93 protein-coding genes, 1 tRNA gene and 1 other RNA gene are annotated in these 112330 nt (G+C 71.1%); 47 read left to right on the top strand and 48 right to left on the bottom strand.

The genetic code is table 11. From position 1 onward, the window contains the following. Nucleotides 1-48: 48 nt before the first annotated feature. From AQI88_RS21365 to AQI88_RS21345, 5 genes are read right to left on the bottom strand one after another with little or no spacing between them, the layout of a single operon-like run. Entirely contained in the window at nt 49-1359 is a 1311-nt protein-coding gene (locus tag AQI88_RS21365; protein ID WP_067001706.1) for a DUF58 domain-containing protein, read from the bottom strand. Next, nucleotides 1359-2348, bottom strand: coding sequence for an AAA family ATPase (locus AQI88_RS21360; RefSeq protein WP_107118613.1), 990 nt, complete (start codon nt 2346-2348; stop codon nt 1359-1361). The genes AQI88_RS21365 and AQI88_RS21360 overlap by 1 nt, the downstream gene beginning before the upstream one ends. After that, nucleotides 2348-3544, bottom strand: coding sequence for a DUF4350 domain-containing protein (locus tag AQI88_RS21355; RefSeq protein WP_067001700.1), 1197 nt, complete (start codon nt 3542-3544; stop codon nt 2348-2350). Before AQI88_RS21355 ends, AQI88_RS21360 begins: the two co-directional genes overlap by 1 nt. Next, nucleotides 3541-4299 carry a DUF4129 domain-containing protein gene (locus AQI88_RS21350; RefSeq protein ID WP_067001698.1) on the bottom strand — a complete coding sequence of 253 codons (759 nt, stop codon included), beginning with the start codon at nt 4297-4299 and terminating at the stop codon, nt 3541-3543. The genes AQI88_RS21355 and AQI88_RS21350 overlap by 4 nt, the downstream gene beginning before the upstream one ends. Before the next feature lie 28 nt (nt 4300-4327). Next, nucleotides 4328-5686: a DUF7847 domain-containing protein gene (locus AQI88_RS21345; protein WP_067001695.1), complete on the bottom strand. Its 1359-nt coding sequence runs from the start codon at nt 5684-5686 to the stop codon at nt 4328-4330. Nucleotides 5687-5826: 140 nt separating this feature from the next. On the opposite strand from AQI88_RS21345, the gene mtnA reads away from it, so the two are divergent. Next, nucleotides 5827-6969 carry an S-methyl-5-thioribose-1-phosphate isomerase gene (mtnA, locus tag AQI88_RS21340; protein WP_067001691.1) on the top strand — a complete coding sequence of 381 codons (1143 nt, stop codon included), beginning with the start codon at nt 5827-5829 and terminating at the stop codon, nt 6967-6969. A gap of 87 nt (nt 6970-7056) precedes the next feature. On the opposite strand, the gene AQI88_RS21335 is transcribed toward mtnA, so the two are convergent. The 11 genes from AQI88_RS21335 to AQI88_RS21290 all read right to left on the bottom strand — a co-directional run bounded on the left by AQI88_RS21335 (nt 7057) and on the right by AQI88_RS21290 (nt 13502). After that, nucleotides 7057-8265, bottom strand: coding sequence for a tyrosine-type recombinase/integrase (locus AQI88_RS21335; RefSeq protein ID WP_067001688.1), 1209 nt, complete (start codon nt 8263-8265; stop codon nt 7057-7059). Beyond that, entirely contained in the window at nt 8265-8453 is a 189-nt protein-coding gene (locus AQI88_RS21330; RefSeq protein WP_067001685.1) for a helix-turn-helix domain-containing protein, read from the bottom strand. The genes AQI88_RS21335 and AQI88_RS21330 overlap by 1 nt, the downstream gene beginning before the upstream one ends. Next, the gene (gene repSA / locus AQI88_RS21325; protein WP_067001683.1) at nt 8450-9844 is read right to left on the bottom strand and encodes a replication initiator protein RepSA; all 1395 of its coding nucleotides are present in this window, start codon (nt 9842-9844) and stop codon (nt 8450-8452) included. Before repSA ends, AQI88_RS21330 begins: the two co-directional genes overlap by 4 nt. Next, nucleotides 9841-10053: a hypothetical protein gene (locus tag AQI88_RS21320; protein WP_067001680.1), complete on the bottom strand. Its 213-nt coding sequence runs from the start codon at nt 10051-10053 to the stop codon at nt 9841-9843. Before AQI88_RS21320 ends, repSA begins: the two co-directional genes overlap by 4 nt. Further along, nucleotides 10053-10232, bottom strand: coding sequence for a hypothetical protein (locus AQI88_RS21315; protein ID WP_067001677.1), 180 nt, complete (start codon nt 10230-10232; stop codon nt 10053-10055). Before AQI88_RS21315 ends, AQI88_RS21320 begins: the two co-directional genes overlap by 1 nt. Nucleotides 10233-10327: 95 nt before the next feature. Continuing rightward, a complete protein-coding gene (locus AQI88_RS21310) occupies nt 10328-10633 on the bottom strand; it encodes a SpdD protein (RefSeq protein ID WP_067001674.1) in 306 nt (101 codons plus the stop codon). 19 nt (nt 10634-10652) lie between these two features. Then, a complete protein-coding gene (locus AQI88_RS21305; protein ID WP_067001671.1) occupies nt 10653-10838 on the bottom strand; it encodes a mobile element transfer protein in 186 nt (61 codons plus the stop codon). A 19-nt stretch (nt 10839-10857) separates the two neighbouring features. Further along, entirely contained in the window at nt 10858-11493 is a 636-nt protein-coding gene (locus AQI88_RS21300; RefSeq protein ID WP_067001786.1) for a DUF2637 domain-containing protein, read from the bottom strand. 80 nt (nt 11494-11573) lie between these two features. Continuing rightward, complete coding sequence (locus tag AQI88_RS46695) at nt 11574-11750, bottom strand: hypothetical protein (RefSeq protein ID WP_167357469.1); 177 nt, start codon at nt 11748-11750, stop codon at nt 11574-11576. Between the two features lie 82 nt (nt 11751-11832). Then, entirely contained in the window at nt 11833-13170 is a 1338-nt protein-coding gene (locus AQI88_RS21295; RefSeq protein WP_067001668.1) for an FtsK/SpoIIIE domain-containing protein, read from the bottom strand. Nucleotides 13171-13172: 2 nt separating this feature from the next. After that, nucleotides 13173-13502, bottom strand: a complete 330-nt coding sequence (locus AQI88_RS21290; protein ID WP_067001665.1) for an SCO3933 family regulatory protein — start codon at nt 13500-13502, stop codon at nt 13173-13175. 223 nt (nt 13503-13725) lie between these two features. On the opposite strand from AQI88_RS21290, the gene AQI88_RS21285 reads away from it, so the two are divergent. The 8 genes from AQI88_RS21285 (at nt 13726) to AQI88_RS21250 (ending at nt 23425) form a co-directional block, all read left to right on the top strand. Then, nucleotides 13726-14463, top strand: a complete 738-nt coding sequence (locus AQI88_RS21285; RefSeq protein ID WP_067001662.1) for a GntR family transcriptional regulator — start codon at nt 13726-13728, stop codon at nt 14461-14463. Nucleotides 14464-14479: 16 nt separating this feature from the next. Further along, nucleotides 14480-15175 carry a GntR family transcriptional regulator gene (locus AQI88_RS43325; RefSeq protein WP_079057703.1) on the top strand — a complete coding sequence of 232 codons (696 nt, stop codon included), beginning with the start codon at nt 14480-14482 and terminating at the stop codon, nt 15173-15175. A gap of 585 nt (nt 15176-15760) precedes the next feature. After that, nucleotides 15761-16450 (top strand): two-component system response regulator MtrA, encoded by a 690-nt coding sequence (mtrA, locus tag AQI88_RS21275; RefSeq protein ID WP_191870552.1) that lies wholly within the window; start codon nt 15761-15763, stop codon nt 16448-16450. A 1-nt stretch (nt 16451) separates the two neighbouring features. Then, entirely contained in the window at nt 16452-18545 is a 2094-nt protein-coding gene (gene mtrB / locus AQI88_RS21270; RefSeq protein ID WP_167357468.1) for an MtrAB system histidine kinase MtrB, read from the top strand. Next, nucleotides 18535-20370, top strand: a complete 1836-nt coding sequence (locus AQI88_RS21265; RefSeq protein ID WP_244184243.1) for an LpqB family beta-propeller domain-containing protein — start codon at nt 18535-18537, stop codon at nt 20368-20370. The genes mtrB and AQI88_RS21265 overlap by 11 nt, the downstream gene beginning before the upstream one ends. A gap of 227 nt (nt 20371-20597) precedes the next feature. After that, nucleotides 20598-21467 (top strand): ComF family protein, encoded by an 870-nt coding sequence (locus AQI88_RS21260; protein WP_067001659.1) that lies wholly within the window; start codon nt 20598-20600, stop codon nt 21465-21467. A gap of 314 nt (nt 21468-21781) precedes the next feature. Beyond that, entirely contained in the window at nt 21782-22474 is a 693-nt protein-coding gene (gene hpf / locus AQI88_RS21255) for a ribosome hibernation-promoting factor, HPF/YfiA family (RefSeq protein WP_398698703.1), read from the top strand. Between the two features lie 204 nt (nt 22475-22678). Beyond that, a complete protein-coding gene (locus tag AQI88_RS21250) occupies nt 22679-23425 on the top strand; it encodes a response regulator (protein WP_067001652.1) in 747 nt (248 codons plus the stop codon). An 11-nt stretch (nt 23426-23436) separates the two neighbouring features. On the opposite strand, the gene AQI88_RS21245 is transcribed toward AQI88_RS21250, so the two are convergent. Together AQI88_RS21245 and AQI88_RS21240 are read right to left on the bottom strand one after the other, a co-directional pair. Further along, a complete protein-coding gene (locus tag AQI88_RS21245) occupies nt 23437-24639 on the bottom strand; it encodes a winged helix-turn-helix domain-containing protein (protein WP_067001649.1) in 1203 nt (400 codons plus the stop codon). 64 nt (nt 24640-24703) lie between these two features. Next, nucleotides 24704-25276 carry a GNAT family N-acetyltransferase gene (locus AQI88_RS21240; protein WP_067001647.1) on the bottom strand — a complete coding sequence of 191 codons (573 nt, stop codon included), beginning with the start codon at nt 25274-25276 and terminating at the stop codon, nt 24704-24706. 252 nt (nt 25277-25528) lie between these two features. Between AQI88_RS21240 and secA the strand changes: the two genes are divergently transcribed. Beyond that, on the top strand, nt 25529-28342 hold the full coding sequence (secA, locus tag AQI88_RS21235) for a preprotein translocase subunit SecA (RefSeq protein WP_067001644.1): 2814 nt from the start codon (nt 25529-25531) through the stop codon (nt 28340-28342). A 208-nt stretch (nt 28343-28550) separates the two neighbouring features. Here secA and AQI88_RS21230 read toward each other — a convergent pair whose 3' ends face one another. After that, nucleotides 28551-29036 (bottom strand): Rv3235 family protein, encoded by a 486-nt coding sequence (locus tag AQI88_RS21230; RefSeq protein WP_067001641.1) that lies wholly within the window; start codon nt 29034-29036, stop codon nt 28551-28553. 331 nt (nt 29037-29367) lie between these two features. Here AQI88_RS21230 and AQI88_RS21225 point away from each other — a divergent pair, with 331 nt between their 5' ends. Continuing rightward, the gene (locus AQI88_RS21225; RefSeq protein ID WP_067001638.1) at nt 29368-29880 is read left to right on the top strand and encodes a DUF6912 family protein; all 513 of its coding nucleotides are present in this window, start codon (nt 29368-29370) and stop codon (nt 29878-29880) included. Nucleotides 29881-29939: 59 nt separating this feature from the next. Beyond that, nucleotides 29940-30608 carry an HAD family hydrolase gene (locus AQI88_RS21220; RefSeq protein ID WP_067001636.1) on the top strand — a complete coding sequence of 223 codons (669 nt, stop codon included), beginning with the start codon at nt 29940-29942 and terminating at the stop codon, nt 30606-30608. A gap of 128 nt (nt 30609-30736) precedes the next feature. On the opposite strand, the gene AQI88_RS21215 is transcribed toward AQI88_RS21220, so the two are convergent. Beyond that, complete coding sequence (locus AQI88_RS21215) at nt 30737-31303, bottom strand: DJ-1/PfpI family protein (protein ID WP_067001633.1); 567 nt, start codon at nt 31301-31303, stop codon at nt 30737-30739. 587 nt (nt 31304-31890) lie between these two features. On the opposite strand from AQI88_RS21215, the gene AQI88_RS21210 reads away from it, so the two are divergent. The 3 genes from AQI88_RS21210 to AQI88_RS21200 all read left to right on the top strand — a co-directional run bounded on the left by AQI88_RS21210 (nt 31891) and on the right by AQI88_RS21200 (nt 38919). Beyond that, nucleotides 31891-36834: an NAD-glutamate dehydrogenase gene (locus tag AQI88_RS21210; RefSeq protein ID WP_067001630.1), complete on the top strand. Its 4944-nt coding sequence runs from the start codon at nt 31891-31893 to the stop codon at nt 36832-36834. A 155-nt stretch (nt 36835-36989) separates the two neighbouring features. Then, nucleotides 36990-37463 carry a GtrA family protein gene (locus tag AQI88_RS21205; protein ID WP_244184242.1) on the top strand — a complete coding sequence of 158 codons (474 nt, stop codon included), beginning with the start codon at nt 36990-36992 and terminating at the stop codon, nt 37461-37463. Next, a complete protein-coding gene (locus tag AQI88_RS21200; RefSeq protein WP_067001626.1) occupies nt 37444-38919 on the top strand; it encodes a hypothetical protein in 1476 nt (491 codons plus the stop codon). The genes AQI88_RS21205 and AQI88_RS21200 overlap by 20 nt, the downstream gene beginning before the upstream one ends. Nucleotides 38920-39131: 212 nt before the next feature. On the opposite strand, the gene AQI88_RS21195 is transcribed toward AQI88_RS21200, so the two are convergent. The 4 genes from AQI88_RS21195 to AQI88_RS21180 form a co-directional block, all read right to left on the bottom strand. Further along, nucleotides 39132-40811, bottom strand: a complete 1680-nt coding sequence (locus tag AQI88_RS21195; protein WP_067001624.1) for a glycosyltransferase family 2 protein — start codon at nt 40809-40811, stop codon at nt 39132-39134. Beyond that, a complete protein-coding gene (locus tag AQI88_RS21190) occupies nt 40808-43003 on the bottom strand; it encodes a CDP-glycerol glycerophosphotransferase family protein (RefSeq protein ID WP_067001621.1) in 2196 nt (731 codons plus the stop codon). The genes AQI88_RS21195 and AQI88_RS21190 overlap by 4 nt, the downstream gene beginning before the upstream one ends. A gap of 100 nt (nt 43004-43103) precedes the next feature. Further along, nucleotides 43104-43970, bottom strand: coding sequence for an ABC transporter ATP-binding protein (locus tag AQI88_RS21185; RefSeq protein ID WP_067001618.1), 867 nt, complete (start codon nt 43968-43970; stop codon nt 43104-43106). Further along, on the bottom strand, nt 43963-44877 hold the full coding sequence (locus AQI88_RS21180; protein ID WP_067001615.1) for an ABC transporter permease: 915 nt from the start codon (nt 44875-44877) through the stop codon (nt 43963-43965). The genes AQI88_RS21185 and AQI88_RS21180 overlap by 8 nt, the downstream gene beginning before the upstream one ends. Nucleotides 44878-45078: 201 nt before the next feature. Between AQI88_RS21180 and AQI88_RS21175 the strand changes: the two genes are divergently transcribed. Further along, a complete protein-coding gene (locus AQI88_RS21175) occupies nt 45079-45705 on the top strand; it encodes a TetR/AcrR family transcriptional regulator (RefSeq protein ID WP_067001775.1) in 627 nt (208 codons plus the stop codon). A 154-nt stretch (nt 45706-45859) separates the two neighbouring features. Here the strand turns inward: AQI88_RS21175 and galE are convergent, their stop codons facing one another. The 3 genes from galE to AQI88_RS21160 form a co-directional block, all read right to left on the bottom strand. Beyond that, nucleotides 45860-46840: a UDP-glucose 4-epimerase GalE gene (gene galE, locus AQI88_RS21170; RefSeq protein WP_067001612.1), complete on the bottom strand. Its 981-nt coding sequence runs from the start codon at nt 46838-46840 to the stop codon at nt 45860-45862. Between the two features lie 78 nt (nt 46841-46918). Next, nucleotides 46919-48529 (bottom strand): glycosyltransferase family 2 protein, encoded by a 1611-nt coding sequence (locus AQI88_RS21165; RefSeq protein WP_067001608.1) that lies wholly within the window; start codon nt 48527-48529, stop codon nt 46919-46921. Between the two features lie 44 nt (nt 48530-48573). Beyond that, nucleotides 48574-49845, bottom strand: coding sequence for a glycosyltransferase 87 family protein (locus AQI88_RS21160; RefSeq protein WP_208615849.1), 1272 nt, complete (start codon nt 49843-49845; stop codon nt 48574-48576). A 271-nt stretch (nt 49846-50116) separates the two neighbouring features. Between AQI88_RS21160 and AQI88_RS21155 the strand changes: the two genes are divergently transcribed. Next, the gene (locus AQI88_RS21155; RefSeq protein WP_208615850.1) at nt 50117-51763 is read left to right on the top strand and encodes a glycosyltransferase family 39 protein; all 1647 of its coding nucleotides are present in this window, start codon (nt 50117-50119) and stop codon (nt 51761-51763) included. On the opposite strand, the gene AQI88_RS21150 is transcribed toward AQI88_RS21155, so the two are convergent. Then, complete coding sequence (locus AQI88_RS21150; protein WP_067001602.1) at nt 51648-52160, bottom strand: MarR family winged helix-turn-helix transcriptional regulator; 513 nt, start codon at nt 52158-52160, stop codon at nt 51648-51650. The genes AQI88_RS21155 and AQI88_RS21150 overlap by 116 nt on opposite strands. 74 nt (nt 52161-52234) lie before the next feature. Here AQI88_RS21150 and AQI88_RS21145 point away from each other — a divergent pair, with 74 nt between their 5' ends. Continuing rightward, on the top strand, nt 52235-52648 hold the full coding sequence (locus AQI88_RS21145) for an organic hydroperoxide resistance protein (protein WP_067001772.1): 414 nt from the start codon (nt 52235-52237) through the stop codon (nt 52646-52648). A gap of 39 nt (nt 52649-52687) precedes the next feature. On the opposite strand, the gene AQI88_RS21140 is transcribed toward AQI88_RS21145, so the two are convergent. From AQI88_RS21140 to AQI88_RS21110, 7 genes are all read right to left on the bottom strand, one after another. Beyond that, nucleotides 52688-54919 (bottom strand): bifunctional glycosyltransferase/CDP-glycerol:glycerophosphate glycerophosphotransferase, encoded by a 2232-nt coding sequence (locus AQI88_RS21140; protein ID WP_067001599.1) that lies wholly within the window; start codon nt 54917-54919, stop codon nt 52688-52690. A gap of 6 nt (nt 54920-54925) precedes the next feature. Further along, entirely contained in the window at nt 54926-57136 is a 2211-nt protein-coding gene (locus AQI88_RS21135; RefSeq protein WP_067001596.1) for a bifunctional glycosyltransferase/CDP-glycerol:glycerophosphate glycerophosphotransferase, read from the bottom strand. 125 nt (nt 57137-57261) lie between these two features. After that, complete coding sequence (locus AQI88_RS21130; RefSeq protein WP_067001593.1) at nt 57262-59529, bottom strand: bifunctional glycosyltransferase/CDP-glycerol:glycerophosphate glycerophosphotransferase; 2268 nt, start codon at nt 59527-59529, stop codon at nt 57262-57264. A 155-nt stretch (nt 59530-59684) separates the two neighbouring features. Beyond that, nucleotides 59685-60596: a carbohydrate ABC transporter permease gene (locus tag AQI88_RS21125; RefSeq protein ID WP_067001590.1), complete on the bottom strand. Its 912-nt coding sequence runs from the start codon at nt 60594-60596 to the stop codon at nt 59685-59687. Nucleotides 60597-60782: 186 nt separating this feature from the next. After that, a complete protein-coding gene (locus AQI88_RS21120; protein ID WP_079057699.1) occupies nt 60783-62129 on the bottom strand; it encodes a carbohydrate ABC transporter permease in 1347 nt (448 codons plus the stop codon). 7 nt (nt 62130-62136) lie between these two features. Next, nucleotides 62137-63519: an ABC transporter substrate-binding protein gene (locus tag AQI88_RS21115; RefSeq protein WP_067001587.1), complete on the bottom strand. Its 1383-nt coding sequence runs from the start codon at nt 63517-63519 to the stop codon at nt 62137-62139. Between the two features lie 174 nt (nt 63520-63693). Continuing rightward, nucleotides 63694-67239, bottom strand: a complete 3546-nt coding sequence (locus AQI88_RS21110) for an FHA domain-containing protein (protein WP_067001583.1) — start codon at nt 67237-67239, stop codon at nt 63694-63696. A gap of 420 nt (nt 67240-67659) precedes the next feature. Here AQI88_RS21110 and AQI88_RS21105 point away from each other — a divergent pair, with 420 nt between their 5' ends. The 4 genes from AQI88_RS21105 to AQI88_RS21090 all read left to right on the top strand — a co-directional run bounded on the left by AQI88_RS21105 (nt 67660) and on the right by AQI88_RS21090 (nt 73141). Then, nucleotides 67660-69351, top strand: coding sequence for a serine/threonine-protein kinase (locus AQI88_RS21105; RefSeq protein WP_067001580.1), 1692 nt, complete (start codon nt 67660-67662; stop codon nt 69349-69351). 111 nt (nt 69352-69462) lie between these two features. Beyond that, complete coding sequence (locus tag AQI88_RS21100; RefSeq protein ID WP_067001578.1) at nt 69463-70689, top strand: serine/threonine-protein kinase; 1227 nt, start codon at nt 69463-69465, stop codon at nt 70687-70689. A gap of 96 nt (nt 70690-70785) precedes the next feature. After that, complete coding sequence (prfB, locus tag AQI88_RS21095; protein WP_067001576.1) at nt 70786-71892, top strand: peptide chain release factor 2; 1107 nt, start codon at nt 70786-70788, stop codon at nt 71890-71892. A gap of 304 nt (nt 71893-72196) precedes the next feature. Beyond that, nucleotides 72197-73141, top strand: a complete 945-nt coding sequence (locus AQI88_RS21090) for a hypothetical protein (RefSeq protein ID WP_067001573.1) — start codon at nt 72197-72199, stop codon at nt 73139-73141. A 105-nt stretch (nt 73142-73246) separates the two neighbouring features. On the opposite strand, the gene AQI88_RS21085 is transcribed toward AQI88_RS21090, so the two are convergent. Continuing rightward, nucleotides 73247-73438: a hypothetical protein gene (locus tag AQI88_RS21085; RefSeq protein WP_067001570.1), complete on the bottom strand. Its 192-nt coding sequence runs from the start codon at nt 73436-73438 to the stop codon at nt 73247-73249. Between the two features lie 238 nt (nt 73439-73676). On the opposite strand from AQI88_RS21085, the gene ftsE reads away from it, so the two are divergent. The 5 genes from ftsE to ssrA all read left to right on the top strand — a co-directional run bounded on the left by ftsE (nt 73677) and on the right by ssrA (nt 77684). Then, on the top strand, nt 73677-74366 hold the full coding sequence (ftsE, locus tag AQI88_RS21080) for a cell division ATP-binding protein FtsE (protein ID WP_055707746.1): 690 nt from the start codon (nt 73677-73679) through the stop codon (nt 74364-74366). A gap of 47 nt (nt 74367-74413) precedes the next feature. Next, on the top strand, nt 74414-75331 hold the full coding sequence (gene ftsX / locus AQI88_RS21075; protein WP_067001566.1) for a permease-like cell division protein FtsX: 918 nt from the start codon (nt 74414-74416) through the stop codon (nt 75329-75331). Nucleotides 75332-75398: 67 nt separating this feature from the next. Next, nucleotides 75399-76577 (top strand): S41 family peptidase, encoded by a 1179-nt coding sequence (locus AQI88_RS21070; protein WP_208615848.1) that lies wholly within the window; start codon nt 75399-75401, stop codon nt 76575-76577. Nucleotides 76578-76663: 86 nt separating this feature from the next. Beyond that, nucleotides 76664-77206, top strand: a complete 543-nt coding sequence (gene smpB, locus AQI88_RS21065) for an SsrA-binding protein SmpB (protein WP_067001764.1) — start codon at nt 76664-76666, stop codon at nt 77204-77206. Between the two features lie 109 nt (nt 77207-77315). After that, nucleotides 77316-77684, top strand: a transfer-messenger RNA (tmRNA) gene (gene ssrA / locus AQI88_RS21060). A 128-nt stretch (nt 77685-77812) separates the two neighbouring features. Here ssrA and AQI88_RS21055 read toward each other — a convergent pair. The 6 genes from AQI88_RS21055 to AQI88_RS21030 all read right to left on the bottom strand — a co-directional run bounded on the left by AQI88_RS21055 (nt 77813) and on the right by AQI88_RS21030 (nt 83432). Further along, nucleotides 77813-78820: a LacI family DNA-binding transcriptional regulator gene (locus tag AQI88_RS21055; protein ID WP_208615847.1), complete on the bottom strand. Its 1008-nt coding sequence runs from the start codon at nt 78818-78820 to the stop codon at nt 77813-77815. A 4-nt stretch (nt 78821-78824) separates the two neighbouring features. Further along, nucleotides 78825-79019: a hypothetical protein gene (locus AQI88_RS21050; RefSeq protein ID WP_067001556.1), complete on the bottom strand. Its 195-nt coding sequence runs from the start codon at nt 79017-79019 to the stop codon at nt 78825-78827. 12 nt (nt 79020-79031) lie between these two features. Next, nucleotides 79032-79856: a carbohydrate ABC transporter permease gene (locus AQI88_RS21045; protein WP_067001553.1), complete on the bottom strand. Its 825-nt coding sequence runs from the start codon at nt 79854-79856 to the stop codon at nt 79032-79034. Further along, a complete protein-coding gene (locus tag AQI88_RS21040; RefSeq protein WP_067001550.1) occupies nt 79853-80767 on the bottom strand; it encodes a carbohydrate ABC transporter permease in 915 nt (304 codons plus the stop codon). The genes AQI88_RS21045 and AQI88_RS21040 overlap by 4 nt, the downstream gene beginning before the upstream one ends. Beyond that, nucleotides 80764-82062 carry an ABC transporter substrate-binding protein gene (locus AQI88_RS21035; protein ID WP_067001546.1) on the bottom strand — a complete coding sequence of 433 codons (1299 nt, stop codon included), beginning with the start codon at nt 82060-82062 and terminating at the stop codon, nt 80764-80766. Before AQI88_RS21035 ends, AQI88_RS21040 begins: the two co-directional genes overlap by 4 nt. 143 nt (nt 82063-82205) lie before the next feature. Next, nucleotides 82206-83432, bottom strand: coding sequence for an MFS transporter (locus AQI88_RS21030; RefSeq protein WP_208615846.1), 1227 nt, complete (start codon nt 83430-83432; stop codon nt 82206-82208). 83 nt (nt 83433-83515) lie between these two features. On the opposite strand from AQI88_RS21030, the gene AQI88_RS21025 reads away from it, so the two are divergent. Beyond that, entirely contained in the window at nt 83516-84499 is a 984-nt protein-coding gene (locus AQI88_RS21025; protein WP_067001543.1) for a LysR family transcriptional regulator, read from the top strand. A 17-nt stretch (nt 84500-84516) separates the two neighbouring features. Here AQI88_RS21025 and AQI88_RS21020 read toward each other — a convergent pair whose 3' ends face one another. Both AQI88_RS21020 and AQI88_RS21015 read right to left on the bottom strand, forming a co-directional pair. Then, the gene (locus AQI88_RS21020) at nt 84517-85137 is read right to left on the bottom strand and encodes a TetR/AcrR family transcriptional regulator (RefSeq protein WP_067001540.1); all 621 of its coding nucleotides are present in this window, start codon (nt 85135-85137) and stop codon (nt 84517-84519) included. 40 nt (nt 85138-85177) lie between these two features. Next, the gene (locus tag AQI88_RS21015; RefSeq protein WP_067001537.1) at nt 85178-86287 is read right to left on the bottom strand and encodes a TlpA disulfide reductase family protein; all 1110 of its coding nucleotides are present in this window, start codon (nt 86285-86287) and stop codon (nt 85178-85180) included. Nucleotides 86288-86545: 258 nt separating this feature from the next. Between AQI88_RS21015 and AQI88_RS21010 the strand changes: the two genes are divergently transcribed. Continuing rightward, a complete protein-coding gene (locus tag AQI88_RS21010; RefSeq protein ID WP_067001533.1) occupies nt 86546-87919 on the top strand; it encodes a nitrate/nitrite transporter in 1374 nt (457 codons plus the stop codon). 85 nt (nt 87920-88004) lie between these two features. After that, nucleotides 88005-89156: a uroporphyrinogen-III synthase gene (locus AQI88_RS21005; RefSeq protein WP_067001530.1), complete on the top strand. Its 1152-nt coding sequence runs from the start codon at nt 88005-88007 to the stop codon at nt 89154-89156. A gap of 41 nt (nt 89157-89197) precedes the next feature. Here AQI88_RS21005 and AQI88_RS21000 read toward each other — a convergent pair whose 3' ends face one another. Beyond that, nucleotides 89198-89731 carry an anthrone oxygenase family protein gene (locus tag AQI88_RS21000; protein WP_067001527.1) on the bottom strand — a complete coding sequence of 178 codons (534 nt, stop codon included), beginning with the start codon at nt 89729-89731 and terminating at the stop codon, nt 89198-89200. Nucleotides 89732-90054: 323 nt separating this feature from the next. On the opposite strand from AQI88_RS21000, the gene AQI88_RS43315 reads away from it, so the two are divergent. After that, entirely contained in the window at nt 90055-90558 is a 504-nt protein-coding gene (locus tag AQI88_RS43315) for a helix-turn-helix domain-containing protein (protein ID WP_079057698.1), read from the top strand. Here AQI88_RS43315 and AQI88_RS20995 read toward each other — a convergent pair. Continuing rightward, nucleotides 90509-91048, bottom strand: a complete 540-nt coding sequence (locus AQI88_RS20995) for a peptidoglycan-binding domain-containing protein (RefSeq protein WP_067001524.1) — start codon at nt 91046-91048, stop codon at nt 90509-90511. The genes AQI88_RS43315 and AQI88_RS20995 overlap by 50 nt on opposite strands. A 322-nt stretch (nt 91049-91370) precedes the next feature. Here AQI88_RS20995 and AQI88_RS20990 point away from each other — a divergent pair, with 322 nt between their 5' ends. The 6 genes from AQI88_RS20990 to AQI88_RS20965 all read left to right on the top strand — a co-directional run bounded on the left by AQI88_RS20990 (nt 91371) and on the right by AQI88_RS20965 (nt 98395). After that, nucleotides 91371-91964, top strand: a complete 594-nt coding sequence (locus AQI88_RS20990) for a CGNR zinc finger domain-containing protein (RefSeq protein ID WP_067001521.1) — start codon at nt 91371-91373, stop codon at nt 91962-91964. Nucleotides 91965-92234: 270 nt separating this feature from the next. Further along, nucleotides 92235-92819 carry a sigma-70 family RNA polymerase sigma factor gene (locus tag AQI88_RS20985; protein ID WP_030167252.1) on the top strand — a complete coding sequence of 195 codons (585 nt, stop codon included), beginning with the start codon at nt 92235-92237 and terminating at the stop codon, nt 92817-92819. Nucleotides 92820-92878: 59 nt separating this feature from the next. Next, nucleotides 92879-93643 carry an anti-sigma factor family protein gene (locus AQI88_RS20980; RefSeq protein ID WP_067001518.1) on the top strand — a complete coding sequence of 255 codons (765 nt, stop codon included), beginning with the start codon at nt 92879-92881 and terminating at the stop codon, nt 93641-93643. Nucleotides 93644-93703: 60 nt separating this feature from the next. Beyond that, a complete protein-coding gene (locus tag AQI88_RS20975) occupies nt 93704-96049 on the top strand; it encodes a HelD family protein (RefSeq protein WP_067001515.1) in 2346 nt (781 codons plus the stop codon). Between the two features lie 376 nt (nt 96050-96425). Beyond that, nucleotides 96426-97841: an NAD-dependent malic enzyme gene (locus AQI88_RS20970; RefSeq protein ID WP_067001512.1), complete on the top strand. Its 1416-nt coding sequence runs from the start codon at nt 96426-96428 to the stop codon at nt 97839-97841. A gap of 272 nt (nt 97842-98113) precedes the next feature. Next, a complete protein-coding gene (locus tag AQI88_RS20965) occupies nt 98114-98395 on the top strand; it encodes an HU family DNA-binding protein (protein ID WP_067001509.1) in 282 nt (93 codons plus the stop codon). Between the two features lie 126 nt (nt 98396-98521). On the opposite strand, the gene murA is transcribed toward AQI88_RS20965, so the two are convergent. Then, nucleotides 98522-99862: a UDP-N-acetylglucosamine 1-carboxyvinyltransferase gene (murA, locus tag AQI88_RS20960; RefSeq protein WP_067001505.1), complete on the bottom strand. Its 1341-nt coding sequence runs from the start codon at nt 99860-99862 to the stop codon at nt 98522-98524. Nucleotides 99863-100137: 275 nt separating this feature from the next. On the opposite strand from murA, the gene AQI88_RS20955 reads away from it, so the two are divergent. The 9 genes from AQI88_RS20955 to AQI88_RS20925 all read left to right on the top strand — a co-directional run bounded on the left by AQI88_RS20955 (nt 100138) and on the right by AQI88_RS20925 (nt 109998). Continuing rightward, nucleotides 100138-100710, top strand: a complete 573-nt coding sequence (locus tag AQI88_RS20955) for a YqgE/AlgH family protein (RefSeq protein WP_067001502.1) — start codon at nt 100138-100140, stop codon at nt 100708-100710. Between the two features lie 29 nt (nt 100711-100739). Then, the gene (locus tag AQI88_RS20950; RefSeq protein WP_067001499.1) at nt 100740-101024 is read left to right on the top strand and encodes a DUF3039 domain-containing protein; all 285 of its coding nucleotides are present in this window, start codon (nt 100740-100742) and stop codon (nt 101022-101024) included. 201 nt (nt 101025-101225) lie between these two features. Continuing rightward, nucleotides 101226-101537: a hypothetical protein gene (locus tag AQI88_RS48520; protein WP_079057696.1), complete on the top strand. Its 312-nt coding sequence runs from the start codon at nt 101226-101228 to the stop codon at nt 101535-101537. After that, entirely contained in the window at nt 101518-103146 is a 1629-nt protein-coding gene (locus AQI88_RS20945) for a beta-N-acetylhexosaminidase (protein WP_067001497.1), read from the top strand. Before AQI88_RS48520 ends, AQI88_RS20945 begins: the two co-directional genes overlap by 20 nt. 275 nt (nt 103147-103421) lie before the next feature. Continuing rightward, nucleotides 103422-104315: an FAD binding domain-containing protein gene (locus tag AQI88_RS20940; protein ID WP_067001493.1), complete on the top strand. Its 894-nt coding sequence runs from the start codon at nt 103422-103424 to the stop codon at nt 104313-104315. Further along, nucleotides 104312-106093 (top strand): 2Fe-2S iron-sulfur cluster-binding protein, encoded by a 1782-nt coding sequence (locus tag AQI88_RS20935; RefSeq protein WP_067001489.1) that lies wholly within the window; start codon nt 104312-104314, stop codon nt 106091-106093. The genes AQI88_RS20940 and AQI88_RS20935 overlap by 4 nt, the downstream gene beginning before the upstream one ends. Next, entirely contained in the window at nt 106090-108399 is a 2310-nt protein-coding gene (locus tag AQI88_RS20930) for a xanthine dehydrogenase family protein molybdopterin-binding subunit (protein ID WP_067001486.1), read from the top strand. Before AQI88_RS20935 ends, AQI88_RS20930 begins: the two co-directional genes overlap by 4 nt. Further along, nucleotides 108396-108521: a hypothetical protein gene (locus tag AQI88_RS48515; protein WP_279616559.1), complete on the top strand. Its 126-nt coding sequence runs from the start codon at nt 108396-108398 to the stop codon at nt 108519-108521. The genes AQI88_RS20930 and AQI88_RS48515 overlap by 4 nt, the downstream gene beginning before the upstream one ends. 316 nt (nt 108522-108837) lie before the next feature. Beyond that, entirely contained in the window at nt 108838-109998 is a 1161-nt protein-coding gene (locus AQI88_RS20925; RefSeq protein WP_067001481.1) for an SUKH-4 family immunity protein, read from the top strand. A 55-nt stretch (nt 109999-110053) separates the two neighbouring features. On the opposite strand, the gene AQI88_RS20920 is transcribed toward AQI88_RS20925, so the two are convergent. After that, nucleotides 110054-110125 (bottom strand) — tRNA-Cys (locus AQI88_RS20920). Nucleotides 110126-110389: 264 nt separating this feature from the next. On the opposite strand from AQI88_RS20920, the gene AQI88_RS20915 reads away from it, so the two are divergent. Further along, nucleotides 110390-112189, top strand: coding sequence for a DEAD/DEAH box helicase (locus AQI88_RS20915; protein WP_067001478.1), 1800 nt, complete (start codon nt 110390-110392; stop codon nt 112187-112189). Nucleotides 112190-112330 lie beyond the last annotated feature (141 nt).

Raw genomic sequence — 112330 nt, 5'->3', positions numbered from 1 at the left:
GGAGTTGTTTCCCCGAAGGGGGCGGCCGAATGGGTCGGCAGCGGTGGATCAGAGCCGGCCGGCTGCCTTCAGAGCCAGGTACGCATCTGCCAGTGCTGGGGCCAGATCGTCCGGCGTCGCGTCCACGACCGTCACTCCATGACGACGGAGCTGCTCCGCGGTGCGCTGCCGTTCGCTCTGTGCCTGCGCCGCCGCAGCGGCCTCGTACACCGCCTCAGCGTTCCCCCGGGCCTGAGCCATGCGTGCGATCTGCGGATCTGCCACCGAGGCGACGAGAACCGTGTGGCGCTGGGTGAGCTGCGGGAGTACGGGCAGCAGGCCCTGCTCCACCGGCGCCGCGTCGAGCGTCGTGAGCAGCACGATCAGGGAGCGCCGAGGGGCCGTACGGAGAACTGTCGCCGTAAGCCCACGTGCGTCGGTTTCGACGAGTTCCGGTTCCAGCGTTGCCATCGCGCTGACCAGGGACGGCAGGACATCGCCGGCGGCGCGGCCCTGGACCCGGGCGCGGACCCGGCGGTCGTAGGCCAGCAGGTCCACGCGGTCTCCGGCACGCGAGGCAAGCGCCGCGAGGAGCAGGGCTGCGTCCAACGAGGCGTCCAGGCGTGGGGCGTCGCCGACGCGGCCGGCCGACGTGCGACCGGTGTCGAGGACGAGGAGGATATGGCGGTCGCGCTCGGGGCGCCATGTGCGGACGGCGACCGTGGACTGGCGGGCGGAGGCGCGCCAGTCGATCGAGCGGGTGTCGTCGCCTGGGACGTACTCGCGCAGGCTGTCGAATTCGGTGCCTTCGCCGCGGGTCAGCACGCTGGTACGGCCGTCCAATTCACGCAATCGGGCGAGTTTCGACGGCAGGTGCTTGCGGCTCGTGAACGGGGGCAGAACCCGTACTGACCAGGGCACCCGGTGGGCGCCCTGGCGGGAGAAGAGGCCGAGGGGGCCGTAGGAGCGGATCGTCACGCGGTCGGCCTGGCGGTCGCCGCGGCGAGTGGGGCGCAGCCGGGTCGTCACGCGTCGGCGTTCGCCGGCCGGGACGGTGACGTGGTGCCGGGAGCCCCCGACCTCGGTGCCGGGCTGCCAGCTGCTGGGGGGCCATCCGTCCCGCAGGCGTGCCCGCAGCGGGCGGCCGGATGGATTCGTGATCGTGAGCGTGACGTCGGCGGTCTCGCCGAGACGTGTGGAGGTGTCGCCGGAGCGGGAAAGGACGAGGCGTCGTACGGGCGCCGCGAGCGCGAAGTCGCAGGCACAGGCCAGGGCCAGCGGGCCGTTGACCGCGAGGATGCCGGTCCAGCCGGGTTCGAGGATGCCGACGGGGATCGAGCCGAGAGCCGCGAGAAGGGCGGCGCGTCCGGTGAGCGCCATCAGCGGGGGACCGGGACGTGGGCGAGGATCGCGTTGATGACGGAGTCGGCAGTCACGCCCTCCATCTCGGCCTCGGGGCGCAACTGGACCCGGTGGCGCAGCGTGGGCTGGGCGAGGGCCTTCACATCGTCGGGGATGACGTAGTCGCGGCCTGTCAGCCACGCCCAGGCACGCGAGGTGGCGAGCAGGGCGGTGGCGCCGCGCGGAGAGACGCCGAGGGTGAGGGAAGGCGACTCGCGGGTGGCGCGGCAGATATCTACCACGTAGGCCGTGATCTCGGGGGAGACGGTCGTTTTGGCGACCGCGGTGCGGGCCGCCTCGAGGTCGGCCGGGCCAGCGACCGGGCGTAGGCCGGCGGCATGGAGGTCGCGCGGATTGAAGCCCGAGGCGTGGCGGGTGAGGATGTCGATCTCGTCCTGGCGCGAGGGCAGAGGGATCGTCAGCTTGAGGAGGAAACGGTCGAGTTGGGCTTCGGGGAGGGGGTAGGTGCCCTCGTACTCGACGGGGTTCTGGGTGGCGGCGACCAGGAACGGTTCCGGGAGCGGGCGCGGGGTGCCGTCGACCGTGACCTGGCGTTCCTCCATGGCTTCGAGGAGGGAGGACTGCGTCTTCGGCGGGGTGCGGTTGATCTCGTCCGCGAGGAGCAGGTTGGTGAAGACCGGGCCGGGCTGGAAGGAGAACTCGGCGGTGCGGGTGTCGTAGACGAGGGAGCCGGTGACGTCGCTGGGCATCAGGTCGGGGGTGAACTGGACGCGCTTGGTGTCGAGTTCGAGCGTGGATGCGAGTGCGCGGACGAGCAACGTCTTGGCGACCCCGGGGACCCCTTCGAGGAGAACGTGTCCGCGGCACAGGAGAGCGACGACGAGGCCGGTCACGGCAGGGTCCTGGCCGACCACGGCTTTGGCGATCTCGGCGCGCAGGGCTTCCAGAGAGGCTCGGGCGGTGCCTGAGTCCCCGGTGTTCCCGGCGTTGTCAGTGGTCGGGTCCATCATGGACGGCGTACCTCTCTTTCGAGGGCGTCGAGTTGATCGGTGAGTGCGATGAGGGCCGCTTCGTCGCCGGGCGGCGGGCCGAACAGAAGGGAGTTCAGGGCCTGTCCGTCTCCGTGGAGGTGGGCAGACAGGGCGGGGAGCAGGGCCTCGGGTGCGTGTGCCTGGGCCACGGGGACGCCGACGAGGGGGGCCAGCCGCGTGCGGGTGGTGGAGCGAAGAGCGGCGGCCGCGCGGTCGCGGGCGTTGGCCTTGCGGTAGAGGCGGGCGCGGCCTTCGACGGTTTCGGAGGCGCGGATCGCGACGGGAAGTTTTTCGGGCACGAGCGGGCCGAACCGGCGTGCCCGCCAGAAGGCGGCGAGGGTCGCGGCGATGAACAGCTGCAGGGTGCCCCAGAGCCAGCCCGACGGGAGCAGGTCGAGGAAGCTCTTCCGCTTGCCGTCGTCGTTGGCGAGCGTGTCGGACAGTGAGGGGAGGTACCAGACCAGATGGGGGCGGGAGCCGAGGAGTTGGAGGGCGAGCGAGGCGTTGCCCTGCTTGTCGAGGCGCTTGTTGTAGAGGATGTCGGGCGCGCCGAGGACGACGGTGTCGCCGGCCCCGGAGGCTGCAGGGAGGCGGAGCAGGGTGGCGAGGCGTTCGCTGGGGTAGCAGGAGTCGGCGTCGAGGTGGGTGGTGGTGTAGCGGACGCCGCCGGTGTCGGCGCTGCCCGCGCGCCGGGCTTCGGGCAGGGCGCAGTCGGGGGCGAGCGTCGAGCCGATGCTGGTGGCGGGGTCCGCGGTGACCCCGGGGGCGAGCCGCTCTACAGACGAGCTGCCGGCGGCGACGAGGACGGTGCGCCCTCCGGAGGTCGCCGTCGCGGAGTGCAGCCGCCCCTGTTGACGGGGGGTCAGCAGGTCGGGGACGGCGACGAGGAGCGTGGTGTCCGGGCCGGCGGCGGCTCGTGCCGCGCCGAGCGAGGTCACCACGCGTGTGGAGACGCCCCGGTCGGCGAGGAGTTCGGCGACGGCGCGGCTGCCGTACGGGTCGGCGGAGCGCGGGTCGAGTTCACCGTGCCGGGTCTGGGAGCGGACGGCCGCCATCGCGACGGCAGCGACGAGGATCAGTACGACGGCGAGGGCGATGCCTCGCGCCCGGGTCCACACCTGGCGGGCGGTGGGCGACGTCGAGGTGGTCGACAGCGTGGCCCCGGTGGTCATTCGGCGGCTCCCTGGCCGGCGTTGTGGGCCGTGCTGGTGGTGCTGGTCGCGAGGATCGGACGGCTTCGTTCCAGGTCGCGGTCGAGTTCGGCGATGCCTTGGTACGACCGCTCGCTCGCTCTGCGCCCTCCGTATGTGACGTCGTCGAACTCCCGGGCGGCGGAGCGCAGTCGGTCCGTGTGCGCGGGGAGTGTGCGGGCGGCTTCGGCGGCTGCTTCGTCGGCGGTGCGGCCGGGGCGGACGTCGAGGAGGGCCCGTTCCTCCAGGGAGCGGACGATGGCCCGCATGCGTTCCTGGAGGGCCTGGTTCCAGTGGCCCTGGGCGGCGTGCGCCTCGCTGGCCGCGCGGTGTTCGGCGGCGCTGCGGGGACGGTCGTCGAACAGGGCCGGGGTGGAGGTGGGTTGGCGGCGCGGGGTGCCCAGGCGCCACCACAGGGCGGCCAGGACGGCGACGACGAAGAGGACCACGACGAGCAGGCCGAGCGTGCCGCCGGGTGTCGCGGAGGCGGCTGTGCTGAGCAGTCTGTCGACCCAGTCCCAGAAGGCGTTCAGGGCGCGCTGGAGCAGGCTGGGGTCGTTCTCGTGGTACATCCGTTTGGACAGCTCACGGCGCGCCGCCTCCCGTGCGGGATCGCGCGGAGTGGTCACGGGCGGCTCGTCGCCCGAGCCGCCGAGCGCCAGGACGGCCGTGTCGGCCGCGCCCAGCAGGCGTCGTACGGCCGAACCGGCGGCGCCCGGCAGGGCCGGTGCCGCCATGAGAAATCCCCCCGTCAGGCTCACCGCATCAGCTTCCCGGGACGGGGCCGGGGGTGCCGGCGCCGTGGCTCTGGACACCGGCGGCGCGGGCCAGTTCGAGGTCGAGGGCCTCGCGGCGGATGCGCTGGTCGATGTACAGGAGCACGGTGACGCCCGCGTTGATCGGGAGCGTGACCATGGCGCCGATCACGGCGCCGATTCCGCTGATGATCAGGAAGGTCCAGCTGACGTGCCGACTTTCGGTGCCGAAGAGGCCTGCCATGCCGTCGCCGCTGACGGCGGCCGCGATCAGGGTGAAGGGGATCACGACAAGCGACGAGACGATGTTGGCGATGAGCCCGGCGAGCAGCTGGATGCCGAGGACGCGCCACCAGGAGCCCCGCACCAGCTTCGCGGAGCGGCTCATCGACTTCACGATGCTCTGCCGCTCCAGCATCAGCGCGGGCGAAGCGAGCGAGAAGCGGATCATCAGCCACAGCATGACGACGCTGGCGCCGCTGATGCCGAGGACGAGCAGCCCAACGGTGGCAGCGCCGTTGCCGCCGGCGACCGCCACGAGGATCCCGGGCAGTGCGCCGCAGAGCAGCACGCCGAAGGAGATGAGGCCCAGCAGGAAGAGCAGGCCGAACAGCTTCGGGACCTGCGGGCGGGCGTCCCGCCAGGCTTCGCCGGCGCTGACCGGCTTGCCGAGGACCGCGCGGCTGGTGACCGTCGTCAGCAGGGCGGTCGCGATGATGGTGCCAACCGCGGAGATCAGCACGACGATGCCGGTGCCGATCAGGGCCTCGCCCATGGCGCGGAACACGTCATCCGGGGTGGTGCTCGGATCGTTGAGCGGGGCCTGGGGGGTGAGGGCGTCCTTCAGGACGAAGCCCTGCAGGAGGATCACGCCGAGCTGGGTGAGGACCGCGACGGTCAGCGAGATGCCGAGGACCGTGCGCCAGTAGGTGCGCATGGTGGAGACGGCGCCGTCGAGGATCTCGCCGACACCGAGCGGGCGCAGCGGGATGACGCCGGGCTTGGCCGCGGGCGGGGGGCCGCCCCAGCCGCCGCCCCAGGCTCCGTAGCCGCCGGGAGGGCCGCCGTACGGGCCGCCTCCGTACCCGCCGGGGCCGCCGGGACTCTGGCCGCCCCAGCCCGGGCCGGGCGGTGGGGGCGGCGGGGCCTGGCCCGGGCTCGGGGGGCCCGTGGGCGCGGACCACTGGCTGGGTGGCGGCTGCTCCTTGGACCACTTCGCGCCTGGGCCCTGCGGGTCCGCGCCAGGCTGCGCAGCGGGCTCGGCGGGGCCAGGACGGTCGGCGGGCTCGGCGGGGCCGGACGCGCCGGGTTCCCGCCCGTCGGACGACGGGGCGGATCCGGGCGAGGCCCAGCCCGGAGTGTCTGTCATCGAAGCTCCTTCACGGTGCCCGTCCGCGGTCGCGGCGGCAGGTTGGCAGACATCGTGCCATGGGGTGGTCATGGCGTGACCGGCCGCGGTAGTGGCTGCACTCCTTCAATTGTTCGCCGGATCCGGGGCAGACTGACCGCATGGCTGATCAGTACGCGCAACCCCGCGAGGACAAGCGGCCGACCGAGATACCTGCGATCCGATGGGAGGAACCCCCCGAAGGTCCCGTACTGGTCCTTCTCGATCAGACGAGGCTCCCGGCCGAAGAGGTCGAGCTGGTCTGTACGGATGCGTCGGCGCTGGTGGAGGCGATCCATTCGCTCGCCGTGCGTGGGGCGCCGCTGCTCGGGATCGCGGGGGCGTACGGCGTCGCGCTCGCCGCCGCGCGGGGCTTCGACGTCGAGGAGGCCGCGCAGGCCCTCGAAGGTGCCCGGCCTACCGCGGTGAACCTCTCCGTGGGAGTGCGCAGGGCCCGGTCGGCCCACCGTGCGGAGCTCACCAGGACCGGCGACCCGACCGCGGCGGCGACGGCCGCGCTGGCCGCGGCGCGCACGCTGCACCAGCAGGACGCCGAGGCCAGCGCCCGGATGGCCGCCCACGGCCTGGCGCTGCTGGACGAGCTGCTGCCGGGCGGCGGGCACCGGATCCTGACCCACTGCAACACCGGATCGCTGGTGTCGGGCGGGGAGGGGACGGCGCTCGCGGTGGCCCTCGCGGCGCACCGGGCGGGGCAGCTGCGCCGGCTGTGGGTGGACGAAACGCGTCCGTTGCTGCAAGGTGCTCGCCTGACGGCGTACGAGGCGGCCCGCCACGGTATGGCGTACACCTTGCTCACCGACAACGCGGCCGGTTCGCTGTTCGCGGCGGGTGAGGTGGACGCGGTGCTGATCGGTGCGGACCGGATCGCGGCCGACGGTTCGGTGGCGAACAAGGTGGGGAGCTATCCGCTCGCGGTGCTCGCGCGGTACCACCATGTGCCGTTTATCGTGGTGGCGCCGCTGACGACGGTGGATCCTCAGACGCCGGACGGGGCGTCCATCGAGGTCGAGCAGCGCCCCGGCTTTGAAGTGACGGAGGTCACAGCACCCCAGGTGCCGGTGGCGGGAGCAGGAGGCGGGATTCCGGTGGCACCCCTCGGGGCCCAGGCGTACAACCCGGCGTTCGATGTGACGCCGCCCGAGCTGGTGACGGCGATCGTCACCGAAGAGGGAGCTGTTTCCCCCGTGACGGCCGAGGTTCTTGCGGAGCTGTGTGCCAGGTCACGCCAGGTAACGATTAGCTAATGGGATGATGTCGGCTCGACCGACGAAAACGGCCCCTCCACCTGCGACGATCCGCAGACAAAGGGGCCGTGACATCCAACGGCGACATCAACGAGGGCCGGAGTCCGATCGACCCGCCTCCAACTCCCGGATCCGAGCTGGCTGCCGGAGCAGGCGATCGAGCTGTCCCACCGCCTCGATCACGTCGGGGGTGAGGGCTTCAGCGTAGATGTCCATCGTGGTGGCGATCCGACTGTGGCGCAGGATGGCCTTCACGATCCTCGGGTGCACCTTGAGGTGAACCAGCAGTGTGCCGCAGGACTTCCGGAGCCCCTTCGGGTTCATCTTGCCGAGCCCCTCGGCTGTGATGACTCGCTGCATGGTCAGGTACAGGTTCGAGTCCAAGAGCGGGCGACCGGTCCGCGAGATGAAGACGTGCCCCTCGGGATCTTCGAACCAAGGGCGGCCCCGGCTGATCGCACGCTCACGCAACATGGCCGTGCGCATCCGCGTCCAGCGCAAGGGCGCGATGCACTGCGCTGGCAGCGGCAGAGGCGCCTTCGAGGTCTTCGTCTTGGGATCCAGGTCGATCGTGCCAGCACTGGAGCGCTGCCGCTGCTGCTCAACCCACAAGATCCGGTTGTCCAGGTCGATGTTCTCCCATCGCAGGCCGCAGACCTCAGCACGGCGCAGACCAAGCAGACAGAGCAGCAGGAAGGCCGGGTAGTACACGGTCAGTCGCCGAGCAGCCGCCAGGAAGCGGAGCACCGTTACCGCGTCCCAGCTCTTGCCACTGTTGGTGGTGGCCCGGACGTGCACGAGCTTGGCCACGTTCCGGGTGAGCCCGATGTCTTCGACCATTGCGGCCGTGAGCGCCGCTGAGAGGACCCGAAGAGCCTGCTTGGCCGTACTAGCCCCCTTCTCCTCTGCAAGCCGCTGCATGACCCCGCGCAGCTCCGTTACGCCCAGCTTCACCATGACCTTGGAGCCCAGACGAGGCCGGAGGTGGTTTCGCACCCCCTGCTCGTATGTCTCGTAACTCTTGGGCGTCAGGTTGGGCTTGACGATCACCTCAAGCCAGTAGTGAAACCACTGCCCCAAGGTCATGTCCCGAGTCGGCGTAGGGATACCGTCGTTCGCGCGGTTGAGTAGATCGCGGCGCTTCTGGTCGCACTCGTCGTAGGTCTTGCCGTAGGCGTACTTCCGCTTGACCGTTCCGTCCGGCTGCGGGACGTACACCGCTGCCTGATACCGGCCGTCAGCCCTCTTCGTGACCGTACCCGAGCCATTCGGGTTCCGCTTCCGCTGACGAGCCATCAGGACGACTCCTCAAGCCGCGTACGGATGTAAGCCTCAAGCGCGCTCGCAGGGATCCGCCGACAACGGCCCTCGGTGATCGAAGCAAGGCGCTTTTCCCGGATCAGGTCGTAGACCTTGGAGCGGCTGTACTTGAGCCGCGCCATGACTTCGGGGACTTTCAGCAGCTCAGGGGTAGCGGTGGTCATCCGGTGGCTCCTTCCAGGGCGAGCTGGGCAGGTAGTTCTTCGCGGGCGATCTCTCGGTTGTGCTGGATGTCGCGGCGGATGTTGGCGGCGAGCCAGGATTCGCCGGGGGTGTGGCCGTGTCCGGCGTAGGCCCAGTGGGCGAGGGTGAGCGTGGTTGCCTCCGTCTCGTCGTCGGGGTCGGGCAGGCCGAGGGCGGCGCGTTGTTGGGCGGCGCGGTAGTCGGCGCGGGTCTGGCGCAGGGCGCCGAGGGTGGTGGAGTAGCGGCGGGACTTGGTGGAGAAGTGGCCCCGGAAGCCGAGCATGTGGGCCCAGTCGCGCAGCTTGCGGTTGGGGTAGAGCGGGTGCAGGTCGAGGCACGCTTCGATCAACCGGCGGGGGTGGTCGGGCACGCCAAGCAGCACGAGGGCTTCTTTGCTGCCGATGCGGCGGTCGACGGTGCCGGTGGTTTCGGCGGCTTTGGTGGCGTACTTGGCGACGTAGGATGCGACGGCTTGTTCGGTGATCTCTTCGCCGTGGCCGAAGGCGCCGATCGGCTGTATGTCGAGCTGAGTGCCCCAGCGCAGGGCGCGGGCGGGCTGGTCACCGGCCGGGGGGACGTCGACCTGGACGCGGGCTGCGGCGGCGTGAATTGCGTCGATGAGTAGGTCGAGGCTGGCCCAAGCGGGGGGCGCGGTGTCGGGTCCTTCGGGGCCGTCGAAGCGGATCACGGCGTGGAAGTGGACGGCACCGCGTTTCTGGTACTCAGCGACCTTGCCGAAGGACAGCCGGGACTGTTCCCGGGCAGCTTTCTGGGTGAGTCCGGCCCGCTTCGCGATCTCGCGGCGCAGGTAGATCGTGAAGTAGCGCCACAGGTCGGAGGCGTGGTTGTTCCACAGCACGGCGCCTGCGTAGTCGTAGGTCTGCGGGTCCAGCGGGGTGCCCAGTTCCGGGGTGTCCTCGGGGTGGCGGGTGCCGCAGCGGCACGGCCGGTTGCCGGGCCGGTTGTGGACCGGGCCGAACGACGGGGCGGTGAGGGTGGCGAAGACGCGGGGGTGATCCCGGATCGTTTCGGGGGTGCCCTTGGCAGGGTCGCCGACCAGCCCGGCGCGGATGAGGTGGTAGGTGTCCCCGGCGTAGGTCCAGGCGCAGGCGGGGCAGCGGGAGGCGCGACGGTTGCCGCAGGCGACACGAAGACGCCCACCCGGTTCGGTGCCGGTCGAGTACGAGTGCAGCACCTGCCCGGTCGCAGCGTCGCGGGTGACGGTGGAGCCTTGCAGGTGGATGGGGTCGGAGCAGCCGCCGGTACGGCGGATCTGTTCCTGGATGCGGTCGAAGCCCGGAGACCCGGCCAGCCTCAGCACATCGTTGAGGGTGGCCGGGTCCAGGCCCGCCATGGTGGCGGTGTCGGTCACTGGCGGCCCCCTCGGTGAGCGGGGCCGTGGTTGTCGGCGTAGTCCTGGACCAGCGCCTTGACGTTGTTGTCGCCGTTGGCGTGGTCCTCGGCACCGCAGCCGCCGCACACGTAGTCGCCCTGGGAGCTGCTGTACTTCGTGCCGCCACGGACGCGCAGGCCCGGCTTGTCCTCGGTCGGGTAGAGATCAGCGGGCATCTTGCGGCGCATCAGGCGTGCACCTCCTGCGTGCGGGCATGACGGGCGGTGCCGGTGCCCTTGCAGGCCGGGCAGGTGACACGGAGGGTGGCGCGGGTGCCGTCGCGGTGACGGGTGCCGGTGGTGATGGCGACGGTGGAGAAGCCGTCGCAGTCACGGCAGACGGGCGCGTTCTGGGCGTGCTGGGGCATGATGGGGCTTCCCTTTCGGGTCCGTTGGATCTGGAAGTGGGTGCAGGCGCCCGGAGCGGCGGAAGTTTGGCGACCGAGGCCGCTCCGGGGGCCGTTCAGCGGTGGTTGTGCAGGTCCTTGATCAGCAGGCGCAGGACGACCGCGACCACGGCGACCGAGATGCCGGTGATGGCGACCGCCAGCAGCAGCGAGACCAGGACCGCGCCGACGACCAAGACCACGGCACCGCCACCGGCGGCGAGGGCGAGCGCGCTGCCGGGGGTGAGCTGGATCGTCGGCCGGTTCAAGGCCGGGGCAACCGGAGCCGGGGCGGACTTGGCCAGGGCCGGTGCGGTGACACCGGGCGTTGTCGTGGCCGATGCCGGGACGGTGTCCGGGGGCGGGTACTTCGGGATGAGCATGGGAGGACCTCCTTCTGGGTCAGGCGGGGCAGCGGTGGGTGCGGGCGGCGAGTTCGGCGGCCGAGCGCTTGGCGTACTCGGCCGAGAAGTCGCAGTTCGGGGCGGTGCAGGCGGCGGTGTGCTTGGTCTGACCACGGCCGTTGTTGAAGGTGCCGATCTGGACCGGGCCGATGCGGATCACGTCGAAGAAGCGGTTCGGGCGCATGGTGGAACCTCCTTGCCTGTCAGGCGAGTTGGGCGACGATCGCTCCGGCCAGGTCTTCCGGGACGCCGAGGCGGGCGCGCAGGGTGGCGGTGTCGATGTCGGTGCCGGTACGGGCGCGATGCTCGGTAGCGACCTTGCGGGCATGGTCGACCAGCGCCGGAGGCACCGCCGCAACCGCCACCTGAGGCAATGCAGGCGCGGGCTGCGGAGGAGCGATCTGCTCGCGCTCAGGTTCTGACTCGGGTGTGGGGTCCGGGGCTGCGGGCGCCGGCCGGGCGGGCGCTGGCTCGCCGGCCGGAGCCGAGGTGTGGGCGAGCAGGGTGCCGCCGAGGAAGGCCAGTGCAGGCCATCCGGCGACGAGGATGCGCAGCCAGGCCGGAACGTGGTCCAGGTCGAGGAGCCCGGCGGTGGCGATGTTGGCGCCGAGCGAGGCCACGAGGGCGACCAGGAACCAGCTCCAGGCCAGCCCGGACCGTTCGGTGCGCAGCCGCCGCCACACGGCGACCAGCAGCAGGTCGACCGAGACCGGGTAGGCCCAGGCCTTCCACCCGGTCTGCCCGGCGGCTGCGGCGAGGTCATGCAGGTGGGCGAAGGACAGAGCACCGGCAATCACGGCCTGGACGAGTACTGCGTCCAAGCGGATCGAGCGGGACATGGTCTTCACCTCCCTTCGCGGGGGATCAGGCCAGGGGCGGGGCGGGGATCAGTGCTCCGGCCGCCCGGCCCCGGGCGGGTTCAGTCGTCGGCGGGGATCTCGCCGGAGCCCCAGCACGTGATGCACATGGCGTTCTGCCGGTAGTCGGTGAGGCGGCCCTTGCGGGCGCCGACGCGGACGGATTCGGTGGTCTCGCCCGTGCCATCGCAGTCCGGGCACTTCGTGACCTTGGGCTTGGCGGTCTTGCGCGGGGCCATGAGCGTTCTCCTTCCGGTTTTCGGCATGGCTCGGGTAGGGACCTGGCGCGAGACTGTCGCGCCGACCGGGAAAGCCGGGTGGTTACGGGCTGACGGGCTGTGGGTTCGTGAGTGGCCGGGCGGGCTGCGGCTTGGTCCGCAGGACCGGGCGGAACGGGGCCAGGAACGGCAGGTCCGGGGTGAGATGAGCGAACTCCCGGCACACGGCCGCCGCCTGAGCAGGGCTGGTCTCGGGAGTACGGATGCGGGACCAGTAGCCGGAGGCGTCACCGGCCACCGCCACCCCGGGGCGGTCCGCCCGGATCCCGGTCACGGAGACCACCGCGTCCGGGGCGACGTCGCCCAGACCCATCTCGGCCGTCTGCTTGTCGTTGACGCGGTGCACGACCCGGCCGGTGAGCTGAGCCCGCAGGGCGGTTGCCCCCTTGCCCAGGTCGGAGCCGAAGCGCTGCCCGCACGCCTCCAGGTAGATGCCGACCGCGCGGGCCATCTGCCCGAGCCGGACCAGTTCCATGACCGTGTGATCACGGGCCGGTTCATCCTTCTTGGACATCACCAGGAACAGCTCGGCCACCTCATCGATCAGCACGACCAGAGGCACCGGCCGTACCTTGGCTGGCAGCTCCCACAGGTCGGAGACGCCATGCAGGGCGAGCAGGTCGAAGCGGTCTTCCATCTCTGTGACCAGCGCATCGATCAGATCTCCGGCGGACGCCCGGTCGGTGGCCAGCGCCGACAGGCGGGGCGCGTACCGGCTCTGCTCGACCCCACGCTTGCAGTCGATCCCGACCAGCCCGACCGGCAACCGCGCCAGACCCTTGATCAGGTTGCGCTGATACATGGACTTGCCGGACTGGTTGGCCCCCAGGGTCAGGGCATGCGGCACCTTGCGGTAGTCCCGCTCGAAGACCGTGCCGTCGTCGCGCATGGCCACGGGGACGATCAGGTCACGGGGTATGGCCTTGCGCGGCATCCGGACCCGGTTGAGCACGTCGTAGCCGGTCATGCGCAGTTCGATGTATCCGGGCTTGGTCTCCCGCACGGTCACCGAGTGCATCCCGAAGGCGTGCCGGAGACGCTCGGAAGACGCGGCCACGTCGGCGGGCTCAAGCCCGGCGGGGAGGCGAAGGGAGACACGCAGCCCGGTCGAGGTCGGGCGGACCCGACGCACCTTCGGCGGCACCGGCCGCACCTCCCGGCGGGCCACATTGCGGGTCATGAACGCGCGGAAGCCGGACGGCTGCACCGTCAGCCCGCACACGTCCATGGTCGAGCCGTAGGACCAGGTGAACCGACCCCAAGCGATCGGCAGACCAACCAGCGACCAGTACACGCGCGGGGCACGGTTCTTCGCGTAGCCGAGCCCACCGGCACCGGCCGCGACACCGCCCAGCTCGAACCAGGTGGCCAGGTCGGTCATGATCAGGCCCCGGCTGTGATCGCGACCGCGCGGAACGAGATGCCGTGCCGCTTCTGGCCGTTGAACTCGTTCTCCCAGTCACGGGCCTTCAGCCCGACCACGGCCACCGGCGTTCCCGGCACAAGCCCCTTGGGGATCCCGGTCTCCGGGACGGTCACCTGATACAGGTTGCCCTCCCCCTCGTCCGAGATCAGCAGGCCCACCGTCGACAGGTCGGCACCGGTGTCCCGGTCCACGGCCCGCTCACCGGTCTTCTTGCTCACCAGCTTGGGTTCCGGCGCGGTCGCCACGAACACCACAGCGGTCGAGAGATCGATCTTGAAGGACGGCATCTCAGCCTCTTCCCATACAGACGAGGCGTGCTAGATCGCACGCCATGAACGCGTACTAGCTTGCGTCGATAGTGCGCGTGCTAGCACACGCCTGTCAAGCCCTTGCCTTGAGTGAAGCGACCAGCAAGCGCCTGCGCGGCAGGCCGAGTCCGGACTTACCATGGGCTGTGCGAGCTAGAACGCGATGGATTCGGGAACTAGCACGCTGAGGAGGAGACAACTGATGACACCGAAGGTGCAGCGGAGTGCGCCGCCGTTCATTCAAATCGCGGATCATTTCCGCACAAAGATCAATGAAGGTGCGCTGCCGCAAGACGCAAAGCTCCCTTCGATCGCCGACATTGCGCGGGACTGGGGCGTTGCAACCGCCACTGCGGCTAAGGCGATCAAGCAACTCCAGGACGAGGGGTACGTACGCTCGTCGTCACAAGGCACCTTCGTTGACCTAGGAAAGAAGCTGACGAGCGGCCCGGACCGCTTGCAGATGCTCCGGGCGACGGGAAGCGGGTTCCGTCCCGGCGAGCGCGTGGACATTCTGAGTGCTGGATTGATCTCCGCCTCCACAGAGGTAGCGAAGGCCTTGGAGATCAACGAAGGCGACCAAGTGGTGCAGCGTCGTCGCGTGTACCTTGACGATCAAGGTGTGGTCGCCCTGTCCACGTCGTGGCTGGCCGGGCAACTCGCCGACGCCGCACCCGAGCTGCTAGAAGCAGGCCCCCTGCCCAAGATGACGTTCGGTCTGATCGAGGAGCGGACCGGGCGACGCGCCGTTCGGCGGCGTGACGTGGTGGGGATGCGCCCGGTGCCGGAGGACATTGCCGATGTACTCGGAGTCGAAGCCGGAACGATGGCTCTGACCATGACCAACCACTACTGGGACCAGAACGGCAACCCGACGGAGTACGCACGCGACTACCTGGGGACTGATCGCGAACTCTCCGCCGAGTACGTACTTGACTGAGAGGGAGGGCTCCCGAATGGCCAGCCCCGACGAGGACCGTCGGCCGAAGTACCAGCGGATCGCGGACTCACTACGGGAAGCGATCCAGGCTGGCAGGTACGGCCCGGGTGATCGGCTTCCGGGAGAGAACGATCTGATGACCGAGTATGGCGTAGCTAGCATGACCGCTCGCCATGCACTGAGCGTGCTTAAGGACGAGGGGCTCGCCGAGTCCCGCAAGGGCGCTGGCGTCTTCGTGCGTGCTGTCCAACCCCTGAACCGCCCGCAAAGCACGTCAGCGCCGCTCCACTCGGTGTCAGTGGCGGGAGTCGTCGTGCGTGACGACGGACGCGTTTTGGTGATCCGGCGCGCCGACAACGGCACGTGGGAACCGCCGGGCGGAGTGCTGGAGCGGGCGGAGGCCATTGAGGATGGGGTTCGCCGGGAGGTCTTGGCAGAGACCGGCATTGAGGTCCGCGTCGAACGCCTGACGGGTGTCTACAAGAACACCGCCCTGGGTGTCGTTACCCTGGTGTTCAGGTGTCGGCTCGAAGGCGGTCACGCCCAGCTCACGGACGAGTCGACCGCAGTTGCGTGGTTTACGCCGGACGAGGCGGTTGCGGCGATGAGTGAGGTCTACGCCGTCCGCATCACGGATGCCTTGCACGACGACGAGGCGCCCCACATCCGAACACACGACGGCCGCAAGCTCACACCGCTCCAAGGCGACTGACCTGCGACTGACAGCCCAGAGCTGTTACAAGTTCCTCTACCTCATCAAGGGCCCGCGCACGGCGCGGGCTGGCCCCTTGGGCCCGGCCCCCTGCGCCTTCGGCGCCAGGGCCGTGCCCCTGGGGCCGCAGCGAGCTACGGCCCTGAGTCGAGACCTGGAAGGGCAAGCCCTCGGTCAGAACAATGCCTCCGGCGGGGGATCGGCCGACACCGGGATGGAGGGGGCGCCGTTCCCGGCTGCGGGTTCGTCGTGGCGTGCGTGGGGTGCTCCCATCCCGTACACCGTCGACCCAGGCAGAGCCGAGCAGACGCGGCCCATGGCGTCCAGGTCGTTCGTACAGTGGCGCGCTCCACCTGGACGCCATGAACCACGTCCGCTCCACGGTGTGTGGGTCGACGGCGTACGGGATGGGAGCTGGGGAGGGTGGTGGGTAGGGGTGAGAGGGCTGGTGTCGGCAGAGGAGCTGACATCCGTCACTGACATCAACGTCGGCAGACAGGGGCAGACAGTGACGGCCCGGTACGACTAAGGTCACCGGCCAGTGACCTCCCTCACCAGGGGACCTGTCGCTGTTATGAGAATGGGATGATGTCGTTTATGAAGGGACGAGTCCTTGTCGTCGACGACGACACCGCACTGGCCGAGATGCTCGGCATTGTGCTGCGTGGTGAAGGTTTTGAGCCGTCTTTCGTAGCCGACGGCGACAAGGCGCTGGCCGCTTTCCGTGAGACCAAGCCCGACCTGGTGCTGCTCGATCTGATGCTGCCCGGCCGGGACGGCATCGAGGTGTGCCGCCTGATCAGGGCGGAGTCCGGGGTGCCGATCGTGATGCTCACGGCCAAGAGCGACACCGTCGATGTCGTCGTGGGCCTGGAGTCGGGCGCCGACGACTACATCGTGAAGCCGTTCAAGCCCAAGGAGCTGGTGGCCCGGATCCGGGCGCGGCTCAGGAGGTCGGAGGAGCCGGCGCCGGAGCAGCTCACCATCGGCGACCTGGTGATCGACGTGGCCGGGCACTCGGTGAAGCGCGACGGGCAGTCGATCGCGCTGACCCCGCTCGAGTTCGACCTGCTGGTCGCGCTCGCACGCAAGCCGTGGCAGGTGTTCACGCGTGAGGTGCTGCTCGAGCAGGTGTGGGGCTATCGCCACGCTGCGGACACGCGGCTCGTCAACGTGCACGTCCAGCGGCTGCGCTCCAAGGTCGAGAAGGACCCGGAGCGGCCGGAGATCGTGGTGACCGTCCGTGGTGTCGGTTACAAGGCAGGACCGAGCTGACATGTCCGGGGACAGTGCCGCTTCGGCTCCCGGACGGTCCGGGGACCGTCCGGGGCGGCCTGTCGGCCGGACGGCGGCGGGTTCGCGCTGGGGACGCTTCTTCGAGGGCGGGCTGCTGCAGGGCGGAGTCCAGGGCAGCCCGGTCCTTCGGCTGTTCATGCGCTGGGTGCGCCGGCCGCTGCTGCCGGTCATGCGGCTGTGGCGGCGCAACATCCAGCTCCGGGTCGTCGCCACGACCCTGCTGATGTCGCTGGGTGTCGTCGTGCTGCTGGGCTTCGTCGTGATCGGCCAGGTGCGCAACGGCCTGCTGGACGCGAAGGTGAAGGCGTCCCAGAGCCAGGCCACGGGTGGGTTCGCCGTGGCCAAGCAGAAGGCCGACGAGGCTGCCAGCGGCACGGCAGCCGGCACCGGTGACGGCACCGCCGGCACCGACGGACGGCAGTCGCAGAACGTCATCCCGTGGATGAGCGACCTCGTGGAGTCGCTCTCCAGTGGTGGCGCGGGCGCCTTCGACGTGGTGACGCTGCCCGTGGGCGACGACAGCGGCGGCGGGCGCAGCCCGCGCGGCTCCGGGTACGTCAACCCGTCCTCCAGCGTGCCCGGCGACCTGCGCGAACGGATCAACAGCAGTACGACGGCCGCCCAGAGCTACACCCGGATCGTCTACTCCAACGGCAAGGAGTCCCAGCCGGCGCTGGTCATCGGCAAGCAGGTCAACGACCCCAACGGCCGTCCCTACGAGCTGTACTACCTCTTCCCGCTCACGCAGGAGGAGAAGTCCCTGAGCCTGGTCAAGGGCACGCTCGCGACCGCCGGGCTCTTCGTCGTCGTCCTGCTCGGCGCGATCGCCTGGCTGGTGGTGCGGCAGGTCGTCACGCCGGTGCGGATGGCGGCCGGGATCGCCGAGCGGCTGTCCGCCGGACGGCTCCAGGAGCGGATGAAGGTCACCGGCGAGGACGACATCGCGCGCCTCGGCGAAGCCTTCAACAAGATGGCGCAGAACCTTCAGCTGAAGATCCAGCAGCTTGAGGACCTGTCGCGGATGCAGCGAAGGTTCGTCTCCGACGTCTCGCACGAGCTGCGCACGCCGCTGACGACCGTACGGATGGCCGCCGACGTCATCCACGAGGCCCGTGAGGATTTCGACCCGGTCACCGCCCGGTCGGCGGAGCTGCTCGCCGACCAGCTGGACCGCTTCGAGTCACTGCTCGCGGACCTGCTGGAGATCAGCCGCTTCGACGCGGGTGCGGCGGCCCTGGAGGCCGAGCCGATAGACCTCAGGGAGGTCGTGCGGCGGGTGGTCAGCGGGGCCGAGCCGCTCGCCGAGCGCAAGGGCACGCACATACGCGTGCTCGGCGACCAGCAGCCCGTCGTCGCGGAGGCCGACGCCCGGCGCCTGGAGCGCGTACTGCGCAACCTCGTCGTCAACGCCGTCGAGCACGGCGAGGGCAGGGACGTCATCGTCAAGCTCGCCGCTGCGGGCGGCGCGGTCGCCGTCGCGGTGCGCGACTACGGCGTCGGGCTCAAGCCCGGTGAGGCGACCCGCGTCTTCAGCCGCTTCTGGCGGGCCGACCCGGCTCGCGCGCGTACCACCGGAGGTACGGGCCTCGGGCTGTCGATCGCCCTGGAGGACGCCCGACTGCACGGTGGCTGGCTGCAGGCCTGGGGCGAGCCGGGCGGCGGCTCGCAGTTCCGGCTGACGCTGCCGCGGACCGCGGACGAACCGCTGCGGGGCTCGCCGATACCGCTGGAGCCCAAGGACTCGCGGCGCAACGGCGGACTCGACGAGGCGGGCCTGCCCGGCGGGGCGGAGAAGCGGGCGACCGTTCCGGTGCAGCCCGGCGGCCAGGTGCCGCCGCTGCCGCCGCGCAGCCCGATGGCGTCTCGTCTGGCCGCCGTCACGCCCGCCGCCGATCCCACCGCCCTGCCCGGCCATGGCAACGGCGCGCGCGTGGTGCCCCGGCCCACCGGCGGCGCACGGCGCCCCGACGACAGACCCGCGGCCGGTCCGGCACCAGACACACACGCGGGCCGCCCTGATCCGGCCGGCCCGGACGACTCGACCGAGCCAGGGGAGGCATTTCGTGGGCGCTGACCGCGAGGGGGGCGTCCGGCACCGGCTCGGGCGCGCGGTGGCCTACGCCGTCTGCGGGGTCGTTGTGCTGGCCGGGTGCGCCTCGATGCCCGACAGCGGGGATCTGCGGGACGTCGAGTCCACGCCGCGGCAGGACACCGGGGTGCGCGTGTTCGCCATGCCGCCCGCTGATGATGCCCAGCCCAGCGAGATCATGCAGGGCTTCCTGGAGGCACTGACCAGCGACGATCCGCAGTACGACACGGCGCGCAAGTACCTGACCGCCGACGCGGCCCGTACCTGGCGGCCGGAGGAGTCGGCCACCGTCCTCGCGAACGGGCCGAGCGTCGTGCCCGGCCCGCAGCCGGGCGGCCGGGAGCCGATCGACAGCCTCACCTACGTCCTGTCGGGCAGCCGGGTCGCCACCGTCGACACCCAGCAGGCGTACGCGCCCGAAGACGGGTCCTACCGCAAGAAGGTGCACCTCACCAAGGACGCCAAGAGCGGGCAGTGGCGCATCGACTCGCTGCCCCAGGGTGTCGTCATGGGCAAGTCGGACTTCCAGCGCAACTACACGTCCGTCAACAAGTACTACTTCGCTTCCAGCACGAAAGTCGGCGCGACCGGGCAGCCGGTGGCGGTCGCCGACCCGGTGTTCGTGCGCAGCAAGGTGGACCCGATGACGCAGGTGGTGCGGTCGCTGCTGGCCGGGCCCACCAGCTGGCTCGGGCCGGTGGTCAGGTCCAGCTTCCCGACCGGTACGGCTCTGCAGGAGGGCGTGTCCGGGCTGGCGCCGGACGACCAGAACGGACTGGCGGTGCCGCTGAGCGGGAAGGTCTCCCGGATCGGCTTGGCCAAGTGCACGGAGATGGCGACCCAGTTGCTGTTCACACTGCGGAACCTGACGCCGACCCTGGAGTCGGTCGAGCTGCAGGGGCCCGGCGGGCACCGGCTGTGCGACCTGACCGCGGAGCGCGCCGAGTCCACCGCCTGGCACGCCTCGGCCCAGAGCCCCGAGTTCCTGTACTTCCTCGACGGAAAGCACCGGCTGGTGCGGTTGCCGACCGGGAGTTCGGGGACCAGCGCCGTTCCGGTGCCGGGTCCCCTGGGTGAGGAGGGCGGCAAGGAGCTGCAGTCGGTAGCCGTCTCGCGGGACGAGCACACCGTGGCCGGCGTCGGTGCCGACGGCAAGTCGCTGTACGTGGCCTCGCTGGCGTCGGGCGGTTCGCTCGGGGACGCGGTGCTCAGCAGCCGGGGGGCGACCGCGACCGACCGGCTGACCACGCCGAGTTGGGACGCCCGCGGCGATCTGTGGGTGGCCGACAGCGACCCTCGTGATCCGAAGCTGTACGTCCTGGAGCAGGGTGTCGGCAAGCCGGTGGAGGTCGGCATCCCCGACCTGCCCGGGCGCATCCGGGACGTGCGGATGGCTGCCGACGGGGTGCGGGTCGCGCTGGTCGTGGAGAAGGACGGCAAGCAGTCCCTGCTGATCGGCCGGATCGAGCGCGAGGGCAGGTCGGGGGAGCGCCCCGCCGTCGTCGAACTGCGGTCGGCCGCCCCCGATCTGGAGCAGGTCACCACCATGTCCTGGGCCGGGGACAGCCGGCTGGTCGTGGTCGGCCTCGAACAGGGGGGCGTGCATCAGATGCGGTACGTCCAGGTCGACGGCTCCACTCTGGACGGCCCGGCGCCCGCTGCCCTCTCGGGTGTGAAGGCGATCGCCGCGTCCGAGGACGAGCGGGTGCCGCTCGTGGCCTACTCGGAGGACGGGATCGTACGGCTGCCGTCCGGGGCGCAGTGGCAGAAGGTGGACAAGGACGGGACGGCGCCGGTCTATCCGGGCTGAGGATACGGCTGCCTCGGCCTGGCCGGACTGGACACGGTTGCGTCGGCCTGTCCGGACTGAGGAAGAGCCGGGAACGGCGGCCCGGGCCCGAGCTGCCCGTCCCGGGTGGGGTTTTCCTACGGCTGTCACTCCTGGGAGTGGTGAGCGGTGAGCGTCGCTCCCGGCTGTCCACAGGGCGTTTTCCACAGAGGTGGCCGGGTGTCCCGGGCCTTGGCACAGTGGTGTGCATGCGGGGGTGGTGGCAGGACCTCACCGAGCTGGTGCTTCCGGCCGAGTGCGCAGGCTGTGGGGCACCTCGTACGGTGCTCTGCCCGCGGTGCCGCGGCGCCCTGGGCGGAGCCGTGCCGCGCCGGGTGCAGCCGGTCCCGGAGCCGCCGGGGCTGCCGGTGGTGCACGCGGCGGCTGCCTACGCGCTGCAGGTACGGGAGCTCCTCCTCGCCCACAAGGAGCGGGGCGCCCTGGCGCTCACGGGAGCCCTGGGCGCGGCCCTGGCGGGGGCGGTCCGCGCGGGTCTGAGGCCGGCTGGGCCCGGTGGCAGGCAGGCGGGGCCAGGAGCGTCCGGGACCGTGCTGCTGGTCCCCGTGCCCTCGGCCCGGTGGGCGGTGCGGGCGCGCGGGCATGATCCGGTGCGGCGGATGGCGCTCGCGGCGGCCGGGGAGCTGCGGCGCACCGGGACACCGGCCCGGGTGGTGGCCGTGCTGCGCCAGGGGCGGGCCGTGGCGGACCAGTCGGGGCTCGACGCGCGGCGGCGCCTGGAGAACCTCGCGGGCGCACTGGAGGTGACGGCGGGCGGGGCGCGGCTGCTCACCGAGGGCCGTGTCGTCCTCGTCGACGACCTGATCACGACGGGGGCGAGCCTCGCGGAGGCGGCGCGGGCCGTGCGGGAAGCGGCCATATCGCACTCCGATGGGGGAGTGGCTGTGTACGGCGCCGCAACTCGGGAAGGAAGGGGGGAACGACGGATCGGACCACGGGAGGAGAGCGGGAAGTGGGTGCATGGTGCACCGGAAAACGTGGCACCGAATGCCGCCGGAGAGGCGCTTCATGCCGCCGTGGTCGCCGGTCCTCGGGATTCTTTCGAAATAAACAGGAACTGAGGGCGAACCTGCATCGTTGCAGGTAGTGAGAGGGTCAATTCGCCTGAACGGAGGTACGCGACGGTAGAGGGTGACGACATCCGTCCGGGCGAGATATGTTCGGTTGTGAGGAAAGGCGCAGGCCACACCTCTCATATCCGAATGCCGTGTCGCGGGTTATCCGCAATCACCCGCACCACTGGGGTGGAGATCTCGCCCATGGGGGAGGAGGAGGTGGAAGTCACCGAGTCCGAGGTTCCGGCGCTCACCGGAGCCTGGTGCAAAAGGGAGATGCTCCGCCGATGGAGTGGAGCGATCCGGGAACGGAGTTCTGCGTGGACATCGTCGTCAAGGGCCGCAAGACCGAGGTGCCCGAGCGGTTCCGCAAGCACGTGGCCGAGAAGCTGAAGCTGGAGAAGATCCAGAAGCTCGACGGCAAGGTGATCAGCCTCGACGTCGAGGTGTCCAAGGAGCCCAACCCCCGTCAGGCCGACCGCTGTGACCGAGTGGAGATCACGCTCCGCTCCCGCGGTCCGGTGATCCGGGCGGAGGCAGCGGCCAGCGATCCGTACGCGGCACTCGACCTGGCGGCGGAGAAGCTGGACGCCCGGCTGCGCAAGCAGCACGACAAGCGTTTCTCGCGCCGCGGCGCACGCCGGATTTCGGCCGCCGAGGTTCCCGACCACGTCCCGGGCGCGGCGACGCTCAACGGCAACGGCCTTCCCGTCCACGATGAAGAGACGGACGGAGTGCCGACCAAGAAGATCGGCTCGCTGGAGATCAAGGGCGAAGGTCCCCTGATCGTCCGCGAGAAGACGCACGTCGCCTCCCCGATGAGCCTCGACCAGGCGCTCTACGAGATGGAGCTGGTCGGCCACGACTTCTACTTGTTCGTCGACTCCGAGACCAAGGAACCGAGTGTCGTCTACCGGCGGCACGCCTACGACTACGGCGTCATCCACCTCAGCACGGACCCGATGGTCGCTGAGGCGCAGCCCCCGGCGGCAGGGGGCACGCTGGGTGGCTGACCCACCCGGCCGGAGCTGAGCCGGTGCCCCTGGAAGCGCGTGTGCGCCCCCAGGGGCACCTGTGTGCGACCACTTCGCGCCCCGGACGACACCTCGGTGACGTCCGGGCATGAAATCATGGCCGCACCGGCCCAACCGGTGGGTCGTTGCCTTGGGTTGGCGATGGCACAGGACAGCAGGCCACAGCCTTCAGGGGGAGGAACGATGGCGGACACCTTCGGACCGATGCGAGACGCAGACGCCGACGACGGTGTCATCGGCATGGGCCCGGACGCGGGCTCTCCACGCAAGGAGCCGATCAGAGTCCTGGTGGTGGACGACCACGCCCTCTTCCGCCGTGGTCTGGAGATCGTGCTCGCGGCCGAGGAGGACATCCAGGTCGTCGGCGAGGCGGGCGACGGCGCCGAAGCTGTCGACAAGGCTGCGGACCTGCTGCCCGACATCGTGCTGATGGACGTGCGGATGCCCAAGCGCGGCGGGATCGAGGCCTGCACCTCCATCAAGGAGGTCGCCCCCAGCGCCAAGATCATCATGCTGACGATCAGCGACGAAGAGGCCGACCTCTATGACGCGATCAAGGCGGGCGCCACCGGATATCTCCTCAAGGAGATCTCGACGGACGAGGTGGCCACCGCCATTCGCGCGGTGGCCGACGGGCAGTCGCAGATCAGCCCGTCCATGGCGTCCAAACTCCTCACCGAGTTCAAGTCGATGATCCAGCGCACCGACGAACGCCGGCTGGTGCCCGCGCCGCGGCTGACCGACCGCGAGCTGGAGGTCCTCAAGCTCGTCGCCACGGGCATGAACAACCGGGACATCGCCAAGGAGTTGTTCATCTCCGAGAACACCGTGAAGAACCACGTCCGCAACATCCTGGAGAAGCTGCAGCTGCACTCCAGGATGGAGGCGGTGGTCTACGCGATGCGGGAGAAGATCCTCGAGATCCGCTAGCCGGACAGGCCCTAGGCGAGGACGCGGGCGAGTTCCCCGGCGAGGGGCTTGCGGAGTTCTGGGGCGTCCACGCGCTCCACGCGGACGTCTGTGCAGTCCACCCAGGCCGCCGCCTCGATCAGGGCCTGTGCCACCGCCGGGACCGCCTTCGGGCCGTCCAGGGTGACCTGCTTGGCCACCAGCGTGCGGCCCTCGCGGGCCGGGTCGACACGGCCGACCAGCCGGCCGCCCGCCAGCACGGGCATCGCGAAGTAGCCGTAGACCCGCTTGGGCTTGGGGACGTAGGCCTCCAGGCGGTGGGTGAAGCCGAAGATCCGCTCGGTGCGGGCCCGTTCCCAGATCAATGAGTCGAACGGGGACAGCAGCGTGGTGCGGTGCCGGCCGCGCGGCGGGGCCGCGAGAGCCGCCGGGTCCGCCCAGGCCGGCCTGGACCAGCCCTCGACCTCGACCGGCACCAGGCCCGAATCGGCGATCACCGTGTCGACCTGCTCGCCCTTGAGACGGTGGTAGTCGGCGATGTCCGCGCGCGTGCCCACGCCCAGGGACTCGCCGGCCAGCCGGACCAGACGGCGCAGGCACTCGGTGTCGTCCAGCTCGTCGTGCAGCAGCGCGTCCGGGATCGCGCGCTCGGCCAGGTCGTACACCCGCTTCCAGCCGCGCCGCTCGACACACACCACCTCGCCGTACATCAGGGCGCGCTCCACGGCGACCTTGGTGCCGGACCAGTCCCACCAGTCGTTGGTCTTCTTCGCGCCGCCCAGCTCCGTGGCCGTCAGCGGGCCTTCCGCGCGCAGCTGCTTGACGACCTGGTCGTAGGCGCCGTCGGGCAGCTGGTGGTTCCAGTGCGGGCGGTTGCGGTAGGCACGGCGGCGGAAGGCGAAGTGGGGCCACTCCTCGACCGGCAGGATGCAGGCCGCATGCGACCAGTACTCGAAGGCGTGGGGGCGTGCCGGAGACACGCCGACGGACGCAGGGTTCCAGTAGGCGGCCTCGACGGTCTTGCGGCCGACCGCGCCAAGGCGCGCGTACGGGACCAGTTCGTGGGAGCGGGCGAGGACCGAGATGGTGTCCAGCTGGACCGCGCCGAGGTGGCGGAGCACCCCGCGAACACCGGCCCTCCGGTCGGGCGTGCCGAGGAATCCCTGGGCCCGCAGGGTGATGCGGCGGGCGTCGTCCGCGGTGAGGGTGACGGCGGGGCGCGGAAGGGTCGTCATGCGTCGGACGATAGAGGGCCGCACTGACAACGGGGGCTGACCTGCGCTTTCGCCCCGGCAGGGTTCATGTACGCGCGGGCAGGTACGGTGCCGTCGACGGTAGGCCCAGGTCCGAGGGGAGCAGGGAGCCCACCCAGCAGTCCCTGCGGACCCCCTTGTTGTTGACGCCCGAGCGCAGCGTGCCCTCGACGGTGAAACCGGCCCGCTCCGCCACCGCGCGCGAGGGATGGTTGCCGACCTCGGCCCGCCACTCCAGACGGTCGACGGACAGTGCGGTGAAGGCCCAGTGGGAGGCGGCGAGGGTGGCCTCGGTGATGTAGCCGCGGCCGCGGTGCTCCTTGACGGCCCAGAAGCCGACCTCGCCGACACCCAGCGCGCGCATCGTGATGCCGAGCATCCCCGCCAGCTCCCCTGCGGGGAGGAATACGCCGAAGGTGTACATCGAGTCGTTCGCCCAGCCGTCGGGCGCGATCTGCCCGATGAAGCCCTCGGCGTGCTCCCGCAGATAAGGAGAGGGAAACGCAGAGAGCCATCGCTGTATCTCGGGGTCCTGGGCGGCCGCGAAGACCGCCTCGGTGTCGTCCGGGTCGACGGTGCGCAACAGGAGTCGGTCGGTGGGGAGCGTGACGGGTTCCATCGGCCGATTCTGTGCGGGCGACCAGCGCCACGCCAGTACTTTTCGCGGTGTGTGAGCGAGTGATCACATTTCGCGCAATTCCTTGTCGCGGGGCGGCACTATCCGCAAGGCCCGTCCGTTGTCTTGGGTGAAGCAGCCGTCGGGCCGCCAGGCCTCCCGGCGCAGCCGGGTCCTCGCATACGATGGCCGTTGCTCAGTACGTCAAAGGAAAACCGACCGTCCCAGGCCCGACCGGCAAGGAGACCAGCCCCCGTGTCCGTCCTCTCGAAGATCATGCGTGCAGGCGAAGGCAAGATCCTGCGCAAGCTGCACCGCATCGCGGACCAGGTCAACTCCATCGAAGAGGACTTCGTCGACCTCTCCGACGCCGAGCTGCGTGCCCTCACCGATGAGTACAAGCAGCGGTACGTCGACGGTGAGAGCCTGGACGACCTGCTCCCCGAGGCGTTCGCCACCGTCCGCGAGGCCGCCAAGCGCGCCCTCGGCCAGCGGCACTACGACGTGCAGCTGATGGGTGGCGCCGCCCTCCACCTCGGCTATGTCGCCGAGATGAAGACCGGTGAGGGCAAGACCCTCGTCGGCACCCTGCCCGCGTATCTGAACGCCCTCTCCGGAGACGGCGTTCACCTGATCACGGTCAACGACTATCTGGCCGAGCGCGACTCCGAGATGATGGGCCGCGTCCACAAGTTCCTGGGCCTGAGCGTCGGCTGCATCCTGGCCAACATGACGCCGGCCCAGCGCCGCGAGCAGTACGAGTGCGACATCACGTACGGCACGAACAACGAGTTCGGCTTCGACTACCTGCGTGACAACATGGCGTGGTCGAAGGACGAGCTGGTCCAGCGCGGCCACAACTTCGCCATCGTCGACGAGGTCGACTCCATCCTGGTCGACGAGGCCCGTACGCCGCTGATCATCTCCGGCCCGGCCGACCAGGCCACCAAGTGGTACGGCGACTTCTCCAAGCTGGTCACGCGCCTCAAGCGCGGCGAGGCCGGCAACCCGCTCAAGGGCGTCGAGGAGACCGGCGACTACGACGTCGACGAGAAGAAGCGCACGGTCGCCATCCACGAGTCCGGTGTCAGCAAGGTCGAGGACTGGCTGGGCATCGACAACCTCTACGAGTCGGTGAACACCCCGCTCGTGGGCTACCTGAACAACGCCATCAAGGCCAAGGAGCTCTTCAAGAAGGACAAGGACTACGTCGTCATCGACGGCGAAGTCATGATCGTCGACGAGCACACCGGCCGTATCCTCGCCGGCCGCCGCTACAACGAGGGCATGCACCAGGCGATCGAGGCGAAGGAAGGGGTGGACATCAAGGACGAGAACCAGACGCTCGCCACGATCACCCTGCAGAACTTCTTCCGCCTCTACAAGAAGCTCTCCGGCATGACCGGTACGGCGATGACCGAGGCCGCCGAGTTCCACCAGATCTACAAGCTCGGCGTGGTCCCGATCCCGACCAACAAGCCGATGGTCCGCAAGGACCAGTCGGACCTCATCTACCGCACCGAGGTGGCCAAGTTCGAGGCGGTCGTCGACGACATCGCCGAGAAGCACGAGAAGGGCCAGCCCATCCTCGTCGGCACGACGTCCGTCGAGAAGTCGGAGTACCTGTCCCAGCAGCTCAGCAAGCGCGGCATCCAGCACGAGGTGCTGAACGCCAAGCACCACGAGCGCGAGGCGACGATCGTCGCCCAGGCCGGCCGCAAGGGCGCCGTGACGGTGGCCACCAACATGGCCGGCCGTGGTACGGACATCAAGCTCGGCGGCAACCCCGAGGACCTCGCCGAGGCGGAGCTGCGCCAGCGCGGCCTCGACCCCGAGGAGCACATCGAGGAGTGGGCGCACGCCCTGCCCGCCGCCCTGGAGCGGGCCGAGCAGGCGGTCAAGGCCGAGAAGGACGAGGTCGAGGAGCTCGGCGGGCTGTACGTGCTGGGCACCGAGCGGCACGAGTCGCGGCGTATCGACAACCAGCTGCGTGGTCGTTCCGGCCGTCAGGGCGACCCGGGCGAGTCCCGCTTCTACCTCTCCCTCGGTGACGACCTGATGCGGCTCTTCAAGGCCCAGATGGTCGAGCGCGTGATGTCGATGGCGAACGTTCCGGACGACGTGCCGATCGAGAACAAGATGGTCACGCGCGCGATCGCGTCCGCGCAGTCGCAGGTCGAGCAGCAGAACTTCGAGACCCGTAAGAACGTTCTGAAGTACGACGAGGTGCTCAACCGGCAACGCGAGGTCATCTACGGCGAGCGCCGCCGCGTCCTGGAGGGCGAGGACCTGCACGAGCAGGTACAGCACTTCATGGACGACACGATCGACGCGTACGTCGGCGCGGAGACCGCCGAGGGCTTCCCCGAGGACTGGGACCTGGACCGGCTGTGGGGTGCCTTCAAGCAGCTCTACCCGGTGAAGGTCATCATCGAGGAGCTGGAGGAGGCGGCCGGTGACCGGGCCGGTCTGACCGCCGAGTTCATCTCCGAGTCCATCAAGGACGACATCCTCGAGCAGTACGAGGCCCGTGAGGGGCAGCTCGGCTCCGAGATCATGCGGGAGCTGGAGCGCCGGGTCGTGCTGTCGGTCCTCGACCGCAAGTGGCGTGAGCACCTCTACGAGATGGACTATCTCCAGGAGGGCATCGGCCTGCGCGCGATGGCACAGAAGGACCCGCTGGTCGAGTACCAGCGCGAGGGCTTCGACATGTTCACCGCGATGATGGAGGGCATCAAGGAGGAGTCCGTCGGCTACCTGTTCAACCTGGAGGTCCAGGTCGAGCAGCAGGTCGAGGAGGTCCCGGTCGAGGAAGAGCAGCCGGTGGCGGAGGGCGCCGTCCAGGACACGGTGCCGGCGCAGGCGGGCGCGCGTCCGGAGATCCGGGCCAAGGGGCTGGACGTTCCGCAGCGGCGGGATCTGCACTTCTCCGCGCCTACCGTCGACGGTGAGGGCGGCATCCTGGAGCGCGACCTCGAGGACGAGGACGCTGTGCGGTCCGAGTCGGACGGGCTGACGCGGGCCGAGCGTCGTCGGCAGGCGAAGGGCGGGCGGCGCCGCAAGAAGTGACCTGCGGTGCTTGAGCCGTTGTGAAGGGCCGGGTCTCCTTTGGAGCCCGGCCCTTCGGCTTGGGTGGGGTGGTGCTGCCCGGTGCCCGGTGCTGGGGCTGGGCGGGGGTGGGTTTCGCTTGCCCGCGCTTGCCGGGTGCCCCTGCGCCCCCCCGTGCCGCCCCAGCGGCACTACTGCCCGCAGCTACGTGCGTGGCTGCCCGCAGCTGTTAGTCCTCGGGTGTGTGAGGGTGACTCGAGCCGCCCAGTTCTACCGCGGTGCAGCGCCAGCGGTGGTCTTCGCCGCGTTCCAGGCGGAAGGCCATGGCGCGCAGCCGGTCGCCGGAGGCGATGCGGGCGAAGACCTCGAGGGCGCCGGTGCGGGGGACGTAGTAGCCGATGTCGCTGACGACGGGGCGCGAGCCGTGGGCGCGCAGGGGGCCGCGTTCGGCGAGGCGGGCGAGGTCGTCGTAGGCGCGGCCCGCGGTGTACCGGAGCATCCAGTGGACGGGGCGCTGACCGCTGAGGACGGCCAGCAGGCGGTCGGCGAAGAGGTCGGTGGGGCGCGGCTGTCCCAGGGCCGTCTGCGGCGTCGTACCGGCCCTGCCCCGGACGGGGTTGCGGGGCGGGGCGCTGCCCGGGCGGCGGGAGTCGTGGCGGGTCGGAGGGCGGTGGCGCGGGCGGGGCTGAGGAGTGCGGCTCATGACCTTGTTCATGGGGGTCCCCGTTCGGCGGGCCCGGAACGTACCGGGCGGTAACTCGCTGGTGGGGATCTTGTACGGGGGTGGAGGCGGGCCGCGCAAGGAAGGCGGGGCGGGTGGTGAAGGGGCGAGAATGTTCACCTATCCGAGTTAGGGAGGACCCGGAAAACCCCGTGGTCAAGCGGCGGGACCGGGTGAGGTGCGGGGCGTCGGGTGGACGCGTCCGGGGGTGCGGGCGGGGACCCGAAAGGGGACGGCCGCACGTATCCTGAAGGCCCGTCGGGAGACGCGTCAGCCGCCCTCCCCGGGCCTCAGCGGAGCCTTTGACAGGAAAGAGCGGCCAGCCATGCGCGTCTACGTCCCCCTGACCCTCCCCGGGCTCGCCGAGGCGCACAAGACGGGAGAGCTGGGGAGCGGCCCCTTCGTCGCGTATGCCGTCACGCCCGCGTTGCGTGAGTGGTACCTCTCCGACGACATCGAGGAGCTGGAGTACGCGGCACTCAGCCGGGCCGCGCAGGCCTCGCTGCGGCTGCTGGCGGCCGACCCGGGTGCAGCACGGCGCCGGGTCGTGGTCGCCGTCGACGTGCCCGACGGCGCCGCTACGGCCGACCCGGACCGAGGGCTCGATCCGGCCGCGCTCGGCGAGGTGACCGTGGCCGGTACGGTGGCGCTCGCGAAGGCGGCCGCGGTGCATGTCGACGCCGATGACGCGGAGGCCGATGTCGCCGCGGCGGCCCAGGCGCTGGAGGCGGCCGACGGCGGGGACGACGATGCGCAGTTCGTCGTGGACGGGGCCGACGATCACGAGCTGCTGTGGTACGCCACGCAGGAGATTCCCAACCTGGTGGACCTGGCCTGACCGGTCCCCGGCCGGATCGTCCGCCGTGATTGTCAGTGGGGGCGGGTACGGTTTTTGGCATGGGGATGCACGGAAGCGCACACATTGTCTGGGACTGGAACGGGACGCTGTTCCACGACAATGACGCGATCATCGGGGCGACGAACGCAGCCTTCGCCGAGCTGGGGCTGGCGCCGATCACGCTGGAGGAGTACCGGGCGCTGTACTGCGTGCCGGTGCCGAAGTTCTACGAGCGGCTGCTCGGCCGGCTTCCGACGGATGCCGAGTGGGAGCAGATGGACGGCGTCTTCCACCGGTACTACGCGGAGCACCGGGTCCGCTGCGGGCTGACCGCGGGGGCGGCCGAGCTGCTTGCGGGGTGGCGGTCGTCGGGGCACAGCCAGTCGCTGCTGAGCATGTACGGGCACGAGGAGCTGGTGCCGCTGGTGCGCGGCTTCGGGATCGAGGGGCACTTCGTGCGGGTCGACGGGCGTACGGGGCCGTCCGGCGGCAGCAAGGCCGAGCACATGGTGCGGCATCTGGAGGCGCTGAGCGGGGCGGTGGAGGCTGCGCGGACCGTGGTGATCGGGGATGCCGCGGATGATGCGGTGGCGGCGCGGCATGTGGGGGCGCGGGCTGTGCTGTACACCGGGGGGTCGCACAGCCGGGCCAGTCTGGAGGAGGTCGGGGTACCGGTGGTGGATACGTTGACCGAGGCGGTGGCGGAGGCGGAGCGAATAGCCGCGTAGCTGGGCTGTGAGGCGCAGCTGAGCGCCCCAAAGGGGCGTGGGGAACTGCGCGACCAGCCCCCACGCACCCGCAGCCGCGCAGCGGTCCGCAGTTCAACGGCGGCACAGGGTGGCCGCAGCCGCGCAGCTCAGCTCGCCGGTGCCTTTGCCCGCAGTACCGTCAGGAACTCTCGCATCCACGCTGGGTGGTCCGGCCAGGCGCGGGCCGAGATCAGGGTGCCGTCGACCACTGTCTCGGTGTCCTCGAAGTGTGCTCCGGCCGCCTGCATGTCGAGTTCCAGGGCGGGGTAGGCGGTGACCCGACGGCCACGCAGGCTGTCGACCGCGGCGGTGAGCAGAGGCCCGTGGCAGATCTGGGCGACCGGCTTGTCCGCGTCGAAGAACGCCTTGAGGATCTTGCGCAGTTCGGGGTCGTTGCGCAGGTACTCGGGGGCCCGGCCGCCGGGGATGACGAGGGCCGCGTACTGACCGGGGTCGACCTCGGAGAAGGCGAGGTCGGCGGGCCAGGTGTAGCCGGGCTTCTCGGTGTAGGTGTCGTAACCGGGTTCGAAGTCGTGGACGACGAACCGGAGCGTCTTGCGGGTGGGGGCCGCGACATCGACGTCGTAGCCCTCCTCGCGCAGGCGCTGGTAGGGGTACAGGACTTCCAGGGACTCCGCTGCGTCGCCGGTGATGATGAGGATCTTCGCGGGCATGTCGGCTCCTCCTGCACGGGCACGGCCCCTCGGCGGGGGACGGGCGCTGTCCTGGAAACGTGCCTCCGCAGGGCGTGCTTGCCAAGAGGGCCCGTCGCTTTCAGAGTGTGGCCCGGGGCCCTCGGGCGCGACCGGATACGCCACCGGGCCCCTCCATGGCGCTGTGCAGAACGTCAAAGTTCTCCCCACTGTTTTGTACACATACGGCTCATGACGGGCCCCGGGTAAGGAGCGATAGCCTTGTGGCGTGATCAGCGCGATATCTCGCGGGGGCTCTCCTGCCCCTGCCCTGCGCCCGGGTTGCACGGAGTACCTCCGTGACCGGGCGGCGGTCGCTGGTCTTCGCGGGCGGGACGGGGGCGCGGAAGCCCCCAGGACGCCGAGCACGGCCCGGGACACGTCGGTGCCGAGAGCAGCGTCACATCCCTTGGGCGAGCCGAGAATGGCCGAATGCCCCCCGCTCATCTCACCTCGCGGCATAGCGTCGGAACGGACCGGACACCCCGGGCCGTGGCGTCATGTCGCAGGGGGAGGGACCGTACTTCCTTCTACGTCACGCAACGGCGCGCGACAGGAGCCAGAGGACAATGCAGACCAAGCTGGACGAAGCCAAGGCCGAGCTGCTCGAACGGGCCGCCCGGGTAGCTGAGCACAGCCCGGTCGGGGGGCACCTACCGACCGGGACGACGAGCGAGGGCACGGCCGGCACCCCCGACAGCGAGTCCGTGCTCGCGTTCCTCCAGCGCTACTACCTGCACACCGCCCCGGAAGACCTCACCGACCGCGACCCGGTCGACGTCTTCGGTGCCGCGGTCTCGCACTACCGTCTCGCCGAGAACCGTCCCCAGGGCACCGCGAACGTCCGGGTGCACACCCCGACCGTGGAAGAGAACGGCTGGACGTGCAGCCACACCGTCGTGGAAGTCGTCACCGACGACATGCCCTTCCTCGTCGACTCGGTCACCAACGAACTGACCCGGCAGGGACGTGGCATCCACGTCGTCATCCACCCGCAGATCGTCGTCCGGCGCGACCTCACCGGCAAGCTCATCGAGGTGCTGCCCACCGCGCCCATCGGCGACCTCCCGCACGATGCGCACATCGAGTCCTGGATCCACGTCGAGATCGACCGGGAGACCGACCGCGCCGACCTGAAGCAGATCTCCGTCGACCTGCTGCGCGTCCTCTCGGACGTCCGTGAGGCCGTCGAGGACTGGGAGAAGATGCGGGAAGCGGCGACCCGGATCTCCGACGACCTGGCGAGCGAGCCCAGGCCGGCCGACCTGCCCGGGCCCGAGGTCGAGGAGGCCCGCGAACTGCTGCGCTGGCTGTCCGCCGACCACTTCACCTTCCTCGGCTACCGCGAGTACCAGCTGCGCGACGACGACACGCTCGCCGCCGTGCCCGGCACCGGCCTCGGCATCCTGCGCGCCGACCCGCACCACTCCGAGGACGACCAGCACCCGGTCAGCCCCTCCTTCGAGCGGCTCCCGGCCGACGCCCGCGCCAAGGCCCGCGAGCACAAGCTGCTCGTGCTGACCAAGGCCAACAGCCGGGCCACCGTGCACCGGCCGTCGTATCTGGACTACATCGGCGTCAAGAAGTTCGACGCGGACGGCAGCGTCGTCGGCGAGCGCCGCTTCCTCGGCCTGTTCTCCTCCGCCGCGTACACCGAGTCCGTCCGCCGCGTCCCGGTCATCCGCCGCAAGGTGGACGAGGTCCTGGAGCGCGCCGGGTTCTCGCCCAACAGCCACGACGGCCGCGACCTGCTCCAGATCCTGGAGACCTACCCGCGCGACGAGCTGTTCCAGACCCCGCCCGCCGAGCTGCAGTCCATCTCCACGAGCGTCCTCTACCTGCAGGAGCGCCGCCGGCTGAGGCTGTACCTGCGCCAGGACGAATACGGCCGCTACTACTCGGCCCTCGTCTACCTCCCGCGGGACCGCTACACCACCGGTGTCCGGCTGCGGATCATCGACATCCTGAAGGAGGAGCTCGGCGGCGTCAGCGTCGACTTCACCGCCTGGAACACCGAGTCGATCCTGTCCCGGCTGCACTTCGTCGTCCGTGTCCCGCCGGGCACCGAGCTGCCCGAGCTGTCGGACGCCGACAAGGACCGCATCGAGGCCCGCCTGGTGGAGGCCGCCCGCTCCTGGGCCGACGCCTTCGCCGAGGCGCTGACCGCCGAGTGCGGCGAGGAGCACGCGGCCGAGGTGCTGCGCCGCTACGGCAACGCCTTCCCCGAGGGCTACAAGGCCGACCACAGCCCGCGTTCCGCGGTCGCCGACCTCGTCCACCTGGAGCAGCTGAGCGAGGACAAGGCCTTCTCGCTGAGCCTGTACGAGCCGGTGGGCGCCGCGCCCGGGGAGCGCCGCTTCAAGATCTACCAGAAGGGCGGCTCGGTCTCCCTCTCCCACGTGCTGCCCGTGCTGAGCAAGCTCGGCGTCGAGGTCACCGACGAGCGGCCGTACGAGCTGCGCTGCGCGGACCGCACCACCGCGTGGATCTACGACTTCGGCCTGCGCATGCCGAAGGCGCCGGGCGGCGGCAACGGCGAGTACCTCGGCGACGACGCCCGTGAGCGCTTCCAGGACGCGTTCGCCGCGACCTGGACCGGCGAGGCCGAGAACGACGGCTTCAACTCCCTCGTGCTGAGCTCCGGGCTCACCTGGCGGCAGGCGATGGTGCTGCGGGCGTACGCCAAGTACCTGCGGCAGGCCGGCTCCACCTTCAGCCAGGACTACATGGAGGACACCCTCCGCAACAACGTCCACACCACCCGGCTCCTCGTCTCCCTGTTCGAGGCGCGGATGTCCCCGGACCGGCAGAAGGCCGGCCTGGAGATCGTGGACGCCCTGCTGGAGGAGCTGGAGGCGGCCCTGGACCAGGTGGCGAGCCTGGACGAGGACCGCATCCTGCGCTCCTTCCTGACCGTCATCAAGGCGACCCTGCGCACGAACTTCTTCCAGGAGGCGCTCGGCGGCCGGCCGCACGAGTACGTGTCCATGAAGTTCGACCCGCAGGCCATCCCGGACCTGCCCGCGCCGCGCCCGGCGTACGAGATCTGGGTGTACTCGCCGCGCGTCGAGGGCGTGCACCTGCGCTTCGGCAAGGTCGCGCGCGGCGGCCTGCGCTGGTCGGACCGCCGTGAGGACTTCCGCACCGAGATCCTCGGCCTGGTCAAGGCGCAGATGGTGAAGAACACCGTCATCGTGCCGGTCGGCGCCAAGGGCGGCTTCGTCGCCAAGCAGCTGCCGGACCCGAGCGTGGACCGGGACGCGTGGCTGGCCGAGGGCATCGCCAGCTACAAGACGTTCATCTCGGCACTGCTCGACATCACCGACAACATGGTGGCCGGCGAGGTCGTGCCGCCGCAGGACGTGGTGCGCCACGACGGCGACGACACCTACCTGGTGGTCGCGGCCGACAAGGGCACGGCGACGTTCTCCGACATCGCCAACGGGGTCGCCGAGAAGTACAACTTCTGGCTCGGCGACGCCTTCGCCTCCGGCGGCAGCGCGGGCTACGACCACAAGGGCATGGGCATCACCGCGCGCGGCGCCTGGGAGTCCGTCAAGCGGCACTTCCGCGAGCTGGGCGTGGACACGCAGACCGAGGACTTCACGGTCGTCGGCATCGGTGACATGTCCGGTGACGTGTTCGGTAACGGCATGCTGCTGAGCGAGCACATCCGCCTGGTCGCCGCCTTCGACCACCGGCACATCTTCCTCGACCCGAACCCGGACGCGGCCACCTCCTACGCCGAGCGCCGCCGCCTGTTCGAGCTGCCCCGCTCCAGCTGGGCGGAGTACAACACCGAGCTGCTGTCGGCGGGCGGCGGGATCTTCCCGCGCACCGCCAAGGCGATCCCGCTCAACGCGCACATCCGCGAGGCGCTGGGCATCGAGGAGAAGATCTCCAAGATGACCCCGGCCGACCTGATGAAGGCGATCTTCCACGCGCCGGTGGACCTGCTGTGGAACGGCGGCATCGGTACGTACGTGAAGTCGTCGGCGGAGTCCAACGCCGACGTCGGCGACAAGGCCAACGACGCCATCCGCGTCGACGGCCGCGACCTGCGCGTCAAGGTCGTCGGCGAGGGCGGCAACCTGGGCCTGACCCAGCTCGGCCGCATCGAGTTTGCGCTGCACGGCGGCCGGATCAACACCGACGCGATCGACAACAGCGCCGGCGTGGACACCTCCGACCACGAGGTGAACATCAAGATCCTGCTGAACGGCCTGGTCGCGGACGGCGACATGACCGTCAAGCAGCGCAACAAGCTGCTCGCCGAGATGACCGACGAGGTCGGCGCGCTGGTGCTGCGCAACAACTACGCGCAGAACACGGCGCTGGCCAACGCCCTCTTCCAGTCCAAGGACATGCTGCACGCGCAGCAGCGGTTCATCCGGCACATGGTCCGCGAGGGCCACCTGGACCGGGCGCTGGAGTTCCTGCCCACCGACCGGCAGATCCGCGAGCGCCTCGGCCAGGGCCAGGGCCTGACCGGTCCGGAGACGGCCGTGCTGCTGGCGTACACGAAGATCACGGTCGCCGAGGAGCTGCTGCACACCTCGCTGCCGGACGACCCGTATCTGCGCAGCCTGCTGCACGCCTACTTCCCGACGCCGCTGCGCGAGCGGTTCGCGGACGCCGTGGACAGCCACCCGCTGCGCCGTGAGATCACCACGACCGTGCTGGTCAACGACACGGTCAACACGGGCGGTACGACGTACCTGCACCGTCTGCGCGAGGAGACCGGCGCCTCGCTGGAGGAGATCGTCCGCGCCCAGACCGCGGCCCGTGCGATCTTCCGCTCGGCGCCGGTGTGGGACGCGGTCGAGGAGCTGGACAACAAGGTCGACGCGGCCGTCCAGACCCGGATCCGGCTGCACTCGCGCCGTCTGGTCGAGCGCGGCACGCGCTGGCTGCTGAACAACCGGCCGCAGCCGCTCGAACTCGCCAAGACCGTCGAGTTCTTCGCCGAGCGGGTCGAGCAGGTGTGGCAGGAGATGCCCAAGCTGCTGCGCGGCGCGGACCTGGAGTGGTACCAGCACGTGTACGACGAGCTGTCCGAGGCGGGCGTCCCGGACGAGCTGGCCACCCGCGTGGCCGGGTTCTCCTCCGCCTTCCCGGCGCTGGACATCGTCTCGGTGGCCGACCGCATGGGCAAGGAGCCGCTGGACGTCGCCGAGGTCTACTACGACCTCGCCGACCGGCTCAACATCACGCAGCTGATGGACCGCATCATCGAGCTGCCCCGCGCCGACCGCTGGCAGTCGATGGCCCGCGCCTCCATCCGTGAGGACCTGTACGCGGCCCACTCGGCGCTCACAGCCGACATCCTCGCGGCCGGTAACGGCACCGCGACTCCCGAGCAGCGCTACCAGGCCTGGGAGCAGAAGAACACGGCGATCCTGAGCCGGGCGCGCACCACCCTGGAGGAGATCCGCGGTTCGGACTCCTTCGACCTCGCCAACCTGTCGGTGGCGATGCGGACGATGCGGACGCTGCTGCGCTCGCATTCCTAGCCGTACGGCTATGAGGGCGCCCCGGGCTGGTCACAGCCCGGGGCGCCCTCTGTCTTGCCCTCTGTCTTGCCGACGGCTTGCCGATGTTTAGGGAAATCCGTGCGGTGAATTTACCGTTTCCTGCTAATCGGGATGTTTCAGTTAGGGTCTGGCATGTGACAGTGAACCTCACCGAGACCCGCCCGGCGCCTCCTGCGCCGGCTCCGGACCGGCCGGTCACGCGCGTCGTGCTGGAAGTCGTGAAGTTCGGGGTCGTCGGCGGCAGCGGGGTCCTCGTCAATTTCCTCGTCTTCAACCTGCTGCTGCACGGCCTGCGGTGGCAGGCGATGACCGCGACGGTCCTGGCCAGCTGCATCGCGATGGCGACCAATTACCTGGGCTTCCGCTATTTCGCCTATCGTGACCGGGCCTCGCGCACACGCCGCCAGATCGTTCTGTTCTTCGTCTTCAGCGGTATCGGTGTGGTGATGGAAATCGGCCTGTTCTGGGTCGGCTATCACGGTCTCGGTCTGCACAGCGTGTTCGAATCGAATGTGGCGAAGGCGCTGTCCATCGTGCTCGCCTCCGCGTTCCGTTTCCTCGTCTACCGAACGTGGGTGTTCCAGCAGGATGCGCGCCGCCCCGCCTAGCACCGCGAGCGCCGGCCGGGCGCTGCCCCAGGCAGCCGCCGCGCTCGTACTCGTCCTTCTGCTCCTGGTGATCGTCCGCCTGCCCTGGGCGGGCGATCTCGGCATGCACGCGGCGACCGTGCAACGGCTGCGGCACAGCCTGCTGCACCCCGGCAACCCGCTGGTCGACGCCGACACGCCGAGCCCGTACTACTCGCCGTGGATGCTGGTGCTCGGCTGCCTCGCCAAGCTCACCGGCCTCTCCGTCTTCGTCGTGCTGCGGATCGGCGCGCTCGTGGCGCTCGGGCTGCTGGTCACCGGTGTGTGGCGGTACGTCCGCACGCTGAGCGCCCACCGTGCCGCGCCCGCCCTGGCCCTGCTGAGCCTGGTCTTCCTGTGGGGCCCGCTCCTGTTCAGCTGGAGCGGCTTCCTCGGCCTCAACTCGCTCGCGCTGACGGTGTCGTACCCCAGCGTGTTCGCGCTCGGCCTCTCCTTCCACTTCTGGGCGTGGCTCACCCGGGCACTGCGGGACGAGACCGGCTGGGAGAAGTGGCTCGGGCTCGGCCTGCTGTGGGCGCTGATCCTGCTGTGCCACCAGTTCACCGGGGTCGTCGCGTCACTCGGCGCGCTGGCCATGGTGATCGCCGCGCGGCCGGGCCGAGAGGTGCTGCTGCGGCTCGGCGCCGCACTGGCCGTGGGCGTGGTCCTGCTCTGGCTCTGGCCCTACTACGACTTCTTCGCGCTCTTCTCCGCGGGCACGGACCTCGAGGCGATCCACCGGCCGCTGTACGACGACCTGGCCGGGCGGTTCGGGCTGGTCCTGCTCGGGGTCGCGGCCCTGGGCATGCGCTGGCGGCGGGACCGCTGGGACCCCCTGGTCCTCTTCTTCCTCCTCGGCGCGCTGATGTTCGCCGCGGGCGGGCTGACCGGGCACTACTCGTGGGGCCGCGCCCTGCCCGCCGCACTGATCCCGGCCCAGCTCGCGGCCGCGCTGGAGGTCGTGTCGGCGGGGAAGCGGGCGGTGCGGACCGGCTGGGCGTGTGTGCTCGGCGCTGCGCTGGCTGTGGGGGCGTGGACGCAGGTGGGGACGCTCGGGTATGTGGTCGGGCGGGATGCGCTGCCCGGTGCGGTCTCGGCGAAGTACCGGGAGCCGTGGGTGGGGTACCAGTGGATCACCCCGTGGGTGAAGTACGGGGATGTCGTGATGGCCCGTACGATGCCGGCGCGGCAGATTCCCGCGTACGGACCGTACACCGTGGCGCCCGGGTATCCCGATCTGTTCTTGCCGGACGAGGCCAGGCGGGATGCGGCGGTGACGCGGTACTTCGCGGCGGGTACGTCGGCTGAGGTGCGGCGGGCCATAGTGCGTGAATACCGCGTGCAGTGGGTCGTGGGTGCGAAGGGGTTGGCGGAGCCAGGGCTGCGGCAGGTGGCTACTGGGCCGGGTGAGCAGGTGCTGTACCGGGTGGCGCGTTGACCGTTGCCCGGTGCTGCGGCTGGGCGGGGGTGGGGTCGCTTGCCGGCGCCGGCCGGGTGCCGCTGCGCCCACCCGTGCCGCCCTGGGGGTCCCCCAGGCCCTTAAGGCACTGGGGGAGGCACGACTGCCCGCAGTTTCCACGCGCGCCAAAGGGGCGCGGGGAGCTGTGTGATCAGCTCCCCGCGCCCCCAGTTGAGCAGCGGCCCGGGTTATTACCTCAGCACACTCGCCACAAGCCGCGCAGCGTTGCGGACTTTCGGGCGGGCCACCTTCTGTACCACCGGGCGGATGACGCGGGCCGTGACTCCCACCGGGCGCCAGCGGATCTGCAGGCGGCCGGGGTTGCGGCCCTCCGGCTCGATGGTGACGTCGTGCGGGGTGGCGCCGGAGCGGTAGTCGATGCGGGCCGTGACGGCCTGGAAGTCGAGGGGCGCCAGCAGCAGACCGGAGTGGACGAGGCCCTGCTGTTCCAGGCGGAGCAACGGGTGGCGTACTCCGTCGAAGCCCTGCACGGGAAGCGCCGCCGTCGCCAGGTCGAGCCGGACGCGGCCCTCGAAGACGCCGGGGCGGACCGGATCCAGGCGGAACGGGACCGTCATCCGGCGCCGGGAAGGGGCCAGCACCACACTGGCGCGCTGCGGCCCCACCGGAAGCCGCAGGCCGGGGTCGTAGGTGCGGATCGCGAGGGTGAGGGAGGCCCCGGGGCCCGGGGTCAGCTCGGTGATCTCGTGGCGGAAGTGGGCGCTGGGGAACGGGCGGGTGTCCAGCTCGAGGTCACGGACGTCGAGTTCGCGGCGGGCCTGTTCGCCGGAGGGCACGGTGTCGCCCCAGTACGTGGCGCCGGAGTCGTCGGCGGTGACGTGCCTCGGTGCCACCCCGTGGCCCAGGCCCCGCGCCGCCAGCCGGGCGTCGGACAGGCGGCCGTCGCGCAGGAGCTGGACGATCACCCGTTCCGGGCGGGGCAGACGGGCGTATGCGTCGGGAGACAGGGTGTCCAGGTAGGGGTTCATGATGTCCGCGAAGGAGCGCAGCCACTCCTCGTCCCGGTAGGGCAGGTCACCCGCGTACAGCCTGAAGTCGTGCTTGAGGAACTTGTAGTCCTTGTGCTCCCGCAGCCCGGCGGGCCCGTGCTCCGCCAGGAACTCGTCGATCATGCGGTGCACGCGGATGCGGTCCTGGACGTTGGAGATCTTGTGCCGCTGGTTGGAGATCGTGGCCGAGTCCGCTGCCGCGAACGGCTCGATGTACCAGACGTACACCGGGTCCGGGATGATCGTGAACGCCTTCGCCAGACAGTACGCCTGCGCCGAGAACAGTTGGTCCTCGTAGTGGACGCCCTCCGGGAAGCGGAGCTCGTGGCTGTTCAGGAAGGAGCGGGTGTACATCTTGTTCGTCGACAGGGGCTCGAACAGCAGACGGGGGTCCGTCTCGATGCCCTCCACCGTGCGGCGCTCGGCGAACAGGTGCGGCATCCACGTCGTGCGGCGGCCGTTGTCCACCCGGACGCGGTGGACCGCGCCCATGGTGAAGTCCACCTCGCGCTCGCGGTGCGCGGCGAGCAGTGACTCGACTGCTCGGGGCGGGAGTTCGTCGTCGCTGTCGAGGAACATCAGGTACGGCGCCCGGGCGATCTCGATGGCCCGGTTGCGCGGGGCGCTGCAGCCGCCGCTGTTCTCCGGGAGGCGGAGATAGCGGATGCGGTCGTCCTGCGCCTCCAGCTGACGCGCCACCGTCGGTGTGTCGTCCGTCGAGTGGTCGTCGCTGATGATGATCTCGATGTTCGCGTGTGTCTGCGCGAGCGCCGAGGCGACCGCCCGCGGGAGCCGGGCCGCGTCGTTGAAGACGATCACGGTGACCGTGACGTCGGGGGTCGTGGTCGACGTGGTCGTCATGCCGTGGCCTCCTCGGGGGTCGGGGCGGGGGTGCGTTCGTCGAGCGGCAGGACCGGGGGCAGTGCCTCCTCGGGTTCGCCGAGGAAGACCCGTCGTACGACCCGCTCGGCGGCGCGTCCGTCGTCGTACTCGCAGAACCGGCGACGGAACGCGGTCCGCGCCTTCGCCGCGCTCTCGTCGCGCCAGGCGCCCGAGAGGAAGATCTCCGCCAGTTCCTCCTGGGTGCGGGCCACCTGGCCCGGCGCCTCGGTCATCAGGTCGAAGTAGACGCCCCGGGTGGTCCGGTACGTCTCCCAGTCGTCGGCGTAGACGACGATCGGGCGGTCGAGGTTGGCGTAGTCGAACATGATCGACGAGTAGTCCGTGACCAGCGCGTCGGCGGCCAGGCACAGCTCCTCGACGGGGTCGTAGGAGGAGACGTCGATGATCCGGCCGGAGCGGCGCAGGCCGGTCAGCGGGGAGGTGGCACCGCCGTAGAAGTAGTGGGCGCGCACCAGCAGGACGGTGTCCTCGCCGAGGCGGTCGGTCAGGGCGGCGAGGTCGAGGCGGGGGGTGAAGCCGGCCTCGTAGTCGCGGTGGGTGGGGGCGTAGAGGACGGCCTTCTTGCCGGGGGCGATGCCGAGGCGCTCGCGGGCCGCGCGGACGTCGGCCGCCGTGGCGGAGTAGAAGACGTCGTTGCGCGGATAGCCGTAGTCCAGGGAGGTGTAGCGGGCCGGGTAGGCGCGCTCCCACATACGGGTGGAGTGGCTGTTGGCGCTGACGCTGTAGTCCCACTTGTCGATGCGGCCCAGCAGCGCGGCGAAGTCCAGGCCCTTGGCGGCGGCCGGGTGCTCCATCTGGTCCAGGCCCATGCGCTTGAGGGGGGTGCCGTGGTGGGTCTGGAGGTGGATCGCGTCGGGGCGTTTGACCACCGCGTTGGGGAAGTTGACGTTGTTCGTCAGGTACTTGGCGGTGGCCAGCGTCTCCCAGTAGCGGCGGGTGCCGGGGATCACATGGTCGGTGCCGGGCGGCAGGAGGGCCGCGTTCTCCTTGTTCACCACCCACACCCTGTGGATGTGCGGGGCGAGTTCGGCGAGCTTGGCGGCGATCGCGGCCGGGTTGCAGGAGACCCCGCGCTCCCAATAGGCCTCGAACACGGCCAGGTTCGGGTCGACCGGGCGGCTGAGCGCCCTGCGGTACTGCTGGTCGCGGAGCTTCGCGCCGACCTGGCGCTTGCGGGTGCGTACGGCCTTCCTGGCGGCGCGGCGGCTGCGGTTGGCGGCCTGGAAGGCGCGGTACTTGGTGTAGGCGCCCTCTTCGAGCAGGGCGTGCCGGACGCCCTCGAGCCCGGCCGGGCGCTGGTGGCCCTCGGGGCGCCAGCGGACCGCGGCCAGGGAGGCGCGGCGGAAGAACTCGCGGGCCACCAGGTCGGGCAGGTCCTCGCCGGCGAAGGTGCGCACCAGGTCGCGGACCATCAGGTCGTACAGCACCGCACGGGCGGCGCGGCGGTCCCCGGCGAGCGGGAGCAGCGACTCGTACCGGTCGATGAGTGCGAACCGGTCCTCGGGGGAGAGCTGCGGCAGGCTCTCGGGGCGCAGCCTGCGGTCCTCGTAAGCCGCCTGGTTCAGGCAGGCGACGCGGTCGGCCTGCAGCAGGGCCGTGTGGGCGGCGTACGGCTCGTCGTCGGTGGTGAGCTGCTCCTCGTGCGCCCGCCAGAACGCGGTGCGCAGGGCGCGGTTGCCGAGCAGCGGGGTGAGGCGCAGCAGGTCGGCCGCGTCGTTCAGGGCCAGGTCGGCGCGGCCGGCGCCGGCCAGGAGGCGGCCGTCACGGGAGGGGGTCGCGGAGGTCTGCCAGGTGGTGGCGACGTGGTCGAGGAGGAGGATGTCGACCGTGTCGTCCAGTTCGGCGGTCCGCTCGGCGATCAGCCGGGACGCTCCGGCGGGCAGGCCGTCCTTGGCGTGCACGAAGTGCAGCCAGCGGCCGGACGCCCGCGCGGCTCCCGCCGCCCGGGCCGCCGCGTCACCGGTGCTGTCCGGCAGGGGCACCACGACCGTCTCGGGGGAGTGGCCCTCGGCCGTCTCCCGCGCCCAGTCGCCGACCGCGGCGACGATCACCTCGGCGTCCGGGAGCGGCCGGGCTTCCAGCGAGTCGAGTAGTTCGGTCAGATGCCCCTGGGCGTTCGGCCCGTAGACGATGATGCTGAGTTGGGGCATCGCAGGGGGACTCCTTAGGCTCGTCGTCGCGGGGAACCCTTCATAACATACTGTCACTAGAGGTATGAAAGGGATAACACGCTTGGGGTAAGAGCAGGGCTCATGAAGGAAGAGGCACTTTGGACGCCTCCGGTTTCGCTGGCGTCTGCTTCGGCGTCGTCTTCTTCGCCGTTTTGTCGCTCTTGTCGCCGGTGAAGGCCTCGTACTCCTTCAGGACGTCCTCGGTCGGCCCGTCCATGCGCAGCTCGCCGCGCTCCAGCCACAGGACCCGCTCGCAGGTGTCGCGGATCGACTTGTTGTTGTGGCTGACCAGGAAGACGGTGCCCGCGTGCTGCCGCAGCTCACGGATCCGCTCCTCGGAGCGCACCTGGAACTTGCGGTCACCGGTGGCGAGGGCCTCGTCGATCAGCAGGACGTCGTGGTCCTTGGCGGCGGCGATGGAGAAGCGCAGCCGGGCGGCCATGCCGGAGGAGTACGTCCGCATCGGCAGGGTGATGAAGTCGCCCTTCTCGTTGATCCCGGAGAAGTCGACGATGTCCTGGTAGCGCTCCTTGACCTGCTCGCGGGACATGCCCATGGCGAGGCCGCCGAGGTAGACGTTGCGCTCGCCCGTCAGGTCGTTCATCAGGGCCGCGTTGACGCCGAGCAGCGAGGGCTGGCCGTGGGTGTAGATGTGGCCGTTCTCCACCGGGAGCAGCCCGGCGACCGCCTTGAGCAGCGTCGACTTGCCGGAACCGTTCGTGCCGATGAGCCCGATCGCCTCGCCCTTGTAGGCGATGAACGAGACCTTCTTCACCGCGTGCACCTTGCGCACGCCGGCCGCCTGCTCGGCCTGCTTGCGGCGCAGGATGCGGTTGAGGGCGGCGGTGGCGGAGCCGCGGCCCGCGCCGGTGCCGTTGACCCGGTAGACGATGTCGACGTTGTCGGCGACGACGGTGGGGATCTGCTCGTTCGCGTTGTCAGCCACGGCCGTACGTCTCCTCAGCCTTCCAGAAGTAGATGAAGCCGCCGATCCCGGCGAGCAGCGCCCAGCCGGCGGCCACCGCCCACACGTGCGGGGGCAGCTGCTTGGAGTGGAAGCTGTCGATCAGCGCGAACCGCATCAGGTCGATGTACACGGCGGCCGGATTGTTCTCCAGCAGGACGAAAACGATGTGCGGCAGGTGGTCCTTCTTGGTGAGCTTGCCGATGCTCCACATCACGCCGGACACGTACATCCAGGTGCGCAGCACGAACGGCATCAGCTGGGCGATGTCCGGGGTCTTCGCGCCCATCCGCGCCATGATCATCGACACGCCGGTGTTGAACGTGGACTGCAGGATCAGGGCCGGGATCGCCAGCAGCCAGGAGGCGGCGACCGGCACGCCGAAGCAGAGCAGGATGACGATCAGCGCGCCCATCGAGAACAGCAGTTGCTGGAGCTGCTGGAGTGCGAAGGAGATCGGCAGCGCGGCGCGCGGGAAGTGCAGGGCGCGGACCAGGCCGAGGTTGCCGGAGATCGCCCGGGTGCCGGCCATGATCGAGCTCTGCGTGAACGTCCAGATGAACACGCCCGTGACCAGGAACGGGATGTAGTCCGGCACGTGCTGCTTGGTGCCCAGCAGCACACCGAAGATGAAGTAGTAGACCGCCGCGTTCAGCAGCGGGGTCATGACCTGCCAGACCTGGCCGAGCTTCGCCTGGCTGTACTGGGCGGTGAGCTTGGCGGTGGCGAAGGCGGTGATGAAGTGGCGGCGGGCCCAGAGCTGGCGGACGTACTCCGGCAGGGAGGGGCGGGCGCCGCTGACGGAGAGACCGTGCCGGGCGGCCAGCGCCGCGAGGTCGTCGTCGGCCGGGACCTGGGTGGGGGGCGGTGTGTGGAGGACCTGGCTCACATCCGCTGCTTTCGCTCGGGGGGAGGGGGGGCGACCGGCTGCCGCCGGGGCTGAGCGGGCCTCGTCCGTCGTCCGGCGTTTCCTTACGCTTCTCTTCATGTTCTCTTACGTCGGGACGGGACCGTATCGTCGCAACGTGAGCGTAGAACCATCGACCGTCGGGACGCAACCGTTTCGTCGTAACGCCCTATGCTGGTCCGCATGACGACGAACGCCGACGAGGCCCCGAAGCGCGCGCGCCGACGGGCCCCCGCCGGGGCCGCCGTGCTCCGGGAGGACGTGACCGAGGCCATCCGCGCGGCCGTCTTCGAGGAACTGGCGGCCGTCGGCTACGCCCGTATGTCCATCGAGGGCATCGCGCGCCGGGCGGGCGTCGGCAAGACGGCGGTGTACCGCCGCTGGCGCTCCAAGCTGCACCTGGTGCTGGACGTGGTGTCGGCGATGGCGGTGCTGGGCCTGCCGGTGCCCGACACGGGCTCCCTGGAGGGTGACCTGCGACTGTTGTACGAGGTGACGTCCCGCGCCCTGCGCCACCCCGTCGCCTCGCAGATCATCCCCGACCTCCAGGCGGAGGCGGCCCGCAATCCCGATATCGCCGAGGCCATGCAGAAGGCGCTGCGGGACGGGCAGGAGGGGGTTGCCAGCAAGATCGTGGCGGCGGCGGAACAGCGGGGCGAGGTCCGGTCCGGCGTCGACCCCGACCTGGCCCTGGACCTGATCTCCGGCCCGCTGTACTGGCGCTCGGTGGTGATCCGCACCCCGAAGCTGCCCAAGGGGTATCTGGAGAGCCTGGCCCGGGCTACGGCGGGTGCGCTGAAGGCGTTGTGAGGGCCGCGGTGCTGTGCCTGGGCGGGGGTGAGTTTCGCTCGCCCGCGCCCCCGAAGGGGCGCGGGGAACTGCGCGAGCGGCCACAAGGTGTCCGCAGTCGGGGACGGCCCGCACCGCAACGGCGGCTGTCCGGGCGACGTGCCCTCCGCCGAGGTTACGACCGTGCCGCCTCCGGGTGCAGCCGTACCCAGCCCTCCCAGGCCGAGGTGATCATGTCCTCGACGTCGTACTTCGCCGTCCAGCCCAGTTCCGTGGCGATGCGGTCGGCGGAGGCGACGACCCGGGCGGGGTCGCCGGGGCGGCGCGGGGTGACGGTGGGGGGACGGTCGTAGCCGGTGACCGCGTTGATCTGGTCGATCATCTCGCGGACCGAAACGCCCTCCCCACGGCCGATGTTGAGGGTCAGGTCGTGGCCGGGAGTGGAACGCAGGGCGCGGGCGACCGTGACATGGGCCTCGGCCAGGTCGACCACGTGGATGTAGTCGCGGACACAGGTGCCGTCGGGGGTCGGGTAGTCGTCGCCGAAGATGCGCGGGGGTGCGCCCTCGGTGAGCTTCTCGAAGACCATCGGGACGAGGTTGAAGACGCCCGTGTCCGCCAGGGCGGGGGTGGCCGCGCCCGCCACGTTGAAGTAGCGCAGGGACGCGGTCGCCAGGCTCGTCGCCCGGCCCGTCGCGCGGACCAGCCACTCGCCGGCCAGCTTGGTCTCGCCGTAGGGGGAGAGGGGGAGACAGGGGGTCTCCTCGGTCACGAGGTCCACGTCCGGCATGCCGTACACCGCCGCCGACGACGAGAACAGGAACGACGGCACCTGCGCGGCCGTCACCGCCTCCAGCAGGACGCGCAGGCCCTCCACGTTCTCCCGGTAGTAGTGCAGCGGCAGGTCCACGGACTCGCCCACCTGCTTCTTCGCCGCGAGGTGGACGACCCCGGTGACCTCGTGCTCGGCGAGGGTGCGGGCCAGTTTCTCGCCGTCCAGGACGGAGCCCACGACCAGCGGCACCTCCTGGGGCACGCGCTCGGCGACGCCGGTGGACAGGTCGTCGTAGACCACCGTCCGCTCGCCCGCCTCGGCCATCGCGCGTACGACGTGCGCCCCGATGTATCCGGCGCCGCCGGTGATCAGCCAGGTCATGTACCGCTTGTCCCCTCATCGACCGGCCTGTGGCGGCCGGTGGCTCTCAGTCCCGTGTCTGTCGGTGCAGCCCGGTGCTCAGTGAAGCAGGCGGCGGAGCCGTCCACGGGCGATCTTCATGACTCCGCGCAGCCCGGTGGCCATGCGCAGTGCCAGCGCACCGGAGTGCGTGGCGTACGGCTGGACCAGCAGCACGCCGTGCCGGGCGCTCGGGACGGCGCGGCGGCGCAGCCGGCCGGCGCCCGTCAGGGCGTGCGCCGTGACGTCCCGGTGCGTGCCGTCCGCGAAGCGCACGGTCAGGTTCAGGTCCCAGGTGCCCACGCCGAGCGCGGCCAGGTCGACGGGCACCTCGGCGGACCAGCTGTCCTCGCCCGAGGGTGCGAAGGCGGTCGTCGCGCGCTGGGCCGTGCGCCCGTTCTCCCTGCACTGCCACTCCGCCTCCACCTCCTGCGGCCCGGCCTCGGCCATCCGCCCGTACAGCTCGTGCAGCCGCAGACACAGGCGGGCGCCACGCGCGCGTGGGTGCAGTTCGCCGTCCACGGCGAGCGGCAGGAGGCGGGTCGGGCGGGTCAGGAAGGGGGTGAGGGTGACCTGGGGGAGGCCGTCGGACCAGACGGGCGTGCCGTCGGGGGTGCGGGCGTAGGGCGGGAGCAGCCGGGCCGGGCGGGCGGCCAGCTCCTTCAGCCGGGGCAGGTCGCCCGGCTCGGGGGACTCCACGATGACCCGGGCGAGCAGCCGGCCGGGTGCACCCGGGTTCAGCTCCCAGTCGGCGGCGTCGTAGCGCTCGAGGTACTCGCGGGTGTGTTCCCACCACGCGCGCTGGTAGTCCGCATCGCGCAACCCCAGCTCGCGCGCGTACATCCGCACCTCGTGGTCCAGGAACTTGGCCCGCGCGGCCCGCGCCAGCTCCTTCTGGCCGGCGCTCAGCAGAATGTCGTACGCCAGCGCGCACGCCTCCGTACGCGCCTTCCAGTTGTCGATGCGCCCTCGGTCCAGGGAGAGCGACAACTGCTCGGCGGACCGGCGCACGTGCCACACGTACACGCGGTCCGGTACGAGCGCGATGCGCGGCGCGGCGGCCAGCACCCGCGCCGTGAAGACGATGTCCTCGTAGAGGAAGCGCCCTTCGGGGAAGCGGATGTCGTGCTCGCGCAGGAAGTCGGTCCTGTACAGCTTGTTGACGCACAGCGTGTCGTGGACCAGACGGGGGCGCTGCGAGGGGCGCGCGAGAACGGTCTGCACCGTGTAGAGGGGTGCCTGCCAGGGCTGTTCGCTCCCCGAGGGCAGCTCCCGGCGCACGCACAGGCCGCTCGTGACCTCGGCGCGCGCCCGTGCGGCCGCCGCCAGCAGCGCGTCCACCGCACCGGGCGGCAGCACGTCGTCGCTGTCCAGGAACATCACGTACGGCATCGTCACCGCGTCGATCCCGGTGTTGCGCGGGCTGCCGCAGCCCCCGCTGTTCACCTCCCGGCGCACCACCCGCAGTCTGGGCTCCTCGGCGGCAAGGCGGGCGAGCAGCTCGCCGCTGCCGTCGGTGGAGCAGTCGTCCACGGCGACGACCTCACCGACGGCCGGCCCCTGATCGAGCGCCGAGCGCACGGCTTCGGCCACATGGGCGGCGTCGTTGTAGCCGATGACGACGACACCGACCTGGGGGGTCGGCTGCGGGTCTGGCAGGTCTGGATGCATGGGGTCCACGAGCCGGGAGCGTAGAAATGTTCGGTAATAACCCGTTAAGAGACGCTTAGCGCTCGATCCTGAAGACGGTCGGAATCGGGTCGGGGTTCCCTCGCGGGCACGGTATTTCCCGCGGACGGCCGCGTGGAGCGCCACAGCCGGACGAAGGACAGCACCGCGGCGGCCGCCAGCGTTGCGTTGCGGGCCAGCATCAGCAGGCAGCCCGTCCAGGTGCCGTCGACCACCTCACGGTAGAACATCGGGAAGGCCACGCTGCTCAGCGCGCTCGCCGCGAGGACCAGCAGGGCCACCGGGCGCTGGCTCGTGTACCGCGAGGTGAGGCACACGGCGGCCAGGCCGAGCAGCCAGATCATGTACTGGGGGCTGATGACCCGGCTGGTGACGGTGAACAGCAGCACCGCGCTCAGCGCGGCGTCGAACGGCGTGGCCTCGCTCCAGCGCCGCGCCCGCACCCGCCACAGCAGCAGCAGCCCGAAGGCGGCCGCCGTGCACGTGAGGGAGGCGGTGGTGACGGCGGTCACGTGCGGACCGGCCAGTTCGATCGCGCCATACCGGTACTGGGCCCGGCCGGGCCAGCCGGCGTGCCGCGCGAGGTTGAGCGCCGTACCGCCGAGCGACTCGATCTGCACGCCCCGGCCGCCCTGCTCCCGCACGAAGGCGAGCGGATTGTTGAACGACACCGCCAAGAGGGCCAGGGCGGCGGCCCCGCCCGCCGTCGCCCACGTCCACGCCGTCCGGGTCGTACGCTCCCGGGGCGTCCCCAGCAGCACCAGCGCCGGCCACACCTTCACCAGCGCGCCCAGCGCCCCGTACACACCGCCCGCGCGTGGGGAACGCGCCAACGCCAACAAGGAGAGGACGGCGAGCGCGGTCACCTGCACGTCGTAGCGCGCGAGCGGCAGGTGCAGCAGCAGCGGCAGACCGCCGGTCCACAGGGCCGCGCCGAGCAGGCTCCGGCCCGGCCGCGTCCCCGCGCGGACCAGTGCCGTCGCGACCAGCGCGTCCGCGGCCAGCGTCAGCACCACGAACGCCTGAAAGTACGTCAACCACGGCAGCAGGCCCGGCGCCAGCAGCACCACGCCCGCGCCGGGCGGGTACTGCCACGTGGTGTCGTGTGCCGGGAACGCGCCGTGGCCCAGGACGCCGTACCAGTGGACGTACAACCGCCACACCTCACGCGTCACCGAACCCCCGCCGAGCAGGCGTGCACTGTCGTGGGTCAGCAGCCACAGCATCAGCGCGCGGGTGGCGAGCCAGACGGCGGTGAGGGCGAGGACCGGGCCGGGGGTGACACGGGGACGGTTCATCACGTGGGAGCCTAATGTGGGCGGATGGTGTATCCATGCCGATACGCCGTCAATGAGCGGAAAAGATTGGCTAATCGCAAAAGATCGAGCCGTGGTGAACGTCAGGCCTCAGGGGAAACCACCGTCACGCAGGGCGGCAGCAGCGGCAGCCGTCGTACCGACCGGTGCAACGACCGACGCGGCGGGCGGTGCGCCGAGTGCGCCCGATGCGCCGGGCCACGTCCCGTCGCGCGACCGGCGCGCGGTCGCCGTGTCGGTGCCCGTGCTGGTGATGCTCGCGCTCGGGCTCTGGGGTCTCGACCGCGGCGCGATGTGGCGTGACGAGGCGGTCACCTTCCAGGTCGCGGGCCGTACGGCGCCGCAGATCTGGCGGCTGCTGCACGGGGTGGACGCGGTGCACGGCCTGTACTACCTCCTCATGCACGCCGTCCTCGCCGTCCACCCCGGCGAGGTCGTCCTCAGGCTTCCGTCCGTCTGTGCGGCGGCGGCCACCGCGGGCCTGGTGGCCGCGCTCGGCACCCGGCTGGTCCGGCCGCGCGTCGGGCTGTGGGCCGGGCTGCTGTACGCGATCACGCCGATGGCCGGTCACTACGCGCAGGAGGGCCGCTCCTACGCCCTGGTCGCGGTCGGCGCCACGGGGGCGACACTGCTGTTCGTCCGGGCCGTGCAGGGGGGTTCCTGGTGGGTCTACGGCGCCGTCCTCGGCCTCACCTGCTGGCTGCACGAGTTCGCGGTCCTGCTGCTGCTCGCCCACGCGGTGTCGCTGGCGCTGGCCCGGGCGGGGGTGCGGGCGTGGCGGGGGTGGGGGTGTGCGGCAGGCGCGGTGTCGCTCGCGCTGCTGCCGATGGTCCTCGTCTCGCGTGAGCAGTCGGCGCAGGTGGCGTGGTTGCGGGAGCCGACCGTGGAGACGGCGCAGGGGTTGCTGCGGACGTTTCTCGGACCGACGGACGGGGTGTACTGGGCGTGTCTCGGGCTGGCGGTGCTGGGGCTGGTGGGGGTGGTGGGGCGGCGGGGCGAGGTGACCTGTGCGGGGGTCTGTCTTCCGTTGGCCGTGGTGCCGCCGGTTGCGCTGATACTGGCGTCGCAGGTCTCGCCGCTGTACGTCGACCGGTACGTGCTGTATGCCCTGTCGGGGGCGCCGGTGTTGGTGGCGGCGGGGGCGGATCGGGTGGCGGGGGTCGTCGGCCGCCTGTCGGCCGGTGGTCGTCGTGTGCCCGCCCTCCCTCACTCTCGGCTTCGCTCGAGCGGGGGGACCCCCATCGCCCTGCGGAACGACTGCCCACACGACGACGGGACGCCGGAAAGGCACCCGGCACCGCAGTTGCTGGTCTCCCTGACCGGTGTTCTCGCCCTTGCTCTCGTTCTCGTCCAGCAGCTTCCCCTGCTCCGGGACGACCGCAGTCCTGCCCGTCGGCCCGATGACCTCGCCGCTGTCTCCCGGGTTGCCGCGCGGGAGTTGCGGGCCGGGGACCCCGTGCTCTTTGTGCCGGTGCAGGCGCGGAACGTGGCTCTTGCCTACCCGGGGGCGTTCCGGGGGGCCCGGGACGTGGCGCTGGCGGAGGGCGGGGCCGAGTCCGGGACGCTGTACGGGCGGGAGGTGGGTCCGGGCGTCCTGAGCCGACGGATGGCCCGGCTCGACCGGGTGTGGGTCCTCGCCGACCGGGATCTGCTCGCCGGGCGCTGGACGCCGGGCAGTTCCGCCGAGCGGGCCAAACTCGCCGTCCTGGAGCGGGAGTTCGTCCCCGGGCAGGAGTTGGTGCAGGGCGATGTGAGCATCCGGCTCTACGTCCGCCCGAGCCGGGTCAGTGGTGCTCGGGAGCCTCTTCCAGGGCCGCCGTGTCCAGCGCGGCCGTCAGCCGGTCCAGGCGTTCGCGCAGCTCGCCGATCTCGGTCAGCTCGAAGCCCGTCGCCGCCATGATGCGGCGCGGCACCTGAAGGGCCCGCTCGCGCAGCGCAGCGCCCTCCCCGGTCAGCCGCACCTGTACCGACCGCTCGTCGTGCGCGCTGCGCTCGCGCCGCACCAGACCGGCCCCCTCCAGCCGCTTGACCAGCGGTGACAGCGTGCCGGAGTCGAGGCGCAGATGCTCGCCGAGCTTCTTGACCGGCAGGTCGCCCTGCTCCCACAGCACCAGCATCACCAGGTACTGCGGGTAGGTGAGCCCGAGGTCCTTGAGGATCACGCGGTAGACGCTGTTGAAGGCGCGGGACGCCGCGTGCAGCGAGAAGCAGATCTGGCGGTCCAGGCGGAGCCAGTCCGCCTCGGGGGCGGGGGTCTGGGTGGCGGTCATGGTTCCAGGGTAGCTCTTGCGAGCCATTGAGTTGTGCACAACTTAATCGTGTGCTCTACTTGTGGTTGCAACGAACCCCACACTCCAGAGGGATGGTCTTCATGGACGCGCTCTACACCGCTGTCGCCACCGCCACCCACGGCCGCGAGGGCCGTGCCGTCTCCTCCGACGGCAAGATCGACCTCGCCCTGGCCATGCCGGTGGAGCTGGGCGGCAACGGCCAGGGCACCAACCCCGAGCAGCTCTTCGCCGCCGGCTACGCCGCCTGCTTCGGCAGCGCCCTCGGCCTCGTCGGCCGGCAGGCGAAGGTGGACGTCAGCGACGCCGCGGTGACCGCCGAGGTCGGCATCGGCAAGCAGGGCGAGGGCTTCGGCCTGAAGGTGACGCTGCGCATCGAGCTGCCCGAGACCCTGGACGAGGCGACCGGCCGCAAGCTGGTCGAGACCGCCCACCAGGTCTGCCCCTACTCCAACGCCACCCGCGGCAACATCGAGGTCGACCTCGTCATCGAGTAAGACACCGAGTAAGCCGGTCTCGTCGGTGACCTGCCGGCCTCACCTCGAGGCCAGCAGGTCATCCGTGACGCTCTGACCGGGGATCCGCACCGCACCCGGCTCGGCAGCGGGCATCGGCTCGCCGAGCAGCAGTGTCCGTACGACCCGCTCGGCAGCCCGCCCGTCGTCGTACTCGCAGAACCGCGCCCGGAAGTCCGCCCGCAGCCGCGCCGACTCCTCGTCCCGCCATGACCCGGAGGCGAACAGCCAGGCCAGCTCCCGGTAGGAGCGCGACACATGGCCCGGCGCCTCGGCGGTGATGTCGAGGTAGGCGCCCCGGCTCGCGGTGTACGCGGCCCAGTCGTCGGCATGGACCACGATCGGCCGGTCCAGGTTGGCGTAGTCGAACATCAGCGCCGAGTAGTCGGTGAGCAGCGCGTCGGAGGCGAGCATCACCTCCTCGACGTGCGGCTCGTCGGTCGCATCCACCACGATCCCGCGCCGGGCCAGCTCGGCCAGGCCCAGGCCGCGGGCGGGACCGGTCGCCAGCGTCGGGTGCAGCCGGACCACCAGCGTGTGGCCCTCGCCCAGGTCGGCCGCGAACCGGGCCAGGTCGATCCGGTCCACGTGTCCGCCCCGGCGGTAGTCCCGGCGGGTCGGCGCGTACAGCACCACCGTGTGGTCCTCGGGGATGCCGTGCCGCAGCCGGAAATCGCCGCCGCCCGGGTCACCGGCGCCGACCAGCACGTCGTTGCGCGGGCTGCCGGTGCGCGCCGAGGCGAAGTGGCAGGGGTAGGCCCGCTCCCAGACCAGCTCGGAGTGGCGGTTGGCGACCAGGCTGTAGTCCCAGCGGTCGGCCCGGCGCAGCATCTGCGGCACGTCGAAACCGAGCCGGGCGCCGGGCTTGTCCAGCAGGTCGGCGCCCATGTACTTCAGCGGGGTGCCCTGGTGGGTGTGGACGTGCACGCTCCCGGGCCGCTTGGCCAGCGAGCCGGGCCAGTTGACGTCGTTCACGAAGAAGTTCGCCCGCGCGGTGACCTCCAGATAGCGCCGGGAACCCACGATCACGTGCTCGACGCCCGGCGGCAGCTGCGCCGCGGTCTCCTCGTCCCGTACCACCCACACCCCGCGCAGCTGCGGGGCGATCTCGGCCGCCTTGCGGTACACGGCCGCAGGATCGCCCAGCACGCCCCGGTGCGAGGACGCCGAGTACACCACCAGGTGCGGGTCCAGCGGCAGGCGCGCACGCAGCCCCGCCCAGCCGCGCCGGGCCCGTGCCGCGGTCGTCCGGCGGGTCTGCTCCGCCCGCCGTCCGGCCTCCCGTCCGGCCAGCGCGGCCTGCCGCTTCAGCCGGTATGCCGCGTAGCCGCCCTCCAGCAGGGCGACCTCACCGTCCAGGAGGGCGCCCTCGGGCTTGTGCCTGCGGAACAGCTGTGCCGTACGCCGGAAGAACTCGGCCTTGTCCGCGGGCGGCAGCCGGTCCGGCTTGGCGAGGATGTCCAGGCAGTGCTCGCCCATCTTGCGGTGCAGGTACGGCCGCCAGCTCCACAGCTGCTCGTGCCGCTCCACGAAGGCGAAGACCCGCTCGTACTGGTCGTGGATGTCGAAGTGCTTGCGGCTGGTGGTGGACAGGATGTTGCCCTGGCGGCGCTGCCGGTAGTTCAGGCAGATCCGGTCCAGGGCGGCGATCCGGCGGGCGCTGAGCATGACCGGGAAGGTCCAGGGGGTGTCCTCGTAGTACCCGGGCGGGAACTCGAAGCCGTTCTCCTCGACGAAGTCGCGCCGGTAGACCTTGTTCCACACCACCATCAGCAGGTCCAGGATCTCCGGCCGGTCGGCGACCGTGAAGGTGTCCGCGCCGGCCTCGGCGAGCACGTGCGCGAGCACATTGCGCCGGGTGCCGCCCCACCAGTAGGTGCGCGCGTAGTCGAATACGAGGACATCGGGGCCGTCCGGGTCGCCGGCCTCCGCCAGCCGGTCGGCCATGGCGCGCAGCGCGCCCGGGGTGAGCGTGTCGTCGCTGTCCAGGAAGAACAGGTAGTCGCCGGTGGCGTGCGGCAGCCCGGCGTTGCGGGCGCGGCCGAGGCCGACGTTCTGCGGCAGGTGCAGCACCTTCACGCGCGGGTCGCGGTCCGCGTACTCGTCCAGGATCGCGCCGCAGCCGTCCGGCGAGCAGTCGTCCACGGCGATCAGCTCGAAGTCGTTGAAGGACTGCAACAGCACCGAGTCGAGGCACTCGCGCAGGAAGCCCTGCACCTTGAAACAGGGGACGATGACACTGAAGCGGGGCACGGCGGGTCAGCTCCTCACGAGGGTCGCGGCGGCGGGGGCGGGGATGCGCTCCGCGAGCGGGATCACCGGCGGAATCGCCTCCGGCGGCTCGCCGAGCAGCACCCGCCGTACGACGCGTTCCGCGGCCCGCCCGTCGTCGAACTGGCAGAACCGCCCGCGGAACGCGGTCCGCAGGGCCTTGGCCTCCGGTCCCGTGTACGAGCCGTCACGGAAGACCCGGGCCAGCTCCTCGGGGGTGCGGACGACCGGCCCCGGCGGCTCGGTCACCAGGTCGAAGTAGACGCCCCGCGTCTCCTGGTAGACCTCCCAGTCGTCGGCGTACACGACGATCGGCCGGTCCAGGTTCGCGTAGTCGAACATGATGGAGGAGTAGTCGGTGACCAGCGCGTCCGCCGCCAGGCACACGTCCTCGGCGGAGCGGTGCGCGGTGACGTCGATGATCCGGCTCATCCGGCCCGGGCCCTGCAAGCGCCCCCGGTCGTAGAAGTAGTGGGCGCGCAGGAGCACGACCACGTCCTCGCCGGCCGCCGCGCAGAACGCCTCCAGGTCCAGGCCGGCCTCGAAGCCGGTGTGGTGGTCGCGGTGGGTCGGCGCGTACAGCACGGCCGTCGTGCCTTCGGGCACGCCCAGTTCGTGCCGGACCCGGGCGACGTCCTCGGCGGTCGCCGTGTAGTAGACGTCGTTGCGTGGATAGCCGTACTCCAGATGCTCGTACGAGCCGGGGAAGGCGCGCTCCCACATCTGGGTGGAGTGGCGGTTGGCGGACAGGTTGAAGTCCCAGCGGTCCACCCGGCCCAGCAGCTTGGTGTAACTGCCGGACTGCGCGGCCACCACCGGGTACGTCGACTGGTCCACGCCCATCGTCTTCAGCGGGGTGCCGTGCTGGGTCTGCAGGTGCACGCTGCCTCGCCGCTTGACGATCCCCTCGGCGAAGTTGGCGTTGTTGACCAGGTACTTGGCGCGGGCCAGTACTTCCCAGGCGCGGCGCGAGCCGATCACCGCGAAGTCGACGTCCTCGGGCATCGCATGGGCCTGGTCGGCCTCGACCAGGAACACCGGGCGGATGTGCGGGGCGAGCTCGCGGGCCTTGGCGTGGATCGCGGCCGGGTTGCAGGCGTAGCCGCGGCCCCAGTAGGCGCAGAACACGGCCAGGCCGGGATCCAGGGGGCGGCGCAGATCGCAGGCGTAGCGCAGCCGGGTGCGCAGCATGTGCGGGTGCGGGAGGCTCTCCGAGGCCTTCGCCGCCGCCTGGTTGGCGCCGCGCAGTGCGCGGAACGCGGTGTACGCGCCGGTCGCCAGCAGCCGGTGCTGCACGCCCAGGCTGCCGCCCGGCGCGCGGTGGCCCGCGGGCCGGTGCGCCCGGTACAGCCGGCCGGCCCGGCGGAAGAACGCCCGGTGTCCCGAGGGCAGCCGCTCCGGCCGGGACGCCGTCTTCAGCACATACGTGAACAGCTGCTCGAACAGGGCCCGGGTCCGCTCGGCGGGCAGCCCGCACTCCGCCGCGAGGGTCAGCACCAGCTCCACCTGGTCCAGCAGGGCGTGCTGGTGCGGTCCGGGCAGGTTGAGCCGGCTGCCCTGCCGGCGCAGCCGGTGCCGTACGACGACCCGGCGCAGCACCGCGATCCGCCGGGCGGCGAGCGTGGTCAGCCCGCCCCAGCCGAGGTCCGTGAAGTGGCTGTCCGGGAAGACGAGCCGGTGCTCGGTGAGGAAGGCGCGGCGGTAGACGGCGCTCCACGCCGGGAGCTGCACGCCGGTCAGCTCGGGGAACCGGTCCGGGGCGAAGGCGCCCTTGGGCGCCTTCGCCAGCAGCGGGGCGGCCGGGTTCGTCGGCTCGCCCTCCCACCAGGGGGTCCGCTCGTGCTCGGCGTAGAGCACATCGACGCCGGCGGTCTCGGTCAGCCGCGCGTCCAGCGCCGCCAGCGCGCCCGGCAGCAGCAGGTCGTCGCCGTCGAGGAACAGTACGTACGCGCCGGTCGCCGCCCGCATCCCGGCGTTGCGCGCCCCGCTCAGACCGGCGGACGGCGGTGAGTTGACCGAGGCCACCCGGGAGTCCCGCTCGGCGTATGCGGCGGCCACCGCGGCGGCCGGGGCGTCGGGAGCGTCGCAGACCGGGATCAGCTCCAGGTCGCCGAAGGACTGGCCGAGGACCGAGTCCAGCGCCTGGGACAGCCGACCAGCGACCCCGTGGGACGGGACGATGATGCTGAAGCGGGGCATTCTGCTCTTTCTGTTGTCTTGCGGACGCGGCCGGGCCGTCCGGCGGGACGCCAGGTGGACGGCCGGACCGGAGTGGGCCGCGTCGTACTGAGGGGCATGGGAACTCCCGTGAGGGCCAACGGTGTTCAGCGGCGCTCGGTGACGGGGAAGGAACCGGAAGGTTGCCGCACGGTGGCGAGCGGGGAGCGCGCGAGACCGGAGGCGGCCGACGGCACCGGCCGGCGCTCGGCGAGTGGGACGAACGCCGGCCGCCCCTGCGTCTCGCCCAGCACGACATGCCGTACGACGCGTTCGGCGGCGCGTCCGTCGTCGTACGGGCAGAACCGCTCCCGGAAGGCCGCGCGCAGCTGGGCGGAGCGCGAGCCGCGCCAGTGGCCGGTGGCGAAGATGTCGATCAGCTCGTCCTCGCTGCGGGCGACCGCGCCCGGCGGGACCTCACGCACGTCGAAGTAGGTGCCCCGGGCGGCCTCGTACGCGTCCCAGTCCGCGGTGTGCACGACGATCGGCCGGTCCAGGTTGGCGTAGTCGAACATCAGCGACGAGTAGTCGGTGACCAGCGCGTCCGAGGCGAGGCAGAGGGACTCGATGCTCGGGTGGGCGCTGACGTCGATGATCCGGTCGGCGCGGGACCGGACGAGCGGTCCGTCGTGCCAGTAGTGGGCGCGGGCCAGGACGACGAAGCGGGGGCCGAGGCGGCGCACGACGCGCTCCAGGTCGAGCGCGGGGCGCTGGGTGCGGCTGTAGTCGCGGTGGGTCGGGGCGTACAGGACCGCGACCGTGCCGTCCGGGATGCCGAGCAGGGCGCGCAGCCGGGCCACCTCGTTCGACGTGGCCTTCTGGAAGACGTCGTTGCGCGGGTAGCCGTACTCCAGCATGGTGTAGCCGCCGGGGTAGACGCGCTCCCAGGTCAGCGTGGTGTGGCGGTTGGCGGACAGGACGTAGTCCCACTTGTCGACGCCCTTGAGGAGCTCCTCGAAGTCCGTGTCACGGGCGGCCGCCGGGTGTTCCTGGAGGTCGAGGCCCATGTGCTTGAGCGGGGTGCCGTGCTGGGTCTGGACGAAGACCTGGCCGGGGCGCTTGCGCAGCCTGCGGTCGAAGTTGACGTTGTTGACCAGGTACTTGGAGCGGGCCAGCGCCGTCCAGTAGGCGGCCGTGCCCGGGCGCAGCCGGCGAGGGCCCGGCGGGAGGGTCTGGTGGTACTCGGGGCGGGCGATCCACGCCGTGCGCACATGCGGGGCGAACTGACGGAACGCGGCCTCCAGCGCGCCCGGGTTGCAGCCGTGGCCACGGCCCCAGTAGGCGGAGAAGACGGCACGGTCGGCGCGCAGCGGGAGGCGAAGCTGGATGCGGTAGTGCAGCTGGAGAGCGGCCGCCTTCAGGGCCCGGGCGAGCTTGGCGGCGAGCTTGAGCGTGCGGCGGCGGGCTGTCATGGCCAGCTGCAGGGCCCGGTAGCCGCGGTGCAGGCCCAGGCGGACCAGGGTGTGCCGCAGCCGGGTGCGCAGCGGGACGGATTCCCCCACGGCGCGGTAACGGCGGTAGTGGGCACGGGCCTTGCGCAGGAACTCGGCGCGCGCGCCGGGCGGCAGACGGTCCTTCTTCGTGAAGATCGTCGTGAAGTGGTCGACCATGCGGCGGAACAACACCGGGCGCCACCGCGCCAGTTCGGGGCGCTGCTCGACGAACGCGAAGACCCGGTCGTACTGCTCGAAGACGTCGAAGTGCTTGCGGCTGGTGGTGCCGAGGATGTTGCCCTGCCGGCGCTGCCGGTAGTGGACGCACACCCGGTCGAGGGTGGAGATCGACTCCGCGGCCATCAGTACCGGGTACGTCCAGGGCGTGTCCTCGTAGTAGCCGGTCGGGAACTCGAAGCCCTGCTGCGCGACGAACTCCCGCCGGCAGACCTTGTTCCAGGCGACCATCAGCACCCGCAGCAGCCCCGGGCGGTCCTCGAGACGGAACTGCGCGCGGCCCTGCTGGGTCAGCTGGGCGGCGAACTGGTTGCGGGCCGTCTCGCCGTCCCAGTAGGTGCGCGCGTAGTCGAAGACCAGGACGTCCGGCTCGCCGGTCTCCTTGAGCCGGTCGGCGATCGCACGCAGCGCGCCCGGGGTGAGGGTGTCGTCGCTGTCCAGGAAGAGCAGGTAGTCGCCCGTCGCCTCGGCCATGCCCGCGTTGCGGGCGCGGCCAAGACCCTGGTTCTCCGCCAGGTGCACGGCCTTGACGCGGGCGTCGCGGGCCGCGTACTCGTCGACGATGGCGCCGCAGGCATCCGGCGAGCAGTCGTCCACGGCGATCAGTTCGAGATCGGGGTACGACTGCGAGAGCACGGAATCCAGGCACTCGGACAGGTACGCCTGGACCATGTACGCGGGGACAATGACACTGAACCTGGGCAAGGCACATCCATGGGTCGGTCGGCGCGGGCGTTCTGCCCGGGAACGGCCGATGGAGTGACTTGGTTACGGCTCGTACGGCATGTGGGGGACACCCGGTGCTGTGCGGAGGGGCGGGCCACGGAAGGCCCACCCCTCGAAAAGTGCCCCTTTTGTTGCTATTTGACCGCGCCCGCCATCACCCCGGTCACGAACTGCCGCTGGAACGCGAAGAACACGGCCAGCGGGATCACCATCGAGATGAACGCGCCGGGTGCCAGCACGTCGATGTTGTTGCCGAACTGCCGTACCTGCGTCTGCAGGGCGACCGTGATCGGCTGCGAGTCGGACTTGGTGAACACCAGCGCGACCAGCATGTCGTTCCACACCCACAGGAACTGGAAGATGCCGAGGCTCGCGATCGCGGGCCCGCCGAGCGGCATCACCACCCGGGCGAACAGGCGCAGTTCACCGGCGCCGTCGAGACGGGCCGCCTCCAGGAGCTCCCTGGGGATCTCCGCGAAGAAGTTCCGCAGCAGGAACACCGCGAACGGCAGGCCGAAGCCGACATGGAACAGGATCACCCCGAAGATCGTCCCGAACAGGCCGATCCTGCCGAACAGTTCGGCGATCGGGATCAGCGCCACCTGTACCGGCACCACCAGCAGGCTGACCACGCCGAGGAACCACCAGTCCCGGCCCGGGAACTCCATCCACGCGAACGCGTACCCGGCCAGCGAGCCGATCACCACGACCAGGATCGTCGCCGGGACCGTGATCAGCACGGTGTTGAGCAGGGAGTGGGTGATGTCGCCGTTCTCCAGCAGCTTCCGGTAGCTCTCGAAGGTCAGCTGGGACGGCTTGGCGAACACCTTCCACCAGCCGCTCGCGCTCATGTCCTCCGGTGCGCGCAGGGAGGAGATGAGCAGGCCGATGGTCGGGACCAGCCAGAACAGGCCGACGAGGATGAGGAAGACGCGCACCAGTCCGCCGCTGAGCTTCTCGGTGATCTTCGAACCGAGCGACTGCCGGGCCTTCACGGTCATATCGGCGGGTGCCGCCTTTCCGACGCTTTCGGCAGCGGTCGTCATCGCCTGACCTCCCGCCGCAGCCTGCGAATGTTGCTGCGCCATCCCGGGGGATATCCCCCGGACCCCCAGCCGTCCTGAGGCACACGCGGCTTCATCGCCTGACCTCCCGCCGCAGCCTGCGAATGTTGCTGCGCCATCCCGGGGGATATCCCCCGGACTCCCAGCCGTCCTGAGGCACACGCGAGTTCATCGCCTGACCTCCCGCCGCAGCCTGCGAATGTTGAACAGCATCACCGGGATCACCAAGAGCAGCAGGAACACCGCGATGGCGCTCGCGATGCCAGGCTGGCCCTCCGAGAAGCCCTTGCGGTACAGCTCCAGGGCCAGCACGTTCGCGTCGTCCTGGGAGGAGCCCGGGGCGATGATGTAGACGAGGTCGAACACCTTCAGCACGTTGATCATCAGTGTGACGGTGACGACCGCGAGGACCGGTGCGAGCAGCGGCACGGTGACCCGGCGGAACACCTGCCACTCGTTCGCGCCGTCGACCCGTGCCGCCTCCAGCAGTTCCCGGGGCACGCCCGCGAGTCCGGCCGCGATCAGCACCATCGCGAAGCCCGCCCACATCCATACGTACGACCCGATGATGGCCGGGGTGACCAGCGCCGGGCCGAGCCAGTCGACGCCGTTGTACGGTGCCCTGAAGTTGCTCGCGGGAAGCCGCAGTCGGGCGCCGTCCGCCTTGGCGGGCAGGGTGAAAGTGCCGTCGGAGGCCGCCTTCGTGGAAGCCACCACCTGGCCGGCCGTGTCGACCGCCTCGATCCGCATCCCGGCGTAGCCCAGCTCGGACGGGTCGGGCGCGCCGAGCCTGCCGACGCCCTTGCCGCGCGTGAAGTCCTGCCAGGTGGTGCCGGTGATCTTCCCCGGCTCCGGCTTGGCGGCCACGGCCTTCTTCGCGTCGCCGGGCATCTGGTCGGGGGCGACGCCGACGAGCGGGAGCGTGACGGTCCGGCCGGTGTGCACCGTGGCTGTGGTGATGAAGCCCCCCTGGTCCGCCTTGAGCGGCGACTCGCGGCCCGGGTGTGCCTTCGGGAACGCCGACGACTGCGCGAAGGTGTCGTGGACACCCACCCACACCGCGTTGGCGACGCCCTTGTTCGGATCCTGGTCGTACACCAGCCGGAAGATGATCCCGGCGGCCAGCATCGAGATCGCCATCGGCATGAAGACGACCAGCTTGAACGCCGTGCCCCAGCGCACCCGTTCGGTCAGCACCGCGAAGACGAGGCCGAGCGCGGTGGCGACGGTGGGCGCGAACACCACCCAGATGATGTTGTTCTTCAGCGCGGTGCGGATGCCGTCGTCGGTGAACAGTGCCTTGTAGTTGTCGAAGCCGGCGAAGCCGTCGCCGGAGGCGTTGTAGAAGCTGCGGACGACCGAGTACCCGATCGGGTAGACCACGAGCGCGCCGAGCAGCACCAGGGCCGGCAGCAGGAAGAGGCCTGCCACCGCCTTGCGGGTGCCGGTCACGCTCTTGCGGCTCTTCGGTGCGGCGGGGCCCGGTGGGGCCCCGGCCGCCGCTGCCGATGCCATGACCGGATCAGCTCCCGTTCCCGTACGCGGCCGCCGCGTCCTTCTCCAGCTGCGCCTGGGTGCCCGCCACGTCCTTCGGGTTCTTCAGGAAGTCCTGCAGGTCCTTCCACTCGCCCTTGCCGGGGGTGCCGCCGAAGGCCTGCGGGGCCTGATCGGACATGTCGAAGCGGAAGTCGTCGCCGGACGCGACCAGCGCCTTGGCGATCGTGCGCTGCACCTCGTTGGGGTAGGCCGAGTCCGGCACGTTCTTGTTCGGCGAGAGGTAGCCGCCGAGCCTGGCCTGGATGGTCGCCGCGTCCGGGGAGGCCAGGAACGTGGCCAGCGCCTGGGCCGCCTTGGAGTCCTTCAGGATCACGGCCGCGTCACCGCCGGAGACCACCGGCGCGGACGAACCCACCGCCGGGAAGGGGAACACCTTCGCGTCCGTGCCCACCTTCGCCTTGGTGTCACCGATGTTGACCTGCGCGAAGTCGCCCTCGTAGACCATCGCCGCCTTCGGCTGGTCGCCGCCGGTGAAGGTCTGGGTGACGGACGCCGGGAACTCGGTCTGCAGGGCGCCGTCCGCGCCGCCCGCCACATAGTCCTTCCTGCCCCAGATCTGGGCCAGCGTGGTCAGGGCCTGCTTCACCGACGGATCGGTCCACTTGATCTTGTGCTGGGCGAGCTGGTCGTACCTCTGAGGCCCGGCCTGGGACAGATAGACGTTCTCGAACCAGTCCGTCAGCGTCCACCCGTCGGCGCCGCCGACCGAGAACGGGGTGACACCGGAGTCGTACACATTCTGTGCCGTCTTCAGCAGCTCCTGCCAGGTCTTCGGCTCCTTGGCGCCCGCGCCCTCGAAGACCTTGGCGTTGTACCAGATCAGCGACTTGTTGGCCGCCTTGTAGTAGACGCCGTACTGCTTGCCGCCGACCTTGCCGATGTCCTGCCAGCCCGGCGAGTAGTTCTTCTGGAGCTCCTTGAGCGCGTCGGCGCCGAGGGGCTTGGCCCACTTCTTGTCCACGGCCTGCTTGATCGCTCCGGGCTGCGGCAGCAGCGCGACGTCCGGCGGCTGACCGCCCGCGATCTTCGAGCCGAGGAAGTTGATGATCGGGTCCTGGGCGGGCACGAACGTCACCTTCGCGCCGGTGCGCTTCTCGAACTCCGCCAGGACCTGCTTGAAGTTCTTCTGCTCGGTGCCGGTCCAGACGGCGGCGACCTCCAGGGTCGCGCCGTCCAGCTTCGGCAGGGTGAGCGTGGAGCCGGGGGCGGTGGCCCCGCTGCTCTTGCCGCCGTTGTCCTTCTTGTGGTCGCTGCTGGAGCAGGCGGTGAGCGCGAGGGCTCCCGCGAGCAGCGCGGCGAGTGTGGAGACGGCCCTGTGTGTCTGGATCGTGTTGCTGTTGCCACGCATCACTTCCCCGTTCGTCGTTCTCCGTCGAACTCAGAACACTGTCCGTGCGCTCCGGTCTACGCCGGGCCGCACAAGGGCGGCAAGAGCGCCTGCGCCGTCCGGCGGCCCATCGTGACCGGCTCGTGATCAGGGACGTATGCGTGCCGATTCCGACCAGAGAGCCGGACAGCACACCTAGAGCAGCGAGGGAACCTCCGCCGCGGCGACCTCGCGGGCCGCGCGCTCGACCGCGCTCGCCAGGAGGGCCAGGTCGGTGGGGCCGTTGCCCAGTTCGCGGACGGGACGGCGGGCCGGCGGGTCGCCCATACGCTGCCACTCCAGCGGGACGACCGTGGGCCGCTGGGTCGCGGTGCGCGGGATGCGGCCCGTCACCCGGCCGCCCTGGAAGGCGACGAAGCGCCCGTCCGGGTACATCAGCCTGCCGCGCCCCGGCGCGGGCTCGTCCGGCCCGGCGGACGGCGCGTCCAGCACGATGCGCAGGGTGGCCATCCTGGCCGGTTCCGTCTCGGCCGTACGGCCCTCCGTCCCGGCCGCCGCCACCAGGTGCACGCCGAGCCGCTCGCCCTCCCTGGCCACCGCCTCCAGCGCCCGCATCACCGACCCGGCGGCGGGCCGGCCCGGGGAGCCGAGCGCGGGGGAGACCAGCGCGTCCAGGTCGTCCACGACCACGACGAGCCGGGGCAGCGGCGGCGCGGCCTCGGTGCGCTGCCGTGCGGCGGCGCCGGGCCGCAGCCGCAGCGTGGAGCTGGGCGGCGCCTCAATGTCTCCGGTCCCGGGCGCGGCCGGCCGCCCGGTCGGGCTGCGCTGGGCGATGATGCGGCCCGACACCTCGCGCCCGGTGTGCCACTGGGCGAAGTCCGTGCGCCCGACCAGCTCCGTACGCCGCTTCAGCTCGGCGCTCAGCGACTGCGCGAACTCCCGCATGCGGACGGGGTCGTTGGCAATGAGGTGGGTCGTCACATGGGGTATGTCCGTGCAGACCCGCAAGCCCTCACCGCGCCCCGCGCCCGTGCCGATGCCGTCCCGGCCGTCTATCAGCACCATGCCGAGCCGGTCGGGCCGCTCGGCTGCGGCCAGCGAGGCGACCACCGCGCGGAGCAGCTCCGTACGGCCGCTGCCGGACGGCCCCTCGATCAGCAGATGCGGCCCGTCCGCCACCAGGTCGGCGCTGAGCGGGCCGCGAGGCCCGGCACCGAGCACCGCCCGGGCCCGCCCGCCCAGCGACTCGGTGTCGTCGGCCGCGTCCGCCCAGCGGGCCATCAGCGAGGCCGGGGTGGCCCGGGCGAGCCCCAGCTCGTCCAGCAGACGCGCCGACGGGGGCAGCGGCGTGGCCACGCGCGCGTGCCGTTCACCGACGGGGCCGTCCGGGCGCAGCGGCGCGAGCGCCCGCGCGAACCGCTCCGCCCAGGCGGGGGAGACGGCGTCGACGGAAGCGAGCGCACCGGGGCCGACGGGACCGCCGGGCGCGACGCGCATCAGATGCAGGGTGCCGGCGACGTCACCGCTGAGCAGCGCGACGGCCCCGCAGTGCCGGAAGGTGGGCGTGACCGCACAGGCCGCCTCGTACGTCTGCGCCACCGGCGAGGCCGGGGTGGCGGCCGTGGTCTCGGCGAGGCACACCACATGGATCCCGGCCCGCGGCCCGGCCACGGCCAGCCGCGCCACGGCTTCCCGCAGGGCGGTACCGCCCGGATCCCCGTCCACGACGACCACGGTGTACGGCCCCGCAAAGCCGCCCGGACCGCCCGGCTCGGCACCCTCCCGGGCCCAGGAGGGGCGGCGAGCGGAAGCCCGCTGGGGGGAACCAGCGACCGCGTCGGTGCCCACGGCTGCTGCGGCGGGGCCTGTCGCCGAGGCCGGTGCTGCGGGTGGCGGAGCCGGGGTTCCTGCCGCAGGCGTGCGGGGCGAGGCGGGCTGGGCTGTGCTGCGGCCCGATGCCGCGTACTCCTCCACCCGGCGCAGGAGTTCTTCCGCGCGGGCCGCCGCCTGTTCGCGGTCGTAGGCCAGCAGGAGGCGGCAGTCCTGGCTGTGGCCCGGGCGGATGTGCGGCAGCCAGCCCAGCCAGGACCACTCGGCCGTGCGCTCCGCCTCCGGGCGCGAGCGGTCCGCGCTGATCAGCACGATCTCCAGCAGGTCGGGCGAGTGCAGCGTGGCCAGCTGGGCCAGTACCGCGCGGGCCAGCCCGGACAGCCGGGGGCGCGGGCCGGCCAGGCCCAGCGCGCCCGCCTCGCGCAGCGCGGCGGTCACCGGCACGGCCGGCAGCACGCCCGAGCCGTCCGGTGCGCTCCGGTCGGCCGTGCCGAGTCGCACGGTCAGCGCCTCCGGGTGCCCCGGCCCGCGCTCCCACAGCCGGGGCCCGGGACCGAGCGCGGTCAGCAGCAGCGCGGCCGGGTCGGGCCAGGTCTCGGGCTGCTGCGGGACACCGGTCACCGGTGTGTGGGACGGCCCGGCGGCCTCACCGCCGTACGCCTCCGGTCCGGCGGCCGGCTGCTCCGCGCGTCCGCCGGCCAGCCGCCGGGCCCATGCGCCGAGCCCGCCCCGCCGACGGGCCCCCTGGGGGATGTCGGTGCCCCGCAGGGGTGTGCCTTTGCGGCTGCTGGAGCCGTCCGTGTCCGTACCGGAAGAGGCGTTGCCCGGCCCGGGGATGTGCTGAGGCGTGCCGACGTAGGAGCCTTTGTGTACGCCGACGCCGTGCCGCCCCGCGTGCGTGTCCCCCGCGTCCGTGCCTCCGCTGTCGGCAGGCGTACCGGAGGCCGGACCCTGTGTTCCCGTGCTTCCGCTTCGGCTCTCGATATGCGGCGCCCCGGCCTGGCCCGGCACCGTCGGCTCCCCGCGGCGGTGCTCCTGAGCCCCCGTGTCAGCGCCCGAGGAGCCCCAGCCCGCCGAGCCGTAGGCATGATGCGTCGGTCCGGCGGGGCCGCAGCCACCCGCGCCCGACGCGGGCTCCACGCGCGCGTGCCCCGCGGCACCGGCCCCGGCGTCCGCACCCGGCTGCGCGTCACCCCCGAAGCCACCGGCCGGCCCGGGACCACCGGCTTCCCCGGCCGCCAGGGAAACGCGCACGCACCCTTCCCCGTCCGGGACCGTCTGCACCCGCGCCCCGGGACCCCCCGACGGCCTCACCCGCAGGGCGGACTCGCCGATCCTCAGCAGTGCGCCCGCGGGGAACCGCACCGGGCGGTCGCCCACGCGCGTGCCGTCCAGGGCCGTGCCGTTCGTGGAGCCGAGGTCGGCCACCGAGACGCGGCCGTCGGCGGCGACCGTGACCGCGCAGTGGAGGCGGGAGACGTCCGGGTCGTCCAGCGGGACGTCGGCGTCGGCGGAGCGGCCGACCGTGATCCGGCCGCCGTGCAGCAGATGGACCCCGCCGGCGTCCGGACCCGCGACCACGTGCAGCTGGGTCGGGGCGTCGTCCAGCTCGGGATGGGGCTCGGGGGCCGCCGGGGTGCCCAGGGACAGCACGGCGCCGTCGACCAGCGGAGGCTCGCCGAGGGTGCAGCGGCGGGCGTCCAGCCGCTCGGCACCCGCGTACAGCACGACCGCCGCGCCACTGGACTCCCGCCCCGCGCCGCTCTCTCCGGTGACCCCCGCGGCCAGCGCCGACGCCACCGCGGCCAGGTCCGTGCCCGCGGGCGCCGTCACCAGCACGTCGCGGCTCGCGACACGCCCCCGCTGCGGAGACGGGCCCAGCGGGTCTACGACGGTCAGCCGGATCTGCATCGCCGTCAGCGGTCCCTTCTGCCCGGGCGCGGACTTCCCCCACCCCGCACGAGCACGTCGGCCAGTACTGCACGCATCCTCGCACCTGTCACTGACAACGCGCCCGCGACCCGGTGCCAAGTGATCTTGATTGGTCAGCTCTGCCCCCAAAAGTGCCTGACCAGTAGCTCCTCGATGATCAGTTGAGATCGGTCACGTCCGGAACGCGGCAACCAGGAGACCGAGGCGAGCGTCTTTCCTTCGAACCTGGCCGTGAACCCGGACATGAACCCGGGCATGAACCCGGACCGACATGGCCGGGGAGGACCGGCGAACATCGTCGGGAACGCATACGTAGTGCCTTGTGGAGCGGCACTACAGTGGGTCGGAACACCGGAATGCAGGCAAGCAAGCAGCAACAAGCAGCAGGGAGCGCGTGACGTGCGGCCAGTCGGCAGCAAGTACCTGCTCGAGGAGCCGCTCGGGCGCGGCGCCACGGGCACCGTCTGGCGTGCCCGCCAGCGCGAGACCGCGGGCGCCGAGGCGGCCGTCGCCGGCCAGCCCGGCGAGACGGTCGCGATCAAGGTCCTCAAGGAGGAGCTGGCCGGCGACCCGGACATCGTGATGCGCTTCCTGCGGGAGCGGGCCGTGCTGCTCCGGCTCACCCACCCGAACATCGTCCGGGTGCGCGACCTGGTCGTCGAGGGCGATCTGCTGGCCCTGGTCATGGACCTCGTCGACGGCCCCGACCTGCACCGCTACCTGCGCGAGAACGGCCCCTTCACCCCGGTCGCCGCATCCCTGCTGACCGCGCAGATCGCCGACGCCCTCGCCGCGAGTCACGCCGACGGCGTCGTCCACCGCGACCTGAAGCCCGCCAACGTGCTGCTCCAGCAGTACGACGGCCGGATGCACCCGATGCTGACCGACTTCGGCATCGCCCGTCTCGCCGACTCCCCTGGCCTGACCCGCACCCACGAGTTCGTCGGCACGCCCGCGTACATCGCGCCGGAGTCCGCCGAGGGCCGCCCGCAGACCTCCGCCGTCGACATCTACGGCGCCGGCATCCTGCTGTACGAGCTGGTCACCGGCCGCCCGCCGTTCTCCGGCGGCACCGCCCTCGAAGTCCTGCACCAGCACCTGAGCGCCGAGCCGCGCCGCCCCTCCACCGTCCCGGACCCGCTGTGGACGGTCATAGAGCGCTGCCTGCGCAAGAGCCCCGAGCAACGGCCCAGCGCGGAGAACCTCGCGCGCGGCCTGCGCGTGGTCGCCGAGGGCATCGGCGTGCACGCCAACGCCGCCCAGATCGCCGCCGCCGAGGGCGTCGGCGCCCTGCTGGCCCCCGACCCGGCCCCGGCCGCCGTCCCGGGCGTGCCCGGCGCCGCCGACCCCACGCAGGTGTTGCCGACGAACGCGCCGCAGGGGGCGTACGACCCGAACGCCGCGACCAGTTTCCTGCCGCACACCGGCGGCCCCGTCGGCGCGGCCGACCCCACCGCCGTGCTGCCGAACACGGGCGCCGCGGACCCGACGGCGGTCATGCCGCCGATGCCGCAGGGCCCGCCCGGCGGCCAGGGGCAGCAGCCCGAGCAGCCGCACCCCTGGCAGTCCCAGCTGCGCGCCGCCCGGGACCGTAACGAGCAGACGCAGATCCAGTACCTCGACCCCGACGCGGACCCGCTGCGCCGCCGCCCCCAGCGGCAGGCCGCCCGGCCGCAGCAGCAGCCGCGCCAGGCCCCGCAGGCGCGCCCGCAGCGTCCGCAGCCGCGCGGACAGCAGCAGGCGCCGGCCGGATACGGCCATCCGCAGCAGCAGCCCCAGCAGTACGCCCCGCAGCAGCAGCCCCAGCGGTACGCGCCGCCCGCTCCCGAGCCGCAGCGGCCCGCGCGCGAGCCGCGGGCGCCGCGGCAGCGCAGCGCGAACCCGATGAAGATCCCCGGGCTCGGCTGCCTGAAGGGCTGCCTGTTCACGATCGTCATCCTGATCATCGCGAGCTGGCTGATCTATGAGCTGACGCCACTGCACACCTGGATCGGGCACGGCAAGGGCTACTGGCACCAGGTGAAGGACTTGGTGGGCTCGGTGAGCCACTTGGTCAAGAAGCTGGGCAGCTCCTCCGGCAGCGGCAACTGATCGCTGGTTTGGGTATTTGTCGACATCTGCCGGGTGATTTCCGTCTCCGCGGTGAAGGTTGGCTCCTCGGACGCGTAGTTTTAACGACAACACGCGTCTGTAGGAGCAGTCTTGGCACGGAAGATCGGCAGCCGGTACACCGCCAACCAGATCCTGGGGCGGGGCAGCGCCGGCACGGTGTGGCTGGGCGAGGGACCGGACGGGCCCGTCGCCGTCAAGCTGCTGCGTGAGGATCTCGCGTCCGACCAGGAGCTCGTCGGGCGCTTCGTCCAGGAGCGCACCGCACTGCTCGGCCTGGAGCACCCGCACATCGTCTCCGTGCGCGACCTGGTGGTCGACGGCAACGACCTGGCCCTCGTCATGGACCTGGTGCGCGGTACCGATCTGCGCACCCGGCTCGAGCGTGAGCGCAGGCTCGCGCCCGAGGCGGCCGTGGCGATCGTCGCGGACGTCGCCGACGGGCTCGCGGCGGCCCACGCGGCCGGGGTCGTGCACCGGGACGTGAAGCCCGAGAACGTCCTGCTGGACATGCAGGGCCCGCTCGGCCCGGGCGGGGCCCACCCCGCGCTGCTCACCGACTTCGGCGTCGCCAAGCTGATCGACTCGCCGAAGCGGACGCGGGCCACGAAGATCATCGGTACGCCCGACTATCTGGCCCCGGAGATCGTCGAGGGGCTGCCCCCGCGCGCCGCCGTGGACATCTACGCCCTGGCCACGGTCCTGTACGAGCTGCTCGCGGGCTTCACCCCCTTCGGCGGCGGTCACCCCGGCGCGGTGCTGCGGCGGCACGTCACGGAGACCGTCGCGCCGCTGCCCGGTATCCCCGATGAGCTGTGGCAGCTGATCGTGCAGTGCCTGGCGAAGGCGCCGGCCTCGCGGTTGCGCGCGTCGGAGCTGGGGGCGCGGTTGCGGGAACAGCTTCCGATGCTGGTGGGGATGGCGCCGCTGGATGTGGACGAACCGGAGGCGGAGTCCGACGAGGAAGGGCCGCAGGAGGCGCCGGCGCCGGCCGTGCCCGGGGAGCCCGTGCGGCGGCGTGGTGCGGTGCCGTTGGTGCCGGGGGCGAAGCCGGACTCCAATCGGGACACGCATACGTCGATGAGGGTGCCGGGGCCCGATGAGCTGGCGGGCGGGGCGCGGGGGACGGCACGGGTGCCGAGGGCGTCGGGTGCGCCGCGGCCCGGGTCGGCTCGGCATCGCGCTGCCGCTCGGCGCCGCAGGATCACTTTGGGCGTCGCGGGGGTGGTGCTGGCTGCGGCGATCGGCGTCGGCGCGTGGGCGGCGACGTCAGGGGACGATCAGCCCCCGCAGGACACCCACAGCACCTCGACCCCCTGACCCGCCAGGGGTGCTCCGCCCCCCTCCGGACCCCCCACCCCCATCACCTCCCCCCGCTCGGCCCTCGCTGGTCGGTGGAGCCGTTACGCTGGAGGCGTGGCAGTCGTCGATGTATCCGAAGAGCTGAAGTCCCTCTCCTCGACCATGGAGTCGATCGAGGCCGTCCTGGACCTCGATGGGCTGAGGGCACAAATCGCCGTGCTTGAGGAGCAGGCGGCGGCGCCGTCCCTGTGGGACAACCCGGACGAGGCGCAGAAGATCACCAGCAGGCTCTCCCACCTCCAGGCGGAGGTCAGGAAGGCGGAGGCGCTGCGCGGCCGGATCGACGATCTCGGCGTGCTCTTCGAGATGGCCGAGGAGGAGGACGACCCGGACACCCGCGCCGAGGCCGAGTCCGAGCTGGCCTCCGTGCGCAAGGCGCTGGACGAGATGGAGGTCCGGACGCTGCTGAGCGGTGAGTACGACGCCCGTGAGGCGCTCGTCAACATCCGCGCCGAGGCCGGTGGCGTCGACGCCGCCGACTTCGCGGAGAAGCTGCAGCGCATGTACCTGCGCTGGGCCGAGCAGCGCGGATACAAGACAGAGGTCTACGAGACGTCGTACGCCGAAGAGGCGGGCATCAAGTCCACCACCTTCGCCGTCCAGGCTCCCTACGCCTACGGAACGCTCTCCGTCGAGCAGGGCACCCACCGGCTCGTCCGGATCTCGCCCTACGACAACCAGGGGCGTCGCCAGACCTCCTTCGCGGGTGTCGAGGTCCTCCCCGTGGTCGAGCAGACCGACCACATCGAGATCGACGAGTCCGAGCTGAGGGTCGACGTGTACCGGTCGTCCGGGCCCGGCGGCCAGGGCGTGAACACCACCGACTCGGCGGTGCGCCTGACCCACCTCCCCACCGGCATCGTCGTCTCCTGCCAGAACGAGCGGTCGCAGATCCAGAACAAGGCCACCGCGATGAACGTCCTCCAGGCCAAGCTGCTGGAGCGGCGCCGGCAGGAGGAGCAGGCCAAGATGGACGCCCTCAAGGGCGACGGCGGCAACTCCTGGGGCAACCAGATGCGTTCCTACGTGCTGCACCCGTACCAGATGGTCAAGGACCTGCGAACCGAGCACGAGGTCGGTAACCCCGAGGCCGTGTTCAACGGTGAGATCGACGGGTTCCTGGAGGCCGGCATTCGCTGGCGCAAGCAGCAGGAGAAGTAACTTTGTCGACATGACAACTGCCGCCCGCGTGGCGGCAGTTGTCATTTGTCTGGGTTTTACATCACACTCACAGTCTCCATTTCCCGGCAAACGCCACCCCATCGGACATTGCGCCCGCAACGGCCTTGACGTTGCTTTGAAAAATGGGAAGGGTGAAGCGTGGCATGCGTATCTCTGGGGCGCATGTGAACCGGGGGAATGGGATGACTCGGACATGATCCGGGCTTCGTCAGCTGCCTCCGTCGATCACGGCAAGCCCCGCACGCCGCCTCATTGACGAACAGCTACTGGGGGTAGCAACCATATGACGAAGAAGACGCGGATCCGGGTCGCGCGGATAGCCGCCGGCGCCGTGATCGCGGCGGGTGCCTCGCTGACCGCCGCCGGCGCGGCTTCCGCCCTGGACCTCGATGTCCAGGCGGGCCCGATCAGCCTTGGTGTGAGCGCGAGCGGAAACTCCGACGGCGGTACCGACGGCGGCGGCAGCGGTGGCTGCGACCCCATCGGCGTCTGCGACACCACCGGTGGCAGCTCGACCGGCGGCAGCAGCACCACTGGTGGTGACACCACCGGCGGTGACGCCACCGGTGGCAGCACCACGACCGGTGGCGATGACAGCACCGGCGGCACCACGACCGGCGGCGACACCACGATCGGTGGTGTGATCGGCGGTGACGACAGCACCGGCGGCAGCAGCACGACCGGCGGCACGACCGGTGGCGACGACAGCACCGGTGGCAGCACCACGACCGGTGGCAGCACCACGACCGGCGGCACGACCGGTGGCACGACCGGTGGCACGACCGGTGGCGATGACAGCACCGGTGGCAGCACCACGACCGGTGGCAGCAGCACGACCGGTGGCGGCAGCTCGACCGGCGGTGACAACGGCGGTTCCGGCAACTCCGGCGGCGGCAACTCGGGCGGCGGCAACGGCGGCGGTTCCGGCAACTCCGGCGGTGGCAACTCCGGCGGTGGCAACGGCGGCGGCTCCAGCACCTCCGGTGGCAACGGCCACACCACCCCCGACGGCGGCGGCAACAACAACGCCTCCCAGGAGGAGGGCTCCTCGGCCCTCACCGACACGGGCTCGGACACCTCGGCCAAGGGCGGCGGCAAGCAGCTCGCCGAGACCGGTGCCGGACAGACCGCGTTCCTGCTGGTCGGCGCCGCGACGATGATCGCCGGTGGCATCGGCTTCCGCATCCTGCCGCGTCTGGCGAACGGCCGGGGCGGCGCGGCCGCCTGAGCGTAGCCGTACCGTCGCGCTGCGTATGCACAGCGTGTCGAAGAAGGGCCCGGAGCATGGCGCTCCGGGCCCTTCCGGTGCTCTTGCCGGGTCTTTCCGGTCTTCTTACGCGGTCTGGTGCGCCAGCAGCGCCACCGCGGCGATCAGCACCGCCAGCAGCGCGATCAGCGCCATCGGGTTCAGCCCCGCGAAGAAGCCCTCCTGCTGCAGTCGCTCGCGATTGGCACGGCACACCGGGCACCGGCCCTCGCTCACGGGCGCCGCGCAGTTCGCGCACACCAACCGGTCGTACGTCATGCGGTCGCCCTCCTTGCACCGGCCTTCACCCATACAACGCTTCCGGGAACGAGAACGTTCCCCCTCCACTCTGCCAGGTTCCCGTGGAGCCTGCGCGGGGCGCCGACAGAGAGGTGGTAAGAGCAGCCGCGGGTACAAAAGTGCACAACCCACCCCCAACCCCGTACGGGCCCTGCGCTTGCGTACTCGGTTCGCGTATGGTCACGCTCATCTACCCCCGGCGACCCGTGGTGCATCCGTGATCCGATTCGACAACGTCTCCAAGGTCTACCCCAAACAGACCCGCCCAGCCCTCAGGGATGTCTCCCTGGAGGTGGAGAAGGGCGAGTTCGTCTTCCTCGTGGGGTCCTCCGGCTCCGGAAAGTCCACCTTCCTGCGGCTCATCCTCCGCGAGGAGCGGTGCAGCCACGGCCAGGTGCACGTCCTGGGCAAGGATCTCGCGCGCCTCTCCAACTGGAAGGTGCCGCAGATGCGCCGCCAGCTGGGGACGGTGTTCCAGGACTTCCGGCTCCTGCCCAACAAGACGGTCGCGGAGAACGTGGCCTTCGCGCAGGAGGTCATCGGCAAGTCGCGCGGCGAGATCCGCAAGTCCGTGCCGCAGGTGCTCGACCTCGTCGGGCTCGGCGGCAAGGAGGACCGGATGCCGGGCGAGTTGTCCGGTGGTGAGCAGCAGCGTGTGGCCATCGCGCGTGCCTTCGTCAACCGGCCCAAGCTGCTCATCGCGGACGAGCCCACCGGCAACCTCGACCCGCAGACCTCCGTCGGCATCATGAAGCTGCTCGACCGCATCAACCGGACGGGCACCACCGTGATCATGGCGACGCACGACCAGAACATCGTGGACCAGATGCGCAAGCGCGTCATCGAGCTGGAGAAGGGCCGCCTCGTCCGCGACCAGGCCCGCGGCGTCTACGGCTACCAGCACTGACCCGCCGCCCCCCGAGTCACGTCCACGGAAAGGCTTAACCCGAGGCCATGCGCGCCCAGTTCGTCCTGTCGGAGATCGGTGTCGGTCTCCGCCGCAACCTGACGATGACCTTCGCCGTCATCGTCTCCGTCGCCCTGTCCCTGTCCCTCTTCGGCGGCTCACTGCTGATGAGCGACCAGGTGAGCACCATGAAGGGCTACTGGTACGACAAGGTCAACGTCTCGATCTTCCTGTGCAACAAGAGCGACGCGCAGTCGGACGTGAACTGCGCCAAGGGTGCGGTCACCGAGGACCAGAAGAAGCAGATCCTCGCCGACCTGCAGAAGATGCCGCTCGTCGCGAAGGTGACCTACGAGTCGCAGGACGAGGCGTACAAGCACTACAAGGAGCAGTTCGGCAACTCCCCGCTGGTCAGCTCGCTCACCCCGGACCAGATGCAGGAGTCGTACCGGATCAAGCTCAAGGATCCGAAGAAGTACCAGGTCATCGCAACTGCCTTCAACGGGCGTGACGGTGTGCAGTCGGTGCAGGACCAGAAGGGCATTCTGGACAACCTCTTCCAGCTGCTCGGTCTGATGAACCAGGCGGCGCTCTTCGTGATGGCGCTGATGCTGCTCATCGCGCTGCTGCTGATCGTCAACACCGTGCGCGTCTCGGCGTTCAGCCGACGGCGCGAGACCGGGATCATGCGCCTGGTCGGTGCTTCGGGCTTCTACATCCAGGCGCCGTTCATCATGGAGGCGGCGGTCGCGGGCCTGATCGGCGGCGGCCTCGCCTGTGTGTTCCTGGTGGTCGGCCGGTACTTCACCATCGACCACGGCATGGCCCTGTCCGCCAAGCTCACGCTCATCAACTTCGTCGGCTGGGACGCGGTGTTGACCAAGCTCCCGCTGATCCTCGCCACCAGTGTGCTGATGCCTTCTCTGGCGGCGTTCTTCGCGCTGCGCAAGTACTTGAAGGTGTGACGCATGCCAAGAGGGCCGTACGGGCATCCGGCCGTGCGGCCCTTCGCGTTGTCCTAGACTCACGGCCATGTCAGGCCGAGACCTGTTCTGTGAGCCCCGCCGCATCCGCCGCGGGGCCGCCCTGACATTGGTCTTCGCCGGCGTCCTGGTCGCCGGCGCCGCCACCGGTTCCTTCCCGGACACCGGGCCGGCGGACGCCTCGGGCCGCAGGACCACCGCCGGTTCGGCGCGCACCGCCCCCCGCCACGAGGACGTGCGGGAGGCCGCCGCCGAGGCCATGGCCGACGGGAAGTCGCCGATGGAGGCCGCCGAGCGGGCCGTCAGCCGCAGCGGGGACCGCTGGGGTGCCGTCTACTCCGAGGGCGAGTACCAGGAGTTCCAGGAGGCCCTCGACGGCCAGTACACCGGCGTCGGCCTGTGGGCCCGGCGCGAGCGGGACGGCCGTATCCAGGTGACGCGGGTGCAGCCCGGCTCGCCCGCGGCCGACGCCGGCATCCACAAGGGCGACCGGCTGCGCAGCGTCGACGGCGCCAAGGTCGACGGGCGGCCGGTCACCGACGTGGTCTCCTTACTCCGCGGCGACGCCGAGGACGCGCCCGCCGGTACGACGGTCACGCTGGGCCTGCAGCGCGGCACGCGCGCGTGGACCCGGATCCTGCACCGGGCCCGCCTGTCCACCGACTCCGTGACCGTCCGCAAGCTGCCCGACGGGGTCACCGTCATCCGGATCGCCGCCTTCACCAAGGGCTCCGGGGACGCCGTCCGCGCCGCGGTGCGCGAGGCCCCGCCCGGCGCCGGAATCGTCCTCGACCTGCGCGGCAACTCGGGCGGCCTGGTCACCGAGGCGGTGGACACCGCCTCCGCCTTCCTCGACGGCGGCCTGGTCGCCACCTACGACGTCGACGGCGCCCAGCGCGCCCTGCACGCCGAGGCCGGCGGCGACATCACCCGGCCCCTGGTCGCCCTGGTCGACGGCGGCACCATGAGCGCGGCCGAGATGCTCACCGGCGCCCTCCAGGACCGGGGCCGCGCGGTCGTGATCGGCTCCCGCACCTTCGGGAAGGGCTCCATCCAGATGCCGACCGAGCTGCCCGACGGCTCGGTGGCCGAGCTGACCGTGGGCCACTACCGCACCCCCTCGGGCCACGCCGTGGACCGCCGGGGCATCACCCCGGACCTGGAAGCCGGGCCACAGGCCCTCCAGCGGGCGGAGACGGTCCTGGCGGGCCTCGGCGACCCCTCCTAGCGCCCTCAACCCCTCCCAGCACCCTTAATACGCTTCCCACCCACCCCTCCCGTGGTGCGAAAATGGACGGCACTATGAGCAAGGGAATGTACGTACCGAAGGAGTCCCAGCCCAAGCAGGGCGGAGGGGCCGCCAAGGTCAGGGACGGCGAGAAGGGCGGCAAGCGCAAGATCGTCGCCCAGAACAAGAAGGCCCGGCACGACTACGCGATTGTTGACACCTACGAGGCCGGGCTCGTACTCACCGGCACCGAGGTCAAGTCGCTGCGTGAGGGACGGACCTCGCTGACCGACGGCTTCGTCCAGATCGACCGGGGTGAGGCGTGGCTGCACAACGCCCACATCCCCGAGTACCACCAGGGCAGCTGGACCAACCACTCCGCGCGCCGCAAGCGCAAGCTGCTGCTGCACCGCGAGGAGATCGACAAGCTGGAGTCCAAGGCCCAGGAGACGGGTCACACCATCGTGCCGCTCGCCCTGTACTTCAAGGACGGCCGCGCGAAGGCCGAGATCGCGCTCGCCCGGGGCAAGAAGGAGTACGACAAGCGGCAGACCCTGCGGGAGAAGCAGGACCGGCGTGAGTCGGACCGTGCGATCGCGGCGGCGAAGCGCAAGCAGCGGGGCGTCTAGCCGGGCCGCCGGGAATAAGCTGGCACGCGGGTGCGTTGGTCACGTACGATGGCACTGCACTCCACAGAGGGTGCGCACCCCTCTCCGGAGGGGATTGAAAAATCAACATGGGGATGATCGGTTTCGACAGCGGCTGTCGAAGCAGGGGAAGCGTGTCGAGGAAGCGGCAATGATCTCGTAAACCATATGTCGCAAAAAATAATCGCCAACACCAAGCGCGATTCCTTCGCCCTCGCTGCCTAAGTAGCGACTTGCGAAGTGTCAGCCCGGGGCTGTTCCCGACCCGGATCCTGGCATCAGCTAGGGAACTAAACCTTGATCCCGGTCACGGGGTGAAGAGGGAAATCTAACAGTGACTGGGCCCGTCGGCGACTTGTTCGCGTGATTGCCGGGGCCGAGAAAATCACAGCGAACTGCACACGGAGAAGCCCTGATTCCGCACCGTTGGACGCGGGTTCGATTCCCGCCATCTCCACGACCTGGAGCTGGGGGCATGCCCCCAGACCCCGTCATCCCATGTGGGCAAAGGCCCCGTCGCTCCGAGCGGCGGGGCCTTTGTCATGGGCGGGAGCGTGGCGGTCGCCTGCCCTCGGCAGCCGTGGCGTCTCACGCGAGTCGTGGTGCGGTGCTCGCGCGTTCCGTCAGGTGGGGTGCGAGCAGGGTCTCCTGCGGGACGGCGGTGCCGGTCAGCTTCTGCATCAGCAACTCCACCGCCCGTTCGCCGAGTTCGGCCGACGGCAGGGCGACCGAGGTCACCGGTACCCGCAGGGCCGCGGCGGTCTCGTCGGGACAGATCGCGGTGACCGACAGGTCGGCGGGGACGCGCAGCCCGAGCTGCTCGAAGGCGTCGATCAGGGGTTCCAGCACCGCCTCGTTGTGGACGACGACGCCGGTCAGCGCCGGGTGCTCGCGCAGAAGCCGTTCCGCAAGGCGGCGGGCCGCCGCCGGGGTCGCCTCGCACGGGTGTACCGAGGAGGCGAGAGCGCTGCGGTGGGCGGCGGCCGTGAAGCCCTGGACCACCCGCTGGGCGAACGCCGTGCCCCGCACGTACACCTCCGGCGGCGACCCGACGAGCGCCACGACCCGGTGCCCGAGCCCCGCGAGTCGCTCCACGCACAACTCCCCGGCCGCCTTGAAGTCGAGGTCGACGCAGGTCAGCCCCTCGGACTCCAGAGGGAACCCGATCATCACCGACGGCCGGTCCAGCGAGCGCAGCAACGGCAGCCGGGGGTCGCGCAGCTGGACGTCCATCACGATCAGCGCGTCCACCAGTGCCGCGTCCGCGACCCGGCGCAGCCCGTCCTCGCCCTCCTCCTGGGTGAGGAGCAGGACATCGTGGTCGTGCCGGCGGGCGGATGTCACCACCGACACCGCGAACTGCATGACCACGGGTACGTGGATGCCGGCCCGTAGGGGGATCACCAGCGCCAGGACGTTCGAGCGACTGCTGGCGAGGGCCCGGGCGCCGGCGTGCGGCCGGTAGCCCAGCTCGCGGATGGCCGCCTCCACCCGGCGCTTCGTCTCGTCCGAGATCGGGCGCTTGCCGCTGAGGGCGTACGAGACGGTGCTGGGGGAGACCCCCGCGCGCCGCGCCACATCGGTGATCTTGACCATCAGCTCAGCTCCAGGGAGAGAAATCCGGTGCCCGCCGGGGCCCGCGCGACCCGCTGCCCGGCGGCCAGCGCCCAGGGCCGCGCCGGGTCGGCGCGTGGATCTCCAACGTGCCCTCCTGCGCGGTGACGTCGAGGACCTCCACCGGATGGGCGGCGGTGACGCCCTCGCGCAGCAGCCAGTAGCCGTCGGTGAACTTCACGCGCGCACCCCTTTACTTGACCGCACCCACGGCGATGCCGCGGGTGAGCGTCCGCTGGAAGACGAGGAAGAAGACGAGCGCGGGCAGTACACCGAGCAGGGCCGCCGCGTCGGTCATGGTGGCGTCCATCAGACGCTGGCCCTGGAGGACACCGAGGGCCACCGACACGGTCTGGTTGTCGTTGGAGACCAGCATGACCAGCGGGAGCAGGAACTCGTTCCAGGTCCAGATGAAGAAGAAGACCAGGAGGACGCCGATCGTCGGGCGGCTGACCGGGACGACGATCCGCCACAGCACCTGCCACGTGTTCGCGCCGTCGATGCGGGCCGCCTCGATGATCTCGCGCGGGAACCGGCCCAGCACCGAGGAGAGCAGATACGTGCCGAAGGCCGCCTGGATCACCGTGAACACGATGATCACGCTGAGCCGGGTGTCGTAGAGCCCGGCCTGCTTGCTCAGGTAGTACAGCGGGTAGACCAGGGCCTCCTGCGGCAGCATGTTCGCGAGGAGGAAGAAGGCCAGCACCCAGGTGCGGCCCCTGATCCGGCCGATGCCGATCGCGTACGCGTTCAGCACCGACAGGATGGCGGCCAGGACCGCCACCGAGCCGCTGATCAGCACTGAGTTGGCCAGCTTCTGCCCGTAGTCGACGCGCTGCCAGAAGTCCTTCAGGCCGTCCAGGTAGAGGCCCTCGGGGAGGCTGAGCGGGCCGTGCCGGGAGTACTCGGCCGGCGATTTCACCGCGTTGACGGCGACGATCACGAACGGCACCACCATGAACAGGGCCGCCAGGCACAGGGCGATCAGCACCGGGTAGCGGCGCAGGGCGGTCCTCATGCGCGGGCTCCTTCCCCGTCGTCCTCGGCACGGGTCTGGAGCTTCAGCCCGGCCAGGGAGAGCAGCAGGATGAGCACGGTCAGCACGGTGGAGATCGCGGCGCCGTAGCCGACCTGGGTCGTCTCGAAGAACGTGGCGAAGGAGAAGTAGGAGGGCACGTCGGTCGCGCCGCCCGGGCCGCCCTTGGTCAGCACGTACACCGCTCCGAACACCTTGAGCGCGGCGATCGTGCACCAGGTCAGGACGACGGAGATCTCCGGGAGCAGCTGCGCCAGCGTGATGTGCCTGAAGCGGCGCCACCAGCCGGCCCCGTCCAGCTCGGCCGCCTCGTACAGCTGGGGGTCCACGCGCCCGAGGCCCGCCATGAAGACGACCAGCGGGAAGCCGAGCTGCACCCACACCAGCACGCCCATGACGCTGTACAGCGCGATGTCGGGGTCGCCGAGCCAGTCCTGCTGCCGGCCGCCGAGTCCGACCGCCTTCAGCAGCTCGTTCAGGGAGCCGTCCTCCGGCGCGAGGATCCAGCTCCAGACGATGCCGGCGACGGCGACCGGCAGCACCTGGGGGAGGTAGAAGCAGGCGCGCAGGACGGCGGCGACCCTGCTGCCGAAGTGCTTGCCGATGTAGTCGAACAGGGCGGCGGCCAGCACGAGTCCGAGAGCGGTCGGTACGGCGGCCATCGCGACGACCATGAACAGGCTGTGCCGGAAGGACGCCCAGAACTCGGAGTCGTCCAGCAGCTCGCGGTAGTTGGCGAGCCCGGACCACTTCGGGGTGCCCACGCCCTGCCAGTCGGTGAAGCCCACGCCCGTGTTCATCAGGAACGGGACGACGATGACGGCCAGGAAAGCGAGGACGCCGGGGAGCAGGAACAGGGCGTAGGAGTCGCGGGGGCGGCGGCTCACCGTCATCGCCGCGGTACGCCCTTGTCGTACGCCTTCTGCAGATGGTCCAGGTAGGCGTCCGGACTCTCGCTGCCGGTGATCAGCTTCTGCGTCTCGGAGACGAGGGTGTCGTAGAAGCCGGGGACCGGCCAGTCGGGATAGAAGGCGAGCCCGTCGCGCCGCGAGAGGGTGTCGAAGTGGTCGATGAGGGTCTTGGCCTGCGGGTCGGTGACGGCCGAGGTGTCCGCGGCGACCGGGACGCCGCCCTTGTTGCCGAGCAGGTTCTGGATCTTCTTCGACAGGGTGATGTCGATGAAGTCGTAGGCGAGTTCCTTGTTCCTGGCGCCCTGGGGGACGACCCACAGGTTGCCGCCCGAGCCGAGGGTGAGGTGCGAGCCGGGCCACGGGAAGGTGCCCCAGTCGAACGTGTTCTCCGCCTTGAAGCGGCCGTACCACCAGCTGCCCGAGAACAGGATCGGCGCCTTGCCCCGGATGAAGGACACACCCGCGTCCTCGGCCTTCGTCCCGCTGGAGCTCTTGCCGAGGTAGCCCTTCTTCACCCAGTCGGCGAACGTGTTCGCGGCGTAGGTCCAGGCGGCGTCGTGGAAGTCGGTCCTGCCTTTGTACAGCTCGTACGCGTCGACCCATGAGCGGTCGGCCTTGGAGAGGGCGAGCTGGTAGAGGTACTGCTGGGCGATGTACTCGGCGCCCGCGTTCGCGAGCGGGGTGACGCCCTTGGCGACGAAGGTGTCCATGGCCGCGGTGAGGTCGTCGAACGTCTTCGGTTCGGCGATCCCGTACTTCTTGAACAGGTCCTTGTTGTAGAAGACCATCGCGTACTCGGCGTAGTCGGTCACGCCGTACCACTTGCCGGAGCCCATGACGCCGGCCGAGTCGTACCGGCTCGTGGTCCGCACGCCCGCGCTGAGTTTCCTGTCCCAGCCGCGCCTGGCCGCCTCGGCGGTGAGATCGGTGAGCAGGCCCTGCCGGGACAGCAGCCCCGCCGTCGCGTTGCCCTTGTTGTACTCCATGAGGTCGGGTGCGTCGGAGGAGTTCAGGACCATCGGGGCGGTCTTCTGGATCTGCTCGAAGCCCTTCTCCTCGAACTTCACCTTGACGCCCGGGTGCGTGGCCTCGAACTCCTTGATGGCTTCGTTCCAGGCCACGCCCATCGCGCTGTCGGAACCCTCGTAGTGCCACAGCCTGAGGGTCTTGCCGTCGGCGGAGCCGCTGTCCGAGCCGCCGCAGGAGGCCAGCAGCAGGGACCCGGCCAGGACCGCCGCCGCGGCCGTCATCGCCCGTCGCCTTCGTACCGTCAACATCCAGTGCCTCCAGGGGAGTCGGATGGTTCTCGGGGCGTCACGCAGCGTCGGTCGAATCGATTCGATGCGTGACGTCGAAGCGCTTCGACGGAGGAAGGTAGGCGGGGGTGGTGCGGGCGTCAACGGGTGGGACGGGAATTGCCTCAAGCGATTCGACGGTGCGTGCGCGCCGCCAAGTTGATCAGCAGGGCCACGGTGGCCGCGGCGGCCGGGACTGCGAAGGCGGCGGCGGGGGAGAGGCGCTCGGCCGCCCAGCCGCCGGCCGCCGAGCCGCACGCGATGCCGGTGAGCAGGGCGGTGACGACCAGACTCATGCCCTCGTTGAGCCGGTCGGCCGGGGTGCGCTGCTGCACCAGGGTCATCGCGGTCACCATCGTCGGCGCGGTCGCCATGCCCGCCACCAGCAGCGCGCCCGCCAGGGCCACGAGCGAACCGGTGACGGTGGCCGCGAGCCAGGGCAGGGTCATCAGTACGGCCATCGCCGGCAGGCACTGGGCCAGGCGCAGGCCGGCCGGCTTCAGCGCCCCGTACAGCAGACCCGCCGCGCACGAACCGGCCGCCTGCAGCGCGAGGACGACACCGGCCGCCGCGCGGTGCCCCTGTGCGTCGGCGTACGCGATCGTGACGACCTCCATCGAACCGAACACCGCGCCGGTCGCCACGAAGCAGGCCAGCAGCGGCGGGATCCCCGGGCTCCTGAGCGGCGACGGTGCCTTCGAACGGGCCTGCGGCGGCGGCTCGGTCGCCCGCTGCGCGGTGAACAGCAGCATCCCGGCCAGCAGCAGCGCGGCCCCGGCGAGCGTGCCCGCCTCCGGGAAGAACGTGCCGGTCAGGAAGGAGGCGAGCACCGGGCCGAGCATGAAGCACAGCTCGTCGGCGGCCTGTTCGAAGGAGTTCGCGGTGTGCAGCGCTCCGGTGTCCTCGCGCAGCAGGTGGGCCCAGCGGGCGCGGGACAGGCCGCCGATGTTCGGGGTGGTCGCGGTGGCGGCGTAGGCGGCGAACAGGGTCCAGTCCGGGGCGCCGTAGCGCACGCACAGCAGGAGCGCGAGGCTGCCCAGCACCGCGGTGAGCGTGGCCGGTACGGCGACGCGGGCCTGCCCGTGCCGGTCGACGAGCCGTGCGATCCAGGGCCCGGCCACCCCGGTCGCCGCGAGCCCGGTGGCGGTGACGGCGCCGGCGAGGGCGTACGAGCCGCGGGATCCGGCGATCATCACGACCGCGCTCACCCCGAACATGCCCATGGGGAGGCGGGCGATCAGGTTGCCGGCGGTGAAGGCGCGGGTGCCGGGGAGGGAGAAGAGGCGGCGGTATCCGGTGAGTCGTGCTTGTCTGTTCTGTATCCGGCTGTCTTCGACGGTCTGTTGCGGCATGGGTCAACGTTCGCTCGAAGTGGATCACGGGTCCAACACCTTCTCGGTGCCGATTCACGCACCCGCGTTGTAAATTCGCCGCCATGCCCGTCCCCGCCGCCCTAGACCCCCGCCTCCTGCGCGCCTTCGTCGCCGTCGCCGAGGAGCTCCACTTCACCCGGGCCGCGGCCCGCCTGTACGTCGCCCAGCAGGCGCTCAGCCGGGACGTGCGGCGGCTGGAGCGGGAGCTGGGCGCCGAGCTGTTCGTACGGACCACCCGGCAGGTGACGCTGACCGCGGACGGCGAGCGTCTGCTGCCGCATGCCCGGCGGGTCCTGGCCGCCCAGGACGATCTGCTCGCCGCCTTCCGCCAGGCCCGGCCGCTGCTGGTCGACCTCAACTCCGCGGGCCTGGCCACCGGCCGCCGCGTGCTGCACCGGGCCCGGGAACTCGCCCCCGACTGCGAGCTGATGGCCCGCTACGAGAGCGGCTTGACGGGAGCGGCGGCCGACCTGCTCACCGGCCGGCTGGACGCCTCCTTCGGGCGCTTCGCCGGCCTGGACGCGGCCCTGCGCTCCGGTCTGGAACAGCAGCCGGTGCGCTACGAGCCGATGGCCGTCGTGCTGCCCGAGGACCACCCCCTGGCCGCCCGGCCGGCGGTGCCGCTGGCCGCGCTGGCCGGGGAGACGGTGTACGCGGGCGCCGGGAACCCGCGCACCCGGGAGTGGACCGACCTCGCCCTTCACCTCTTCGAGGGACGCGGCATCCGGCTCGCCTCCCCCCTGCCGCTGGCGGTCGGGGACGAGGAATTCGAGCGGATCATGGCCAAGACGCGGAACCCGGTCCTGGCCGTGGTGGACTTTCCGGCCATGCCCCGCACGGTGCTGCGGCCGCTCGTGGATCCGGTTCCGCTGTCGGCCGTGTCCCTGGTCTGGCGGAAGGGTCTGACGCACCCCGGCCTGACCGCGCTGCGGAGGGCGGCCATGGAGATCGCCGACGCCGAAGGCTGGCTGCGACGGCCGGCCGGGGGGTGGCTCCTGGCTGTCGACGGGGAGGTGATGAAGGCCCCGGGCCCGGAGTCCGCCTGACCTTGTTCCGCGCGCCCTCAGGGCACGAAGGCCTCCACCGCGGCCCGGGTCAGGACCCGGAACCGCTCCTCACCCAGACCGCCCGGGAAGTGCCCGCCGAGCTCCAGGCTGATCACGCCGTGGGCCGCCGCCCACAGCGTGTCGGTGATCTCGTCGACGTCGGCGTCCGCACGCAGCAGGCCGGCCTCGACCGCGGCGCGGGCCGCCTCCCGCAGCACGTCCAGACTGGCCGCGGCTGCGGCGCGGGACTCCTCGTCAGGTACGAAGCCGGGGATGGCCTCGCCGTGCATGACGCGGTAGAAGTGGGGCTCTTCCAGGGCGTTGGCGCGGTAGGCGCGGCCGAGGGCGGCGAGGTACGCGGCCGGATCGCCGCCGCGCGGCACGGCGTCGAGGCGGCGGCGCAGCCGGGCGAAGCCTTCACGGTAGAGCGCCGCCGCGATGCCGTCCTTGGCGCCGAACAGGCGGTACAGGACGGTGGTCGAGCAGTCGGCAGCGGTGGCCAGGCGGCGCATGCTCAGCGCGGCCGGGCCCTCGGCGGCCAGCAGCCCGGCGGCGATGTCGAGCATGGCGGTGCGCAGCGCCTCCTCGCCCTTGGCCTGGGCTCGGGCGAAGGCGCCGGTCGGTGATTTGGCGGGCATGGGAACGATTCTCCAGGAGTGTCTGCCGGGCGGCCGGTCGCTACTGCCAGTCCGGCAGCGGCCGGTAGACCGGCACGCCCGCCTCCTCCAGCGCGGTTCGTCGGGTGAAGTACTGGTCGCCCATCGGATCCACTCCCAGGAGCGGCATCGCGCTGCGCCACGTCGTGACGTCTTCCGGCGCCAGTTCCGACGCGACCGTGAAGTGCCGTTCAGCCGCCTCCTGGTGGCCGTGGCGCAGCAGCCAGAGCGCCAGCGCGGCCTCCGTGCGGGCACGCTGCTGCTGCGGGGTGCCCCGCCGGGTCAGCTCCGCGACCGAGTCGGCGTGCAGACCCGGGTCGCCGGTCGTCACCCACCGCCGCAGCGCGCCGAGGGCCTTCACGGAGTCCAGGCCGCTCATGGAGCGGAAGAGGTCGGTCGCGAACTGGGTGTCGTTCGGGCGGGCGATGCGGCCCTGCTCGTCGATCCAGAGCACGGTCGGGACGTTGAGCAGCTGGTACAGATCCGCGACCCGGCCGTCGACGTCGATCAGCGCGGGGTGCGTCGGCGCGGCCTCGGCGATCCAGGGCGCCGCGTCCGCGATGCGGCGGTCCACGGCGACACTCAGCACGGTGAGGCCCTCGGCGGCCAGCGCGGCGTGCTGACGCTCCCACTCGGGGAGGTCGTAGCGGCAGCCGCACCACGAGGCCCAGAAGACGAGCGCCACCTTCCGTCCGCGCAGATCGCCCAGTGAGTGCTCGACACCGTCGACGTCCGGCAGGGTGAAGTCGGGTGCCCGGTCGCCCACCAGCGCCGCCGACCTGTCGGCGGCCGATGCGCCGAGCGCCACGACCCCGGCACCGGGCTCGATCGCCACCGGTCGGCCCAGCAGCTCGGCGAAGGCGGTGATGTCCAGCATCCCGGCGTCCGCGTCCTCGATCCGCGCGACGCCGGCCGCCGGGATGCAGATGTCGCCCCGGCACCAGCCCTGCGGCTTGCGCGTGAAGCCGAGCGTGCGCTCGACGTCTGCGAAGGCGAGCCAGACGTGGGAGTCGGCGCTGCCCTCGACGGCGCGGAGCCGGGCCTCGGTGCGGCTCTCGACGTGGTCGTCCAGGACTGTCATCCGGACGGTGGTCCGGGCGCTGCTCTCGGTCGTGACCGCCGTATTGCGCATGGTGCCGCCCCCTCGTTGAATAACAGCGTTACTCAACAATAACAGCGTTTTTTCGGCGTCGGCCACCCTGGCGGCAGCCACCTGCCTCCCCCTCGGCGGCTGCCGGGGTCTGCTCCGGTCCTCACCGCGCCCCCGTCCCCTGCGTGAGAGCAAAGTTCCTTTCCGGTCACCCACAGCCACAGGCAGGAAACGCGCCCTCCCTACCTTCGGGACTCATCACCGCGAACCACCCGAGCCCCGGAGCCCCGTGGAGGCGTCATGACAGCCCCAGCCCCAACCCGTCGCAGCGGCCGCTGGATCGAGCGCTGGGATCCGGAGGACGAGACCTTCTGGAACGAGACCGGGGAGAAGACCGCCAAGCGGAATCTCTTCTTCTCCGTGCTCTCCGAGCACATCGGATTCTCGATCTGGGCCATGTGGTCCGTGCTCGTGCTCTTCATGGGGCCCCAGTACGGGCTCACCCCCGCCGACAAGTTCCTGCTGACCTCCATGGTCACGCTCGTCGGCGCCGTCGTCCGCGTGCCCTACACCTTCGCCGTCGCCGTCTTCGGCGGCCGGAACTGGACGATCGTCTCGGCCGCTCTGCTGCTCGTGCCGACCACCGCCGCCTTCGTCGTCATGAAGCCGGGGACGTCCTTCTCCACCTTCCTCCTCGTGGGGCTCCTCGCGGGCATCGGCGGCGGCAACTTCGCCTCCAGCATGACCAACATCAACGCCTTCTTCCCCCTCCGCAAGAAGGGGTGGGCCCTCGGCCTCAACGCCGGCGGCGGGAACATCGGCGTCCCGGTCATCCAGCTGGTCGCCCTCGCGATCATCGGGGCGAGCGGCGGGCCGCGCGTGCTGCTCGGGATCTACATCCCGCTGATCGTCGTCGCGGCCGTCCTCGCCGCGCTGTTCATGGACAACCTCGCCTCGGTGAAGAACGACACGGGCGCCGCCAAGGACGCGGCGAAGGACGCGCACACCTGGATCATGTCCTTCCTCTACATCGGGACGTTCGGGTCCTTCATCGGGTACAGCTTCGCCTTCGGTCAGGTACTGACCAACCAGTTCGGGCGCACCCCGCTGCAGGCCGCCTACCTCACCTTCATCGGCCCGCTGCTCGGCTCCCTCATCCGGCCCGTCGGCGGCTGGCTCGCCGACCGGTACGGCGGGGCCCGCATCACCCTGTGGAACTACGTCGGCATGGCCGCCGCCACCGCCGTACTCGTCGTCGCCAGCATGCAGAAGTCGCTGCCGCTGTTCGTGTCGGTCTTCGTGGTGCTGTTCGTGCTGAGCGGGCTCGGGAACGGGTCGACGTACAAGATGATCCCCGGCATCTTCCAGGCGAAGGCCCTGGCCAAGGGGCTCACCGGTGAGGAAGCGGCCGCCTACGGCCGACGCCTGTCCGGCGCCTCCATGGGACTCATCGGAGCCGTCGGCGCACTCGGCGGTGTCGGCATCAACATGGCCTTCCGCCAGTCCTTCCTCTCCTACGGCTCCGGCACCGGCGCCTTCGTCGCCTTCCTCGCCTTCTACGGCGCCTGTTTCGTGGTCACCTGGGCCGTATACCTTCGCCGTCCGGCCGGGCAGGTTCACGCCAACACTGCCGCCTCGGAGGCGAAGCCGCAGCTCAGCTACGCCGAGGTGTGACGTAACACCGGCGACATCAAGCCGAACCGAGCCTGTCACGCGCCGTTGACAGGCTCGTTCGGCATGCGGGCCACGTAGGAGAGCTATGTACGACACACAGCAGCACCCCGAACAGGGACCCCTCGCCGGATTCACCGTCGGTGTCACCGCCGCGCGCCGGGCCGACGAGCTGGGCGCGCTGCTCCAGCGGCGCGGCGCCACCGTGCTGCATGCGCCCGCCCTGCGCATAGTGCCCCTTGCCGATGACGGCGAGCTGCTCGCCGCCACCAAGGAGATCATCGACCAGGCGCCGGACGTCGTGGTGGCCACCACCGCGATCGGGTTCCGGGGCTGGATCGAGGCCGCCGACGGGTGGGGACTCGGGGAGCAGCTGCTCGGGCGGCTGCGCGGGGTGGAACTGCTCGCCCGCGGACCCAAGGTGAAGGGGGCCGTCCGGGCCGCCGGGCTGACGGAGGAGTGGTCGCCGTCCAGCGAGTCCATGGCGGAGGTGCTCGACCGGCTGCTGGAGGAGGGCGTCGACGGGCGCCGGATTGCCGTACAGCTGCACGGGGAGCCGCTGCCGGGGTTCGTGGAGGCGCTGCGGGCGGCGGGAGCGGAAGTCGTCCTGGTACCGGTGTACCGCTGGATGCCGCCGGAGGACATAGGCCCCGTGGACCGCCTCCTCGACGCGATCGCCGCACGCGGCGTGGACGCCCTCACCTTCACCAGCGCACCGGCCGCCGCGTCGCTGCTGTCGCGGGCCGAGGAGCGAGGACTGCTCGGCGAGGTCCTGGTCGCGCTCGGCCACGACGTACTGCCGGCCTGCGTGGGCCCCGTCACCGCACTGCCCCTCCAGGCCCGGGGCGTGGACACCGTACAGCCAGAGCGCTTCCGCCTCGGCCCGCTGGTGCAGCTGCTCTGCCAGGAACTCCCGAAGCGGGCGCGGGCGTTGCCGATCGCCGGGCACCGGGTGGAGATCCGGGGCCACGCGGTGCTGGTCGACGGCGAGCTGAAGCCGGTGCCGCCGGCGGGCATGTCCCTGCTGCGGGCGCTGTCGCGGCGGCCGGGATGGGTGGTGGCCCGGGCCGAACTGCTGCGAGCCCTGCCCGGGGCGGGCCGCGACGAGCACGCCGTGGAGACGGCGATGGCCCGGCTGCGTACGGCTCTTGGGGCACCGAAGCTGATCCAGACGGTGGTGAAGCGGGGGTACCGGCTGGCGCTGGATCCGGCGGCGGACGCGAAGTACGCGGACGTGTAGGAAGCTGCCCCACGGTCCCAGGGCGGCTCGCCGAGGAGAGATCAACTCGCTGTACGAGGAGAGGTGCAGCCGGCCGGAGCGCGGAAGGAGTGCCGGCTGAGCAGCGCCCGCGTCAGGAAGCCCAGCGCCACCGTCGACCCCACCGCCCGGACGACGTTCCACGCCACCCACGGTCCTTCGAAGTGCTTCCGCAGGGCGGCCGGGTCTCCCTTCGCCGCCAGGGCGTTGTTCAGCGGGATGTTGAACGCCACCGTGACGAAGAAGACCAGCGCGTACGCCGCCAGCGCCGCCCACACCCAGCGGCCGCACGCCGTGCCCCGCAGCTGCCACGCCGACACCCCCGTCAGCACCAGCGCCCCCATGAAGCTCAGGAAGAACACCGGGTTCTGGATCACGGCGTTGATGTCGCGCATGACCTCGACATACGTCCGGTCGTCGCTGCGGGCCAGCGCCGGCATCACCGCGCAGGCGAAGATGTAGAAGACCCCGGCGATCAGGCCCATGGCGACCGTGGCCGCGCCCAGGACGACGTTGCCGGTGTGTGTCTGCCTCGCGGATTCCCTCGTGTCTGTCATGTTTCCAGGCAACCGGAGCACCCCCTGCTCCCGACATGGCCGAAGCGCGCACCCGCATACGCGGGCGTCCAGTCGGGCGGTTCCGGCTCCGTCGCGTACGGCTCCTGCCGTAGAAGGAGGCGCTCGGCTCACCACTCGGGTCTGTTCCTCCCCCGTGTGGACCTGACCGCCCCGCGCGGTCGCGCACGTACGGCCACGAGTGCTCCGGGTTGCCGGGTGCACGCTCTGCCGGACGGCCGAGACCGGGCGTCAGGCTGACGCCGGACTGTGGTGGGGAGGAGCCGCACCCGGAGGCGGGGCGGCGAGCAATCGGGGGGACGAGGATGACACGCTGGCAGCCCCTGCCGGATTCGCTGCCGAGAGAGGCACGGCACCTGGTCGAGCAGTTGCGCGTCCTGAAGGGCCGTACCGGACTCAGCCTTGCCGAACTGGCCCGGCGGACCGCCTACAGCAAGTCGTCCTGGCAGCGCTATCTGAGCGGGGCCAAACCGCCGCCGAGGGGAGCGATACAGGTGCTCGGCCGGCTGGCGGGGGCGGACCAGGCGCGGCTGCTGGCGCTGTGGGAGCTGGCCGAACAGGCGTGGCCGCGGGGGGTGTCGGAGGCCGGGGCGGAGCCGCAACCGGAGCCGGAAGCGCCTGGGCTCGGGCACCGGCGGTGGCGGGCGGCCGCGCTCGTTGCGTTCGCCGTCATCGTCGTGCTGGTGGCGGGGCTGCTGTGGGCGCTGCCCCGGGGCGCGGGTGATCGTACGACCGCCCGCCCCCGGGCCGTAGGCGCCCTCAGCCGAGCTTGTCGTAGTACGCGAGCTTCCAGGGGCCGGTGCCCTTGATCCGTACCCGGTACTTGCCGCTGATCCGCTTGAAGGTGACGTTCCGTACGTCGCCCTGGTACGTGACGACACCGCCCGAGGACGGGCCGAGGAGCCACCTCTGGGCGAACGTCCAGCTCTGGTCGGTGACGACGCCGTCGTTGTCCGAGAGGTGGTAGTGCTCCTGCCACCACTGGGTGGCCGATTCCGTCTCCGGGCCGAACGAGCCGTCGATCTGGCTCTTCGTGAAGGTGTGCCAGTCGCCGTCGTCGTCCTGCCACTGGGCGCCGTCCGCGTACAGGACGGTCTCCCACAGGGCCGTGGCGTTGCTCTGGGCGTAGTCGTCGACGCCGAGGTTCTCCTCGTCCTGCCAGTCGTCGGTGACGGCGCCGCCGCCGTCGATGCCGTGGTACGAGGCGGCATTCGCGGCGGGTGCCAGGGCGATGCCGGTGGCTCCGGCGCCCAGCAGTGCGGCCGTCGCCATCGCGACGGCCCTGGTGCGCATGCTCATGAACGTTTCCCTCCTGAACCGCCGTCCCCCGTGGTTCCCCCTGGGGCGGCTCCCGGTGCTCTCGCAGGACAAAGAGTCACGGCCGTCAGCGGGGGCGGCGAGGCCTGACGGGGTATCTGGACCGAACGGGGACGACCCGCACCCCGGGCACCGGCAACCCCGCCGGGGACGGGCCGGACGGGGACCTCGTGGGCCGGGTGGCACAAAGTGGCCCACAAACAACGTGCTCCAGGCGGTACGAGGGGTTCCGGCCGACCGCCGGGCGGGGCACTGTGAGGAGGAGCGACGGAACGTTCCCCTGCCCCTAGGCGGTGACAGGCACATGGCACTGGGTACGGCCACGGCCCCGTACGAGCTGCGCTTCGACGCGGGACGGATCTGTCTGGATCTCCTCGCGACCACCCACCCGGTCGAACGGCTGGACGCCGTCGGGCCGTTGCGTGCGTGGATCACCAGGTCAGGGCTCGTGCCACCCGGCACCCCGCTCGGCCACGCCGACGCCTCTTGGCTGGCGGGGTTCCGGGAACTGCGCGGGGACGTCGGACAGTTGGTGCGCGGTACCGGCCCGGCGGACGTGCGGTCGTACGATCATGCGCTCGGCCGGCTCAACGAGGCCGCTCGTGCCGCGCCGCCGGCCCCGCGCGCGGTGCGCCGCGAGGACGGCACGCTGGTGCGGGAGTTGGCGCAGGCGCCCGGGTGCGCGGGGCTGGTCGCCGTCGTCGCGCGGGACGCCGTGGAACTGCTCACCGATCCCGTGGCGCGGGCGGCCGTCAGGGAGTGCGAAGGGGACAACTGCCCCCTCGTGTACCTGGACACCTCGCGGGGGCGCCGGCGGCGCTGGTGCTCCAGCGAGATCTGCGGCAACCGTGAGCGGGTCGCCCGGCACCGGCGGCGGGCCGCCCTCGCCCGGGCCTGATTGTCCGGTACGGGCTTTCTGCCGCATTGCGCCCGTGAGACAGTTGAAGTGATTTCCGCAACACCCCGTTTGTCGGCGGTCCCGCACGGGCAGCTCGGCCGCCCCCCGGCGATGTGTCGGAAATGTAAAGATCACACGGTGGGAATGTGTACGCATGTCCTGCTCGTCACGTCACCCTCAAGAAAACCCTCAGGTCACGTTGAACACCTTGCCGCCCCCATCCGTACGGGTGGGCGAGCGACCGACTGGGGGAACCCCCGGACACCGGAGGTGGGCGTGCGCAAGGATGCGGCCGTGGCCAATGAACGTGGATCGAGGGCCCGACATCGCATGTCCTCACAGCCCTCGGAACCAGATGAGGAGCTGATGCGTGCCCTGTACCGCGAGCACGCCGGACCCCTCCTTGCGTATGTCCTCAGGCTGGTCGCCGGAGACCGGCAGCGCGCCGAGGACGTTGTACAGGAAACGCTCATCCGTGCCTGGAAGAATGCCGGTCAGCTCAATCGGGCGACCGGATCGGTACGCCCCTGGCTGGTGACGGTCGCGCGCCGCATCGTCATCGACGGCCACCGCAGCCGGCAGGCCCGGCCGCAGGAGGTCGATCCGTCGCCGCTGGAGGTCATCCCCGCGGAGGACGAGATCGACAAGGCGCTGTGGCTGATGACGCTGTCTGACGCGCTCGACGACCTGACCCCGGCCCACCGGGAGGTGCTCGTCGAGACGTACTTCAAGGGGCGTACCGTCAACGAGGCGGCCGAAACCCTGGGTATCCCCAGCGGCACTGTCCGCTCCCGGGTCTTCTACGCCCTGCGGTCGATGAAGCTGGCACTGGAGGAGCGGGGGGTGACGGCGTGATGAGCGGGTACGGGGGTATGCAAGGGTTCGGCACGGGTGGTTCGGGTATGTCTCGGTCCATGCAGGGATCACAGGCCCCGAACGAGCACGAGACCGTCGGCGCCTACGCCCTCGGGATCCTGGACGACGCCGAGGCGACCGCTTTCGAGGCTCACCTGGCCGGCTGTGAATGGTGTGCCCAGCAGCTGGACGAGCTGGCCGGGATGGAGCCGATGCTGGCCGCCCTCGCGGATCTGCCGGGCTCCGGCAGCACGCCCGCGATCGGCGAGTCGCTGTCCGCCAAGCCGAGTCCGCGCCTGGCGGAGAGGCTGGTCGACGAGGTCTCCGAGCGCCGTGCGCAGAAGCGGCGCAAGGGCTTCTACCTGGTCGCCGCGGCGGCTGCACTGATCATCGGCGGTCCGGTGGCCGTCATGGCGGTGAACGGCGGCTCGGACTCGGGTCAGACGGCCACGCCGCTGGCGGCCACCGCCCAGACCACCTTCGACCAGCTGCCCGACAAGGTCTCGGGCACGGACAGCGCGACGGGCGCCAGCGCGACCGTCGCCATGGGCGAGAAGGACTGGGGCACCTCGGCGGTCCTCCAGCTCAAGGGCGTCAAGGGGCCGCTCAAGTGCTCCCTGATCGCCGTCGGCAAGAACGGCGAGCGTCAGACGCTGGGCTCCTGGTCCGTCCCGAAGTGGGGCTACGGCATCCCGGATGCCAAGACCCCGGAGTCCAAGAAGCCGCTGTACATCGGCGGCGGCACGGCCCTGAAGCCGAACGAGATCGATCACTTCGAGGTGATGACCTTCGACGGCAAGAAGCTCGTCGAAGTGGACGCGTAGCCTCGGCGGGCCCCCTTCGCGTACGGTTGACGGCTGCCCAGCACGTCAGAAGGGGGCCCGGTGGCCGCTCAGGCTCAGCAGGAAACCGCGGTCGACTCGGTTCGCGACCGGGAGATCAGCGTCGAACAGGAACACCTCGACCGGGTGTACCGCCGCCTCGAGGAGAAGATCCACGAGGCGGAGTTCCTCATGCACGACGCGGCCAAGCGCGGCCAGGTCGGCACGCCCGGCGCGCTCGCCGAGCGGGACGCCCAGGTCTTCCGGGCCGGTATCCACCTCAACCGGCTCAACAACGAGTTCGAGGACTTCCTCTTCGGACGGATCGACCTGCTCCCCGGCAAGGACGGGAAGAAGGGCCCCGACGGGGCGTACACGGCGGTCGAGCCCGCCGAAGGCGCGGTGCGGCCCGACAACACCGCCGACATCGCCGAGACGCTGCACATCGGCCGGATCGGAGTGCTCGACGCGGACTACACCCCGCTGGTCATCGACTGGCGGGCGCCCGCCGCCGCTCCCTTCTACCGCTCGACCCCGGTGGATCCGGGCCGGGTCGTGCGGCGCCGGGTCATCCGCTCCAAGGGCCGCCGGGTCCTCGGGGTCGAGGACGACCTGATGCGCCCGGAGCTGCGGGCGTCCCTCGACGGCCACGAGCTGGCCGTCATCGGCGACGGCGCCCTGATGGCCGCGCTCGGCCAGGCCCGCAGCCACACCATGCGGGACATCGTCTCCTCCATCCAGGCCGAGCAGGACCTGGTCATCCGTGCCCCCGCCGCTTCCGTGACGTACGTCGAGGGCGGCCCCGGCACCGGCAAGACGGCGGTCGCCCTGCACCGCGCCGCCTACCTGCTCTACCAGGACCGCAGACGCTACGCGGGCGGCATCCTGATCGTCTCGCCGACCCCGCTGCTGGTGGCCTACACCGAGGGCGTGCTGCCCTCGCTCGGCGAGGAGGGCCAGGTCGCCATCCGCGCGATCGGCTCGCTCGTCGACGGTGTGGAGGCCGCGCTCTACGACTCCCCGTCCGTGGCCCGCGCCAAGGGCTCGTACCGGATGCTGAAGGTGCTGCGGAAGGCCGCCCGGGGCGCGCTGGAGCTGGGGCCGGCTGCTCCGGTGGGGCAGCTCGCCCTGGACGAGGACAGCGAGCCGCAGGTTTTCGACGGTCCCCCGACCCGCCTCCGCGTCGTCGCCTTCGGCCGCCGCCTCGAACTGGAGGCCGCCGAGCTGGAACGTATCCGCCGTACCGCCCTGGGCGGCACCGCCCCGGTCAACCTGCTCCGCCCGCGTGCCCGCAGGCTGCTCCTGGACGCCCTGTGGGCGAAGTCCGGCGCGGCCGGCCGGCACACCGACCCGGAGCTGGCCGCCGAGCTGCGCTCCTCCTTCGACGACGACATCACGACCGAGGACGCCTTCCTCGCCTTCCTCGACGCCTGGTGGCCCGAGCTGACCCCGAAGGGGGTCCTGGCCGCCATGGCGGACGAGCGGCGGCTGGGCCGCTGGGCCCGCCGGATCCTCAACCCCGGCGAGGTCCGCAAGGTCGCCCGCTCGCTGAAGCGGGACGGGTACTCCGTGCACGACACCGCCATGCTCGACGAACTCCAGGCGATCCTCGGCGCCCCGGCCCGGCCGAAGAAGAAGCGCGACCTCGATCCGCTGGACCAGCTCACCGGCCTGGAGGAGCTGATGCCGGTGCGCGAGGAGACCCAGCGCGAGCGGGCCGAGCGGCTCGCCCAGGAGCGCACCGAGTACGCGCACGTCATCGTGGACGAGGCGCAGGACCTCACGCCGATGCAGTGGCGCATGGTCGGCCGACGCGGCCGGCACGCCACCTGGACGGTCGTCGGAGACCCCGCCCAGTCCTCCTGGTCCGACCCGGACGAGGCGGCCGAGGCCCGCGACGAGGCCCTCGGCACCCGCCCCCGGCGCCGTTTCCAGCTCACCGTGAACTACCGCAACCCGTCCGAGATCGCCGAGCTGGCCGCCAGGGTCCTGGCCCTCGCCATGCCCGGCTCGAAGGCGCCGTCCGCCGTACGGTCCACCGGGGTCGAGCCGCGCTTCGTGGTCGCCGGGGACTCGCTGGACAAGACCGTGCGTGCGGCGGCCGAGCAGCTCCTGGGGCTGGTGGACGGCACGGTCGGCGTGGTCGTCGCGATGAACCGGCGCGCGGAGGCCCGGCGCTGGCTGGCCGGGCTCGGCGACCGGGTGGTGGCGCTCGGCAGCCTGGAGGCCAAGGGCCTGGAGTACGACGCGACGATCGTCGTGTCCCCGGCGGAGATCGCGGACGAGTCCCCGGCCGGCCTGCGCGTGCTGTACGTGGCGCTGACCCGGGCCACCCAGCAGCTGACGGTGGTCTCCGGCGGGCGGGACGAGCCGGACCCGGCGGGCGTGCCGGACCTGCTGCGGGACTGATATCTGTGAACCGCGCCGACGGGAATGGCCCTACGGGATCCGTTTGTTAGCCTTGGTGTGGCACCGGCCCGATCCAAGCCCCCGGGCCCAACCTTCGTCCCTTAGAGGGACCCCTTGCCGCGAGGCGAGCATGGCGGGTCGGTGTCATGAACGTGTTGGAGGCCCACGTCAGTGATGTGACGTGGGCCTCTTTCTTTGCCCGAACGGCCCCTTTCCTCACCTGATCGTTTCTCGTATGGTGGAAGTCGTTTTCCGAAACCATGCGCCTGCCGTGAACAAAACGTCCGCAATCCAGGGCGACTACCGCGTACTCAGGGGTAGGTGCGACGATCGGACGGCACAACTCGCGACACGGTGAAAGCAGAGGAAGTCGGCCATGGCAACGGCGCCCAGCGTCTCCTACTCGATGACCATCCGGCTGGAGGTGCCCGCGAGCGGAAGCGCCGTCTCGCAGATCACCACCGCTGTGGAGTCCTCCGGAGGCTCGGTCACGGGCCTCGACGTCACCGCCTCCGGCCACGAGAAGCTCCGCATCGACGTCACCATCGCGGCCACCTCGACCACGCACGCCGACGAGATCGTCGAGAAGCTGCGCGGCATCGAGGGCGTCACGCTCGGCAAGGTCTCGGACCGTACGTTCCTGATGCACCTCGGCGGCAAGATCGAGATGCAGTCCAAGCACCCGATCCGCAACCGTGACGACCTCTCGATGATCTACACGCCGGGTGTGGCCCGCGTCTGCATGGCGATCGCCGAGAACCCCGAGGACGCCCGCCGCCTCACCATCAAGCGCAACTCCGTTGCGGTCGTGACGGACGGCTCCGCCGTGCTGGGCCTCGGCAACATCGGCCCCAAGGCCGCGCTGCCCGTCATGGAGGGCAAGGCGGCCCTGTTCAAGCGCTTCGCCGGCATCGACGCCTGGCCGCTGTGCCTGGACACCCAGGACACCGACGCCATCGTCGAGATCGTCAAGGCGATCGCCCCCGGCTTCGCCGGCATCAACCTGGAAGACATCTCGGCCCCGCGCTGCTTCGAGATCGAGGCCCGCCTGCGTGAGGCCCTCGACATCCCCGTCTTCCACGACGACCAGCACGGCACCGCGATCGTCGTCCTCGCCGCCCTGACGAACGCACTTCGCGTCACCGGCAAGGCAATTGAGAACATCCGTGTCGTCATGTCCGGCGCCGGCGCGGCCGGTACGGCCATCCTCAAGCTGCTGCTCGCGGCGGGCGTGAAGCACGCCGTCGTCGCCGACATCCAGGGTGTCGTGCACGCCGGCCGCGAGGACCTGGTGGACGCCCCGGCCGACTCCCCGCTGCGCTGGATCGCCGACAACACCAACATCGACGGCCTGACCGGCACCCTCAAGGAGGCCGTGCGCGGCGCCGACGTCTTCATCGGCGTCTCCGCCCCGAACGTCCTCGACGGCGACGACGTGGCCGCCATGGCGGACAGCGCGATCGTGTTCGCGCTCGCGAACCCGGACCCCGAGGTCGACCCCGCAATCGCCCGTCAGACGGCCGCTGTTGTGGCCACGGGCCGCTCCGACTTCCCGAACCAGATCAACAACGTGCTGGTCTTCCCGGGTGTCTTCCGCGGCCTGCTGGACGCCCAGTCCCGTACGGTCAACACCGAGATGATGCTCGCCGCCGCGAAGGCCCTGGCCGATGTGGTGACCGAGGACGAGCTGAACCCGAACTACATCATCCCGAGCGTCTTCAACGACAAGGTCGCGGGCGCGGTGGCCGGCGCGGTCCGCGAGGCCGCGAAGGCGGCCGGAGCGGCGTCCTAGGGGCTCGTGTCGTACTGTGCAGGGGCTGTGAGGATCGCCACGACAGCCCCCTGCACCGGCGCGTCGTGGAACCCCCTGGCGGCGGGCGCCCTCTAGGGTGACGGCCGGGCAGGCGCCTTTCGTGTGACTCCCTAGGGTGTTCTCACGACTCCTACGGGTGCCGGATTGGCTTTCCCGCCGCAGGTAGGGGCAGGATGCGTCCCTGGGCGCGAGCGCATCGGCATCGATCTCACCTCACGCCTCAACGGCAAGAAGAACACGGGAGTAACAACATGAACCGCAGTGAGCTGGTGGCCGCGCTGGCCGACCGCGCCGAGGTGACCCGCAAGGACGCCGACGCCGTTCTGGCCGCGTTCGCCGAGGTCGTCGGCGACATCGTCTCCAAGGGCGACGAGAAGGTCACCATCCCCGGCTTCCTGACCTTCGAGCGCACCCACCGTGCCGCTCGGACCGCGCGCAACCCGCAGACCGGTGAGCCCATCAACATCCCGGCCGGCTACAGCGTGAAGGTCTCCGCGGGCTCCAAGCTCAAGGAAGCGGCCAAGGGCAAGTAAGCGCTCCGCTGGGAGTGCGGATGGGGCGGTACCCGGATTCGGGTGCCGCCCCATCGTGGTTTCGCTACCGATGGCCTCAAACGCCGGCCGGGCTGGATTTTTCCGGCCGTGTCCGAGGGTTGCTTGCTAGCCGAGTGCCTTGCCCGGGAGTTCCACCTTCGCGCCCAGTTCCATCAGCTTCTCCATGAAGTTCTCGTAGCCGCGGTTGATCAGTTCGATGCCGTGGACCCGGGAGGTGCCCTCGGCGGCGAGGGCCGCGATGAGGTAGGAGAAGCCGCCGCGCAGGTCGGGGATGACCAGGTCGGCGCCCTGGAGTTTGGTGGGGCCGGAGACGACCGCGGAGTGCAGGAAGTTGCGCTGGCCGAAGCGGCAGTCGGAGCCGCCCAGGCACTCGCGGTAGAGCTGGATGTGCGCGCCCATCTGGTTGAGCGCGGAGGTGAAGCCCAGCCGGGACTCGTAGACCGTCTCGTGGATGATGGACAGGCCCGTCGCCTGCGTCAGGGCCACCACCAGCGGCTGCTGCCAGTCGGTCTGGAAGCCGGGATGCACGTCTGTCTCCAGCGCGATGGACTTCAGCTGGCCGCCCGGGTGCCAGAAGCGGATGCCCTCGTCGTCGATCTCGAAGGCACCGCCCACCTTCCGGTAGGTGTTCAGGAACGTCATCATCGAGCGCTGCTGGGCGCCGCGGACGTAGATGTTGCCGCTGGTCGCCAGCGCCGCCGAAGCCCAGGACGCGGCCTCCAGGCGGTCCGGCAGGGCGCGGTGGGTGTAGCCGCCGAGGCTGTCCACACCGGTGATGCGGATCGTGCGGTCGGTGTCCACACCGATGATCGCGCCCATCTTCTGCAGGACGCAGATCAGGTCCTCGATCTCCGGCTCGACGGCCGCGTTGGACAACTCCGTGACGCCCTCGGCCAGTACGGCCGTCAGCAGCACCTGCTCGGTCGTGCCGACGGACGGGTACGGCAGCCGGATCTTCGTACCGCGCAGCCGCTGCGGAGCCTCCAGGTACTGCCCGTCCGCGCGCTTCTCGATCGTCGCGCCGAACTGCCGCAGCACGTCGAAGTGGAAGTCGATGGGCCGGCCGCCGATGTCACAGCCGCCGAGGCCCGGGATGAACGCGTGGCCGAGGCGGTGCAGCAGCGGACCGCAGAAGAGGATCGGGATACGGCTCGAACCCGCGTGGGCATCGATGTCGGCGACGTTCGCGCTTTCCACATGGGTCGGGTCGAGCACCAGCTCACCGGGTTCCTCACCCGGACGGACCGTCACCCCGTGCAGCTGGAGCAGGCCGCGGACGACGCGCACGTCACGGATGTCCGGAACGTTGCGCAGTCGGCTCGGCGCACTTCCCAGCAGGGCGGCGACCATGGCCTTCGGTACGAGGTTCTTCGCACCGCGGACACGGATCTCGCCCTCCAGCGGGGTGCCGCCGTGGACAAGCAGGACATCGTCGTTGACGGTCATGAATCTCGCGTTCCGATGAGTCGGGCAGGGGCCGGCCGATCACTTTGCGCAGGGGCCGGAGAGACAGGGTAATCGCCGTTCACCCCCCTGCCGTAAGCCCGAGTACCACCCAGGCACGTCATAGCTGTGTCACAACACGAACCGTTTTGAACCGGGCACATGGGGTCACCGGACACGGGCGTGCGCCGGGGCCGCTTCAGTGCTCCCTGAGCTGCGTTCACTCCCGCACCCGATTGGCTCCCCACTCCGGGGAAAGATGCGGGATCATGTCTGCCATGACCGAGGTGTCCTCGCTCACAGGGCGGCTGCTCGTGGCAACGCCCGCCCTGGCGGACCCGAACTTCGACCGTGCGGTGGTGCTCCTTCTCGACCACGACGAGGAGGGCTCGCTCGGCGTCGTCCTCAACCGTCCCACGCCGGTGGACGTGGGCGACATCCTGGAGGGCTGGGCCGCTCTGGCCGGCGAGCCCGGTGTGGTCTTCCAGGGCGGCCCCGTCTCGCTGGACTCGGCGCTCGGTGTCGCGGTCATCCCGGGCGGCGCGGGCGGCGACCGTGCCCCGCTCGGCTGGCGGCGGGTGCACGGCGCGATCGGCCTGGTGGACCTGGAGGCCCCGCCGGAGCTGCTCGCCTCGGCCCTCGGCTCCCTGAGAATCTTCGCCGGTTACGCCGGCTGGGGCCCCGGCCAGCTGGAGGACGAGCTGGTGGAAGGCGCCTGGTACGTCGTGGAGTCCGAGCCGGGTGACGTGTCCTCGCCGGCCCCGGAACGGCTGTGGCGCGAGGTCCTGCGCCGCCAGCGCAACGAACTGGCGATGGTGGCCACGTATCCGGACGACCCTTCACTCAACTGATGCCTGTGAGCTTCAGTACCCTGGCTGGTATGAGCACTCTTGAGCCCGAGCGCGGGACTGGTACGGGGACCCTCGTAGAGCCGACGCCACAGGTGTCCCATGGCGACGGCGACCACGAGCGCTTCGCCCACTATGTCCAGAAGGACAAGATCATGGCGAGCGCCCTCGACGGCACCCCCGTCGTGGCGCTGTGCGGCAAGGTGTGGGTCCCGGGCCGCGACCCGAAGAAGTACCCCGTGTGTCCCATGTGCAAGGAGATCTTCGAGTCCATGGGCAGCGGCGGCGACGACAAGGGCGGCGACAACAAGAAGTAGGGGTCTCCCCGCCCGGCTGAACACCGCAGGGCCCCCGGGGCGCGTCGAGGCGCACCCCGGGGGTCTTTGTGCTTTCTGGCCGCAGAGTGGTTCAGACCTCTTGTCGGCGTGTTCATGTTGTCCCTAGCCTTCGTGGTGTCGTGCAGCGCGAAACGGTGATTGCATACCTTGCAACGCGCTGACTCTCCGGAGGAACGCTCCATGAGGCCGTCCGCCCCACTCGCCGCGCCGCTTCCCCTGCACCACCGCGCCGACGTCTTGCGCGAACTCGGCCTGAAACAAACGAAGTCCATGGCCCAGTCGGCCACCGCAGCGGAATTCGGCCGTTACTTCACCGGCAGTCCGATGGTCGCGGGCATCGTCGTGGCCGTCTCCGCGGTGATCGCGATTCTCGCCGCGACCGCCTTCATGCGATTCCGTTTCCCCTTCAGGACTTCCTGTTCCGATGTCCCTGCCGGTGTTCTGCAAGCCGGACGAGCGGTAAAGGACCGGCATGGTCGATGTGATTCCTGAGCCCGGTCTTGTGACGGCCTACGGGGACGGGGTGTTCGAGCTGGGCCCGGACACCGGGCTGGCCGCGGGGGAGGGCGCCGGGCGGGCGGAGCGCTGGCTGCGGGGTGCGCTGGGCGCGGCAACCGGCCTGCCCCTGGCGCCGAAGGACGCTGCAGGAGACGACGTCATCCGCCTGTCCGTCCACCCCCTGGTCGCCAAGGATCTCGGCGAGGAGGGCTACCGGCTCGCCGTCATGCCCACCGGGGTGCAGCTGGTGGGCGGCGGCCCGGCCGGCCTGTTCTGGGGCGCCCAGACGCTACGGCAACTGCTCGGCCCGGACGCCTTCCGACGCGCACCGCTGCCCGGGCGGCAGTGGCGGCTGCCGCTGGTGCACATCCAGGACTCGCCCCGATTCCGCTGGCGCGGCCTCATGCTCGACGTCGCCCGGCACTTCATGCCCAAGGAAGGCGTCCTGCGCTACCTGGACCTGATGGCCGCGCACAAACTCAACGTCTTCCACTTCCATCTGACGGACGACCAGGGCTGGCGGATCGAGATCCGGCGCCACCCGAAGCTGACCGAGGTCGCCTCCTGGCGCGCCCGGACGAAATTCGGTCACCGGGCCTCGCCGCTGTGGGAGGAGAAGCCGCACGGGGGTTACTACACCCAGGACGACATCCGGGAGATCGTCGCCTACGCCGCCGAGCGGCATATCACCGTCGTCCCGGAAATCGACGTACCGGGCCACTCGCAGGCCGCCATCGCCGCGTATCCGGAACTCGGCAACACCGATGTCATCGACACCACCGCCCTCACTGTCCAGGACACCTGGGGGATCTCTTCGAACGTACTCGCCCCCACTGACACCACCCTGCGCTTCTATGAGGAGGTGTTCGAGGAAGTCCTGGAGCTGTTCCCCTCGGAGTTCGTCCATGTCGGCGGCGACGAATGCCGCAAGGAGCAGTGGAGCCGGTCCGTGGCTGCCAAGGCCCGCATCACGGAACTGGGCCTTGCCGACGAGGACGAGCTGCAGTCTTGGTTCATCGGGCACTTCGACCAGTGGCTCGCCGCGCGCGGGCGCCGCCTCATCGGCTGGGACGAGATCCTGGAGGGCGGGCTCGCGCCCGGCGCCGCGGTGTCCTCCTGGCGCGGTTACGCGGGCGGCGTCGCCGCCGCGCAGGCCGGACACGACGTGGTCATGTGCCCGGAGCAGTACGTCTACCTGGACCACCGGCAGGCCCCGGGCGAGGACGAGCCCGTGCCGATCGGCTTCGTGCGCACCCTGGAGGACGTCTACCGGTTCGAGCCCGTTCCGTCCCAACTCGCCGAGGAGGACGCCCGGCACGTGCTGGGCACCCAGGCCAACGTCTGGACCGAGGTGATGGAGGACACCGCACGCGTGGATTATCAGACCTTCCCCAGGCTCGCCGCCTTCGCCGAGGTGGCCTGGAGCAGGCTGCCCGCCCCGCAGGAGCGGGACTTCGCCGGCTTCGAGCGCCGGATGGCCGTGCACTACCGGCGACTTGACGCCCTCGGCGTCGCCTATCGGCCACCCGCCGGGCCCCGGCCCTGGCAGCAGCGCCCCGGTGTGCTCGGCCGCCCGCTCGAGGGGCCGCCCCCGAACCGGTAGAGACCCGGAGGAGGCCCGGAGGAGACCCGGAGGAGACCCGTAGAACAGATAGTGGAAAAACCACAGCAGGAACCCTGAAGAGTGGCAATTCGTGCGCAGCGGTGATGACGTGCGAAAACGGACCATCTCCCCGACGAGGTGGGCGAATGCCCCCTAGCGGACCCCCGCGTTCGGCCCTTGCAAAGATGTGCCAGAGTTGCCACGTCCGCCCTGTGAGCACGTACCGTACGGCCACACAGGTGGGACCAGTGGGGCAGCGGGAAGGGGCAGCCGGTTTGACCACGCACGCACCGCAGGCGGCGCAGGCCGTCACGCTGCCCACGACGCTGGACGAGGCCGTGGCGGCCCTCACCGCCATGCCCACGGCGGTCCCCGTGGCGGGCGGCACCGATCTGATGGCCGCCGTCAACTCCGGTCAGCTCAGGCCCGCCGCCCTGGTGGGTCTCGGGCGGATCAGCGAGATCCGCGGCTGGCAGTACCAGGACGGCCACGCGCTGCTCGGCGCGGGCCTCACACACGCACGCATGGGCCGCCCCGACTTCGCGGCCCTGATCCCGGCCCTCGCCGCCGCCGCGCGCGCCGCGGGCCCGCCGCACATCCGCAACGCGGGCACCCTGGGCGGCAACATCGCCACCGCCGCCCCCACCGGGGACGCGCTGCCGGTGCTGGCCGCCCTGGAAGCGACGCTGATCATCGCGGGCCCGGGCGGAGCCGGCCGGGAGATCCCGGTGTCGCACCTGCTGGCCGGCGTGGAGATGCTGCGCGGCGGCGAACTCATCGGCTACGTGCGCGTGCCGCTGCTGCACGCCCCGCAGGTCTTCCTGAAGGCGACCGGACGCACCGGCCCGGGCCGCGCGGTGGCTTCCGTGGCCCTGGTGCTCGACCCGGCCCGGCGCGGGGTGCGGTGTGCCGTCGGTGCCATAGCGCCGATGCCGCTCAGGCCCCTGGAGGCCGAGCAGTGGGTCGCCGGGCTCATCGACTGGGACAACGACCGCGCACTCGTCCCGGAGGCGCTGAACGCCTTCGGGGAGTACGTCGCCGCGGCCTGCATCCCCGACCCGGTCCCGGAGCCGGACGGTTCCGTGGCCCCGCTTCCGCCCGCCGTACTGCACCTGCGGCGCACCGTCGCCGCGCTGGCCCGACGAGCACTGGGGAGGGCGCTGTCGTGACCGACGACCAGCACGGAGAGGGCACGCCCCAGGGCGGCGGCCGCTGGAACCCGCTGCCCCAGGGCGACTACGACGACGGCGCCACCGCCTTCGTCAAGCTCCCCGAGGGCGGCATCGACGCCCTGCTGTCCGGTGACAGTCCCCTGGCCGCACCCGGCCACGGCTATGTGCCGCCGCGGATAACGGCGACTGGGGGGACGGACGACCCGGCCGCCACCGGCACCTGGGCGATGCCCGCCGACGGCCACCAGTGGCCCGACCCGAACGCCGTGCCCCAGGAGCAGGCGGCGGACGACCGGTTCACGTACCACCCCGGCGCCACCCAGCAGTGGACCTTCGAGGAGCCCGCGGGCCCGCCCGCGCCCGGACACGACGTCACCGGGCAGTGGTCCATCCCGGTCGCCGGAGGTGACCTTCCGGACGAATCGGGCGAGTTCACCACGTCCTCGCTGGTCGAGCAGTGGGGCGGCACCCCGCCGGCCACCCTCCCCGGCGGCGCGCCCGCGCCCTGGGCGACGGAGTCCGCGGGCCAGCCGTGGGGACAGCCGGAGGCGGCGCCCCGGCAGGGCGAGCCCGCCGAGGCGAGCCTGCCGGGCCACGCACCGGCGCACCCCGGCCCCGACATGCATCCGGCCGACCCCTCCGCGGCGCCCGCTTCCGAGGGGTTCGCGCCCCGGGCGGCGTACACCGAGAGCCCGGCCGAGCACGCACCCGGGCCCGCGCCCGAGACCGGCCCCGCTCCCGCGCCCGCCGGAGACGAGCACCCGGCGCCTGCCCCCAGCGGCGGCCACAGCCCCGCGCAGGCCCCTGAGGGCCCCGCCGACGGCCCTGCGGCCCACGACGGGGCCGACGAGCCCGAAGCTGCCCCAAAGGCCGCGGGAACGGCTGTCACGCCGGACACGCCCGGCCCGGCCGACACGGCAACGGCGCCCGGCACGGCAGGCCCGAGAGGCACCGCAGCGGCGCACGACGCGGAGGCCTCGGCGGACCCGCCCGGCCCCGCCGACCCGCCGGAGGCGTCCGAAACCCACCACACGCCGGACGACCCGGCGGCCCAGGCAGCCCCGGAGCAGGACGCCTCCGAGGACCCCGCCCCGGCCGCCCTCCCGCCGAACGACGACCACCCCCTCGCCTCCTACGTCCTGCGCGTCAACGGCACCGACCGCCCCGTCACCGACGCCTGGATCGGCGAATCCCTGCTGTACGTCCTGCGGGAGCGGCTCGGCCTCGCCGGGGCCAAGGACGGCTGCTCGCAGGGCGAGTGCGGCGCCTGCAACGTGCAGGTGGACGGGCGCCTGGTGGCCTCCTGTCTGGTCCCGGCGGTCACCGCGGCCGGCGCCGAGGTCCGTACCGTCGAGGGCCTGGCCGCCGACGGGCAGCCCTCCGACGTGCAGCGGGCGCTCGCCCGGTGCGGCGCCGTGCAGTGCGGTTTCTGCGTCCCGGGTATGGCGATGACCGTGCACGACCTGCTGGAGGGCAATCCGGCGCCGACCGAGCTGGAGACCCGGCAGGCCCTGTGCGGCAACCTGTGCCGCTGCTCCGGCTACCGGGGCGTCCTGGATGCCGTCCAGGAGGTCGTCGCCGAACGCGAGGCGCACACCGCAGCAGAGGCTGAGACGGACGGGAACGAGGCGCGTATTCCGCACCAGGCGGGCCCCGGCTCCGGCGGCGTCAACCCGTCGGCGTTCGAGGTGCCGGGAGTCTTCGACAGCCCCGGCACTTTCGGTACACCGGGACCGCACGACCAGCACTACGGCCAGGACGGAGGCCAGGCGTGAGCAACGAAGCGGCCACCGCGACCACCGCCGCGGAAGCGGCCCCCACCGTCGATGCGTTGCCGCTCGGCCTCGGCGCCTCGCTGCCGCACGCCGACGCCCGCGCCAAGACCGAGGGCACCTTCCCGTACGCGGCCGACCTGTGGGCCGAGGGCCTGCTCTGGGCGGCCGTGCTGCGCTCCCCGCACGCGCACGCGCGCATCGTGTCCATCGACACCACCCACGCGCGCGAGATGCCCGGCGTACGGGTCGTCGTCACCCACGAGGACGTGCCCGGCACCCCCCGCCACGGCCGGGGCACGCCCGACCGCCCGGTGTTCGCCTCCGAGGTCGTACGGCACCACGGCGAGCCCATCGCGGCCGTCGCCGCCGACCACCCGGACACCGCGCGGATGGCCGCCGCCGCCGTCATCGTCGAGTACGAAGTACTCGACCCCGTGACCGACCCCGAGCAGGCCTTCGAGGCCGAATCCCTGCACCCCGACGGCAACCTGATCCGGCACATCCCCTTGCGCCACGGCGACCCGGACGCGGCCGGCGAGATCGTCGTCGAGGGCCTGTACCGCATAGGGCGCCAGGACCCGGCCCCCATCGGCGCCGAGGCGGGCCTCGCGGTGCCGCGTCCCGACGGCGGCGTGGAGCTGTACCTGGCCTCGACCGACCCGCACGCCGACCGCAACTCGGCCGCAGCCTGCTACGGCCTGTCCCCCGATCGGGTGAAGATCGTCGTCACCGGGGTGCCCGGCGCCACCGCCGACCGCGAGGACCAGGGTTTCCAGCTCCCGCTCGGTCTGCTCGCGCTCAAGACCGGCTGCCCGGTGAAGCTCACGGCCACCCGCGAGGAGTCCTTCCTCGGCCACGTCCACCGCCACCCCACGCTCCTGCGCTACCGCCACCACGCCGACGCCGAGGGCAGGCTGGTGAAGGTCGAGGCGCAGATCCTGCTGGACGCGGGCGCGTACGCCGACACCTCCGCGGAGGCGCTGGCCGCCGCCGTCTCCTTCGCGTGCGGCCCCTACGTCGTCCCGAACGCCTTCATCGAGGGCTGGGCCGTACGCACCAACAACCCGCCCTCCGGCCACGTACGCGGCGAGGGCGCCATGCAGGTGTGCGCCGCCTACGAGGCGCAGATGGACAAGCTCGCGAAGAAACTCGGCCTGGACCCGGCCGAACTGCGCCTGCGCAACGCGCTCGCGACCGGCGATGTCCTCCCGATCGGCCAGACGGTGACCTGCCCGGCCCCGGTGGCCGAACTGCTCCAGGCGGTCCGCGACTTCCCCCTCCCGGCCCTGCCCAAGGACACCCCGGAGGAGGCGTGGCTGCTGCCCGGCGGCCCCGAGGGCGCGGGCGAGCCGGGCGCGGTGCGCCGGGGCGTCGGCTACGGCCTGGGCATGGTGCACATGCTCGGCGCGGAGGGCACCGACGAGGTGTCCACGGCGACCGTGAAGGTCCACGACGGCGTGGCGACCGTGCTGTGCGCGGCCGTGGAGACCGGGCAGGGGTTCACCACCCTCGCCCGGCAGATCGTCCAGGACACGCTCGGCATCGACGAGGTGCACGTGGCACCGGTCGACACCGACCAGCCGCCGGCCGGCGGGGGCTGCCGCGGCCGCCACACCTGGGTCTCCGGCGGCGCGGTGGAACGCGCGGCGAAGATGGTCCGCACCCAGCTGCTCCAGCCCCTCGCACACAAGTTCGGCATGTCGACGGAGCTGCTCCAGATCACCGACGGCAAGATCACCTCGTACGACGGTGTGCTGTCGACGACCGTCACGGAGGCGATGGAGGGCAAGGAGCTGTGGGCCACGGCCCAGTGCCGCCCGCACCCCACCGAGCCGTTGAACGCCTCCGGCCAGGGCGACGCCTTCGTCGGCCTCGCCTTCTGCGCGATCCGCGCGGTGGTGGACGTGGACATCGAACTCGGCTCCGTCCGGGTGGTGGAGCTGGCGGTCGCCCAGGACGTGGGCCGGGTGCTGAACCCGGTGCAACTGGCCGCGCGCATCGAGGCGGGCGTCACCCAGGGCGTGGGCATCGCGCTGACGGAGAACCTCCGTACACCGCGCGGCCTGATCCGCCACCCCGACCTCACGGGATACGCGCTCCCCACCGCCCTGGACGCGCCGGACATCCGGATTGTGAAGCTGGTCGAGGAACGGGACGTGGTCGCCCCCTTCGGCGCCAAGTCGGTCAGCGCGGTCCCGGTGGTGACGTCCCCGGCGGCGATCGCCTCGGCCGTGCGCGCGGCGACGGGCCGCCCGGTCAACCGCCTCCCGATCCGCCCGCAGGCCGCGGTGGTGACGGACCGGTGACCACGCCCCCCGAAGAGCCGCGCTACGAACCCCCGCCCAGCATGGGCAAGTTGTTCGGGTGGACCCTGCTGTTCGTCGTGGCGGCCCTGGCGGTCGTCCTGGGCGGCATCTACTTCACGTGAGGCGGGGGCGTCGTCCTCACCGGGGTGAGGGCAGGGTGACCAGTTCCGCCGCATGATCGTGTCGGGCAGGCAGGAGTACACCCCGGGAGCCGATGCGTCGGCCTGACCCGCACCCGCCCGATCCAGACGGTGGAGGCGAACCTCGTCGGCACGGAACGGGCGCGGGTCGCCTGACGTCCCTGTTCCACGGGCGTTGTCAGTGGGGCGGCGTAGTGTTCTGGGCAGTGGGGGACGGCCGCTTCCGACGGCAAGCCGGAGGACGGCCGGGCATGCCCTGCCCAGGGACCGACGCACCGAGGAAGATCGCGGGGGAGCGATGAGCACGACCGACACCGGAGTTCCGGCGATCACGCTGACCGAGGCGGAGCTGGACCGCTACGTCACGCACGCGCCGACCCGCGGCCTGCTCACGGCCCCCGGACTGCCCACGGACACCCACCTGTTGACGTTCTCCCCGTTGCGCACGCACGGACTGCGCACCCTCGGCGACGCCACGGACGGCCCCTTCCGCCTGGCGGAGGAGCTGCGCAGCCGCCTGGTGATAGGCGAACTCCTCAGCCCCGCGGGCATGGAGCGCGAGTCGATCCTGCTCGACGGCGACACGGGCGAGATCACGACGGCCTACCTCTTCGACCCGTCCGACCCCCGCCCCTTCGCCCCCTCCCTGGACACCCTCCTGCGCTTCGCCGCGGTCACGGAGGAACTGGCAGGCCTGCGCGGCCGTTTCTCCTCGCTGCCGGGCCAGTACGGCTCCAAGACGGTGACCGAGGCCTCCCGCCGCCTCCTCACGCTCTTCGAGGAGGGCACGGACGGCGAGGTCCCGCCCTACTGGAAGGCGGCGGCCCTGATCCGTCCGCTCTCCCTCATCGCCGGCCCCGGCACGGCCTTCGGCCTCACCCTGGACGTCCCCGCCCGCCTCCTGGACCAGGAGTTCGGCCACGGCCGGGTGGCCCGCTTCGAGGAGGTCGACTTCCCGGCCACGCTCACCCACGAGCCGACCCGCCGCTTCCTGCGCGAGACGGGCCTGCCGGAGGAGGCGGTCCTCTTCCACGCCGACACCGACGTCCCGCTGCCCACCCTCACCGAGTACTTCACCGGCGAGCGCGCCGACGACTACCCCCTGGACGACCTCCCCGCCCACTCCGACCACCTGATCCGCCTCGGCTACCTGGTCGAGGACAACAGCCTGGTGGTCGACGGCAGAACGGGCGCGGTCCTCACCTTCAGCGAGCCCGAGGCAACGCTCTACCCGCTCAACACGGACGTCTCCACGCTCGCCTTCACACTCTGGCTCCTGCACCACGAGCGCACCATCGACGAACACCTGGGCCACGAATTGACGACGGACGCCTACGACCAACTGGCCGCGGCCATGATCCAGACCCTGACGTCCATAGACCCCACGGGCCTGCACCCCGACATCCACTGGCACTACTGGACGGAACTGTTCCAGGACGAAGCGGGCGGGGTGCTCTGAAGCAGCCCCTCACCAGCCAAGCCGGCCCTTTCGTTCTGCCTGGTCAGGCAGGTAGAGGCCGTGGCGGGAATCGAACCCACGTAACTCGCTTTGCAGGCGAGCCCCTAAACCACTCGGGCACACGGCCGTGTTCGTGGAATGACGGTATGGCGGGGCGGGACAGGGGCTCAAGGGAATCCGGTGCGCTGCAACGGGACTGCCATACGCCGTTCATGAAACGCGGGGTGTGCGACCAAGATCGCAGCCCGGTCGGACGGGCTTCGCGCCGACTGTGACGTGGGTCCCACCCGCGGGCGAGGCGGCCTTGTTCGCGCGTAGGCAGGGGTGGGGCGCCGGTAGGGTGGCCCGGTTGTCATACGTAGCCGAGCCGCCCGACCCCTACACGGAGACCGTGACTACTACCGCCGCCTCCACCGCCCACTCCCACCATCTCTCGCCCGCCTTCCCGGGCCGGGCCCCCTGGGGTACCGCCAGCAAGCTGCGTGCCTGGCAGCAGGGGGCGATGGAGAAGTACATCCAGGAGCAGCCGCGCGACTTCCTCGCCGTCGCCACGCCCGGCGCCGGCAAGACGACCTTCGCGCTGACCCTCGCCTCCTGGCTGCTGCACCACCACGTCGTGCAGCAGGTGACCGTGGTCGCGCCGACCGAGCACCTGAAGAAGCAGTGGGCCGAGGCGGCGGCGAGGGTGGGGATCAAGCTCGATCCCGAGTACAGCGCCGGTCCGCTCGGCAGGGAGTACGACGGGGTCGCGGTCACGTACGCGGGTGTCGGTGTGCGCCCGATGCTGCACCGCAACCGGGTGGAGCAGCGCAAGACCCTCGTCATCCTCGACGAGATCCACCACGCCGGTGACTCCAAGTCCTGGGGCGAGGCGTGCCTGGAGGCGTTCGAGCCCGCGACCCGGCGGCTCGCGCTGACCGGTACGCCGTTCCGGTCGGACACCAACCCCATCCCCTTCGTCACGTACGAGGAGGGGACGGACGGGATCCGCCGGTCCTCCGCCGACTACACCTACGGCTACGGCAACGCCCTCGCCGACCACGTCGTCCGGCCCGTCATCTTCCTCTCCTACAGCGGCAACATGCGGTGGCGGACCAAGGCCGGCGACGAGATCGCGGCCCGGCTCGGCGAGCCGATGACCAAGGACGCGATCAGCCAGGCCTGGCGCACCGCCCTCGACCCGCGCGGCGAGTGGATGCCCAGCGTGCTGCGCGCCGCCGACCAGCGGCTGACCGAGGTCAGGAAGGGCATCCCGGACGCGGGCGCCCTCGTCATCGCCTCCGACCAGGACTCCGCCCGCGCCTACGCCAAGCTCATCCGCGAGATCACCGGTACCAGGGCGACTCTGGTGCTGTCCGACGACACGGGCGCCTCGAAGAGGATCGACGACTTCAGCGGCAGCGATGACCGCTGGATGGTCGCGGTGCGGATGGTGTCCGAGGGCGTCGACGTGCCGCGGCTCGCGGTCGGGGTGTACGCCACCACCATCTCGACCCCCCTCTTCTTCGCGCAGGCCGTCGGGCGTTTCGTGCGGTCCCGGCGGCGCGGCGAGACCGCGTCCGTGTTCCTGCCGACCGTGCCCGACCTGCTGACCTTCGCCAACGAGATGGAGAAGGAGCGGGACCACGCCCTCGACAAGCCGAAGAAGGAGGGCGAGGAGGACCCGTACGCCGAATCCGAGAAGGAGATGGACGAGGCGAACAAGCAGCAGGACGAGGACACCGGCGAGCAGGAGCAGTTCTCCTTCGAGGCGCTGGAGTCCGAGGCCGTCTTCGACCGGGTGCTCTACGACGGCGCCGAGTTCGGCATGCAGGCCCACCCCGGGAGCGAGGAGGAGCAGGACTACCTCGGGATTCCGGGGCTTCTCGAACCCGACCAGGTGCAGATGCTGCTGCAGAAGCGGCAGGCCCGGCAGATCGCGCACAGCCGTAAGAAGCCGGACTCCGAGGCCGACCTGCTGGAGCTGCCCGCCGAGCGGCGGCCGGTGGTCAGCCACAAGGAGATGATGGAGCTGCGCAAGCAGCTCAACACCATGGTCAGCGCCTATGTCCACCAGAGCGGCAAGCCGCACGGTGTCATTCACACCGAGCTGCGGCGGGTGTGCGGGGGGCCGCCGAGCGCGGAGGCGACGGCGGGGCAGCTGCGGCAGCGGATCGCCAAGGTGCAGGAGTGGGCCACGCGCATGAAGTGACCCTCGGTCCGTGTGCGTATCCGGACGAATGCAGGCAGGCCGGATCTGGCCTTGCCCGGATTCTGGACGGAGACTTCCGCTCAGCGAACCGGCTTCGCTACTGTCCCGCTACGCACACGCCCCGTGGCAGCGCCGCCGCGG

Origin of the sequence: Streptomyces cellostaticus (genome assembly GCF_001513965.1) — a bacterium.
Lineage (GTDB): Bacteria > Actinomycetota > Actinomycetes > Streptomycetales > Streptomycetaceae > Streptomyces > Streptomyces cellostaticus.
Note: the sequence above shows the minus strand (reverse complement) of the source record. Positions and strands in the feature narration are given on the sequence as shown.

Excerpts from the sequence above, each read along its gene's own strand:
- AQI88_RS21365 (WP_067001706.1), bottom strand. The coding sequence starts at position 1,359 with ATGGCGCTCACCGGACGCGCCGCCCTTCTCGCGGCTCTCGGCTCGATC.
- AQI88_RS21360 (WP_107118613.1), bottom strand. The coding sequence starts at position 2,348 with ATGGACCCGACCACTGACAACGCCGGGAACACCGGGGACTCAGGCACC.
- AQI88_RS21355 (WP_067001700.1), bottom strand. The coding sequence starts at position 3,544 with ATGACCACCGGGGCCACGCTGTCGACCACCTCGACGTCGCCCACCGCC.
- AQI88_RS21350 (WP_067001698.1), bottom strand. The coding sequence starts at position 4,299 with ATGGCGGCACCGGCCCTGCCGGGCGCCGCCGGTTCGGCCGTACGACGC.
- AQI88_RS21345 (WP_067001695.1), bottom strand. The coding sequence starts at position 5,686 with ATGACAGACACTCCGGGCTGGGCCTCGCCCGGATCCGCCCCGTCGTCC.
- mtnA (WP_067001691.1), top strand. The coding sequence starts at position 5,827 with ATGGCTGATCAGTACGCGCAACCCCGCGAGGACAAGCGGCCGACCGAG.
- AQI88_RS21335 (WP_067001688.1), bottom strand. The coding sequence starts at position 8,265 with ATGGCTCGTCAGCGGAAGCGGAACCCGAATGGCTCGGGTACGGTCACG.
- AQI88_RS21330 (WP_067001685.1), bottom strand. The coding sequence starts at position 8,453 with ATGACCACCGCTACCCCTGAGCTGCTGAAAGTCCCCGAAGTCATGGCG.
- AQI88_RS21320 (WP_067001680.1), bottom strand. The coding sequence starts at position 10,053 with ATGCGCCGCAAGATGCCCGCTGATCTCTACCCGACCGAGGACAAGCCG.
- AQI88_RS21315 (WP_067001677.1), bottom strand. The coding sequence starts at position 10,232 with ATGCCCCAGCACGCCCAGAACGCGCCCGTCTGCCGTGACTGCGACGGC.
- AQI88_RS21310 (WP_067001674.1), bottom strand. The coding sequence starts at position 10,633 with ATGCTCATCCCGAAGTACCCGCCCCCGGACACCGTCCCGGCATCGGCC.
- AQI88_RS21305 (WP_067001671.1), bottom strand. The coding sequence starts at position 10,838 with ATGCGCCCGAACCGCTTCTTCGACGTGATCCGCATCGGCCCGGTCCAG.
- AQI88_RS21300 (WP_067001786.1), bottom strand. The coding sequence starts at position 11,493 with ATGTCCCGCTCGATCCGCTTGGACGCAGTACTCGTCCAGGCCGTGATT.
- AQI88_RS46695 (WP_167357469.1), bottom strand. The coding sequence starts at position 11,750 with ATGGCCCCGCGCAAGACCGCCAAGCCCAAGGTCACGAAGTGCCCGGAC.
- AQI88_RS21295 (WP_067001668.1), bottom strand. The coding sequence starts at position 13,170 with ATGACCGACCTGGCCACCTGGTTCGAGCTGGGCGGTGTCGCGGCCGGT.
- AQI88_RS21290 (WP_067001665.1), bottom strand. The coding sequence starts at position 13,502 with ATGCCGTCCTTCAAGATCGATCTCTCGACCGCTGTGGTGTTCGTGGCG.
- AQI88_RS21285 (WP_067001662.1), top strand. The coding sequence starts at position 13,726 with ATGACACCGAAGGTGCAGCGGAGTGCGCCGCCGTTCATTCAAATCGCG.
- AQI88_RS43325 (WP_079057703.1), top strand. The coding sequence starts at position 14,480 with ATGGCCAGCCCCGACGAGGACCGTCGGCCGAAGTACCAGCGGATCGCG.
- mtrA (WP_191870552.1), top strand. The coding sequence starts at position 15,761 with ATGATGTCGTTTATGAAGGGACGAGTCCTTGTCGTCGACGACGACACC.
- mtrB (WP_167357468.1), top strand. The coding sequence starts at position 16,452 with ATGTCCGGGGACAGTGCCGCTTCGGCTCCCGGACGGTCCGGGGACCGT.
- AQI88_RS21260 (WP_067001659.1), top strand. The coding sequence starts at position 20,598 with ATGCGGGGGTGGTGGCAGGACCTCACCGAGCTGGTGCTTCCGGCCGAG.
- AQI88_RS21250 (WP_067001652.1), top strand. The coding sequence starts at position 22,679 with ATGGCGGACACCTTCGGACCGATGCGAGACGCAGACGCCGACGACGGT.
- AQI88_RS21245 (WP_067001649.1), bottom strand. The coding sequence starts at position 24,639 with ATGACGACCCTTCCGCGCCCCGCCGTCACCCTCACCGCGGACGACGCC.
- AQI88_RS21240 (WP_067001647.1), bottom strand. The coding sequence starts at position 25,276 with ATGGAACCCGTCACGCTCCCCACCGACCGACTCCTGTTGCGCACCGTC.
- AQI88_RS21230 (WP_067001641.1), bottom strand. The coding sequence starts at position 29,036 with ATGAACAAGGTCATGAGCCGCACTCCTCAGCCCCGCCCGCGCCACCGC.
- AQI88_RS21225 (WP_067001638.1), top strand. The coding sequence starts at position 29,368 with ATGCGCGTCTACGTCCCCCTGACCCTCCCCGGGCTCGCCGAGGCGCAC.
- AQI88_RS21220 (WP_067001636.1), top strand. The coding sequence starts at position 29,940 with ATGGGGATGCACGGAAGCGCACACATTGTCTGGGACTGGAACGGGACG.
- AQI88_RS21215 (WP_067001633.1), bottom strand. The coding sequence starts at position 31,303 with ATGCCCGCGAAGATCCTCATCATCACCGGCGACGCAGCGGAGTCCCTG.
- AQI88_RS21210 (WP_067001630.1), top strand. The coding sequence starts at position 31,891 with ATGCAGACCAAGCTGGACGAAGCCAAGGCCGAGCTGCTCGAACGGGCC.
- AQI88_RS21200 (WP_067001626.1), top strand. The coding sequence starts at position 37,444 with ATGCGCGCCGCCCCGCCTAGCACCGCGAGCGCCGGCCGGGCGCTGCCC.
- AQI88_RS21195 (WP_067001624.1), bottom strand. The coding sequence starts at position 40,811 with ATGACGACCACGTCGACCACGACCCCCGACGTCACGGTCACCGTGATC.
- AQI88_RS21190 (WP_067001621.1), bottom strand. The coding sequence starts at position 43,003 with ATGCCCCAACTCAGCATCATCGTCTACGGGCCGAACGCCCAGGGGCAT.
- AQI88_RS21175 (WP_067001775.1), top strand. The coding sequence starts at position 45,079 with ATGACGACGAACGCCGACGAGGCCCCGAAGCGCGCGCGCCGACGGGCC.
- galE (WP_067001612.1), bottom strand. The coding sequence starts at position 46,840 with ATGACCTGGCTGATCACCGGCGGCGCCGGATACATCGGGGCGCACGTC.
- AQI88_RS21165 (WP_067001608.1), bottom strand. The coding sequence starts at position 48,529 with ATGCATCCAGACCTGCCAGACCCGCAGCCGACCCCCCAGGTCGGTGTC.
- AQI88_RS21160 (WP_208615849.1), bottom strand. The coding sequence starts at position 49,845 with ATGAACCGTCCCCGTGTCACCCCCGGCCCGGTCCTCGCCCTCACCGCC.
- AQI88_RS21155 (WP_208615850.1), top strand. The coding sequence starts at position 50,117 with ATGCTCGCGCTCGGGCTCTGGGGTCTCGACCGCGGCGCGATGTGGCGT.
- AQI88_RS21150 (WP_067001602.1), bottom strand. The coding sequence starts at position 52,160 with ATGGCTCGCAAGAGCTACCCTGGAACCATGACCGCCACCCAGACCCCC.
- AQI88_RS21145 (WP_067001772.1), top strand. The coding sequence starts at position 52,235 with ATGGACGCGCTCTACACCGCTGTCGCCACCGCCACCCACGGCCGCGAG.
- AQI88_RS21135 (WP_067001596.1), bottom strand. The coding sequence starts at position 57,136 with ATGCCCCGCTTCAGCATCATCGTCCCGTCCCACGGGGTCGCTGGTCGG.
- AQI88_RS21125 (WP_067001590.1), bottom strand. The coding sequence starts at position 60,596 with ATGACGACCGCTGCCGAAAGCGTCGGAAAGGCGGCACCCGCCGATATG.
- AQI88_RS21120 (WP_079057699.1), bottom strand. The coding sequence starts at position 62,129 with ATGGCATCGGCAGCGGCGGCCGGGGCCCCACCGGGCCCCGCCGCACCG.
- AQI88_RS21115 (WP_067001587.1), bottom strand. The coding sequence starts at position 63,519 with ATGCGTGGCAACAGCAACACGATCCAGACACACAGGGCCGTCTCCACA.
- AQI88_RS21110 (WP_067001583.1), bottom strand. The coding sequence starts at position 67,239 with ATGCAGATCCGGCTGACCGTCGTAGACCCGCTGGGCCCGTCTCCGCAG.
- AQI88_RS21090 (WP_067001573.1), top strand. The coding sequence starts at position 72,197 with ATGACGAAGAAGACGCGGATCCGGGTCGCGCGGATAGCCGCCGGCGCC.
- AQI88_RS21085 (WP_067001570.1), bottom strand. The coding sequence starts at position 73,438 with ATGACGTACGACCGGTTGGTGTGCGCGAACTGCGCGGCGCCCGTGAGC.
- ftsX (WP_067001566.1), top strand. The coding sequence starts at position 74,414 with ATGCGCGCCCAGTTCGTCCTGTCGGAGATCGGTGTCGGTCTCCGCCGC.
- AQI88_RS21070 (WP_208615848.1), top strand. The coding sequence starts at position 75,399 with ATGTCAGGCCGAGACCTGTTCTGTGAGCCCCGCCGCATCCGCCGCGGG.
- smpB (WP_067001764.1), top strand. The coding sequence starts at position 76,664 with ATGTACGTACCGAAGGAGTCCCAGCCCAAGCAGGGCGGAGGGGCCGCC.
- AQI88_RS21055 (WP_208615847.1), bottom strand. The coding sequence starts at position 78,820 with ATGGTCAAGATCACCGATGTGGCGCGGCGCGCGGGGGTCTCCCCCAGC.
- AQI88_RS21045 (WP_067001553.1), bottom strand. The coding sequence starts at position 79,856 with ATGAGGACCGCCCTGCGCCGCTACCCGGTGCTGATCGCCCTGTGCCTG.
- AQI88_RS21040 (WP_067001550.1), bottom strand. The coding sequence starts at position 80,767 with ATGACGGTGAGCCGCCGCCCCCGCGACTCCTACGCCCTGTTCCTGCTC.
- AQI88_RS21035 (WP_067001546.1), bottom strand. The coding sequence starts at position 82,062 with ATGTTGACGGTACGAAGGCGACGGGCGATGACGGCCGCGGCGGCGGTC.
- AQI88_RS21030 (WP_208615846.1), bottom strand. The coding sequence starts at position 83,432 with ATGCCGCAACAGACCGTCGAAGACAGCCGGATACAGAACAGACAAGCA.
- AQI88_RS21025 (WP_067001543.1), top strand. The coding sequence starts at position 83,516 with ATGCCCGTCCCCGCCGCCCTAGACCCCCGCCTCCTGCGCGCCTTCGTC.
- AQI88_RS21020 (WP_067001540.1), bottom strand. The coding sequence starts at position 85,137 with ATGCCCGCCAAATCACCGACCGGCGCCTTCGCCCGAGCCCAGGCCAAG.
- AQI88_RS21015 (WP_067001537.1), bottom strand. The coding sequence starts at position 86,287 with ATGCGCAATACGGCGGTCACGACCGAGAGCAGCGCCCGGACCACCGTC.
- AQI88_RS21010 (WP_067001533.1), top strand. The coding sequence starts at position 86,546 with ATGACAGCCCCAGCCCCAACCCGTCGCAGCGGCCGCTGGATCGAGCGC.
- AQI88_RS21005 (WP_067001530.1), top strand. The coding sequence starts at position 88,005 with ATGTACGACACACAGCAGCACCCCGAACAGGGACCCCTCGCCGGATTC.
- AQI88_RS21000 (WP_067001527.1), bottom strand. The coding sequence starts at position 89,731 with ATGACAGACACGAGGGAATCCGCGAGGCAGACACACACCGGCAACGTC.
- AQI88_RS43315 (WP_079057698.1), top strand. The coding sequence starts at position 90,055 with ATGACACGCTGGCAGCCCCTGCCGGATTCGCTGCCGAGAGAGGCACGG.
- AQI88_RS20995 (WP_067001524.1), bottom strand. The coding sequence starts at position 91,048 with ATGAGCATGCGCACCAGGGCCGTCGCGATGGCGACGGCCGCACTGCTG.
- AQI88_RS20990 (WP_067001521.1), top strand. The coding sequence starts at position 91,371 with ATGGCACTGGGTACGGCCACGGCCCCGTACGAGCTGCGCTTCGACGCG.
- AQI88_RS20980 (WP_067001518.1), top strand. The coding sequence starts at position 92,879 with ATGCAGGGATCACAGGCCCCGAACGAGCACGAGACCGTCGGCGCCTAC.
- AQI88_RS20970 (WP_067001512.1), top strand. The coding sequence starts at position 96,426 with ATGGCAACGGCGCCCAGCGTCTCCTACTCGATGACCATCCGGCTGGAG.
- AQI88_RS20965 (WP_067001509.1), top strand. The coding sequence starts at position 98,114 with ATGAACCGCAGTGAGCTGGTGGCCGCGCTGGCCGACCGCGCCGAGGTG.
- murA (WP_067001505.1), bottom strand. The coding sequence starts at position 99,862 with ATGACCGTCAACGACGATGTCCTGCTTGTCCACGGCGGCACCCCGCTG.
- AQI88_RS20955 (WP_067001502.1), top strand. The coding sequence starts at position 100,138 with ATGACCGAGGTGTCCTCGCTCACAGGGCGGCTGCTCGTGGCAACGCCC.
- AQI88_RS20950 (WP_067001499.1), top strand. The coding sequence starts at position 100,740 with ATGAGCACTCTTGAGCCCGAGCGCGGGACTGGTACGGGGACCCTCGTA.
- AQI88_RS48520 (WP_079057696.1), top strand. The coding sequence starts at position 101,226 with ATGAGGCCGTCCGCCCCACTCGCCGCGCCGCTTCCCCTGCACCACCGC.
- AQI88_RS20945 (WP_067001497.1), top strand. The coding sequence starts at position 101,518 with ATGGTCGATGTGATTCCTGAGCCCGGTCTTGTGACGGCCTACGGGGAC.
- AQI88_RS20925 (WP_067001481.1), top strand. The coding sequence starts at position 108,838 with ATGAGCACGACCGACACCGGAGTTCCGGCGATCACGCTGACCGAGGCG.